Source organism: Marinobacter similis, from assembly GCF_000830985.1.
Lineage (GTDB): Bacteria > Pseudomonadota > Gammaproteobacteria > Pseudomonadales > Oleiphilaceae > Marinobacter > Marinobacter similis.
Genome location: NZ_CP007151.1, coordinates 3,792,238 through 3,907,580 on the forward strand (window position 1 = coordinate 3,792,238; position 115,343 = coordinate 3,907,580).

At 55.9% G+C, this 115,343-nt stretch carries 102 protein-coding genes, 1 other RNA gene and 17 pseudogenes (2 of these 120 only partly in view); 44 read left to right on the forward strand and 76 right to left on the reverse strand.

Annotated features, from left to right (window positions below):
• Positions 1-916, reverse strand: the 5' portion of a protein-coding gene (locus AU14_RS17520) for an alpha/beta fold hydrolase (protein ID WP_041343037.1). Its footprint begins 236 nt before the window's first position; 916 of the gene's 1,152 nt are visible here — the first part of the coding sequence; the start codon lies at positions 914-916; its stop codon lies beyond the left edge, outside the window.
• 196 nt (positions 917-1,112) lie between these two features.
• On the opposite strand from AU14_RS17520, the pseudogene AU14_RS17525 reads away from it, so the two are divergent.
• Positions 1,113-2,002 (forward strand): annotated as a pseudogene (locus AU14_RS17525) (acyltransferase).
• 18 nt (positions 2,003-2,020) lie between these two features.
• On the opposite strand, the gene AU14_RS17530 reads toward AU14_RS17525, so the two are convergent.
• The 3 genes and pseudogenes from AU14_RS17530 to AU14_RS17540 form a co-directional block, all read right to left on the reverse strand.
• Positions 2,021-2,227: a hypothetical protein gene (locus AU14_RS17530; protein ID WP_041343040.1), complete on the reverse strand. Its 207-nt coding sequence runs from the start codon at positions 2,225-2,227 to the stop codon at positions 2,021-2,023.
• A 70-nt stretch (positions 2,228-2,297) separates the two neighbouring features.
• A pseudogene (locus AU14_RS17535) lies at positions 2,298-4,281 on the reverse strand (ribonuclease R family protein).
• Positions 4,282-4,361: 80 nt separating this feature from the next.
• On the reverse strand, positions 4,362-5,036 hold the full coding sequence (locus tag AU14_RS17540; RefSeq protein WP_041344094.1) for a Fe2+-dependent dioxygenase: 675 nt from the start codon (positions 5,034-5,036) through the stop codon (positions 4,362-4,364).
• Between the two features lie 135 nt (positions 5,037-5,171).
• Between AU14_RS17540 and AU14_RS17545 the strand changes: the two genes are divergently transcribed.
• Positions 5,172-6,206, forward strand: a complete 1,035-nt coding sequence (locus AU14_RS17545; protein WP_052472116.1) for a hypothetical protein — start codon at positions 5,172-5,174, stop codon at positions 6,204-6,206.
• 55 nt (positions 6,207-6,261) lie between these two features.
• Here AU14_RS17545 and AU14_RS17550 read toward each other — a convergent pair whose 3' ends face one another.
• From AU14_RS17550 to folE, 10 genes and pseudogenes are all read right to left on the reverse strand, one after another.
• Positions 6,262-7,983 carry a diguanylate cyclase domain-containing protein gene (locus AU14_RS17550; protein ID WP_041343043.1) on the reverse strand — a complete coding sequence of 574 codons (1,722 nt, stop codon included), beginning with the start codon at positions 7,981-7,983 and terminating at the stop codon, positions 6,262-6,264.
• Between the two features lie 174 nt (positions 7,984-8,157).
• Complete coding sequence (locus tag AU14_RS17555; protein ID WP_041343046.1) at positions 8,158-8,610, reverse strand: DUF411 domain-containing protein; 453 nt, start codon at positions 8,608-8,610, stop codon at positions 8,158-8,160.
• 141 nt (positions 8,611-8,751) lie between these two features.
• Positions 8,752-11,357: pseudogene (locus AU14_RS17560) on the reverse strand (heavy metal translocating P-type ATPase).
• 6 nt (positions 11,358-11,363) lie between these two features.
• Positions 11,364-11,810 carry a MerR family transcriptional regulator gene (locus AU14_RS17565; RefSeq protein WP_041343049.1) on the reverse strand — a complete coding sequence of 149 codons (447 nt, stop codon included), beginning with the start codon at positions 11,808-11,810 and terminating at the stop codon, positions 11,364-11,366.
• A gap of 300 nt (positions 11,811-12,110) precedes the next feature.
• Positions 12,111-12,425 carry a hypothetical protein gene (locus AU14_RS17570; RefSeq protein ID WP_041343053.1) on the reverse strand — a complete coding sequence of 105 codons (315 nt, stop codon included), beginning with the start codon at positions 12,423-12,425 and terminating at the stop codon, positions 12,111-12,113.
• A gap of 51 nt (positions 12,426-12,476) precedes the next feature.
• Positions 12,477-13,133 (reverse strand): EAL domain-containing protein, encoded by a 657-nt coding sequence (locus AU14_RS23550; protein WP_330217923.1) that lies wholly within the window; start codon positions 13,131-13,133, stop codon positions 12,477-12,479.
• A gap of 29 nt (positions 13,134-13,162) precedes the next feature.
• Positions 13,163-14,754 (reverse strand): annotated as a pseudogene (locus AU14_RS23560) (diguanylate cyclase domain-containing protein).
• Positions 14,755-14,877: 123 nt separating this feature from the next.
• Entirely contained in the window at positions 14,878-15,309 is a 432-nt protein-coding gene (locus tag AU14_RS17585) for a CoA-binding protein (protein ID WP_041343059.1), read from the reverse strand.
• A gap of 22 nt (positions 15,310-15,331) precedes the next feature.
• Complete coding sequence (folX, locus tag AU14_RS17590) at positions 15,332-15,706, reverse strand: dihydroneopterin triphosphate 2'-epimerase (RefSeq protein WP_041343062.1); 375 nt, start codon at positions 15,704-15,706, stop codon at positions 15,332-15,334.
• A 24-nt stretch (positions 15,707-15,730) separates the two neighbouring features.
• Complete coding sequence (gene folE, locus AU14_RS17595) at positions 15,731-16,300, reverse strand: GTP cyclohydrolase I FolE (RefSeq protein ID WP_041343065.1); 570 nt, start codon at positions 16,298-16,300, stop codon at positions 15,731-15,733.
• 192 nt (positions 16,301-16,492) lie between these two features.
• On the opposite strand from folE, the gene AU14_RS17600 reads away from it, so the two are divergent.
• Complete coding sequence (locus AU14_RS17600; RefSeq protein ID WP_052472117.1) at positions 16,493-17,407, forward strand: alpha/beta fold hydrolase; 915 nt, start codon at positions 16,493-16,495, stop codon at positions 17,405-17,407.
• A gap of 13 nt (positions 17,408-17,420) precedes the next feature.
• Here AU14_RS17600 and AU14_RS17605 read toward each other — a convergent pair whose 3' ends face one another.
• On the reverse strand, positions 17,421-18,479 hold the full coding sequence (locus tag AU14_RS17605; protein WP_041343068.1) for a GGDEF domain-containing protein: 1,059 nt from the start codon (positions 18,477-18,479) through the stop codon (positions 17,421-17,423).
• 222 nt (positions 18,480-18,701) lie between these two features.
• Between AU14_RS17605 and AU14_RS17610 the strand changes: the two are divergent.
• Positions 18,702-19,783 (forward strand): annotated as a pseudogene (locus tag AU14_RS17610) (patatin-like phospholipase family protein).
• Between the two features lie 3 nt (positions 19,784-19,786).
• Here the strand turns inward: AU14_RS17610 and AU14_RS17615 are convergent.
• Positions 19,787-20,539: pseudogene (locus AU14_RS17615) on the reverse strand (MFS transporter); the annotation flags it as partial.
• A gap of 193 nt (positions 20,540-20,732) precedes the next feature.
• Here AU14_RS17615 and AU14_RS17620 point away from each other — a divergent pair.
• Positions 20,733-21,419 carry a response regulator transcription factor gene (locus AU14_RS17620; RefSeq protein WP_041343071.1) on the forward strand — a complete coding sequence of 229 codons (687 nt, stop codon included), beginning with the start codon at positions 20,733-20,735 and terminating at the stop codon, positions 21,417-21,419.
• A gap of 123 nt (positions 21,420-21,542) precedes the next feature.
• Here AU14_RS17620 and AU14_RS17625 read toward each other — a convergent pair whose 3' ends face one another.
• The gene (locus AU14_RS17625; protein WP_041343074.1) at positions 21,543-22,271 is read right to left on the reverse strand and encodes a TorF family putative porin; all 729 of its coding nucleotides are present in this window, start codon (positions 22,269-22,271) and stop codon (positions 21,543-21,545) included.
• 334 nt (positions 22,272-22,605) lie between these two features.
• Here AU14_RS17625 and AU14_RS17635 point away from each other — a divergent pair.
• A protein-coding gene (locus AU14_RS17635) for an IS3 family transposase (RefSeq protein ID WP_094191258.1) occupies positions 22,606-23,768 on the forward strand; the annotation gives its coding sequence in 2 pieces (ribosomal slippage) (positions 22,606-22,861 and positions 22,861-23,768; 1,164 coding nt in all).
• A 274-nt stretch (positions 23,769-24,042) separates the two neighbouring features.
• On the opposite strand, the gene AU14_RS17640 is transcribed toward AU14_RS17635, so the two are convergent.
• Positions 24,043-24,273 carry a hypothetical protein gene (locus AU14_RS17640; protein WP_041343084.1) on the reverse strand — a complete coding sequence of 77 codons (231 nt, stop codon included), beginning with the start codon at positions 24,271-24,273 and terminating at the stop codon, positions 24,043-24,045.
• A gap of 310 nt (positions 24,274-24,583) precedes the next feature.
• Between AU14_RS17640 and AU14_RS17645 the strand changes: the two genes are divergently transcribed.
• Positions 24,584-25,612, forward strand: a complete 1,029-nt coding sequence (locus AU14_RS17645; RefSeq protein WP_236744187.1) for a sensor histidine kinase — start codon at positions 24,584-24,586, stop codon at positions 25,610-25,612.
• A 13-nt stretch (positions 25,613-25,625) separates the two neighbouring features.
• A complete protein-coding gene (locus tag AU14_RS22340) occupies positions 25,626-25,949 on the forward strand; it encodes an ATP-binding protein (protein WP_236744188.1) in 324 nt (107 codons plus the stop codon).
• 81 nt (positions 25,950-26,030) lie between these two features.
• On the opposite strand, the pseudogene AU14_RS24000 reads toward AU14_RS22340, so the two are convergent.
• The 5 genes and pseudogenes from AU14_RS24000 to AU14_RS17660 form a co-directional block, all read right to left on the reverse strand.
• Positions 26,031-28,381, reverse strand: a pseudogene (locus tag AU14_RS24000) (efflux RND transporter permease subunit).
• Between the two features lie 2 nt (positions 28,382-28,383).
• Positions 28,384-29,226, reverse strand: coding sequence for an efflux RND transporter permease subunit (locus AU14_RS22355; RefSeq protein WP_236744191.1), 843 nt, complete (start codon positions 29,224-29,226; stop codon positions 28,384-28,386).
• Between the two features lie 14 nt (positions 29,227-29,240).
• Positions 29,241-30,095, reverse strand: a complete 855-nt coding sequence (locus AU14_RS17655) for an efflux RND transporter periplasmic adaptor subunit (RefSeq protein WP_236744192.1) — start codon at positions 30,093-30,095, stop codon at positions 29,241-29,243.
• Positions 30,086-30,490 (reverse strand): hypothetical protein, encoded by a 405-nt coding sequence (locus AU14_RS22360; RefSeq protein ID WP_236744193.1) that lies wholly within the window; start codon positions 30,488-30,490, stop codon positions 30,086-30,088. Before AU14_RS22360 ends, AU14_RS17655 begins: the two co-directional genes overlap by 10 nt.
• 24 nt (positions 30,491-30,514) lie before the next feature.
• Entirely contained in the window at positions 30,515-31,735 is a 1,221-nt protein-coding gene (locus AU14_RS17660) for a TolC family protein (protein WP_330217925.1), read from the reverse strand.
• A 73-nt stretch (positions 31,736-31,808) separates the two neighbouring features.
• Here AU14_RS17660 and AU14_RS19430 point away from each other — a divergent pair, with 73 nt between their 5' ends.
• Positions 31,809-32,048, forward strand: coding sequence for a hypothetical protein (locus AU14_RS19430; protein WP_148312781.1), 240 nt, complete (start codon positions 31,809-31,811; stop codon positions 32,046-32,048).
• Between the two features lie 100 nt (positions 32,049-32,148).
• Positions 32,149-34,290: a TonB-dependent receptor family protein gene (locus AU14_RS17670; RefSeq protein ID WP_041343094.1), complete on the forward strand. Its 2,142-nt coding sequence runs from the start codon at positions 32,149-32,151 to the stop codon at positions 34,288-34,290.
• A gap of 156 nt (positions 34,291-34,446) precedes the next feature.
• On the opposite strand, the gene AU14_RS17675 is transcribed toward AU14_RS17670, so the two are convergent.
• The 8 genes and pseudogenes from AU14_RS17675 to AU14_RS22390 form a co-directional block, all read right to left on the reverse strand.
• Positions 34,447-34,791, reverse strand: coding sequence for a P-II family nitrogen regulator (locus tag AU14_RS17675; RefSeq protein WP_041343096.1), 345 nt, complete (start codon positions 34,789-34,791; stop codon positions 34,447-34,449).
• A gap of 17 nt (positions 34,792-34,808) precedes the next feature.
• A pseudogene (locus AU14_RS24005) lies at positions 34,809-37,914 on the reverse strand (efflux RND transporter permease subunit).
• Positions 37,915-37,928: 14 nt separating this feature from the next.
• Positions 37,929-38,933 (reverse strand): efflux RND transporter periplasmic adaptor subunit, encoded by a 1,005-nt coding sequence (locus AU14_RS17685; protein ID WP_236744194.1) that lies wholly within the window; start codon positions 38,931-38,933, stop codon positions 37,929-37,931.
• A 266-nt stretch (positions 38,934-39,199) separates the two neighbouring features.
• Entirely contained in the window at positions 39,200-39,679 is a 480-nt protein-coding gene (locus tag AU14_RS22375) for a TolC family protein (RefSeq protein WP_407942862.1), read from the reverse strand.
• The gene (locus AU14_RS22380; RefSeq protein ID WP_236744196.1) at positions 39,676-40,122 is read right to left on the reverse strand and encodes a TolC family protein; all 447 of its coding nucleotides are present in this window, start codon (positions 40,120-40,122) and stop codon (positions 39,676-39,678) included. The genes AU14_RS22375 and AU14_RS22380 overlap by 4 nt, the downstream gene beginning before the upstream one ends.
• 32 nt (positions 40,123-40,154) lie before the next feature.
• The gene (locus tag AU14_RS22385) at positions 40,155-40,460 is read right to left on the reverse strand and encodes a hypothetical protein (RefSeq protein ID WP_236744197.1); all 306 of its coding nucleotides are present in this window, start codon (positions 40,458-40,460) and stop codon (positions 40,155-40,157) included.
• A gap of 292 nt (positions 40,461-40,752) precedes the next feature.
• On the reverse strand, positions 40,753-41,496 hold the full coding sequence (locus AU14_RS17695) for a hypothetical protein (RefSeq protein WP_236744198.1): 744 nt from the start codon (positions 41,494-41,496) through the stop codon (positions 40,753-40,755).
• Between the two features lie 35 nt (positions 41,497-41,531).
• Positions 41,532-41,864, reverse strand: coding sequence for a porin (locus tag AU14_RS22390; protein ID WP_330217999.1), 333 nt, complete (start codon positions 41,862-41,864; stop codon positions 41,532-41,534).
• A gap of 476 nt (positions 41,865-42,340) precedes the next feature.
• Here AU14_RS22390 and AU14_RS17700 point away from each other — a divergent pair, with 476 nt between their 5' ends.
• The gene (locus AU14_RS17700; RefSeq protein ID WP_041343099.1) at positions 42,341-42,637 is read left to right on the forward strand and encodes a hypothetical protein; all 297 of its coding nucleotides are present in this window, start codon (positions 42,341-42,343) and stop codon (positions 42,635-42,637) included.
• Between the two features lie 185 nt (positions 42,638-42,822).
• On the forward strand, positions 42,823-44,136 hold the full coding sequence (locus AU14_RS17705; RefSeq protein WP_041343102.1) for an ATP-binding protein: 1,314 nt from the start codon (positions 42,823-42,825) through the stop codon (positions 44,134-44,136).
• Positions 44,137-44,165: 29 nt separating this feature from the next.
• Here the strand turns inward: AU14_RS17705 and AU14_RS17710 are convergent, their stop codons facing one another.
• The 4 genes from AU14_RS17710 to AU14_RS17720 form a co-directional block, all read right to left on the reverse strand.
• Positions 44,166-45,704: a hypothetical protein gene (locus AU14_RS17710; protein WP_041343104.1), complete on the reverse strand. Its 1,539-nt coding sequence runs from the start codon at positions 45,702-45,704 to the stop codon at positions 44,166-44,168.
• A gap of 73 nt (positions 45,705-45,777) precedes the next feature.
• On the reverse strand, positions 45,778-46,401 hold the full coding sequence (locus tag AU14_RS22395; RefSeq protein ID WP_236744200.1) for a hypothetical protein: 624 nt from the start codon (positions 46,399-46,401) through the stop codon (positions 45,778-45,780).
• Complete coding sequence (locus AU14_RS22400; protein ID WP_236744201.1) at positions 46,392-47,183, reverse strand: hypothetical protein; 792 nt, start codon at positions 47,181-47,183, stop codon at positions 46,392-46,394. The genes AU14_RS22395 and AU14_RS22400 overlap by 10 nt, the downstream gene beginning before the upstream one ends.
• Before the next feature lie 249 nt (positions 47,184-47,432).
• Complete coding sequence (locus AU14_RS17720) at positions 47,433-48,422, reverse strand: porin (protein WP_236744202.1); 990 nt, start codon at positions 48,420-48,422, stop codon at positions 47,433-47,435.
• A 673-nt stretch (positions 48,423-49,095) separates the two neighbouring features.
• Between AU14_RS17720 and AU14_RS17725 the strand changes: the two genes are divergently transcribed.
• The 8 genes and pseudogenes from AU14_RS17725 (at position 49,096) to AU14_RS17755 (ending at position 54,714) form a co-directional block, all read left to right on the forward strand.
• Positions 49,096-49,992, forward strand: coding sequence for a cation transporter (locus tag AU14_RS17725; RefSeq protein WP_041343110.1), 897 nt, complete (start codon positions 49,096-49,098; stop codon positions 49,990-49,992).
• A 4-nt stretch (positions 49,993-49,996) separates the two neighbouring features.
• The gene (lspA, locus tag AU14_RS17730; protein ID WP_011786687.1) at positions 49,997-50,512 is read left to right on the forward strand and encodes a signal peptidase II; all 516 of its coding nucleotides are present in this window, start codon (positions 49,997-49,999) and stop codon (positions 50,510-50,512) included.
• A 97-nt stretch (positions 50,513-50,609) separates the two neighbouring features.
• Complete coding sequence (locus AU14_RS17735; protein ID WP_008169406.1) at positions 50,610-51,518, forward strand: cation diffusion facilitator family transporter; 909 nt, start codon at positions 50,610-50,612, stop codon at positions 51,516-51,518.
• Positions 51,519-51,550: 32 nt separating this feature from the next.
• Complete coding sequence (locus AU14_RS19950; protein WP_236744653.1) at positions 51,551-51,994, forward strand: hypothetical protein; 444 nt, start codon at positions 51,551-51,553, stop codon at positions 51,992-51,994.
• Between the two features lie 41 nt (positions 51,995-52,035).
• Positions 52,036-52,551 carry a hypothetical protein gene (locus tag AU14_RS19955; RefSeq protein ID WP_201773495.1) on the forward strand — a complete coding sequence of 172 codons (516 nt, stop codon included), beginning with the start codon at positions 52,036-52,038 and terminating at the stop codon, positions 52,549-52,551.
• Between the two features lie 44 nt (positions 52,552-52,595).
• Complete coding sequence (locus tag AU14_RS17745; protein ID WP_041343119.1) at positions 52,596-53,234, forward strand: DsbA family protein; 639 nt, start codon at positions 52,596-52,598, stop codon at positions 53,232-53,234.
• Between the two features lie 19 nt (positions 53,235-53,253).
• Positions 53,254-54,094, forward strand: a pseudogene (locus AU14_RS17750) (cytochrome c oxidase assembly protein).
• Positions 54,091-54,714 carry an SCO family protein gene (locus tag AU14_RS17755; RefSeq protein WP_052472118.1) on the forward strand — a complete coding sequence of 208 codons (624 nt, stop codon included), beginning with the start codon at positions 54,091-54,093 and terminating at the stop codon, positions 54,712-54,714. Before AU14_RS17750 ends, AU14_RS17755 begins: the two are co-directional and overlap by 4 nt.
• Before the next feature lie 385 nt (positions 54,715-55,099).
• Here AU14_RS17755 and AU14_RS17760 read toward each other — a convergent pair.
• Positions 55,100-55,643 (reverse strand): annotated as a pseudogene (locus AU14_RS17760) (DUF932 domain-containing protein); the annotation flags it as partial.
• Positions 55,644-56,598: 955 nt separating this feature from the next.
• Between AU14_RS17760 and AU14_RS17770 the strand changes: the two are divergent.
• From AU14_RS17770 to AU14_RS17780, 3 genes and pseudogenes are all read left to right on the forward strand, one after another.
• Positions 56,599-56,862, forward strand: a complete 264-nt coding sequence (locus AU14_RS17770) for a hypothetical protein (RefSeq protein ID WP_004578691.1) — start codon at positions 56,599-56,601, stop codon at positions 56,860-56,862.
• Positions 56,863-56,941: 79 nt separating this feature from the next.
• Complete coding sequence (locus AU14_RS17775; protein ID WP_041343122.1) at positions 56,942-57,445, forward strand: DUF411 domain-containing protein; 504 nt, start codon at positions 56,942-56,944, stop codon at positions 57,443-57,445.
• Between the two features lies 1 nt (position 57,446).
• A pseudogene (locus tag AU14_RS17780) lies at positions 57,447-58,168 on the forward strand (cytochrome c biogenesis CcdA family protein).
• Between the two features lie 54 nt (positions 58,169-58,222).
• Here the strand turns inward: AU14_RS17780 and merR are convergent.
• The 4 genes and pseudogenes from merR to merT all read right to left on the reverse strand — a co-directional run bounded on the left by merR (position 58,223) and on the right by merT (position 60,878).
• Positions 58,223-58,651, reverse strand: a complete 429-nt coding sequence (gene merR / locus AU14_RS17785) for an Hg(II)-responsive transcriptional regulator (protein ID WP_041343125.1) — start codon at positions 58,649-58,651, stop codon at positions 58,223-58,225.
• A 97-nt stretch (positions 58,652-58,748) separates the two neighbouring features.
• A pseudogene (gene merA / locus AU14_RS17790) lies at positions 58,749-60,151 on the reverse strand (mercury(II) reductase).
• Positions 60,152-60,205: 54 nt separating this feature from the next.
• A complete protein-coding gene (merP, locus tag AU14_RS17795) occupies positions 60,206-60,502 on the reverse strand; it encodes a mercury resistance system periplasmic binding protein MerP (protein ID WP_041343129.1) in 297 nt (98 codons plus the stop codon).
• Between the two features lie 13 nt (positions 60,503-60,515).
• Positions 60,516-60,878, reverse strand: a complete 363-nt coding sequence (gene merT, locus AU14_RS17800) for a mercuric ion transporter MerT (protein WP_041344101.1) — start codon at positions 60,876-60,878, stop codon at positions 60,516-60,518.
• Positions 60,879-61,088: 210 nt separating this feature from the next.
• On the opposite strand from merT, the gene AU14_RS17805 reads away from it, so the two are divergent.
• The 4 genes from AU14_RS17805 to AU14_RS17820 all read left to right on the forward strand — a co-directional run bounded on the left by AU14_RS17805 (position 61,089) and on the right by AU14_RS17820 (position 63,528).
• Positions 61,089-61,289, forward strand: coding sequence for a MerR family transcriptional regulator (locus AU14_RS17805; RefSeq protein ID WP_148312782.1), 201 nt, complete (start codon positions 61,089-61,091; stop codon positions 61,287-61,289).
• A gap of 71 nt (positions 61,290-61,360) precedes the next feature.
• Positions 61,361-61,678 carry a heavy-metal-associated domain-containing protein gene (locus AU14_RS17810; protein ID WP_041343136.1) on the forward strand — a complete coding sequence of 106 codons (318 nt, stop codon included), beginning with the start codon at positions 61,361-61,363 and terminating at the stop codon, positions 61,676-61,678.
• Complete coding sequence (locus AU14_RS17815) at positions 61,668-62,630, forward strand: transporter (RefSeq protein WP_236744205.1); 963 nt, start codon at positions 61,668-61,670, stop codon at positions 62,628-62,630. Before AU14_RS17810 ends, AU14_RS17815 begins: the two co-directional genes overlap by 11 nt.
• Position 62,631: 1 nt before the next feature.
• Complete coding sequence (locus AU14_RS17820) at positions 62,632-63,528, forward strand: NHL repeat-containing protein (RefSeq protein ID WP_236744206.1); 897 nt, start codon at positions 62,632-62,634, stop codon at positions 63,526-63,528.
• Between the two features lie 104 nt (positions 63,529-63,632).
• On the opposite strand, the gene AU14_RS17825 is transcribed toward AU14_RS17820, so the two are convergent.
• From AU14_RS17825 to AU14_RS19435, 6 genes are all read right to left on the reverse strand, one after another.
• Complete coding sequence (locus AU14_RS17825) at positions 63,633-63,842, reverse strand: hypothetical protein (protein WP_041343139.1); 210 nt, start codon at positions 63,840-63,842, stop codon at positions 63,633-63,635.
• Between the two features lie 13 nt (positions 63,843-63,855).
• Positions 63,856-65,079, reverse strand: coding sequence for a TolC family protein (locus AU14_RS17830; protein WP_041343142.1), 1,224 nt, complete (start codon positions 65,077-65,079; stop codon positions 63,856-63,858).
• Complete coding sequence (locus AU14_RS17835; RefSeq protein WP_041343144.1) at positions 65,076-68,222, reverse strand: efflux RND transporter permease subunit; 3,147 nt, start codon at positions 68,220-68,222, stop codon at positions 65,076-65,078. Before AU14_RS17835 ends, AU14_RS17830 begins: the two co-directional genes overlap by 4 nt.
• A gap of 60 nt (positions 68,223-68,282) precedes the next feature.
• Positions 68,283-68,624: a copper-binding protein gene (locus AU14_RS17840; protein ID WP_052472119.1), complete on the reverse strand. Its 342-nt coding sequence runs from the start codon at positions 68,622-68,624 to the stop codon at positions 68,283-68,285.
• A 15-nt stretch (positions 68,625-68,639) separates the two neighbouring features.
• The gene (locus AU14_RS17845; protein WP_041343147.1) at positions 68,640-70,136 is read right to left on the reverse strand and encodes an efflux RND transporter periplasmic adaptor subunit; all 1,497 of its coding nucleotides are present in this window, start codon (positions 70,134-70,136) and stop codon (positions 68,640-68,642) included.
• A gap of 66 nt (positions 70,137-70,202) precedes the next feature.
• Entirely contained in the window at positions 70,203-70,610 is a 408-nt protein-coding gene (locus tag AU14_RS19435; RefSeq protein ID WP_148312783.1) for a hypothetical protein, read from the reverse strand.
• A 326-nt stretch (positions 70,611-70,936) separates the two neighbouring features.
• Here AU14_RS19435 and AU14_RS17850 point away from each other — a divergent pair, with 326 nt between their 5' ends.
• Entirely contained in the window at positions 70,937-71,224 is a 288-nt protein-coding gene (locus tag AU14_RS17850) for a hypothetical protein (protein ID WP_041343150.1), read from the forward strand.
• Positions 71,225-71,328: 104 nt separating this feature from the next.
• Positions 71,329-71,505, forward strand: a complete 177-nt coding sequence (locus AU14_RS19585; protein ID WP_162484124.1) for a hypothetical protein — start codon at positions 71,329-71,331, stop codon at positions 71,503-71,505.
• Positions 71,506-71,652: 147 nt separating this feature from the next.
• On the opposite strand, the gene AU14_RS17855 is transcribed toward AU14_RS19585, so the two are convergent.
• From AU14_RS17855 to AU14_RS17870, 4 genes and pseudogenes are all read right to left on the reverse strand, one after another.
• Complete coding sequence (locus AU14_RS17855) at positions 71,653-74,031, reverse strand: heavy metal translocating P-type ATPase (protein ID WP_041343151.1); 2,379 nt, start codon at positions 74,029-74,031, stop codon at positions 71,653-71,655.
• The gene (locus AU14_RS17860; RefSeq protein ID WP_041343154.1) at positions 74,024-74,251 is read right to left on the reverse strand and encodes a membrane protein; all 228 of its coding nucleotides are present in this window, start codon (positions 74,249-74,251) and stop codon (positions 74,024-74,026) included. Before AU14_RS17860 ends, AU14_RS17855 begins: the two co-directional genes overlap by 8 nt.
• A gap of 30 nt (positions 74,252-74,281) precedes the next feature.
• A pseudogene (locus AU14_RS17865) lies at positions 74,282-75,633 on the reverse strand (APC family permease).
• A gap of 129 nt (positions 75,634-75,762) precedes the next feature.
• Entirely contained in the window at positions 75,763-76,512 is a 750-nt protein-coding gene (locus tag AU14_RS17870; RefSeq protein ID WP_041343157.1) for a copper resistance protein B, read from the reverse strand.
• Between the two features lie 33 nt (positions 76,513-76,545).
• Here AU14_RS17870 and AU14_RS17875 point away from each other — a divergent pair, with 33 nt between their 5' ends.
• Both AU14_RS17875 and AU14_RS17880 read left to right on the forward strand, forming a co-directional pair.
• Complete coding sequence (locus tag AU14_RS17875) at positions 76,546-77,274, forward strand: hypothetical protein (RefSeq protein WP_041343160.1); 729 nt, start codon at positions 76,546-76,548, stop codon at positions 77,272-77,274.
• 225 nt (positions 77,275-77,499) lie between these two features.
• On the forward strand, positions 77,500-79,092 hold the full coding sequence (locus tag AU14_RS17880) for an isocitrate lyase (RefSeq protein ID WP_041343163.1): 1,593 nt from the start codon (positions 77,500-77,502) through the stop codon (positions 79,090-79,092).
• Between the two features lie 86 nt (positions 79,093-79,178).
• Here the strand turns inward: AU14_RS17880 and AU14_RS17885 are convergent, their stop codons facing one another.
• On the reverse strand, positions 79,179-80,270 hold the full coding sequence (locus tag AU14_RS17885) for a M48 family metallopeptidase (RefSeq protein WP_041343166.1): 1,092 nt from the start codon (positions 80,268-80,270) through the stop codon (positions 79,179-79,181).
• Positions 80,248-81,378 carry a YjgN family protein gene (locus AU14_RS19235; protein ID WP_330218000.1) on the reverse strand — a complete coding sequence of 377 codons (1,131 nt, stop codon included), beginning with the start codon at positions 81,376-81,378 and terminating at the stop codon, positions 80,248-80,250. Before AU14_RS19235 ends, AU14_RS17885 begins: the two co-directional genes overlap by 23 nt.
• Positions 81,379-81,956: 578 nt before the next feature.
• On the opposite strand from AU14_RS19235, the gene AU14_RS17895 reads away from it, so the two are divergent.
• The 4 genes from AU14_RS17895 to AU14_RS17910 are packed head-to-tail and all read left to right on the forward strand — an operon-like array spanning position 81,957 to position 84,442.
• Entirely contained in the window at positions 81,957-82,817 is an 861-nt protein-coding gene (locus AU14_RS17895; protein WP_041344103.1) for a hypothetical protein, read from the forward strand.
• 57 nt (positions 82,818-82,874) lie between these two features.
• The gene (locus AU14_RS17900) at positions 82,875-83,225 is read left to right on the forward strand and encodes a hypothetical protein (protein ID WP_041343172.1); all 351 of its coding nucleotides are present in this window, start codon (positions 82,875-82,877) and stop codon (positions 83,223-83,225) included.
• A gap of 34 nt (positions 83,226-83,259) precedes the next feature.
• Positions 83,260-83,931 carry a C39 family peptidase gene (locus AU14_RS17905; protein WP_052472121.1) on the forward strand — a complete coding sequence of 224 codons (672 nt, stop codon included), beginning with the start codon at positions 83,260-83,262 and terminating at the stop codon, positions 83,929-83,931.
• A gap of 4 nt (positions 83,932-83,935) precedes the next feature.
• Complete coding sequence (locus AU14_RS17910) at positions 83,936-84,442, forward strand: hypothetical protein (protein ID WP_148312784.1); 507 nt, start codon at positions 83,936-83,938, stop codon at positions 84,440-84,442.
• Positions 84,443-84,480: 38 nt separating this feature from the next.
• Here AU14_RS17910 and AU14_RS17915 read toward each other — a convergent pair whose 3' ends face one another.
• The 3 genes from AU14_RS17915 to AU14_RS23050 are packed head-to-tail and all read right to left on the reverse strand — an operon-like array spanning position 84,481 to position 86,704.
• Positions 84,481-85,545, reverse strand: a complete 1,065-nt coding sequence (locus tag AU14_RS17915; protein ID WP_148312785.1) for a transporter — start codon at positions 85,543-85,545, stop codon at positions 84,481-84,483.
• The gene (locus AU14_RS23045; RefSeq protein ID WP_052472123.1) at positions 85,542-86,270 is read right to left on the reverse strand and encodes a sigma 54-interacting transcriptional regulator; all 729 of its coding nucleotides are present in this window, start codon (positions 86,268-86,270) and stop codon (positions 85,542-85,544) included. The genes AU14_RS17915 and AU14_RS23045 overlap by 4 nt, the downstream gene beginning before the upstream one ends.
• Positions 86,267-86,704, reverse strand: a complete 438-nt coding sequence (locus AU14_RS23050; RefSeq protein WP_052472124.1) for a sigma 54-interacting transcriptional regulator — start codon at positions 86,702-86,704, stop codon at positions 86,267-86,269. Before AU14_RS23050 ends, AU14_RS23045 begins: the two co-directional genes overlap by 4 nt.
• Positions 86,705-87,181: 477 nt before the next feature.
• Between AU14_RS23050 and AU14_RS22420 the strand changes: the two genes are divergently transcribed.
• Both AU14_RS22420 and AU14_RS22425 read left to right on the forward strand, forming a co-directional pair.
• The gene (locus AU14_RS22420) at positions 87,182-87,703 is read left to right on the forward strand and encodes a DinB family protein (RefSeq protein ID WP_236744207.1); all 522 of its coding nucleotides are present in this window, start codon (positions 87,182-87,184) and stop codon (positions 87,701-87,703) included.
• Positions 87,704-87,708: 5 nt separating this feature from the next.
• On the forward strand, positions 87,709-88,434 hold the full coding sequence (locus tag AU14_RS22425) for an SUMF1/EgtB/PvdO family nonheme iron enzyme (protein ID WP_236744208.1): 726 nt from the start codon (positions 87,709-87,711) through the stop codon (positions 88,432-88,434).
• Between the two features lie 105 nt (positions 88,435-88,539).
• On the opposite strand, the gene AU14_RS17930 is transcribed toward AU14_RS22425, so the two are convergent.
• The 11 genes and pseudogenes from AU14_RS17930 to AU14_RS17980 form a co-directional block, all read right to left on the reverse strand.
• Positions 88,540-90,093, reverse strand: coding sequence for a cation:proton antiporter family protein (locus AU14_RS17930; RefSeq protein WP_041343179.1), 1,554 nt, complete (start codon positions 90,091-90,093; stop codon positions 88,540-88,542).
• Between the two features lie 159 nt (positions 90,094-90,252).
• A pseudogene (gene purD / locus AU14_RS17935) lies at positions 90,253-91,538 on the reverse strand (phosphoribosylamine--glycine ligase).
• Between the two features lie 27 nt (positions 91,539-91,565).
• Positions 91,566-93,146 (reverse strand): bifunctional phosphoribosylaminoimidazolecarboxamide formyltransferase/IMP cyclohydrolase, encoded by a 1,581-nt coding sequence (gene purH / locus AU14_RS17940; protein ID WP_041343182.1) that lies wholly within the window; start codon positions 93,144-93,146, stop codon positions 91,566-91,568.
• 83 nt (positions 93,147-93,229) lie between these two features.
• Positions 93,230-93,546 (reverse strand): annotated as a pseudogene (gene fis, locus AU14_RS17945) (DNA-binding transcriptional regulator Fis).
• On the reverse strand, positions 93,543-94,541 hold the full coding sequence (gene dusB / locus AU14_RS17950; protein ID WP_041343185.1) for a tRNA dihydrouridine synthase DusB: 999 nt from the start codon (positions 94,539-94,541) through the stop codon (positions 93,543-93,545). The pseudogene fis and the gene dusB overlap by 4 nt, the downstream one beginning before the upstream one ends.
• Positions 94,542-94,766: 225 nt before the next feature.
• Positions 94,767-96,011: a DUF3426 domain-containing protein gene (locus tag AU14_RS17955; RefSeq protein ID WP_041343188.1), complete on the reverse strand. Its 1,245-nt coding sequence runs from the start codon at positions 96,009-96,011 to the stop codon at positions 94,767-94,769.
• 61 nt (positions 96,012-96,072) lie between these two features.
• A complete protein-coding gene (gene prmA, locus AU14_RS17960) occupies positions 96,073-96,969 on the reverse strand; it encodes a 50S ribosomal protein L11 methyltransferase (protein ID WP_041343190.1) in 897 nt (298 codons plus the stop codon).
• Between the two features lie 29 nt (positions 96,970-96,998).
• Positions 96,999-98,337 (reverse strand): annotated as a pseudogene (gene accC / locus AU14_RS17965) (acetyl-CoA carboxylase biotin carboxylase subunit).
• A 24-nt stretch (positions 98,338-98,361) separates the two neighbouring features.
• Positions 98,362-98,823, reverse strand: a complete 462-nt coding sequence (gene accB / locus AU14_RS17970; protein WP_041343192.1) for an acetyl-CoA carboxylase biotin carboxyl carrier protein — start codon at positions 98,821-98,823, stop codon at positions 98,362-98,364.
• A gap of 27 nt (positions 98,824-98,850) precedes the next feature.
• Positions 98,851-99,291, reverse strand: a complete 441-nt coding sequence (aroQ, locus tag AU14_RS17975; protein WP_041343195.1) for a type II 3-dehydroquinate dehydratase — start codon at positions 99,289-99,291, stop codon at positions 98,851-98,853.
• 276 nt (positions 99,292-99,567) lie between these two features.
• The gene (locus AU14_RS17980) at positions 99,568-101,181 is read right to left on the reverse strand and encodes a GGDEF domain-containing response regulator (RefSeq protein ID WP_041343198.1); all 1,614 of its coding nucleotides are present in this window, start codon (positions 101,179-101,181) and stop codon (positions 99,568-99,570) included.
• 195 nt (positions 101,182-101,376) lie between these two features.
• Between AU14_RS17980 and AU14_RS23565 the strand changes: the two genes are divergently transcribed.
• From AU14_RS23565 to AU14_RS17990, 3 genes are read left to right on the forward strand one after another with little or no spacing between them, the layout of a single operon-like run.
• The gene (locus tag AU14_RS23565) at positions 101,377-102,057 is read left to right on the forward strand and encodes a LapD/MoxY N-terminal periplasmic domain-containing protein (RefSeq protein WP_330217926.1); all 681 of its coding nucleotides are present in this window, start codon (positions 101,377-101,379) and stop codon (positions 102,055-102,057) included.
• Positions 102,054-103,376 carry an EAL domain-containing protein gene (locus AU14_RS17985; RefSeq protein ID WP_330217927.1) on the forward strand — a complete coding sequence of 441 codons (1,323 nt, stop codon included), beginning with the start codon at positions 102,054-102,056 and terminating at the stop codon, positions 103,374-103,376. The genes AU14_RS23565 and AU14_RS17985 overlap by 4 nt, the downstream gene beginning before the upstream one ends.
• A 6-nt stretch (positions 103,377-103,382) precedes the next feature.
• Positions 103,383-104,435: a DUF2333 family protein gene (locus AU14_RS17990; RefSeq protein WP_041343201.1), complete on the forward strand. Its 1,053-nt coding sequence runs from the start codon at positions 103,383-103,385 to the stop codon at positions 104,433-104,435.
• 75 nt (positions 104,436-104,510) lie between these two features.
• On the opposite strand, the pseudogene ppa reads toward AU14_RS17990, so the two are convergent.
• Both ppa and AU14_RS18000 read right to left on the reverse strand, forming a co-directional pair.
• Positions 104,511-105,032 (reverse strand): annotated as a pseudogene (gene ppa / locus AU14_RS17995) (inorganic diphosphatase); the annotation flags it as partial.
• Positions 105,033-105,185: 153 nt separating this feature from the next.
• Positions 105,186-106,325, reverse strand: a complete 1,140-nt coding sequence (locus AU14_RS18000; RefSeq protein WP_041343204.1) for an acyl-CoA dehydrogenase family protein — start codon at positions 106,323-106,325, stop codon at positions 105,186-105,188.
• Positions 106,326-106,711: 386 nt separating this feature from the next.
• Between AU14_RS18000 and AU14_RS18005 the strand changes: the two genes are divergently transcribed.
• On the forward strand, positions 106,712-108,454 hold the full coding sequence (locus AU14_RS18005; protein ID WP_041343207.1) for an Ig-like domain-containing protein: 1,743 nt from the start codon (positions 106,712-106,714) through the stop codon (positions 108,452-108,454).
• A 45-nt stretch (positions 108,455-108,499) separates the two neighbouring features.
• Here the strand turns inward: AU14_RS18005 and rpiA are convergent, their stop codons facing one another.
• Positions 108,500-109,174 carry a ribose-5-phosphate isomerase RpiA gene (gene rpiA / locus AU14_RS18010; protein WP_041343210.1) on the reverse strand — a complete coding sequence of 225 codons (675 nt, stop codon included), beginning with the start codon at positions 109,172-109,174 and terminating at the stop codon, positions 108,500-108,502.
• Between the two features lie 133 nt (positions 109,175-109,307).
• On the opposite strand from rpiA, the gene ilvA reads away from it, so the two are divergent.
• Both ilvA and AU14_RS19560 read left to right on the forward strand, forming a co-directional pair.
• Positions 109,308-110,843, forward strand: a complete 1,536-nt coding sequence (gene ilvA, locus AU14_RS18015) for a threonine ammonia-lyase, biosynthetic (protein WP_041343213.1) — start codon at positions 109,308-109,310, stop codon at positions 110,841-110,843.
• Between the two features lie 301 nt (positions 110,844-111,144).
• Positions 111,145-111,309 (forward strand): hypothetical protein, encoded by a 165-nt coding sequence (locus AU14_RS19560; RefSeq protein ID WP_158498339.1) that lies wholly within the window; start codon positions 111,145-111,147, stop codon positions 111,307-111,309.
• On the opposite strand, the gene AU14_RS18020 is transcribed toward AU14_RS19560, so the two are convergent.
• From AU14_RS18020 to AU14_RS18040, 7 genes are all read right to left on the reverse strand, one after another.
• On the reverse strand, positions 111,279-111,926 hold the full coding sequence (locus AU14_RS18020) for a 5-formyltetrahydrofolate cyclo-ligase (RefSeq protein WP_041343216.1): 648 nt from the start codon (positions 111,924-111,926) through the stop codon (positions 111,279-111,281). The two genes, AU14_RS19560 and AU14_RS18020, sit on opposite strands and share 31 nt — an antisense overlap.
• 4 nt (positions 111,927-111,930) lie before the next feature.
• A non-coding RNA gene (gene ssrS / locus AU14_RS19245) (6S RNA) lies at positions 111,931-112,112 on the reverse strand.
• A gap of 76 nt (positions 112,113-112,188) precedes the next feature.
• Positions 112,189-112,485 carry a cell division protein ZapA gene (locus tag AU14_RS18025; protein WP_041343219.1) on the reverse strand — a complete coding sequence of 99 codons (297 nt, stop codon included), beginning with the start codon at positions 112,483-112,485 and terminating at the stop codon, positions 112,189-112,191.
• A complete protein-coding gene (locus AU14_RS18030; protein WP_041343222.1) occupies positions 112,485-112,691 on the reverse strand; it encodes a TIGR02449 family protein in 207 nt (68 codons plus the stop codon). The genes AU14_RS18025 and AU14_RS18030 overlap by 1 nt, the downstream gene beginning before the upstream one ends.
• A gap of 102 nt (positions 112,692-112,793) precedes the next feature.
• Positions 112,794-112,988: a hypothetical protein gene (locus AU14_RS22430; protein ID WP_236744209.1), complete on the reverse strand. Its 195-nt coding sequence runs from the start codon at positions 112,986-112,988 to the stop codon at positions 112,794-112,796.
• A gap of 8 nt (positions 112,989-112,996) precedes the next feature.
• The gene (locus AU14_RS18035; RefSeq protein ID WP_236744210.1) at positions 112,997-114,067 is read right to left on the reverse strand and encodes an ABC transporter permease; all 1,071 of its coding nucleotides are present in this window, start codon (positions 114,065-114,067) and stop codon (positions 112,997-112,999) included.
• Positions 114,064-114,780 (reverse strand): ABC transporter ATP-binding protein, encoded by a 717-nt coding sequence (locus tag AU14_RS18040; protein ID WP_094191259.1) that lies wholly within the window; start codon positions 114,778-114,780, stop codon positions 114,064-114,066. Before AU14_RS18040 ends, AU14_RS18035 begins: the two co-directional genes overlap by 4 nt.
• Before the next feature lie 225 nt (positions 114,781-115,005).
• Between AU14_RS18040 and AU14_RS18045 the strand changes: the two genes are divergently transcribed.
• A protein-coding gene (locus AU14_RS18045; RefSeq protein WP_236744657.1) for a DUF3299 domain-containing protein crosses the window boundary here: on the forward strand, positions 115,006-115,343 show its 5' portion. Its footprint extends 64 nt past the window's final position; the window shows 338 of its 402 coding nt (coding positions 1-338); the start codon lies at positions 115,006-115,008; the stop codon falls past the right edge of the window.

Sequence of the window (115,343 nt, forward strand, 5' to 3'; positions counted from 1 at the left end):
TCTGTATTTTTCCCCGTGATGGCTGGTTGGTGATTAACAGGCGCACCACCGCGTCCTGCACGATTCCCCCCGGATAGGCCACCATGCGGTCCAGGAAGGCCGAGGTGGTGGCGTGGTCGGCGACGAATTCCCGGTCGCCGAGTTTTGCCAGTAATTCCCAGTAGCCCTTGAAACTGCCAATGGGGTTGGTCAGTTTGAAGCCAATGGTGTTCGCCCAGCCAGGGCTGTGAAACCAGTCTGGCTTGAGGTCGTGAAGTTTGAAGCCGGTACGGCGCTGGACAAAATCTGACGCGCCGGACACTCCCTGGTACAGCAGTCCCATCAGCCCGGAGGCGTGGCTGTCGATGGGCGAGCCCACGACGACGGCGTTGCGGACGTGCTGGTCTTTACTGAGTGCCGAATAAAACAGGGTGAACATGCCGCCCAGGCTCCAGCCGTGCAGGGTCAGTTCCTGTTCGCCGCTGTGTTGGCGTACCCGGTTCAACGATGCCGGCAGCAGTTCCGCCACGTAGGTGTGCAGGTTGTAGTGGCTGTGGGCCCGGGTTGGCATGCCCCAGTCGATCAGGTACACCTCAAAGCCCTTGGCCCGCAGGAATCGCACCAGGCTGCGCTGGGGGAACAGGTCGTAGATCAGCATGTTCACCGCCAGGGGCGGGATGATGACGATGGGCGTGCGGTGGCTTTGCCGCTGCACCGGGATCACGGTGTCGTCCAGCTCGATGAAGTCTTCTGCCAGCGGAGGGTAGTAACGCAGGCTGACCAGACCGTCGCTGTGCAGGGTCTCAAACGGAGTTTGTCCGGCTTGCACCAGGCTGGCGGCCCGGAATACCCGATCGAAGGCGTTGCCGGCATAGAGGGCGGTTTGCCGGGGCAGTCCCGCAGCTTTCGCAGTGGCGGCTTTGAGCAGGTTTGGCATGGGTGTTTCCATCACAAGTAGTAACGATATTAGGGTGAGCCGTAGTCTGCGCTCACCATAAGGCACCAGGCCAGCCGCGGCTATGGCAGATCCGTCCAACCGCGTGGGCAAGGTGGTCACTTTCGGCCACTGCCCAAGTGAGTCGCTGGTTGCTATCATTGCCAGCCATTCAGACAACAATTACCACAGGAATCGCATGCTCAGTTTCCTACCGGCTCCCGTTATAGGCGTTATCAATTCCATCCTGCTCGGCATCAACACCTTGTTTTGGTGCATCCTGCTCTACATTCCGGCGGTATTGAAGCTGGTGGTTCCCCACAAGGCTTCCGGGTTTTGTGCACCAAGTTGATCATTGCCATTGCTGAGGCCTGGGTCGCTTGTAATGGCGCCTGGATGAAGCTGACCCACGCCACTCGTTGGGACGTCAAAGGCGCCGAAGAGCTGGAGCGGGAAAGTTGGTACCTGGTGCTCAGCAATCATCAGAGCTGGGTGGATATTCTGGCGATGCAGCGGGTGTTCAATCGCCGGGCGCCGTTCCTGAAGTTTTTTCTGAAGCAGCAGTTGATCTGGGTACCGGTGATCGGCCTGGCATGGTGGGGGCTGGATTTCCCGTTTATGAAGCGTTACACCCCGCAATATTTGATCAAGCATCCGGAGAAGCGGGGTGAAGACCTGAAGGCGACCCGCATTGCCTGTGAGAAGTTCCAGCATACTCCGGTCAGCGTGATGAACTTCGTCGAGGGCACTCGCTTTACCCAGGCCAAGCACGACAAGCAGAAATCTCCTTACCAGCACCTGCTGGTGCCGAAAGCCGGTGGTGTCGCGTTCGTACTGGATGCCATGGGGGATTCGATCGAGACCCTGGTGGATGTAACCATCGCTTATCCGGATGGCGCGCCCACGTTCTGGGATTTCATCTGTGGACGGGTGAAGGACATTCGGATGGAGATCCACACGGTCGCCATTCCGGATCACCTCAAGGGCCGGGATTATTCAGCAGAAGCGGAGCACCGCAGGAACGTGAAAGACTGGCTGGCGGAACAATGGCGCGCCAAGGACGAACGACTTGAGCGCATGCTGGGTTGATGCGGCCGGGATGACGACTCAGGTCTGGTCGTCATCCTCTTCCACTTCGTCAGGGTGTTCGCGCTTGTAGCGCTCCCATTCTTCCCAGTCATGAGGCGTACCCGCATGGGGCCGGCGCAGGTGCTTGGCGTGCTCCATTGCGTTGTGCCGCAAGCTGTGGTCCCGCTCCTCTTCTTCCGTGTCGAAACCGTATTTTTTCAGAAACTCATCGGGCTTGATGGGCATAACGCACCTCGCTATAGCTCACTAAAACTGCCGCTCTATATAATTACGATGCGCCTGCCCCAGCGGTTTATCAACCGTTGTTGGTGTCGCTGCCGCTTTGGATTTCCTCGGCCTCCACCAGTGTGAAATTGATCTGACGACGCTCCTCGTCAACATTGGCGAAGGTGACCTTCACCGACTGTTCCAGTTGGAAGATGCGGCCGTTCTTGTTGTGGATCAGGCGCAAGGTGACCGGGTCAAAGCCGTATTTGCCGTCCAGATCCTTGCAGCTGACGAAGCCTTCCAGGCCGTTGGCGTCGAGCCGGACGAAGAACCCGGCCGGCACGGTACGGCTGATGGTTCCGGTCATGGGCGCATCGCCCAGGGTCCGGGCAAAGTCGCTCTTGAGCCAGGCTTCCAGGCTGTTGGCTGCCTGACGCGCGTTGATCTGGGCCTGCTGCAGGGCATCCAGCTGCTCGGAGGTCAGGGCTTTGAGCGGGTGGTCCCACAATGCAGACTTGATCAGCCGGTGCACGTAGAAGTCAGAGAACTTGCGCAGCGGTGAGGTGAAGGTGGTATAGGCGTTCAGCCCCATGCCCTGGTGTGGCGCGGGCTGGAAGCCCAGTTCGGCGCGGGCCAACTGACGGGAAATTATTGCCTTGACCGGAACCTCGGCGGCCAGCTGTTCGGTCTGGGTCATTAGTTGCCGGAATCCGGCGGGGCTGGTGGCGTCTACTTCGGCCAGCTCCGGGGCGTGGCTTTGCAGCAGCGCGCGGATGTTGTCGATGCGATCGTCCCGGAGTCCGGGATGCTGGATGAACAGGCCGGAGGGCTGTTGGCTCAGGAAATCCGCCGCGCACCGGTTCGCCGCCACCATGCACTCTTCAACCAAGCGATGGGCTTCATTCTGTGCCGATGGTTCAATCAGGCGAATGCGCCGGTTCTCGTCCAGGCGCAACCGGAATTCCGGCCGATCGCCGCTGAGCAGGGCGTGTTCGGTGCGCCATTTGCGCAGGGCAGTGGCGGCCTGGTGTAGTTGGTCCAGGCTGTTGGCAACGGCATCGGGCAACGCCTTGATGTCGTCGTCCTCGCGGCCTTCGATCAGGTTGGCCACCAATTCATAGCTGAGCTTGCGCTGGGAGCGGATCACCGCCTGGTGGAAGCTGTAGTCACCCAGCTACCGTCATTGTTGACCTGCAGGTCACACACCAGTGCCAGACGATTCACCTCCGGCATCAGTGAGCACAACCGGTGCTCAGGCCATCGGGCAGCATTGGCAGCGGCTCGCCCGGGAAGTAGATGGCGGTGGCGCGATTGAACGCTTCCTGCTCGGCGGCACTGCCGGGCTCGATCACCGACGTCGGATCGGCGATGGCAATCGACAGGGTCCAACCGGTGGGGTTGGGTTCGGCCAGGAGGGCATCGTCCATGTCCTGGGTGCCCGGGCTGTCGATGGTGACGTAAGGTTGTCCGGTCCGGTCTTCCCGGTCGCTTTCGCGAGCCTGGATATCCTGTTCTCCCAGGCCGTCGACCTGGGCCTGGACCGGTTCCGGCCAGGCGTCTGCCAGATCGAAGGTGGCCAGGGTCAGCGCCCGTTCAATGCCAGGATCACCGGTCTTGCCAATCACTCGCAGGATTTTGGCCTGGCCCTTGCCATCTTTGATCGGGTGTTTGTGGATCTCGCAATAGATATAGTCGTCCGGTTTCGCATTCATGCGCTCTTTCGGCGGAATGAAAATCCAGCGATTGATGCCAGGGGTTTCCGGCACCACAAAGTGACCTTTGCCTTTAATCAGGTAGCGGCCAACGAAGGTGCTCAGGCGGGTTTCCAGCAGTTCATCCACTGCGCCTTGAGTCTTGCCTTTCTCGACTTCCTGCTCGGTGACGTTGACGCGGTCGCCGGGCAGCACCTTCTGCATTTCTTCCGGGGGTAGAAAAACGTCCCGACCTTCATCCAGGGCGACGAACCCGAAGCGTCCATTGGTGGCTTTAACCGTGCCGGGGAAGACGATCTTGTTGTCGTGGATATCGGATTTCAGCTGGCGCAACTGGCTGATAGCGTCGGCATTGAGCATGAATGGACCTGGCTGTTAAAAAGAATGTTGGGCGGAGTATAACGGTTATGGTCCATGCGTCAGATAGCGGACTTCCCAAACTAGATCTCGGCCCAAAATCGCTGGAGATTGGCCAGGGACTTGGTGAGTAGATCGAACTCGGCGGTTTTGCCTTCGCGTTCAAACAATTGGCGCCGGGCGGTGTCGAGATCGAACAGCACTTCCCGCTGGGCCGGGTCGCGGATGGTGCTCTGAATCCACCCAATGGCGACACGGCGCTGGCCCTGGCTGACCGGTTCAACCCGGTGCAGGGTGGAGGAGGGATAGACTACCGCCGAGCCCGCCGGCAGTTTGTATCTTTGTTCGCCGGCGGTGGTTTCAGTCACCAGTTCGCCGCCCTCGTAGCTGTCCGGGTCATCCAGAAACAGGGTGAAGGAGATATCCGTGCGCAGCCGGCCTGGCCCCCGGCCCATCACCGGGTCATCCACGTGGTTACCGTAGGTCATGCCGTCGCGGTAACGGCTGAACATTGGGGGCGTCATCTTGGCGGGCCTGACTGCCATCTGGAACACCGGGTGTTCGGTCAGGGCCTTTTCCACTTCTGCTCGCAGGGCACGGGCGGCGTCGTCGGCCATCTGCATCTGTTCGTTGTTCTTGACCAGGCGAGCATGCCAGCCGGCGGTCTTGCGACCGTCATCGAAGCTGCCATTGTCGAGCGCGGCGCGAACGCGTTTCAGCTGCTCGTCGCTCAAAATCTGGCCGATACACAGAATCATGGTGGGCTCCAATTCGTAATACGAATAATTTGCAAATAAGACAGTTATTGATTCATCATGCACCACCATTGACCGACCTTCAATATTGCCGTCGTTGGCCAAGCGAAACGGCGGAGTTCAGACAGGAGCAAGTGAATGAAAAACCAGACTGTAAAACTGTGGACCGGCATCGGTATGGCCACACTTATCGCGGGCTGCGGCACCCTGGGCGGTGAAGGTGGCGAAGGCGGAGAGCACTACGACGATCAGCTGCACGCCTCTTCCCACGGCGGCGAAGGTGGTGAAGGCGGCGAACACCACGGCGGCGAAGGCGGTGAAGGTGGCGAACACCACGGCGGCGAAGGCGGTGAAGGTGGCGAACACCACGGCGGTGAAGGTGGTGAAGGCGGCGAACACCACGGCGGCGAAGGTGGTGAAGGCGGTGAACACCATGGCGCCGAAGCCGGTGCAGCTTTCAGTTATTTCGCGGCCGGCGGTGAAGGTGGCGAAGGCGGAGAAGGCGGAGAAGCCGGCAGCTCTGTTTCTTCGGTCACCTCTGACGGCGCCTATGTCGCCATGCTGCAGATGATGCAGGGGCACCTGCTGGCGGCCCGCGAACTGATCAAATCCGGTGAGGTGGCCGAAGGCCGTCCGCACCTGACGCACCCCTGGGTTGAGGTTTACCCGATGGCCGAGCCGGGCCTGGAGCATCGTGGCCAGAATGGCCTGGGTGGACACCTGAAGGCACTGGCGGAAAAATCCGGTGGGATCGAGGACTGGAGTGATATCAATCAGCAGTTCCAGGCGGCCTGGGTTGCCATCGAAAAAGCCGCGAATAACGTCGGTGAAAAAGGTGTGAGCAGCGCAACCGTTTCCAAGGTCGTCCTGTCGCTGACCAAGCAGGCGGTGTTGGAGTATGACGAGGCGCTGGAAGAGGGCCAGTTCGTGGCTGTGCACGAGTACCAGGACGGTCGCGGCTTTGTCCGTGCCGCCCGCGAGTACCTGGACGGTCAGCAGGCGCTGCTGAAGCGGGACAACAAAGAGGCCTGGCGCGTAGCCAGCAAGGCTCTGGATGATCTGCAGAAAGCCTGGCCGACGGCCGTGCCGCCTGAGCAGCCGGTGGTTCCGGTAGCTAATCTGTACGCGGCCCAGGCCCGGTTGGAATTGGCGCTGGCACCATATCTGTACTGATCAGGCGTGAAGCCGGGGTCTCGATGACCCCGGTTTGCCCGTCCTATCCCGCTTTTCAGTTCTCCGTCAGGACGCTTTCGTCATCCCGCCGTTCGATACACACCCGATTACGACCACCTGCCTTGGCACGGTAGAGCGCTCGATCGGCGTACCGAAGTATTCTATCGCCGGTGTCGCCCGGGTTGCATAGGTAGCCGCCAACGCTGAGCGTAAACGGAGAACCGGTCTTTTTGCCTTCCTGCTCCACCGATTGTCGGATTCGTTCGGCGATCTGTTTCAGAGTTGGGTGGTCACAGGGCGAGAGTACCACCACAAATTCGTCGCCACCCCAGCGTCCGGGGTGATCGTAGGGCCTTACACTGGCCTTGAGCCACAGTGCGACCCGACACAATATGTCATCGCCGGCCTGGTGCCCGAGTTCGTCATTGATGGCCTTGAAGTGATCAATATCGAGCCAGAGAATGCCAAAGCCACTGCCCTGACGTCGGGCGCGCTGTATTTCATCCTCCAGAATTTCGTCCAGGCCACGTCGGTTTTTGAGCCCGGTGAGCGGATCAATACGCGCCAGTCGAGATAGTTCATCGGTTCGGGCGGCGACTTTTTCTTCCAGTTCCCGGGTGGAGTGTTGGAGCGAATAGGCCATTTTCTCGAAATGGTCTGCCAGTCGGCCGATTTCGTTGTTGGGCTTGTCTAGTTTGGGCAGCTCAAAACTTCCCGCGCGCACCTTCTCGACAGCATGTTCAAGGGTCACGATCGGTTTCAGGATGCGCGTCCGAATAACCAGATGGAACAGGCCCAGAGTGACCAATAATGTGGTCAGAAACACGGCGATCAGTGGCCATAGGTGGCTTTTGGGCAGCAGGGTGTTTAGATCCAGCAAGGTGATTTCGAACCAACCGATCGCTGGTAAGAAGGCGATGCCGGCCAGGTGCCGGCGACCGTCCACAGTCACAAAGTCACTCTCTACGTGTCCGGTCTGGTTCGGGTTGTCTTTCAATCGTTGCAACATGCCCAGCACCCGTTCCTTGTCTTCCGGGTCTTCAAACAGCAGATCGACGGTGTTTTTCTGACCCTCAGGTTTGATGATGCTGGCAAAATCGATGTAGTTGCGGTCCCGGTAAAGTTGAATCGCACCGTTGTAATCCACGAACAGGGTAGTAATGCCGTCCTGGTCAATATCAACAATGTCCTGCAGGAAAGTATCCAGATTCAGTCCGGTGCCCACCATGCCGACAATGCGATCAGTTTCATCGCGCATCAGCACATCAATCCACAGTTTGGTGACGCCCAGCTCGGTATCAGGGTTCACATTCAGGTGGAAATCCCTGCCTTCTTCGATGAGGTGAAAAAACCAGGCGTCGTCGGGTTTTTTGGGGTCTAGAACGTACTGGAATTGGTTACCGGCAAAGTCATTGGCGGCATTGTTGTAGTAGTAGTGGCCATTCTCGCGCAGGGCGACAAAGTAGCTGTTGTCGCGGAAATTACTCCGGAAGCTCTCCATCTGACGAATGGCGTTAGCTTTAAAAATTGGGCGGTCGGGCGCTTTGGCCCAGCTTATCAGGGTGGAGGAACGGGCCATCTGCCGGGCCAGGCCAATCTCCCGTTCCAGCGACTGCAGCAGACGTGCGCTGTCATAGCGAACCTGAATCTCCGCAACCTGCTCGCCCCAGCGCTCGATGAGATGCTCCGACAGCTCGCGATAGGCGAGCCAGGAGGCAGCCGACGCGATGATGATCAGTCCGGCAAGCAGGCCTAGGATTCGGGTTTTCAAACTCAAGCGGACGTCCTGTCAGTAATCGGGTTAGGCGAGGCTAAATAATAGAACACCCAGTAACCAGAGTGTAGAAAAAACACCCTGGGAAGCCTCGCATGGGCTGGCGACCTTGGTGTCGTGACAGGGGCGCGACAGGGGCGCAACAGCGCCCGTGTCCAGCTCTATGCACACCCAGGCCTATTGGTTGTGCTCTGAAAAAATCCGAGTTTGGCCCTCGTTATTGAACAGAAGCACCTGGTAAGGGTCTTTGCGGTCCCCCATTTCCATGCCTGGTGAACCGATAGGCATGCCCGGTACGCTGAGGCCTCGAGCTTTTGGCGCGTCGGCAATCAGGCGTTGAATATCGCTGGCAGGCACGTGGCCTTCGATGACGTAGTCACCGACAAAGGCGGTGTGGCAGCTTGCCAGGGCTGGCGTCAGTCCAGCGTCGCGTTTGATCGGATTGAGGTTGTGGGTCTCGGTAACGTCCACTTCAAAGCCGTTAGCTTCAAGATGTTTGACCCAGTCTTCGCAGCAGCCGCAAGTAGGCGATTTGTAGACATGAATGTTCTGGGCCGCTCCGGCAGCCAGCAGCGGCGTACTGAATCCCAATGCCGCGGTCAGGGCCAGTCCAAGTGCTTGTGATTTCATGAGAATGTCCTTCTGCAATAGAGCGTTAGTGTTGGCTATGGTCTTGATCAGAGCTTTCGCCGGTTGAGGACGATAGCCAGAACCACCAGACAATTGCGGCCATGAGGGCGATGCCACCAGCGTTGACCATAAAGGTTTCCATCAGTTCCGCGCCTCCTGTGCAGTTTGATTTGATTTTGTCATTGCCTGCGCTGGCTTCTGGCTTGTTCTAAAAAATCGTAATCGGTTGGCGTTGGACACCACGGTGACCGACGACAGCGACATGGCCGCCCCCGCCAGAATCGGACTCATCAGGATGCCCCACACCGGGTACAGCAGGCCGGCGGCGACCGGAATGCCCAGACTGTTGTAGACAAAGGCACCGAACAGATTCTGGTGAATGTTTTTTACGGTCGCGCGGGATATTTCGATGGCATCCGGCACCCCATGCAGGGAGCCCCGCATCAGGGTAATCCCCGCACTTTCAATGGCCACGTCAGTGCCGGTTCCAATGGCAAAGCCGACATCGGCAGCGGCCAGGGCGGGGGCGTCGTTAATCCCGTCACCGACCATGGCCACGGTGTAGCCCTTACCCCGCATGGCACTGACCACCTCGGCTTTGTCCTCCGGGAGCACTTCCGCCCGGTAGTCGTCAATGCCGGCTTTGGCTGAAATAGCCTGGCGGTCGCGTCTATGTCACCGGTTACCATCATCACCTTGATCCCGGCCGCGTGCAGGCGTTCGATGGCGGCCCGGGAGTCGGCTTTGATGGCGTCGGCGACACCGATAACCCCTAAGACGTCGCCATCAAGAGCCAGGAACAGGGGGGTGCCAGCCTCCTCGGTAATGGCCCGGGCGGCTTCATCCAGATCCGGAAGTTCGAGCCCCTCATTCTCCAGCCAGCGCCGGTTGCCCAGGCGCAGCGCCTGACCCTGGAAGCTGCCCCGGACGCCCTTACCATTCAGGGCTTCGAAGTCAGTGACCTTCTCGATGGCCACGTTCTGCTCGCTGGCTTGGGTGACAATGGCTTCTGCCAGCGGATGTTCGGAATGTTGTTCGAGCCCGGCGGCCAGACCTAGCAGTCGGTCTTCATCGCCATCCACCGCATGCACCCGGGTAACGGTTGGGCGGCCTTCGGTAATAGTGCCGGTCTTGTCGAGAATTACCAGGTCGAGCTTGCCTGCCGTCTGCAGGGCATCACCCTGGCGAATCAGTGCCCCGTATTCGGCGGCCTTACCGACACCAACCATTACCGACATGGGCGTGGCAAGCCCCAGGGCACAGGGACAGGCGATGATCAACACGGTGGTGGCCGCCACCATCATATGCACCACGGCCGGTTCTGGTCCGAGGTTGAACCACACCAGCGCCGCTACCACAGAAATCAGCATGACCGTGGGCACAAACACCGAGGAAATCCGGTCCGCCAGCCGACCGATCGCCGGCTTGGAGCCCTGGGCCTTCTTCACCAGTTTGATGATTTGAGCCAGGGCGGTGTCACTGCCTACACGCGTGGCCTCGTAGATGATGCTGCCGTGGGTGTTCAGAGTGCCCGCGGAGACGCGATCGCCCTCGCCTTTGCTGACCGGCATGGGTTCACCGGTGAGCATGCTTTCATCGATTCGGGTGTTGCCCTCGGAGATGACCCCGTCCACTGGCAATTTCTCACCCGGACGAACCCGGATGCGGTCGCCCTTGACGACCTCCTCTACCGGGATATCCCGCTCCTCACCGTCACGCAGTACGCGGGCGGTTTTTGCCCGCAGATCCAGCAACCGCCGGACCGCTTCCGAGGTCTTGCCTTTGGCCCGCAATTCCAGGGCCTGGCCGAGGTTGATCAGGCCAATGATCATGGCCGAGGCCTCGAAATACACATGCCGCGCCATCTCCGGCAACGCATCCGGGATACTGGACACCACAATGGAATAGAGCCAGGCGGTGCCGGTACCCAGGGCAATCAGCGTATCCATGTTGGCGTTATGGTGCCGGAACGCCTTCCAGGCACCGGTGTAGAAATGCCCGCCGGTGGTGGCCATCACCAGCAGAGTAAGTCCGCCAAGCCCAAGCCAGAGGATTTGATTGGCCTCGGTCACCATCATGGTGCCGAACCCCATGCCCCATACCATCAGGCCAACGCCCAGGGTCAGACTCACCGCCATCTTGATCAAAAGGTTACGGTAGAGGGCGCGGTCCTCTTCCTGCCGGCGCTCGTCGGCCTCATCTTCATTCTCAATGACCCGAGCGCCATAGCCGGCGCTCTCGACAGCCCGGACCAGTGCCTGTGGGTCGGCATGGCCGGTCGCGGTGGCGGTATTATCGGCCAGATTCATGTGCGCCCCGGTTATCCCGGGTACCGAAGTCAGCGCCTTTTCGATGGTGCTCACACAGGAAGCGCAGGTGGCCCCGCTCACCGACAGGGCAACCTGATCGCCGTTATCCGCCGAAGGGCTGGCGCCGGCGCTGGCATCCTCGGCCTGGGCCTTGGCAGTGTCGGCCGGCGGCGCTGATGCCTCGTGGCTCTCGCAGCAACTGGCTGGTTCGGCCTGTGAGATCGGTTGGGCCGGGTACCCGGCTTCAGAAACCCGGCGCGCCGCGTCGTCACGGTCAACATGGTCTGGCAGCGCGACCGTATGCTGTTCCAGATCCACCTCAACCAGGCTCTGATCGCCAGTGACCGGCTCCAACGCGGTACGAATTCGGTTGGCGCAGCCCTGACAGGTAGCGCCGGAAATGGACAGGGCGGTGTGCAGTGTCTTCGGCTCAGGCACGGTTGTTCACTCCTCGTTTCCATTCACGGTTGATGGACTTGCCGCGGGCGTGTCGTCCCAATGCTCAATCAGCCGGCAAATGGTGTGGCCATCCGGCGTACCGTCGGGCATGTCCTGCCAGGCACTCAGCGCAGAGGTCATGCGTTGGCGCAGTGCCTGCAGTTCGCTGATTTCCCGTTCAACTTCAGCCAGGCGCTGCTCAAAAACCTCGCGCACCATGGGGCAGGGCGAATGATGATCCTCGGCCTGATCCAGAATGGCCCGGATTTCCGGCAACGAAAATCCAAGCTGCCGGGCCTTGCGTGCAAAACGCAGGCGCCTGAGGTCATCGGCGTCGAACTGCTGGTAGTTGTTGTCCGGATTCCGGCTCGGATTTAACAGCCCTTCACGGGTGTAGAACCGCACGGTATCCGGATTGACGTCAGCAGCGTTTGCTATGTCTTTGACTTTCATAGCTCAAACCCATTCAGAAGGTTGAACGAGTGCTTGGGTGCCTGTCCTTCCGAAACTGTGCGTAGCCATGGATGGCGGAGCTCAAGCGCCACAGGGGTTTCGCCAAGTGTTTACGAAGCAACGCTTCGTGCGACGGCGAAACGACCGCAATCTGTGATTGCGGGCTGGACCCGCTGGCGGGTGCTTGAGCGGGTTTCCTATCGCACCCCCAATCGGGCACGTCATGCACAAAAGTACAGCTTATAGGAAACAATAAAACCTGTGAGCAACTCACAGGTCAACGGTTTTTTCGGAGGAGGCTTACTGGCCTTTGGCGCGCAGGAAGGTGCCGCAGGTTTTACACTGGTCTGGCGCCATTAACTTGGCTTGCCAACCGATCTTGTTGCCACAAGCAGGGCAGGCCAGTCGAAGTTGCAGCACAATGATGGGGGCAACGATTGCGGCAAGTAGCAGGCCGAGCGGGCCCCAGCTAGTGCCGCTGGACAGACCTAGCTGACTGCTGAACACCAGGATGATGATCAGGGCCAGAAAGGCGAGAATGAAATAATTACGGTTCCAGCGCTCCCAGCGACGGATATCACGATCCTGTTCTGGAGTCAGGTATTTCGACGTCATAACAACTTACCCGGGGAATTTGTCTTTAATGATGGGGTTGGTGTGACGGGATTACAATTCCGAATTTACGGCAATACCCTTCAGCAGCGAACCCTCTGCCATGGCTTGTTCAAGTTTTACGGCGGGAATGGGCCGGCTGATCAAATAACCCTGGGCCACATTACAGTGATTGTCCTTCAGGAAGGCCAGCTGCTCCTCGGTTTCGACGCCCTCGGCCACCACATCCATCCCCAGGTTATGGGCCAGATTGATCACCGCGCGGGTGATCACGGCGTCGTCGTGACGCTTGGTGACTGCATTGATGAAAGAGCGGTCAATTTTGAGAACGTCGACCGGGAAGTCGCGCAAATATCCGAGTGAAGAATAGCCAACACCAAAATCATCAATGGCCAGATGCACGCCCAGTTGCTGCAATCGGGACAGCTGGTCCCGGTTACGCTCGATGTTCTGGATGAACACCTCTTCGGTCAGCTCCACTTCCAGACGGTCGGCAGGCACATTTTCGGACTCCAGCGCCTCGCGAATGTGGTCCACCAGTTCCTCGTCATCCAGTTCTCGTCCGGACAGGTTCACCGCAATCCGCAGGTGTTCGTAAGGCGTGTCCTGCCACTGGGCGAGCTGACGGCAGGCGGCCAAAACCACCCAGCGACCAATATCGGTGATGCGGCCGCTCTCCTCCGCCAGGGGAATAAAGTCGACCGGTGACAACAGGCCCCGCCGGGGGTGCTGCCAGCGAATCAGGCTTCTACACTATTGATTTCACTGTGATCCAGGTCTAGCTGAGGCTGGTAGAACAGGACAAATTCATCATTGCGAAGGGCCTGGCTCAGGTCCTTATCCAGCTCCAGGCGCATAACTTCCCGGTCCTGCATGCCTTCGGTATAGAACTGGTAGGTGTTGCGGCCCTGATCCTTGGCTCGGTAAAGGGCGATGTCCGCGTTACGCAACAGGGTGTCGGCATCGAGACCACTTTGCGGGTACACGGCAATGCCCATGGTCGCGGTCACGTTGAGGCTTGTCCCTGCACTTCGTAGGGCGCTTCAAAGCACTGTTTGACCTCACCCAGCAGGTGGATGACGTCGTCAACGCTGTCCACCTGTTGCTGGCACAGCATAAACTCGTCCCCGCCGGCATAGGCCACCAGAATACGTTCGTCGCCCAGTCCATTGAGCCGCTCAGAGATCTTGATCAGCAGTTCGTCACCAAACTGGTGGCCGAGTGAGTCGTTGAGCATCTGGAAGCGGTCGAGATCCAGCAATACAAGGGCCACCTGGCGCATCTGCCGATCGGCGATGCTCAGGGTGTGGGCCAGATCTTCCATGAAAAACCGGCGATTGGCGAGCCCGGTGAGAGTATCGGTGGATTCCAGTCGGGCCACGTCCTGCTGGATAATCTTGCGTTGATCAATCTCCCGGTCCAGCTCAATGCGGGTTTTCAGTAGGGCACGATTGCGCTTCAGGATCAGCTGCACCAGCAAGGTGGTCAGGCTGGTCAGCAGTCCGAGCAGGGACAGCGAGCCGAAGGTCATGGCGGGCCAGTCACTGCGTTGGTTCTGAACCCACGCTTCGGTGGGGTGCAGGGTGAACGACCAGTTCAGGGTTGGCAGATTGACCGGTTCGGTGTGGGCGAAAATCTCGCTGATGCCGTCCGAGGGTGTCAGTTGATAGGTTCTAGTGTCGCCGGTGATCAGGTCGATCTGGAAGGAATCGAGGATACGGCTGCTGAGCATCTGCTGCGCCAGCACCTCCATGCGGAAGACACCAGCAATAAAGCCATTGTTGTCGGTGCCGGTGCCGACCGGGGCATAGATCACAAAGCCCTGCCCACCCTGTTTCAAGCTGATGACGCCGGAAATGTCGGGGTTGCCGGTTGCGCGGGCCGATTCCAGGGCTTGTCGGCGCTGCTCGGAAAAGGCGACGTTGAACCCAATGACGTCCGGGTTGCCCGAAACGGGTTCAAGCCAACGAATGATGAAGTTTCGGTCAATCCATTCCACCGCCTGATAGACGCCGAAATCCTTGAGGTAACGCCTGGCATCGGCACTCCAGACGGACTCGGGGGTTTCTGGCATGACTTCCAGGCGCTCGGCCATGCGCTGGATGGTTTTTACGTGGATGGAGAATTCGCGTTCAAGGCCGGCGGCCATGGCTTCGGCCTGGTGTTCCAGGTTGGCAGCGATTTGGCGGTTGTCCTGCTGCTCCAGGCCGTGGCGGAGAAGCGTAGCCAGCGCAAGAAACACCAGGAATATCAGAACCGGGAAGACGGGACTCAACAGAACTCGCACGAGGGTTCTGGTGGCTGATGCCGGTTTGCTCACACGTTGCTCCATCACTGAACCGATCCGAACCCGGACGTTGACTGGCTGGGGGGCAACGATTATGGCAGAGCGGGGCAGTGAGTCACAGCCCCGGAATGAAAGTGTGAACGGGTTCTCAGTTCTTTGCTGGCGAATTCAGGCCATTACGGGTGGTAGGCCCAGGCGGGGGATTTCCTGCTTGGGGCAGCGATCCATCACCGTGATCAGGCCGGCGGCCTCGGCGCGAGCCACGCCGGCTTCGTTGATCACGCCAATTTGCAGCCAGAGTACGGGAATCTTGAGCGTAATGGCCTGATCAATGATGGCGTCGGTGCGCTCCGGTGCCAGGAACACATCCACCATATCAACCGGCTCAGGCAACGACGGCAAATCGGCCACCACGGTTTCGCCCAGCAACTGGCGCCCGGCAATCCGGGGGTTAACCGGAAGTACCCGGTAACCCTGTTGCTGCAGAAACACCATGACCTCGTGCGACGGGCGGTTGGTCTTCTCGCTGGCGCCCACCAGGGCAATGGTTCGAACGTTCTCCAGAATGGCCCGAAGCTGTGTCGGCGAGTTGTGTGGCATGGCTGGTTATTACCCGCGTTGCTTAGCGATGGGCCTCGAGACAGACCGAGACAGATTCGGCATAACGCAGGGCGTGAGGCTTGTCGATTTCCACCTGGGCCCACTGCACCGCCGTGTGTTCCATGACAATGCTTAACACCTCGTGTGTCAACCGTTCAAGCAGGGCAAACCGGTTGCCGTCGACATGATGGATGATCTGCTTGGTGATGGTCCGGTAATTCAGCGCCGCCGAGATTTCATTCTCATTGATGGCGTCGGTCGCATCGTAGGTCAGACAGACATTGATCAGCACGTCCTGCTGGTTGTTGATCTCCTCCTCCTTGATGCCGATGTAGGCTCGGAGTAGCAGGTCTTTAATGCGGACCCGGGCCTGATGGTTGCCGGTTACGTCTGTCATAGTGTCTCCGTTCTCCGGTTGGAATCAGCGGTTGTTACCAATGAGATTCAGGAACTCGGTGCGGGTAGCTTGGGATTTTCGGAACTGGCCCAGCATCATCGAGGTCTTCATCCGGGAATTCTGCTTTTCGACGCCCCGCATCATCATGCACATGTGCTGAGCTTCGATGACCACCGCGACGCCCTTGGCGTTGGTGACTTCCTCGATGGCCTCAGCGATCTGCCGGGTCAGATTTTCCTGGATCTGCAGGCGCCGCGCGTACATGTCGACAATCCGGGCAAACTTGGACAGCCCCAGTACCCGGCCCTGGGGCAGGTAGGCGATGTGGCACTTGCCGATAAAGGGCAGCATGTGGTGTTCGCACATGCTGTACAGCTCGATGTCCTGCACTACCACCATTTCGTCCATGGCGGATTCGAACACGGCGTTGTTGACCAGGTCAGACAGACTCTGCTGGTAGCCTTGGGTGAGAAACTGCATGGCCTTGGCGGCGCGCATGGGTGTGTCTTGCAGACCTTCGCGGTCGGTGTCTTCACCGAGCCCATTAATAATGGAGCTATAGTGACCTGCGAGGTCGTCAAGGAGTTTGGTCATAATCAATTCCGATCTGCTGTGTCTTACGAGGCCCAAAGCTTAAGGCAATTTGTTTGTCATCTCTACGCTTTACGAGGCGTGACGGGGAAAAGACCACTTACAAGTCTCAATGGCCTGAAACCAGACACTGGCTATGGCAGCCAGCACGCTATTGTTTTACAGTTTGGGGCTGGATATCCCCGGGGAAAAAGGATGGAGCAGGTAATCGCCGATGCCCGAAAGGCCGTGCCCAGGCACGAAGAGGGTACCCTTGATGGGTGGCAGCAGGGAGGCAAGTGGTTCAAGTACGAAGGCCATGCCATTTTCAGCCGTATGAACGGCCAGGGCGAGCCGCTGGTGTTGCTGCACGGTTTTCCCACCGCGAGTTGGGACTGGAGCCGGGTCTGGCCCATGTTGACCCAGCAATACAGTGTCCTGACCCTGGACCTGCTTGGCTTCGGATTCTCCGACAAGCCCGTTAACTACCCCTACAGCATCGAAGACCAGGCCGACCTTGTTCAGGGTTGGATTGAGGGTCTGGGGCTGAGTTCTGTGCATCTGTTTGCCCACGACTATGGTTGCAGTGTGACCCAGGAGTTGCTGGCCCGGGAACAGGAAGGCGCGCTGCCGTTTGCCATTACCAGTGTCTGTTTCCTGAATGGCGCCCTGTTCCCGGAAGTGCATCACCCGTTGCTTATCCAGAAACTCCTGCGCAGCCCACTGGGTGGTTTGGTTAGTCGCGGTCTGACGCGCCGGAGTTTCGAGCGGAGTTTCCGGCGCCTGTTTGGCAGCCAGAATCCGCCCGATCAGAGTGACATGGAGGATTTCTGGCATCTGCTGACCTACAACAATGGCCGTGGCATCCTGCATAACCTCATTCATTTCATGGAAGAGCGGCGCTGTCACCGCAATCGCTGGGTTCGCGCCCTGCAAAACGCCAGTCAGCCGATGCGGCTGATTTCGGGCACGGCGGACCCGGTGTCCGGCGCCGCCATGGCCAGGCGCTACCGCGAATTGATCGCCAATCCGGATGTTGTCAGCTTGAGGAATATTGGCCACTACCCCCACTTCGAATGTCCGTGGGATGTCTTCGGGGCTTACCGGGAATTCCGCAAGCGGATCGGCTAGGGCTTGTTCCTGCTCAGGTCGCCGCCGAATCCGGCTGGGTGCCGGCGGCAGAGGGTGGCGGTCGCTGGGCGTTCACCACCTGATCGCGGCCTTTGGACTTGGCTTGATACAGCGCCTGGTCTGCTCGGTTCAACCACACCGACCAGGTTTCCCCCCGGCTTACCTCGGCCACGCTGGCGCTGGCGGTCAATTTGATGTCGTTCAGGAATGGCCGCGCGCTGATGCTGGCCAGGAGCTGATGCGCCAGAATATCGGCGTCGCGCTGGCGGGTTTCGGGCAATACAATCATGAACTCCTCACCACCGATGCGGAATAGTTGGTCACTTTCCCGCAGCCGTTTGCGCAGTCGCGTCGCCATCTCTCTCAGCACCTTGTCTCCGGCCTGATGACCCCACTGATCATTGATAGTCTTGAAGAAATCCAGGTCCAATAGCACCAGGCTCGACACCCGCTCGTAGCGCTCCCGCATCTGTATTTGGGTGTTCAGGATGTCGGCTAGCTGGGACCGGTTCAGGCAACCGGTCAGAGGATCGGTGGTGGCCAGCCAGGTCAGCTCTTGTTGCAGCTTGCCCACCAGCCAGGCAAAGACCATGGCGAAGATGCAGGTCAGGCTCAGGGACACGACAATACGCCAGAACTCGGCCTCTGGTAGGTATAAAAAGGAAATGACCGCCATCACGGTAATGAACACGATGTTGCTGGCGGCGGCCTCGCGCAGAGGCAGCAGAAAGAACAGCGCGGTTGCGGCTGGATAGACCCAGTACAGGCCTGAGTGGCCGTTGATCACGGTGGAGTAACCGGCGGCAATCATGGCAAGCAGCGGAAAGAGACGCCCCTTCAGGAAGTAGGTGTTGCGAAACCGGAGAAAGGCGATGACCAGCACTGCGTTAAGGCAGAATAGCCCAAGCAGGGCGGACAGCAGGTAATGTTCCTGCTGCCATTGCACCAGGATCAGCGGGGCGATCGCTACAAACGCCCAGAAGTGCAGGTGGTACATCAGCTGCCGCCGGAAGCCCAGAACGGCCAGGGTGGGATTACGGGCGATTTGGTCAGGTGAGGAAAACGGGTTCAAAACATACTCTCGCTGCCAAGGAAACGCCGGTTACAGCCGGTGCCGGACCGAGCATAACGCCAGCTAGGAATTGTACGACCAGCTAGGAATCGTACGAATAGTAGCATGAACGTCCGGGCAAAGAAGTAGGTACTGTAGTTGCAGACGACATATCTGTTGATTCGGTTGGCTGCCCAGCGGCGGCTTCGTTAAACTTCGCGCATTGACCACAGGGAATTCAACATGACTGCTATCCATACCCGGCCGCCAGCCTTGACCATTCGCGCTGGCCGCCGCGCGCTGCAGCGCCTGAAAGACAAGCCACTTGGTCCGGAAGACGTGCACGTGGTCCCCGGTGCCGCCGGCGGCCCCAAGGCGCTGGGCCTCAGCGGCCTGGACAAAGCAATCTTCGGTGACTGGTTGCCCCGGGCGCCCCAGGAACGCTCGCTGATTGGCTCGTCCATTGGCAGCTGGCGCTTTGCCGCCGTCGCGTCCTCCGACGATCCCAAGTCGCAGTTGGCGAAACTTGCAGAACTTTATACCTCTCAGCGGTTTGCCAAGGGTGTCAGCGCGGCGGAGGTCAGTCGCAAGAGTGTGTTGTTCCTGGAAACGCTGTTAGCCGGTTGTGAGGATTATATTCTCAACCATCCGTGGTATCGGCTGAATGTTGTGGTGGTGCGCAGTCTGGGGATGCTCGAACACGACACCCGGGGCCGGCTTAGCTGGGTCTGATGAATGCCATCAGTGCCAACATGGTTAGCCGCCGTCACCTGGGCCGGTTCATGGAGCGGGGAATTCTGCACGACGCCCGGCTCAAGGCCCCAGTCTCCAAGTTGATTGATTTTCCCAGCCACGAAGTGGCCCTGACCCGTGACAACCTGATGCCGGCCCTGTTGGCGTCGGCGTCCATTCCGATGGTGATGTCCGGGGTTCGAAATATTCCGGGCGCGCCGGAGGGTGTCTATCGGGACGGCGGGCTGCTGGATTACCACCTGGACCTGCCTTATGAGCAGCCCGGGGTGATTCTGTACCCGCACTTCACCGACAAGGTGGTGCCAGGATGGTTTGACAAGACTCTACCCTGGCGCCGTGGCGATGCCACCCGGCTGCAGGACGTGGTGTTGGTGGCACCGTCGAAGGAATACCTGGAGACCCTCCCGGACCGCAAGCTGCCGGACCGGAAGGATTTCGAGACTTACGTGAATAATGATCAGGGCCGGGAGCGAGCCTGGCGCAAGGCGATTGCCGAAAGTGATCGCCTGGGTGATGAGTTCATGGAGCTGACCGAAACCGGCAAGCTGACCGAGGTGCTGCGCCCGCTCTGAGCCTCAGGCCGAGACCGGGCGCCTTTCCGGCAGTCCGGTCGCGATCAGCGCAGCCAGGGCGATCAGCCCGGCGGACAGCCACAGGCAGGCCTCAAGGCCATAAACCTGGTACATCCAGCCCGACAGCACCGTGCCCAGCAGGCGACCGGCGGCGTTGGACATGTAATAGAAACCAACGTCCAGTGAGACACCATCGCCGCGGGCATAGCTGACGATCAGGTAGCTGTGCAGGGACGAATTGATGGCGAACAACACACCGAACAGCAGCAGGCCGCCAACGACTGCCACCTGCGGGGATACCCCGGTGATCAGCCCCAGGGCAATGGCTGCCGGAACCACCGCCAGTAGCGCGGCCCAGAGCACCGCCGGCAGGCGCCCGGCCTGATCGCCGGTGATGCGTGGCGCCAGGGTCTGCACGATGCCGTAGCCAATGACCCAGCTGGCCATGAAGCCACCCACCTGCCAGAAATCCCAGCCGAATACCGTGTGCAGGTATACCGGCAGGGCCACCACGAACCAGACGTCCCGCGCACCGAACAGGAAAAGCCGGGCACCCGAGAGCAGGTTGATCGGGCGGCTTTTGGACAGGATGTCGGTGAACTTGGGTTTGGCCGTGCTCTTGCCAAGTTCTTGCTGTAACAGCACCAGACTCGACAGCCAGATCAGCGCCAGCACCGCAGCCATGGCAATGACCGCACCCTGGAACCCGATCGCCATCAGCAGCACCCCGCCCAGGAAGGCTAATGTTTTTAGTGTGCGGTTAAGCGATCACGTGTAGGTAGTGTTTGTCTAGAAAACTTTCCTCATAGTAATGCCTTTTTCAAGCTAGATTCAGCTTCGTCTGTTGTTATAGCGGGTCGCTTGAAGTCCGATCTCTTAGCTATTTTTGAGTTGCTCTCGAGAAGGGCGACAGCCACAACTTTCCAACATCCAGATACGGCGCTTATAGATGAAGGTTCTAATTGTCGAAGACAACGCGGTACTCGCAGAAAAAATCTCCGCTTGGCTTGCGAAGGAAAACTTTACTGTAGATGTTGCCCAAAACGGAAAAGAGGCAAATTTCTTTGTAGAGACAAGCAGTTATCAGGCGATCATTCTGGATATAGGACTGCCCGACGAGAACGGGCTTTCTTTGATGCAAAAATGGAGAAGCAGTGGCAGAGATGAAGCTATTCTTATTTTAACTGCCCGCTCCAACTGGACAGAGAGAGTTGAGGGCTTGAATGCCGGGGCAGACGATTATCTTCCAAAACCCTTCGAATTCGATGAACTGAAAGCTCGACTTAGCGCCATAATACGAAGAAAAGACGGGCGAGCAACTGATAAGATCATCGTGGATGGTTTTCTACTTAATGCAACCTATAGAACCCTAACAACTCCCGATCATAAAGAGTTCAGACTAACCGCAACGGAGTACCGCCTTTTACAATGCTTTCTTCGCTCTCCTGACAGAGTTTTCTCACAGGACGAACTTGTTGAAGCACTCTATAATATCGAAAGGTGCCCAACCAGAAATGTCGTTCAAGTCTACATAGCCAGGCTAAGAAAGATACTCGGAAAAAAACGAATAAAAACATTGAGAGGACAAGGATATTACTTTGCAAGAGATTCTCTTCAAAAAAGGGTTGAAGCTTAAATGATTTTACTGTGATTTAACCATTTTCCTCAAGGACCAGGGCTCGCCAGATAAATGCGCTGGCCCATAAACCGGGCCAGCTTTCTCAACGATTAACCATTTCGGTGAAAAATACCAAATAGATTAAAAAGACTTAGTCCAGCCCAGCCAAAACTTCGGGTCGTCCGAATTGACCGAACCAAGTGCGTTACTTGAATCGATATCAGCGTACTCCAGATTAACACTAAAAGCTCCAAAGCTTCCCGCATCTTTGGTGACGTTAACAGCTGCATGTCCGTAGCTCGCCTTGCCAATAGACGCCTTGCCATCATCAGTGAAATCATAATAGCCAATCAAAACACCTGTGCTGAAATCGTCTTCCAGTGGCACATCAACTGATGCGTAATAATAGATATCGCCTTGAACGAACAGCCCTTCGCCGCTTACGTCGCTGTTTGCTGTGTAAGCAACACCTATAGATGCAATGCTGTAACTCAACTCTCCGTATATTTCGCCAAAATCAATAGATTCAGGAGCATCAGGGTAAGAGTAATAAATGTAGCCAACATCGTAACCGATATCCTCAATTACACCGGAGAAGCCAGCATAAAGATCAAGCTCGTAGCTCGTCCCATCGCCGAAATCCACATTGGAGCCCCAGCCGCCAACATAAAGCCCCGACGCATGTTCGTAGTCAAGCCCGCCTTGCGTCGCCGTTGAGCCATCTGTTTGTGTCACACCGCGAAATAAGTAGTTGCTTGTTATGCCCAAATTAGCACTAACACCTGCGCTGGCAATTAACGGGACCGCTTGGAGGGTTACGAGCAAACCAACACTTAGCAAACAATCTTTAGTCGAGATACGTCTTCTCATCGTGTTTACCTTCTATTTGGACAGCTTAGTTATTTGCGCATTGAATAACGCACCTATAATGCATACACGTTTTGTGCCACCTTTTAAAAAACTTATTCTATGAGCAATTATTGTCAAATCAGGGCCGCAGTTCATAAAATTGATTAAATATTTAACAATTCAATGCAATAAGCACTCTGCTTCAAGTGTTGCATTGCTCGTCGATAGTGCGCTCATCAATAATGCGCACCAAATAGGAACAAGAATTGAAAAAACGATGACTAAAATTGTAGTGGTTCAATGATTCCGGACACCAACGTAGGTGGTAAAATCGCCACCATAAACGAGGTGTCTGATGACCAGAAAGCGACGTTCTTTTTCTCCTGAGTTCAAACAGGAAGCAGCCAGCCTGGTGCTGGACCAAGGTTACACCATTCCCCAGGCCAGTACGTCCCTGGGCGTGGGCGAGAGTGCCATTCGCCGTTGGGTCAAACAGCTGACCGAGGAGCGTGAGGGTGTCACCCCAAAGGGGAAAGCTTTAACCCCGGAGCAGCGCCGAATTCAGGAATTGGAAGCCCGCTGCAAGCGCCTTGAGCAGGAGAAAGACATACTAAAAAAGGCTACCGCTCTCTTGATGTCGGACGACATGAATCGTACGCGCTGATAGACCAGTTGAGTGAGCAAGTGCCTGTTGAAATGGTCTGCAATGCGTTCGATATCAGCCGTTCCAGCTATTACGAGTATCGCCAACGACGGAAACACGTGGATGTTGAGCGTCTGGCCCTGAAGGCTCAGGTGAACCGCTTGTTTACCAAGAGCCGCAGTTCTGCCGGCAGCCGGACAATCAAAGGCATGCTCAACGATGACGGCGTGGTGATTGGTCGCTTTAAGGTCCGACGACTGATGAGTGAGTTGGGGCTGATCTGTAAGCAACCAGGCCCTCACGCTTACAAGCAGGCTACCGTTGAGCGACCAGATATTCCGAACCATCTGGCTCGTGAGTTTACGGTAGACCGACCCAATCAGGCTTGGTGCGGTGACATTACCTACGTCTGGAGCGGCCAACGATGGAGCTACTTGGCTGTGGTGCTGGATCTGTATGCCCGGCGCGTTGTTGGTTGGGCGATGTCATCCAGTCCGGATGCCGATCTGGTTGTCAAAGCTCTGGACCACGCCTGGGAACAGCGTGGTCGACCGGAGAAAGTTATGTTCCACTCGGATCAGGGAAGCCAGTATGCCAGCCGTAAGTTCCGTCAGAGGCTCTGGCGCTATCGAATAACACAAAGCATGAGCCGACGTGGTAACTGCTGGGACAACGCACCGATGGAGAGGCTGTTCCGGAGCCTGAAATCTGAATGGATACCGGCCCTAGGATATCGGAACCTCCACGAGGCCAAAAAAGATGTGGGTGGCTATCTGATGGACTACTACAACCGGCAACGACCTCATGCGTTCAACGACGGCATTTCACCCGTTGCCGCTGAGGAAAACCTTAAAATACTGTCCGGGATTAGTTGACCACTACAAATAGAACTATTTTTAACTTGATAATTCTAGATTAGATATGGTTTTATGAAAAAATCGAGAGAGGTCTGAATTAGCCATGAATACTGCAAAATATCTTAGTTAAGAATGCAGCTTTCCAACATTTTGCGCTCTGTCTTTCTTACGAGATTCATCAATACTAAAGCGCGACTTTCGCAATTTTGGGAAAATTAATAAAAATCTACCATTAAATTAATCTTGGAGCCACGTAATTGCCCGTCTGGCTCCAAGTAAACAACGATAAATGTTATTGCTTTTCCAAGAGATCCCCAATCAACTCTTTAATCAATCTATGTTCTTCCTTCAGTTTTTTGATGGTCTCGCTCTCTTCCACACGATACTGGGAGGAACGTTCATCTATGCTCTTATTAGGATAGCTTCTTGCCTCGTTGTATCTGTCCGCTTGCCCTCCTGCGTGGGCTATAGAAGCACCACTTGCCACGAAAAAAGCTACTATAATCATGGATACTTTCTTCATAAAACGCCCCCGACATTTTTTTCAATTAGACCAGCAACATTCAATGGCCTTGGGTGTTTAGTAGAACATCGAAACTTTAAACACACTTGAAAATATATGCTGATGAAACGTTTTTTTCAGCGGCTACCACAAGCTCAAAAGCCATTTAGGTCGGCTTTGATTTGATGACACTAAATCAAGTTATTCAAATGCCTAAGAACGATAAGACCAAGCCAGACCGATCTGAAGACCAGAGCGGCCCTCCCTCCGGCTCGCACCCGTTGCGGCACGCTTCGATTCCAACTATGCTTTCCAATCAGAGCACGTCTATGTGCCTTCAACTGAAGCCTTCCGCTCAATCGACAAAAGCACCTTCATGACAGCGCAGAAAAGCATCCGAAAAACTGCACTCCAATATGGCATCGTTTTCAGTCTCTTGTATTTTCTACTTATTTTTCTCTCGCACACTTATGTAATAGAGCAGCTTTCGAACGAATCCAGAAAACATCGCCTTAACAAGGAGGTGGAGAGTTTTCAAACCATCATTGACAACGAAGTTCCGTCGCCCGACGAGATCGGCAGCATGATTGATCGGTTCCAATTGCTACTGGAGCACGCCCTCGTCGTCGAAATGAAAGACGGAAGCATCATTGCCAGTAGCAACATAGATCAAACAACGTTGCGCATGGTTTCAAAAAAGCCGGCGGGCTTTGTAGAAATATCCCAAGGTGCAGATGGCCTCCTTGGATTGAAACGAAGTGTCGGAATTGATAGCCCGTTTTCGTCAGTCACCATCCTGGAAATGGAAAGTGGACTAGCTGGGCGATCCAGTGGGGCTCACCTGACCTTGCTGGCTGCCTCCGCATTATTACTTGGTGTTCTCTTGGCCCTGGTAGGCACCACTACTTACCTGGCTTTGAAACCGATCGAACACATCAAGGACGACATGAGGCGACTGCTATCTGGCAAACAACCTCGTTCGAATCCTGACGCACCAGAGGAGTTCAGCCCACTGATCAAACAGTTCAATAACCTACTTGAACTAGCAAGTCGCCGCCTTGACCGCCATCGACGTCTAAATTCTGATCTTTCTCATATGGTAATGACCTCTATCTCTGCCAATCTGGCAATCTTGTCAGACACTGGTTCATTACCTCCGTCCCGCGACGACATAGAGTTCATGATCTCCAACCTAAAGGATCTAAGCCGATCCTTAAACTACCGCATGAGCAAGGCAGATATATCCGGCAGGCAGATGGGGCAAACATGTTTCCCGATTGAAATAGCGAACAACGTCATTTCTGTCATGGAAAAATTTTCCCGACAAGAGTTTTCGTATCAATACTTCCTTGCCGAATAGCTTCAGCTGGCCTATGGAGCGTCAGGACCTATCAGAGTTATTCGGTAACCTGCTCGAAAACGGCGGGAAGTGGAGTCAGGCTGAGATTGACGTTTCAATTAACCAGACCGATTCCGGGCTAACGATAGAAGTTGCAGACGACGGTCCTGGGATTAATCCAGAAGCGGCCTCAAAAGTGATGGATAGAGGTTCCCGGCTTGACGAAACCGTTTCTGGATTTGGACTGGGACTGTCCATCGTGTCCGAAATACTAGAAGATAATTTCGGACAGATGAACATTGGCCCCTCAGAAACAGGGGGCGCCAGAATCACAGTTATGCTTCCTTTCCCAGAGTAGAGCACAACCATAATTCCTCCTCCCCGCTATGAGGGAGGGATTACCCTTCCCTGCTCACGACCAAATATTTTCACTTCCCGTCTACTGTTGCATATCATCGAGTTTAGCCCTTGAGAAGCGCTTGAATAGAGCCGGTAAAACAAAAAGCGTTAGGAAAGTCGCAGTCACGAGACCACCCACAATCACGCTGGCCAGTGGCTTCTGAATTTCCGCCCCCACGCCCGTCGACAATAGCATCGGTATCAAACCGAGCGCCGAGGTTATTGCTGTCATCAAGACTGGACGCAAACGGGAGACGGCACCTTCAAACACCGCGGTATCCACATTCAACCCATCCTGTATTCGCTGATTGATGCTTTCGACCATAACGACCCCGTTAAGCACCGCCACACCGAACAGCGTGATAAATCCAACGGAACTGGGCACTGAAAGATACTGACCGGAGATCCAGAGTGAAAATACGCCACCAATAACGGCAAGCGGCACGTTGACTAGAATCAACAACGCTTGACCGACCGAACTGAAAGCGAAGTACAGCAACAGCGCGATCAGGCCCAGAGATACAGGTACCACAATGGTCAACCGCTCCTGTGCTCGCTGCTGGTTTTCGAACTGACCACCAATATCAACCGAATAGCCGGGAGGAAGGTTCACTTCTGACGCGATGGTATCCTGAATATCGGCAACCACACTGCCCATGTCACGACCCTGCACATTGGACTGAATGACCACACGGCGCTGCACGTCATCGCGGCGCACCTGAGGCGGGCCGGACTCAATAGACACATAGGCCACATCACCGAGTCTCACCCAGGCTCCGGACGGCGCCTGTAACCGGAGATCGGCAATGGCATCCCGGTCCTCCCGGAAACGTTTGGCCAGACGCACATAGATATCGTACCTCTCATTTCCGTTGATGATCTGGCCTGCAGCGGCACCACCCAGACCATCCCGGACAACACTCATCACATCAGACACGGCGAGTCCGTACCGGGAGAGTGCCTGACGGTCAGGCTGAACCACCAACTGCGCTTCACCAGCAATCTGCTCCATGGCCACGTCTCGTGTTCCCTGAACTGTTCGGACCGCCGCTTCAATCTTCTGGCCTTTCTCCGCCAGTACGCCGAGATCCGGGCCAAAGAGTTTGATGGCCAACTGCGCACGAACACCTGACAACAGTTCATCAACCCGAGTCGCGATAGGCTGAGAAAAGTTAAACAGTAGCCCCGGGTGCTGTTCGAGCTTCTCCTCAAACAGGGCCTGCAATTCATAGCGATTACTGGCGCTGGTCCACTCCGAAGTGGGTTTTAAGCCAATATAGATCTCTATGTTGTTGACGGGCTCCGGGTCGCCGCCAATTTCTGCTCGGCCAGCCCGGGAGAGAGCGTAAGTAACTTCAGGAAATTCCATCAACATCGCTTCCAGTTTTGGCGCAACTTCAATCGCCGTATCAAGCTAGATGAAGGGGCCAGCGTCACCCGGAGGTTGATCGTCCCCTCTTCCAACTCGGGGACAAACTCAGTACCGAGTCGCGGCACGACCAGGGCCGCCAGCACGACAAGGACAGCTGCTGCACCGACAACAGAGCGGGTGTGGTTCAACGACCAGTCAAGGCCCTTGCGATAAAGCTTTTCGAGGGGCTTTAAAATGAAACTTTCCCGCTCCCGAATACCCTTGCGAAACATAAACGATGCCAAGGCCGGCACAACCACCAGAGCAACGATCACAGCGGACACGATGGCCAACATTATGCTGATCGCCATTGGCTGAAAAAGCTTGGCTTCCACACCTTCAAAGCTGAATAAAGGCATGAAAACGACCAGGATAATCGCCGTCGCGAAAAAAATTGGCCGCGCCACTTCCCGGCCTGCTTCCTGCAGTCGAAGCGCAATGCCATGGTCATCGTGTGAGGCGTCCAATGGGTCCGGGTCGTTTTTCACCAATTCATCCCGATGGGCGTCGTGCTCAGCATCAGGATGCGTCAGATGTTTGAACATGTTCTCGACCATAACAACAGAGCCGTCCACCAGCATGCCAATTGCCACAGCAATGCCGCCCAGAGACATCAAGTTGGCCGAGAGACCGAACCAGGCCATGATCATCAGGGCAATACCGATGGAAATCGGTATTGAAAGCAGCACAAGCGTTGTTGCCCGCAGATTCATCAGAAACAGGGCGAGCACAATCGCAATAAACACAAAAGCCAACAAAAGCGCATTGGTCACCGTCTCTACGGCCTTGGTCACCAGATCCGCTTGGTTGTAATAGGGCTCAAAACGAACCCCACTCGGAAGCGCCTGGTTTATGCGATCAATGCGGGCCTCAATGCCGTCGATGGTTGCTTTTGTGTTGGCCCCCATTCGCTTGAGTACAATGCCAGAAACCACTTCACCCAGTTGTTCAACCTGACCGTCTTCATCCTTCCGGGTCATGGTTACCGCACCCTGCGAATTTCAGTGCCCAGCGCTACCTCGGCGACATCGTTCACTGTCACTGTAATGCCATCACTGGTTTTAACGGGCACCTGACGGATCTGCTCGAGCCCCTGCTCGCCATTACCCAGCCAGCCCATACCGCGAATAACCAACTGCTCCTGCCCGCGGCCCATATACCAGCCCCCAACATTGGAGTTGTTGCTCTCCAGGGCTTCCATGACATCGTTCTGTGATAAGTCATAGGACAGCATTCGCGCCGGGTTCAGGTTAACCTGGTACTGGCGGACCTCTCCGCCAAACGACAGGATTTCTGTCACCCCTTCAGCAGGTATCAGCAACAGTTTGACCAGCCAGTCGTGCAAGCTGCGCAATTCCATTGCGTCGTACCCCGAATCCGGGTCCGCTATCAGCAAGTACTGGTAGACCTGGCCAAGACCGGACGTATTCGGCCCCATTTCAGGCACCCCGACCCCGTCCGGAATCAGCTCCCGCGCGGCCTGCAACCGCTCGAAAACCAGTTGGCGCGCGAAATAGATATCCGTGCCCTCTTTAAAGACCACGGTGACACCAGACAACCCGGTTTTGGAGATGGACCGAACCTCCTCAACATCCGGCAACGCATACATCACCGCTTCAATGGGATAGGTGATCAGCTGCTCGACTTCCTCAGCCGCAAGTCCGGGCGCCTCTGTATTAACAGCGACCTGGACGTTTGTAACGTCGGGGAAAGCATCAAGGTTCAGTTTTGGTATCTGAAACGCGGCCGTGGCGATAAGCACTGCAAGCGCAATAAGAACCAACAGGCGGTTCTGAACCGCCCAGTCGACAACTCGGTTGAACATAATGGCTCCCGGAATCAGTGGTTGTGTGGGTCAAAGCCGCCTTTGGCAATTTCAGAGGCCACAAAAAATGCGCCCCGCGAAACGATCCGTTGGCCCGCAGTCAGGCCCGAAATCTCACGGAGTCCGCCAATTGAGCGACCCAGTTCCACTTCCACAGGCTCATACTCCCCTTCAGCCTCTTCCACATAGACCGTCCAGTCGCCATCGGCGCCTCGCATCAACGCACTTTCCGGCACCGCAAGCACCGGTTCCGTGGTTTTAAAAAGGAAATACACATCTGCAAACATTCCGGGATGAAAACGATCTTCAGGATTGTCCAGCTCCAACCGAACAATCCGCGTGCGAGTCACAGCGTCAATGGTATGAGCTTCCTGGGATACCGTTGCCACAGCTACACGACCTGCAACTCTTACTTCCGCTTCTGCTCCTTGCTTAAGGACAATGTCGGAGTTTGCTGGCAGGTGAGCCTCTACCCAAAGTTCGCTTTCATTAGCCAGAGTCACCAGCGGTTGGCCTGCCTCAACTCTTTGTCCTTGCTCAAACTCATCGGTCAGTACTGCACCGTCCACGCGAGCCCTGAGCGTGTATTCACCGAGACTACCTACGCCGCTGGCCCTCAGCGCACCAATGTCATCATCGTTTAGCCCATAAGCAAGCAGAGTCGCCCTCGCCGCTTCAATATTGGCTTTCGCGGTATTGAACCGTTGATCACCCACCACGGAACGACCCAGCCCGCTGATTCGCTCCCATTCAGGAAAAGCCTTCCTGTAATCAGCCTGAGCCTGTGCCACCGTCTCACTGAACAGGGTGACCAGCTGCTGGCCTTTGGTTACGTGCTCACCCAATTCCACATGACGTTTCAACACCACCGAGGCAACCCGGGGGATACGTGATAGCTGGTATAGCCGTTGGTCAGCAGCTCACCGGGAGCGTAGATTTCATAGTCAACGCGCTTGCTCTCGAGGGTTGCTACTTCAATGCCGGCGAGCTCTTTCTGTTTGGCATTGATGCTTGCGGTAGTTGCTTCTTCATGACCACCATCGCTCTCCTCTTCGTGGCCATGACCTTCTTCCTCTTCATGCTCACGTTCTTCAGCATGTCCGCCCTCATGCTCATCCTCTTCACCGGTGCCTTCTCGATGATCGTCGCCACCGGCGGCATGATCATGGCCGGCCTCCTTATGAGCATCTTCCTCGGCCTGCACCAGTGAAGGGGGAGCTATAAACAGTGTCAGTACAAATACTGAAATCAGAGTTTTTTTCATAATGAATATCCAGTTTCCAGAATATTATTGGAAGGAGGTGATCAGTTCGCCAGAATGGCTCAAGAGCTCAATCAGACCCAGCTGCGCCAGCTTTTCCAGTTCAATACCGGTTTTCAGGCTCTCCGCGCGCTGGCCCAGCGCCTGGAGATACTCAGAGGTGGAGAGGTCGCCGACCTGCCACTGCTTCTCAAGCAAATCGGCACTTCGCTGTACACGCCCCTGGGACAGTTCTTTCCATCGACGGAGTTGCTTGTCGTATCGCTTCCAGGAAGCGCGAGCGCCCGCCAGGTCATATTGTTGTTTCCGGTAGAGCGCCTGAAACCGCGCTTCGGCCTCCACAGCCCGTCGATTCGCAGCCCGGATTTCAGCGCTGTAGTTATTACGGACGTTCAGAGGGATCGAGAATGTCAGGCCAACCACGCTCTCTCCGCCGTCACGTCCTCCGCTCAGCCCTACTGTCGGCGATGCTGTCGCTTTGCGCCTGGCAACCTCTGCCTCACTTTTCAACACCTGCCACTTGGCTCGAGCGGCTGCAATTGACGGGTGTGCCAACAGATCGGCATCACCAATCTGGGACTCCAGCGCTGGCCATATATACTCGGGGATTCCCCCATCCTGAGGCCTCCAGTCCGGCAGACGTTCTTGAACCTGAGTTTCTGCCCGATTAACTGCGGCCTTTGCCTGGGCGACTTCGCTCAACTGACGGGATAGATTTAAAAACAGAAGCTCTGCGTCGGCACGCCCCAGATCACCTGCCTGCTGGCGCTGTTCAACCTGGTCCAGCAAGGTATCCAGGCGCTGCTGTTGGGATTCAGCAATTTCCTCAAACAGCGTAGTGGCGCGCCACTCGACAAGCGCAAACAATGATTCAGACGTTTGTGTCAGAACTGCTTCGCTCAAGCCAGCTTGCGCAGAAAGCCTGATCAGCTTTGCCTTCTCCTGTAATGCGCCCTGTTGATCAGACCAATCGATCGTTTGTGACAGCCCTGCCTCAAAGTTATTCTCACTGCCCGTTCTGTCTGCTCCCACGGACAACTCCGGGTTATACAGCGGTTGTTCACTTGCCTCAGCGTCCTCTTTCCGCGCTGCCGCCTGCTCTGTCGCCGCCAGTACCTCTGGGTGCTTGCTTATCTGGCCAGTGAGCCAATTCGCCCAATTAACAGTCTCCGCCTGACCTAACAGAGGAATGGACAATAGTACTGAACACAGCAACGCCCGAAGCGAGTGCTTGCTTGCCTTCATCATCGTTCTCCCGAAGCGATTAGTAGCCAAAAATTATGGGCGTGAGAAGCCCGTGGCGAGGTAGGAAGTGATCGAAATGTTAAGTGCAAACTTTGAATTGAGTTTGAATTTGCAGCTTATTTTAGAAAAATCGCCTAGGGCCTGCGCGACAGAAGCTTTTGACCTGCCGTGTTTTGAACCGGATCATCGCCCGACTGGCCAGTTGGTCAACCGGGGCGCCAGCATGGCTCACGGCATCACCCTCAGACCGAGTAATCAGGGAGAGGTTGTTAACCGTTTTCAGCCTGGTGACACCTTCCCGCACCATGAGCATTGACTATTGACTCGATAGTTACAGAGCCGTAAAGTCACGCAACCTAAATGCGAATTATTTTTACCTGCATTAATAACAGCAAATGATAACGGAGAATAACCACATGTTTAAACCTTCCCGACTATCACTGGCCGTGGCAATCAGCCTTGCCCCGGGTCTGAACTGGGCCGCCGGGGACGACCTGCCCCAGATGCTTGAACCCATGGAAATCATTGGCGATGCTTCTGCCGCCCAGACCTTGCCAGGGTCAGGCTACGTTGTTGGTGAGCAGCAGATGAAAACCGAAGTTGAGACCGACATCAACCAGGTACTGAAAACCGTTCCGGGTGTCTATGTGCGGGAAGAGGAAGGTCTGGGTCTGCGCCCTAACATCGGCATCCGCGGCGCCACGGCCGAGCGCAGCAGCAATGTCACCCTGATGGAAGATGGCATTCTTATCGCACCGGCGCCCTACTCCAATCCGGCCGCCTATTATTTCCCGACGCTGAAGCGGATGTCCTCGCTGGAAGTGCTCAAGGGTGCCCCGCTGCTGCGCTATGGCCCGCAAACCACCGGCGGTGCCATCAACCTGATTTCCACACCCATTCCCGAAGAGCGGCAGGGTTATATTGAGACCGTCACCAACGACCGCGGCTCCACCGACGTTCATGTAACCTATGGTGACACGGCCGGCGACTGGGGCTACCTGCTTGAGACCGTCCAGCGCTCCGCGAAAGGCTTCAAGGAAATTGACCGCAGCAACCGCGATACCGGCTTTGATATCGAAGACTATGTCGGCAAACTGCGCTGGCAGGGTGATCGCCAAAGCGTGACCACCAAGCTGCAATACTCCGAGGAAACCTCCAACTCCAGTTACCTCGGCCTGACCGATGCGGACTTCAGCCAGGATCCGAACCGGCGTTACGGGCTGTCCAGCGTCGACCAGATGAACAACACCCACTCCGGCATCAGCCTGACCCACCAGTTCGAGTGGAGCGACACCGTGAGCAGCACCACGACCCTCTACCGCAACGACTTCAAGCGGAACTGGTTCAAGCTCAGTGGCGGTGGAAACATCATCGACGCGGCAAACGCAGGAGACGCCAATGCCCAGGGTATTCTGGACGGCACAGTTGATGCCAGCGGCCTGGATTACAAAAACAACGCCAGGGACTACCTGTCCGAGGGCGTGCAGGTAAACTTTGATGTCGACATGGGCAGCCACCAGTTTGATTTCGGCGCCCGCTACCACGAAGATGAAATGGATCGTTTCCAGCCGGTCGATGTTTATGACCAGGTCAACGGCTCTCTGGTGTTCCAGAACACTGTCGCCCCCACGGGCAGCAATAATCGCTTTGAGACCGGCGAGGCCCTGAGCTTCTGGGCGCTCGACACCTGGCAGGCGACGGACAAGCTCAGCGTTAACCTCGCCTTACGCTACGAGGATGTGAAAACCGGTCGCACCCAATACGCGGATCCCGGCCGCACAACCGTCGAGAGCACCCGCGCCAATGACAGTGCTGAACTCCTGCCCGGCGCTTCCTTTACCTATGACCTGTCCCAAAGCTGGCAGGTTCTGGGTGGAGTGCACCGGGGTTTCTCCCCTCTCGGAGGTGGCGCCAAGGCAAACGAAGAGCCGGAAACAAGCAAGAACTGGGAGGCCGGCCTTCGGTACTTTGGCAATGCGTTCTTCGCGGAAATGATCGGCTTCTACAGCGACTTCTCCAACAAAGCCGAAAACTGTTCCGTGGGATCGCCGTGCAGCAATGGCGCCACCTCCGGCAGTTTCGTAACCGGCGAGGCCGAAATTGCCGGTGTTGAGTTCCAGCTCCAGACCGGCACTCGGGCGGGAGAGTTCTACCTTCCGGTCAGCCTTACCTACACCTTTACCCAGGCGGAAATCAGCAAGGACAATGCCGCCTCGGGCCTGAAAAAAGGTGAGCAGCTCAAGGACGTACCTGAAAACCAGATGAGCTTCCGAACAGGCATGGAACACCCGAGTGGCTGGGACAACTACCTTGTGGCCACCTACACCGACGAATTGTGTGTCAGCGCGGGATGCAACAACACCGCCACGAAACTGGACGAGACCGAGTCCCTGTTCCTGGTCGATTTCATTAGCCGCTACGCACTGACCGCCAGTGCGGATGTCTTCCTGAAAGTGGACAATGTGTTCGATGAGCAGCAAATTGTCTCACGTTTGCCTGACGGCGCCATGGCAAACCTGCCACGCACCGCCTCATTGGGGGTAAGCGTCAATTTCTGACGAACAACCGGAGGGCGCTTGATTTCCGGGTGACTTCGCGTTTGCGTTGCGACATTAAAGAGCCCTGGCCCGAGGCCCAGGCTCAGAGTGCTGACAAACCCTCGCCATTTCGGCGAGGGTTTGCAGCCGCGATGCCGCCATCCAGTTCAAAGAGAACTAGCTTGAAGTGGGCTGAAGTGCGTCCTCATCATTTGCACCATCCTCGATGCGAACAGCCCGAACCAGGCGGGATACCAGTACCTTGCCATCCCCCGGGTGTCCATCCCGGGTCCTGCTCGTTCGCACAATGATGTCTACAACTTCATCGGCAACAGTTTCAGTCGCTACATCTACTTCCAGCTTGACCATCTGCACTTTCTCCAGAGGCGACTCATCGCCGACCAGATGACCAAATTCGTTGAGAGACACGACGGCAATGCTTGCCACTCCCTTGACTTTGGCCAGAGCATCAACCACATGCTCCGCCATCACCTCTCTGACATACGCCTTTATTTCATACATAAACCTTCTCCTGACTATCAGACTTCAACGTCACGACGTTCGGATGCAAACCACTGGTACACACTGGGCAACACCAACAGCGTCAGCAGCGTTGAAGTGATCAGACCGCCAACCACAACCGTTGCCAGCGGCCGCTGGACATTGGAACCAATGCCGTCTGCCAGTAGCAGGGGAATCAGCCCCAGGATAGCCACCGAGGCTGTCATCAGAACCGGCCGTAAACGGCGTTGAGCGCCCAGCTTGACTGCTTCAATGACTTCATAGCCTTCGTCCCGCAACTGATTGATGTAGCTGACCATCACCACACCGTTCAGTACGGCTACGCCAAACACCGCGATGAATCCCACAGCAGCAGGCACGGAGAGGTAAAGCCCCGTCACAAATAACGCGACAATGCCACCAGTAACCGCAAAGGGCACATTCATGAAGATCAGCGCCGCATAGCGCAGACTACTGAATGCCGAAAAGAGAAGCAGAAAAATAAGCGCCAGGGTAATAGGCACAACAATCGCCAGCCGCGCCATGGCCCTTTCCTGGTTCTCAAACTGGCCGCCGAACTCCACGAAATACCCCGGCGGCATGTCCACTTGCTCCTCAATCCGCTTGCGCAAATCCTGAACAACACCGCCCATATCGCGACCACGTACGTTCATCTGCACGTACTGTCGCCGACTGGCATTGGAGCGTGAAATCTTCTTGGGTCCCGCGTACATATCAACATCAGCTACCCGTGAAAGCGGGATCAGTTCGCCACTGTTGCCCCTGAGGGGAAGCTTCCTGATTTCATCGATGGACCCGCGATAGGACTCCTGCAGCCGGGCGAAAATCTCAAATCGCCGGACACCGTCGAAGACCAGCCCGGCGCCTTTACCACCTATACCGGTTTCAACCGTACTCATCAGGTTATCGACGCTGATGCCGAACTGCGCCAGCACTTCACGGTCGGGGCGAATAACGATCTGTTTTTTACCCGCACTCTGCTGAGCGCGGACGTCCGTTGCACCAGGCACCTCTTGCGCCAGTGCCGCCACTTCCCTGCCGATCCGGCCCAACTCGTCCAGGTCGTCGCCGAAAATGCTGGCAACCAGTTGCGCCTGAACGCCTGACAGGAGTTCGTCGGTTCTGAGCTGAATCGGTTGGGACAGATTGTTGGCAAGCCCGGGAACCCGCTCATCCAAAGCCTCTGCAATCCTGCTTTGGAGATCCTCGTAGCTCACGTCCTCTCGCCACTGATCCAGGGGCTTCAGATTGACGAGCGTCGCGACAACGTTCACAGGTTCAGGATCACCACCCACTTCGGCACGACCGATCCGGGCATAGGTGCCGGTGACCTCTGGAAATTCGTCTACAACGGACTGTATCCGTTTGCCATACTTGATGGCAGATTCCAGGCTGGCTCCAGGAGGCAGTGTCGAGCGAATCTGGAACGTGCCTTCCTGAGCGTGGGCACGAATTCGCTCCCGAGATAGGGAAACAGCAGAAGACTGCCGGCAAAAGCAATGACGGCAACGCCCATCACAATCTTAGGGGCTTTGACGACAGTATTCACCACCGGCTTGTATAGCCGGTTCAGGAACAGAACCAGCTTCGGCTCTTTGTGACGCCCACCCATCTTGAATGACAGGGAGGCCAGAACAGGCACCAACGTCAACGCGAGTAACAGCGCACCGATCAACGCAAAGCTGATGGTGTAGGCCATGGGCGAAAACAGCTTGCCTTCAACGCCCTGTAGCGTAAACAGCGGCAGAAAAACGATGATGATGATGCCAATCGCAAACACGATCGGACGAGCCACTTCCCGGGCGGACTCACCTACAAGCCTCAAAACGCTGATCTTTTCATCGGATCGCTCCTCAAGGTGTCGGAAGATGTTCTCTATCATCACGACAGCGCCGTCCACCATCATGCCGATGCCGATAGCCAGCCCCCCCAGACTCATCAGGTTGGCCGACAGGCCCGACATGCGCATAGCAATGAACGCAAAGAGTACAGACAACGGCAACGTCGCCACCACGATCAGTGTGGAACGAATATTTCCCAGGAACAGATAGAGAAAAACCAGCACCAGAACCGAGCCTTCAAGCAGCGCTTTCTCGACAGTGCCTATAGCCTTGCCCACCAAGTCTGCCTGAGAGTAATACGCTTCAATCTTCAGCCCCTCTGGGAGTGACTTGTTCAGGTCGTCGATTTTTGCATTGACGTCCTCAAGTACCTGACTGGTGTTGGTCCCGATCAACTTCATCACGTAACCGCCCACGGATTCCTCACCTGAGGACACCTCTGCGCCACGGCGAATTGCCGGTCCAAGGCCAACCTTCGCCACATCCTTGACGTAAATAGGAGATTCTCCCTCACTCTTGGACACAATGATGTTCCGGATATCTTTGATGCCTGCGGTACCGGAGTTGACCCAGCCGTAACCGCGGACAATGTACTCTTCACCTCCGCGAGTAATGAATGAGGCGCCGACGTTACGATTATTCTGGGTGAGGGCGCCGCGAACATCAGACACCGTCAGGTTCCTTGCCTGAAGCTTCTGCGCATCGATATTGACCTGGTACTGCTTTACCTCGCCGCCGATAGAAAGCACACCGGTTACGCCCGGCACGGTCCTGAGCTGGGGTTTGACAATCCAGTCCTGAATTGTGCGAATTTCCTGCAGGCTGTATTGATCTTTATCCTCAGCTTCCAGGGAATACATCAGGATGCGCCCAAGACCGCTTGCGATGGGCCCGAGTTCGGGTTCCCCCATCCCTTCGGGAATCTGGCGTTTGGCCTCGGATAGCCGTTCGTTAACTAGTCGCCTGGCGAAGTAGATATCGGTGCCATCTTCGAAATAGATGTCACCCGCGAAAGTCCGAAAATCGACGTGCTCTGCACTTTTTCTAACTTGGGAATACCATACATGCTGATCTCAACGGGATAGGAAATCAGCGTTTCGATATCAACCGGCGACAATCCAGGACTGGTAGTGAATACCTGAACCATGGTCGGTGTCGCGTCCGGAAACGCATCCACCGGCAGTTTTTGAAATGAAAATACGCCGGCAACGATCACGGCGATAGCAAAAACAAGCGTCATCAGACGATTGTTCAGCGCATAATTCACAATTGCGTTGATCATACTCCCCCCGAGTATTAGTGTCCGTGAGCGGCGCTGCGGCCACTGGCGGTAATGGCCGACATCAGATCAAAAGCGCCCACTGAAACCACTTCCGTGTTTGCGCTGATGCCGGATTTAATCTCTATCCAGTCGTTAGCCTCCTTGCCAAGAGTGACTGGAACCGCTTTGTAGGCTCCCCCTTCATTACCCGGAACAAATACAACGGACTCGTCATCGATGGTTTGCACGGCATCGTGCGGAACCAGGGGCAGTGATGCCGCCGATTGAGTCATGACTCTCGCTTTGGCATAGGTATTTGGACGAAGGTCGCCGTTGGGGGATTCGAGTACAACGCGAACCGGAATGGTGCGGGTTTCCTCATCAAGCTCATTTGAGATCCAGGACACTTCCCCGGTGTGAAAGCGGTCTTCAACCGACTTTGAGAAGACCTGAACTTCATCTCCGACGGATACCCTGCCAATGTCAGTTTCGGCAACTTGCAACATCACCCACACCACAGAGGTATCAGCTACAGTAAAAGGCGTATCTGAAGAGCTTAAGGTTTGGCCCAACCGGGCATCCATGCGCTCAATGCGCCCCTGGATAGGAGAACGGAGCGCGTACTGTGCGAGACTGCTATCTGCGGCTGACGAATCACTGCCAAAAACCGCCAGTTGCTCACGAATAGAATCGTACTCCGCTGTAATCTCAAGATAAGCGGCTTTGGCGTCCAGGAACTCTTCTTCGCTGGTGAAGCTTTCACTCCGCAATTGCTTTTCTCGCTGATACTCCGCAGTCGCGGCTTCTTTCCGAGCTTTCAACGAGTTCAGGCGGGAACGAATGCGGGCCAACTCAACGCTGTTCAACGCGGCCAACAACTGGCCTTTTTCAACCTGGTCCCCCAGATCAACAGCCAGTCTCGAAAGCTTTCCCTGCAATAGCGGCCCTACCTCAGCGACGCGATCCGGAACATAGTGAACTTCAGCTGGCGCAGTGACGATATTGTCAGCACGGCCTCGGGGCACCGTTACAGTCTGCACGGAGAGCAACTCGCTCTGCTCTGGAGTCAGATGAACTTCGCGGGCCTCACTGCCTTCAGCCGAGTGCCCAGCCTCACCCTTTTGGTGCTGCCCTCCTTCGGCTTCTTCGGCGCCGTACGCCAGTGCTGATAGACCAGAAAACTGATCGCGACAAACAATATCTGCAGATTTCGAATCATCTAAACACCTTCGATATAAGAGAACGTTCAACCATTAATTTTCTTGTCATCAGGAACCGGATGACATTGAAAGGGCACCGCCGGTGCTCACTTCCACGCCCGGACGGCGTCGATATAGTCGTGTTGCACTTGGACGTATTCCTTCCTCACCGACAAAAGATTGTCCTGAGCGGACAGGACATCGGAAGCATCGACTTTTCCCGCTTGAAGAGCTTTCTGCATAAGTTGCAGCGTTTCCTCCGAACGCTCGAGAATCGACTCGTTCATCTGGCGCAATCTGCGTACGGCGGATTCGTACTGAGCTACAGCAGATACGACCTGGCGTTCAGTAGCCAAACGCAGTGCCTCGGCCTCAAGCTCGGACATTTTCAACTGAGCCGAGGCCTTCCTTTTTTCACCGGAATAATCATGAAACACAGTCAGAGGCATCGACACACCCGCACCAAAAAGGTTGGATCTTTCCTCCCGCTCGTAGAACCCGAACACTTTCAGGTTCGGAATACTTAGACTCTTGGCCAGTTCCAGGCCGGACTCATTCGCAGCAATTCTGGCGGCTGCCGCTTTCAGATCCCCTCTCTGGCGCTGAGCATCGCGACCAGGCGATTAGTTGGTGGCAAGTTGGCACGAGCTACATTGAGTTCTCCCACGACCCCTACCGCATCGGAGGGGGACACCCCAAGAACTTCCGTCAGGTCAATTTTTGATTGCCTAAGCTTTTGCTCCGCTTCGGCCTTCTGGCTCTTAGCTCTTGCCAAGCCAATGACAGCGGTATTGAGGTCAATCCGGGTCTGTTTGCCCCGCTCAACGGACACCTCGACCAGCTCTTTGGTTCGCTGCATCAGCTCAACGGTGCGGCTTGCCGTTTCCAGCTCTTTCTGTGCAAGCAGTATTTTGAAGTAGGCTGACCGCACTCGGGCCTTGGTCGCCACCTTCAGGTATTCAAGTTCCTGCTGTTGAGAAGTGAGAGTGCTCTGAGCACGCGACTGACCGAGATCGCCCCGATTGCCCATCCAGACTTCCTGAGTAACCCGAACCTCGTAATTCAGTGACTGATCCGCCTGATCTGGATTATCACGCCACTCAGCTCAAGCTCCGGGTTGCTGGGCGCCCAGCGGCTGGCATGATCGAGCTCAGCTTCTTGCATGGACACTGCAGCCCGCCTCAAAGCCAACACCGGGCTATTCTCAAATGCCATTACCATTGCCTCTCTCAAGGAGACAGCCTGGCTGGCCTTGGCTCGTTGGTACTCCTTGAGTGAAACGCTCTCCCCGGCCGTGGCCGCCGCCGAAGGCATGACGTTCAAGATTCCGGGTACTATCAGCACCCACAACAACAGTCGTTTGTTCATTCAATATCATCCTGGCTATTTGACTGAGATACATGAATCAGCGTTTTCGCCGTAAATGCCAGGACGACCCTACAGACAGACCTTTAAATCAGTCTGAATTCGGCGTCATCAAACCTAAACTCGTACGGAGTTCAACGAAACTATGGCGGGGTATACGTCAAAAAGTGGTGAAAGAAAGGGACAAAAGAGGAGGGCATCATCCAGCGCATGGGAGGGAGCACAGATGAAAAAAACGACGGGCCTATTTCAGCCCGTCGTTGGGTCCAATTATGTGAAGCAACACTATGAACGATTAAAAATCGAACTGCGCAGCCAGTTGCAGGCGAGTGTTATCAGCAGATTCGCCGTTGGCCAGCTCTTTGTCTGCGAAGGAAAGCTCCAATCCCAGCGTTACCGGGTCAGCAACTTTGTAGAAGTTGCTGAAGTGAACGCTTTGCAGAGTTTCAAAGGAGTTCGGGAACAGATCTGCTGGCTGATCGCCCTCTACGCGCCCATAGGACAGACCAGAGGAGAACTTCGGCGTCCACTGCTGACTGATAGCAACGTTGGCACCGTATGCCTCAATGGTTTCAAGATCGCCGTTGGCGTCGATGTATGCCTCGCCAATACCAGTGCGGCTAGTGCTGCTGTCATTATTACTGAAGGAACTGTAGATGTAACGACCCACGCCGTCACCAAAGATCGCCCCTGCCATGAGCGTGGTGGCGTCGGTCAGGTTTAGCCGACCAGCAATCAAAACGCCATAACCAAAGGCGTTATCGTCGCCCGTAGCAGCTGCAGAGTCAGTCTGAAGCGAACGTGCCAGACCGGCAACTTCAATGCCACCAGAACTGCCGGCCCACTTGTACTTGGCAGTCAGATCCGGCGCATTATCGCGAGAGCCGTCAAAACCCGTTGTTTCCGGATTCTCAGCGGACACCGAAATATTAGCACCGCCGCCAAGAGGCATGGTGTAGCGCAATTGTGCCTGACGAATAAAAGAAACACCTACTGGGCCGTCGAAATCAACGGTGGACGGATAGGCGGTAAATTGCATGAAGTTATTTCAGGTTTGACCGGCGAGCAGGCCGTTCAGCTCGCCATAAGCGTGACGAAGACGCAGCCTCTGGAGTTGGAGAAAATTTCATTACCGCCACCACCGTAGAAGTCACCTTCAACGGTCGTTTTGACATCGCCCACTTCGGTTGGCGTGGTTGTCTTAATGCGAACCCGTGATTGTCGAGCATGGGCTCGGAATGAAGGGTCGCTCTCGCTATTAGCAGTGTCAAGGCCTGCTACGAACAGGCTGTCACCCATGTCCTGATCAAAATCATAGATCATATCCAGCTTGACATAACCACCGATTGTTACAGTGGTGTTGGTGCCAGGCACCATCCAACCTTCCGACCCCTTACTTTCCGCCATGTCATCCAATTGGCGCTGCAAATCATTAATCTGTGTCTGAAGTTCAGTTGCAGATTACGCATGAACAGACGGGGCCATCAGACCCGTAACCGCAAGCGCTAGTGTTGCTCTCATCGCTAACCTGAGTTTATTAGTTTGCATTGTGAATCAGTCTCCGTGAGCCTTTGTTGTATGTCATCTGACCGGTACGTGGCCCTGAACAAACCGACAGCTAACGCGCTTCAGTTGTCGGCCACTACCGGTAAGTGGTTCATTGTTCTCGCTCTTTTCGCCAGAACAACGACTTGCCATTGATAGCAGATGAACTTGAAACGAAATTGAAAAAACGCCTCCTTAACACCTTTGTATCAACGACCCCGTCGCACCCGCTTTTCTAGCCGTGCTCTCTTTTCATCGTCTAATTTTATTTTTTCAAGCTTAGTTAAAGTTCATCTGTTTCCATCAGGGTGCAGATCATTCAACTCAAAGGTGACTCTATGAGAAAACATCTCTTGCTCACATCTCTAGCATTAACCTTGGCAGCAGGAAGTCTCCATGCCTCTGAGGCCAATGATGATAAGCTGAAACAAAACATGCTCTCCGAAAGCAGCGTTCAGGACATGAAGAGACAGCATAGGGTAATGACACAGGCAGCCTCATCTGAAGTGGGCATGGAGGCACGCCGAAAATTGATATTATCGAATAAGGACGATATCTATCACGAGATGATCAAATCGGGAGACATCAATCTATCTGAATCAGACCAATCTTCAAAAGATAAGCTCATTCATTAGAAAAATGTCGCACTAATAGCTTTTTCGATTGAATAATAGAAACTTGTCGATACATGACATTTTTAAACCAGTTGCATCGTGAATGGTCTCCACCATTCCGTCTTGCCGCACTACTTTTGTAGTGCGGCTTTTTTAAACCTAGATTTAATCGATAACAACTTCTAACCACCTGCTTGGCAGACAACATGCCCAGAAAGAAACAACGTCCTTCAATAAAACGGAAACTGCTTACTTTCCTGACACTAACGGGTTTCGCGTGTACCGGACTAATATTCTTCTCACACACCCTTTTAATCGACTATATCCATGACGAGCTTCACAGACAGCAGCTACAGGCTGCAGCTAACCAGCTCTCAAAGATACTAACAAGTGATAAAAAAGAAATTACAAAACATTCTCTCAGAAATTTTTCTTTGTCTCAATATTCTGTTCACATCGAAGACAGTCAGGGTCGGAGTTTTACAAGCGAGAACATTAAACCGAAATTACAGGTGGTAGAATCGTTCAGAAATCCTGGAATTTTTCACATATCGGATGATGATCGCTCAATCCTTGGCTATTACAAAATATTTAATAACAGACAAGATAAACTAAGCGTTACTATAATTGAAAAAAGCTCCTACTCCCCAAACACGCTTGACAAAATTCACGTTCTTATATGGATAATATCTTTTGCAATTCTCGTTACGATATCAATGATCATATTTATTGGGGTAACTATCGCACTAAAACCCTTAAAAATGATGAGTTCCCAATTAACGTCGCTTAAAAAGGGTGAGCGTAATAGACTGGATGAGAACGTACCTGAAGAATTCAATGAACTTGTCAAACATCTTAATCGTCTATTAGAGTCGTACGACAAAAAACTTACCCGTTCACGCCACCTAGCCGCAGATATTTCTCATAGCTTAAAAACCCCCCTTGCCGTCATAAACTCCATGATCAATGACGAAGCCATTCCCACCACAATCGCGAGTCAAATTAAGTCTCAACTGTCTGAAATGCACGAGCTGATCGACACTCAAATGAGAAAAACCGAAATGTCCGGTCAGTACATTGGAAAGGCGACACCAATCATTGAGAGAACTCTGGCACTGGTGGACGTAGTCAGTCGAATCTATCCTTACAAACAGATCCATCTTCAAGAAACATTACCCAGAGAGCTTGTCTGGCCAATTGATGAGCGTGATTTTAATGAGATCTTGGGCAATGTGCTTGATAATGCTAGCAAATGGTGCTCTCAGGAAGCTCATCTACACTTGAAACTTCACGATGACACTTTGACTATTCTTGTTGAAGATGACGGCCCAGGAGTGGCTTCACACCAACTTGCCGATCTTACCAGGCGCCAGAAAAGACTGGACGAAAAAACCCCTGGCTATGGCCTTGGCCTATCAATCGTTGAGGAAATCATCAATGACTACGGTGGCGCCATGCATTTTTCTATATCACCCAAAGGTGGTCTTCGGGTTCTAATCGAGCTTTCCAGAAGCATTTGAGACTACAAGGGCAACTTATCCAGCTTTAGTCAGCGACCAGCAGGCATAGCAGCGCGATACACCAACGTCTCAACGTCAAAACTGTCGCTTTGGACTGAGTTTTCATCAGGCGACATAAAGAATAATCCTGTATTGCCTGATACGGGGGACACCGGAGCCGACGTTAGAAAACTTGTTGACTGCGTTTCGGGAGATTTTCCGGATCTCAGCGTCAACCAATCAACTCGCGTATCATAAACACCTATCCTATCTTCGGCTGCCCTGGATTCCTGTGGAATCCCGATATTAACTGCGTCCTCACCGGAGCGTACTAGCAGGTTCGGCAAAAATAGTGTTTGCCTCGGACTAAACACCAGCTCAGGCGACACGTCGTAAGTCATACTCGTACCCGCAACCCGGTTTCCAATCTCATAGTCCAGATGTGGGCCCTCAGTGCCAGCAGGGAAAAATGAAACCTTCCCTTGGGAGACGGTCACCATAGTCAAAGGTCCCGGTTTGTTCTGAACAACGGCACCAATTACCCGAAACACTGGCGTGTATCGGCTCAACTTTTCATGATCGACCTTATCGAGATCAGGCCCGCTCGGCGATATTAATATCTCATAAATCTCTGAACCAAACCCCTGCTCTGAGTAGAAAGACTGCCCGATAATAGTTTCCCGGCGACCGTCAGCATCCAAATCCTGCAATCCCAATATTAAGGGAATGAAACCGATGGCTTCGGCCTCCCCCTCGGCCAACTGGATCAAAGAACTTGAAACGCGACGGCCATTCCACTGATTTAAAATGAGGTAGTATGAGTTCTCTGAAACGTACCAGTCCATTCGGATGACTTTCTCCCGACGGGGCACCTCAATGGACGCCAGGCTCTGAACAGCCCCACTGGAATCAACACGGAAAAAGCTGAGTTTGTTTCCATGCTCCGCCGCAAAATAGTAATCGCTGCCAGAACGAAACGCGGACAACGACTTTGCGTTGATGGGCAGTCTGGCAAATGGAGACGCTAAAACCTCCTCCTCAACTGAACCTACCCGACGTTCTTCATCATCGGTCTGTACGATGCCGACCAACCAGGTGTTATTGTAGGTCGCAACGGCTTGACCTCTCCCGGTAACTTGAAAGCGCACCAATGGCACATCGTTTGACGCCTCTGGCTCGTCCCGCCACAAAAGATCAGGAAATCGGGCTTTCAACGCCGGCTTTACCGCCCTGGGGTCGCCGGCTCTGTCAGTAAACACCGCCGGGATACCGTAAAAGCGTTTCGCTACAGCGCCAACGGAGGGCATCGTTCCAAACAGCACTTTCCCTACTGCTTGATCCTTTCCGATACTCTCGATACCGATGACTGAAGGATTTTGTTCCGGGATGCCTGCATTATCAGGCTCCCGCAACACAACAAATAAATCACCCACCTCAACAGTGGCATCGTCAACTGTGAGGGAAAGCACTTTTTGATCACGATCTACCTGAGTGACCTTTGCCTTTGCTGGATGCTCACGCTCAACCGCCTGTACCGCACCAGCTAGTAGTAGCATCAGGAACACAAATACTGCAGAACGAGTCATCATAGGAAAAAGTCACTTAATGCGGATTCATTTCGTATAACAAAAGCGGGGTGGCGCTCCCACCACCCCGTTCTTGTTAGAACTTGTACCTTACCCGACCGGCAACATGAACAATGTCCTGATCGCTTTTGCCGTCCTGTAAGGCAGTTTCCTCCAGCGCATCCATGGCATCGCCTGATGCCAGGTATGCAGCTTCTGCCGACAGCTCAAGCGAAGGGTATGGGAAATACGAGACCTTGGAGCCAAATTCCAGTCCGAGATCTTTTGAGGACGATCCATCGGCAAGTGCAATGTCCTCAGCCAAGCGGTTGTAGACAATCATTCCGCTGACCGTAATATTGGCCGCTACTTTATGATCGAGCTGTAGCTTGTTCATGAAATACCCTTTGTCGAGGATATAGGGCGTTTCGGCGAAGTAGTCATCGCTCGTCATGTTTTCCTGAAAAATCATACTGTCGCTGAAGTCGACATCCGTGGCGATGAAGGCGTCGAAGTCCCCGTCTTGCTCATTGCCATCGCCCGATGCGTAGAGCACGGTGTACGTCAGTTGGTTTGGTCCAAATTGCAGCCCGAGCTCGCCGCGTCCCAGAAAGGTCGAAAGGTCATAGTTCGTATTGGGATTCGTAGCACCATTCAATGGGACGAAATTTACACCTTCTATTGTTCCGCTTTGGCCAATCACCGTACCCTTCACGAACATGCGCCTAGCGACGTCTCCTGACCATAATCCATCTCCACCCCGAAGCTGGAAACGGAATATTTGGAGTTATCAGCGATACTCTTCAGTTCATACTCCCTGCTATTTACCGTACCTACTCCCTCAGCAATTTGATCATTCATCTGATAGAGATAGAATAGGCCCGCGCTCAGGTTCGGTGAGTAACGCTTGTTCAGGTTGATCGCGAAGTTGTCCGCGCCATCCCAGCCTTCGTCCTGTTCTGAGTCGACGCCGCTCTCATTGGAAGAGTCACCTCGCCCCCATAACAACTGATAGTCAAATCCAGAGCCCAGTGAGCCTTTCCAAACAGCGGCTGTGGCGGTTTCAGTCCAGACATGTCGGTTCACTGACACTGGCTGCAAGCCCAGCGAGACGCGCTGGTCTAGCGTGTTGGGCACCAAGAAATCCACATAAGCCCACCGTGTTTCGATGTTCACACCATCACCGGAATAGTCGCCACCCGACCCCTCACCGTAGCGGATGCCACCAATCTCCGTCGCGAATACACCGGTAACTTTCTTGTCGTCGGAAGTTGCCTTCGCCCAGAAGCGATATTTGACCTCGCCGAAGCTCTCGGTCGGCTCGTCATCTTTCAGCGTACCGCCACCTGAGTTACCACCAGAAAACCAGTCTCTTTGATTGGTGTAAGCCTGAAAGCGGTTATCCATATCACCGTGAAATTCAATCTCCGCTGCCGTCGCGGCCCAACTTCCCGACAGTGTTGTCATCCCTGCAATCGCAGTGGCCAGAATGTTGCGTTTCAATGTAATCCCCTCCAGTTTCTTTCTTGATTGTTTGTGATATCCGATTCGTACGGATCGTGGCGTAAATCTAAAAACCAGCTAGAACAACGGACTAAAGGTCAAAAAAAAAGGCGGGAATGAAGCATTCCCGCCATTAAATAACCTTAGTTAACTCGCAAGTAGGCTCTCACACGAACCTTAAATGAACTTGAAATCCGGAAAAGATTTCAGATACGTCGGTCTCCCTGTATTCAGCGATCACGCTCGACCCTACATGGAAAACTTATGCTCGAAGCCCACACCAAATGTGGAGTCCTCAGAGTCAGCCAAGTCCGCCTCCACCTGAGACACGTAAGCATAAACCTTACTCTTGCTAGCCAGTTTATAATCGAGCCCCAAGGCCAGCAGGGTTAGCTCCTCGTTTGTTGTCTCGGCTTCTGTCAGTCCGTACTGCGCCTTGATCTTCCAACGCTCAAGGTTAACGGCACCGCCAACCAGATAAGACGTATCTTCTCCAGGGCCATCGCTTTCTTCTGCCAACTGGTAAACTGCGCCGATCTCGAAGTTGTTTAATCGGACCTTCCCTACGGTTCGCAGGATATTGAGACGACTATCGCCACTTGAATCGGCTTCCAGTGAATCTTCGATATCAGAATCGTAGGCAATACTGCCGTAGAAATGGTCGTTCTCAAACGTAAAAGAGCTGGAAACTGCATCCGCAGGTCCGTCGTTCTCTGCCCCAGCTGACTGCTCTTCACCCGGGATGACGGCAACACTAACGCCCACAGCATCAAACAGACGTGGAGAACTGTATTGAACAATGTTGCTGGTCCGATTTTCACCAGCCATGATATTTTTTATATCCGCCTGTAGGTCGTTGAACTGGTCAACCTTGCCCTGCGCTGACTTTAAAGGTGTGTCAAATTTTCCCGCAATCAGTGCACCAAGGTTCGCCTGCTTGAAGCCACCGTAAATATTACGCTGCGAGAAAGTCTGGCCATCCTTATCTCCATCATCAATCGATATTTCAAATTCTGCCTTGTAGATCGCCTCCAAGCCTTCGAGGTCGGTATTGAGCGCCCCTTTTACCCCTAGACGGGACGCATTACTCTGGAGCTTCCAGGTATCGCTATTACCGTCGTCCTGGTTTTCATATGAAACATTGGCTTTGCCGTACAGGATAGGACCTTCCGCCGCTAGTGCATTCATTGAAGTTACTGCAACCCCACCAAACACCAACATTGATAGACACTTTTTCATGAGCACCTCTTCAGATTAGATAGATTCAAAATGACACTTGAAGTCTTTCAAATGCTGAGTAGATGGTGCTTTGCATTTATTGCAGAGTTGTTACATTTTTAAATTTTTTCTTTGTATTTCAACAACCTAAAACAAAAACCTTTTATTATATCCTTTGACACTGAATTGAACTTGAATATAAGCGGCTGTCTTCGTACATCGCGTCGTGGGCACGGAGGCGATTTCCGTCTGACTTCAGGTCATCCATTGAGCTCTTCTGTTCGCTCCCTGTAGCTGCCCCGCTAAACCGGACACCACCTTGTTAATTTGATGCCAGCTCTGCCCGGTATTCCCCGGGCGATCTAATTGTTCCGCCCGTTCACGCCCTTTTTCCAGCGACCGGCCTGCCAAGACAATGTCGCTGTCGATCCGTTGCCCAAGAGTGTTGCAATAGCCGCCCCTGCAGCTCCGTAGCTACCAAGGATTAGTACGGTCTTGTTGCCCTGCCTCATCGTTGCTCAAACTCCTTTTAATGTGCTCCAGTTCAACTCTTTAGTTACTACAGGGTCATACCGCAAGTCGTCGAATCGCGGTGGGTTCACCAGTGTCGTCAAAAACTAACAACTTAACGTTGACCCTGTAGTGACTACAGGGTTTTAAATAACGGATTTGTGTGAGAACCGGAGCCGCGAAAATGAGCAAACCCTGCGATGGACAGTGTGGCAGCGAAGATTCAGTCGTAAACAATGAGCTTCAGAGACCCGTCACCGCCGAAACAGACAGCCAGCTCAGCACCTACAGCGTGCCAAAAATGGATTGCCCCTCAGAAGAGCGAATGATTCGAGTGGCGCTCACGGGTTTTGACAACATTCAGTCACTCTCATTCGACCTATCGAATCGAAAGCTGGAAATTATCCATCAAGGCGAAGTCAGACCTATTACCAGCAAACTGGAAACCCTGGGTCTGGGCGCTTCCTTGCAGAAGACAGAAGACGCCAGCCCTGAGTCCGTCAGGGCGGCTGAATCGTCTCATGCCAACGAGACTGAGGAATCCGGCACTTTATGGATACTGCTGGCAATCAACGGCCTGATGTTTCTGGTCGAGATGACGATGGGCCTGATCGCGCAGTCTGCTGGCCTAATTGCAGACTCGCTAGACATGCTTGCCGACGCTGCCGTCTACGGTCTTGCTCTTTACGCCGTTGGGCACGGCATCAAAATGCAGGTCAGAGCTGCGCATGTGGCTGGCATTCTCCAGCTTATCCTTGCCGTCGGTGTACTGGTTGAGGTTGGCAGGCGTTTTCTGTTCGGCAGTGATCCCCAGTCGTCAATGATGATGACCGTCGCCTCTGTTGCTCTCGTTGCCAACATCAGCTGCCTTCTTCTGATCGCAAAACACCGTGAAGGCGGTGCTCACATGAAAGCCAGCTGGATCTTTTCGGCCAATGATGTGGTTATCAATCTGGGAGTTATCCTTGCGGGGCTTCTTGTTGCCTGGACCGGTTCAAACTATCCGGATCTGGTTATTGGCGGCGTTGTGGGAGGCATTGTATTCATTGGTGCCAAGCGCATCCTTGCACTAAAAGGATAATTCGATGTCTGAACACCGTGCTAGTTTTTCTACGTTTATCTTTCTCGGCTTTTCCACACTGGTAGCGCTGGCCGACCAGCTTATTAAATGGCTCGTCCAGCAATCCATGGCTTACGGGCAATCGGTTGAGATCACTCCTTTCTTTAATTGGGTGCACGTATGGAATAAAGGCGCTGCCTTTAGTCTCTTCGCCGATGGCGGGGGCTGGCAGCGATATTTTTTTATTGCGATAGCCGTTGTCGTCTCGGCTGTTCTGGTCAAATTGATGCGGGACAGCCATAAGCGAACAGAAGCCCTGGCCTATGCGATGGTACTTGGCGGTGCATTCGGAAATGTCATCGACCGAGTTTTCCGAGGCTACGTTGTCGATTACCTGGATTTCCATTGGCAATCTTGGCATTGGCCGGCGTTCAACCTTGCCGACGTGTTCATCCTCCTGAGCGTGGCCATGATTTTGGTCACGGGCTTCACAGCCGAGAAAGGTGCCGGGAATAACATGGAAAATCGCCAGAATGGCTAGTTTTCGCGCGGTCGCAACACTCGCTAAGCCCTCTGAGCCAGGCTTAGCGAGTGTTGCGACTACGTTTAATTGAACAGCAACGACCAAGGAGAAAACAATGGGCCACGAGCATGCTCACATGTCACCGGATACTAAGGATAAGAGAGTTGCAGTAGCTATCTGGGCGAACGGTATCCTAACCTTGGCTCAGATCGCTGGAGGGATCTTCGCTGGCAGCTTGGCGCTGATAGCCGACGCTATACACAACTTTTCGGATATGGCGTCACTATTTATCGCATTTGCGGCGCGGAAGATTGCACGCCGCCCGGCCGACTCGAAGATGACCTTTGGCTACGGGAGAATTGAGGTTGTTGCGGCACTCATAAATTACACCACTTTGATAATGATCGGGGCATATTTGATCTACGAAGGTGGCATGCGATTCATAGATCCCCCGGAAATCAAGGGGTGGTGGGTAGTTTGGCTTGGCATTATCGCATTGGTAGTGGATGGTTTGACCGCGCTGCTTACTTACTCCATGCAAAAGGACAGCGTCAACATCCGTGCGCTGTTTCTACACAACTTGTCTGATGCGTTTGCGTCAATTGCAGTCGTTGTAGGCGGCGCCCTGATTCTCCTGTACGACATGCGTTGGGTTGATCCCGCGATCACAATTGGTATCGCAAGCTATATTCTCTACCTGGGTCTAACGGAAATCGGCGGAACCATCCGGACACTCATGCTGGGTAGTCCATTGGATATCGACACAGATTCTGTCATCGAGGCTTTATCAAACGTAGAAGGCGTTTTAGACCTTCACCACGTACATTTCTGGCAGATGGGTGAGCATGATGCCTCCCTCGACGCCCATGTGGTGGTCGAAATAAGTGCCTGGAATGAACTTGAAAAAGTCAAGGGTGGGATAAAACGAACTTTGGAAAACGAGTTCGGCATCACTCATTCAACATTGGAGTTTGAACATCCTGATCACAGTCACAAAGATGCCCATACTTATGGCCATGGCTAGCAGGCTGCTGAAAAGGGTACCGTGTGGCAGATATGCTGCGAATGGCCGACATTCCACTCGGTTACGAGCACGCCATGCGAGACGTAATTGAACGCCACCAGGTCTGGGCCTACCTCATCGCTGTTGTTTTCGGACTGTCTGTGGATTGGACATCGTCCCTCGGTGACAGTGTGCCGGATTACTTAATCTGGGGGTTGCTCGGAGTTCTGCTCTACGCCACATTTACTCAAACACCGTTGACCCACCTGTCTGATATGTTCCGGGACCGTCGGTTCATGGGTGCCTTGCTCACCGGAAATTTTCTGGTCATGCCGGCGATCACTGCCTTGCTGATATTGGCGCTGCCGGACAATGACGCGCTGAAGTTGGGAGTGCTTCTGGTATTGCTGATGCCCTGTACCGACTGGTTTGTCACCTTCACTCACCTAGCAAGGGGGACAGCACCCGAGCCATTGCGGCAACACCGGTTCTGCTGATTGCTCAACTGGGTCTTCTTCCACTTTACCTCTGGCTTTTCATGGGTAATCAGTTCGACGTGAATCTTGAGCTTGGGCGGCACCTCCTGCCGGCCTTTGGCGGGCTGATTATTGTCCCGCTTATCCTGGCATTTCTGACTGAAAAACGGGCCGAAAACTCCAGAAAAGTCACCGGGTTTATTCGCTTCATGGGCCTGATTCCGGTCCCTCTGCTTACAGTCGTACTTTTTATCATCACAATGACACAGGTCAGCCAGATCACCAGTACCGGCCCACTCATCTGGCCCTTGATGATTGTGTTCTCAACCTATCTTCTAGCCGCGGCTCTGGTTGGAAAGGCTCTGCGCTGGGTCTTTCGATTACCGGTGGAAACCGGTCGCACCGTCACCTTCAGCCTTGGAACACGCAACTCCTTCGTGGTTTTACCTTTGGCACTTTCAATGCCAGAGGCGTGGGCTGCGGCCGTTGTAGTGATTGTCGTGCAGTCCCTGGTGGAACTGTTTGGAATGATGCTTTATCTGCGGTGGGTGCCTAGTCGGCTGCTACCGAACACCTGAAAATCTGAACCCCGTAAACTCATCTAAAAATAGGAAGATCTCCCGTGCGAACCCGAACCCTGGTCGTAAGTCTTGTTCTTTTTTGTCTGGTTGTCTTTGCTGGTGCTTTTGTTATTTACGATCGCTCTCAGGGCACTAATGAACCCACCGTTGTTGAAAAAACGCCGCTGGTGCGAGATTACTCTCCCGTTATCGGCCCTGAGGACGCACAGGTAACCATTGTCGAGTTCTTCGACCCATCCTGCGAAGGCTGTCGCGCCATGTACCCTTATGTGAAACAGATTATGGCGGCCTACCCAGACAAAGTGCGCTTGGTATTGCGCTACGTGCTATTTCACAAAGGCTCGGAAGAGGCCGTCAGAATTCTGGAAACCGCCCGCGAACAGGGAATCTACGAGCCGGTGCTTGACGCTGTCATGCAAGCCCAGCCCCAGTGGAATGACGATCCGGATGTCACCGCAGCATGGGATGCGGCGGAATCAGCCGGGCTGGATGTAGAAGCCGCTCGGGCCGGTATGACCTCGCCTGAAATAAACGGCATTATTCAACAGGATGCTGCAGACGTTAAAGCGGTTAAAATTTCCGGAACTCCAACATTCTACGTCAACGGAGACTCCTTGAGCCGGCTGGGGCCTCAGGAACTGTACGACCTGGTGACATCCAAGGTAGAGTCACTGGAATAACAACAAAACCGGCAACGCTATGTCACTGCTTGACTACCTTCTACCCTACGATTTCTCACCGCTGACCGTGCTGAGCTACATGCTCGTGATGGGGTTCTATGGCATCGGTCTGCTTCGGATGCCGGATCAGGATCGGCCTGGCGCGCTGCGGATTTTTGCTTTCACCCTGGGGGTGCTGATCTGTTATGCGGTGATGCAGACCCGCTTCGATTACTACGCGCAATACATGTTCTTCGTCCATCGGGGCCAGCATCTGATCCTTCATCACATCGGGCCTATCCTGATCGCGCTTTCCAATCCCTTGCCGGTCATGCGGTTCTGGTTTGAAAAAATCAGCGGGCTGGAAGCGCACGCTCCGGCCTCTGGGTTGGTTCTATCAGGTTCTGCAACAGCCCTTCATCGCCCTTTTCCTGTTTGTGGGGCTCATTTATTTCTGGCTGTGGCCATCGATCCATTTCGACGCCATGCTCAGCCGGGATCTGTACTGGGTCATGAACTGGAGCATGTTGCTGGATGGTCTGCTGTTCTGGTGGTTGATCTTTGACCCAAGACCGCCGGCAATCACCTCATCACTGGGGTATGGCAGACGCATGTTGGTTCTAGCTGCCGCAGGTGTGCTTCAGATGTTTCTTGGGGCGTGGATCGTGTTTTCACGTGACATGGTCTATGACGTTTACGAAGTCTGTGGCAGAGCCTGGCCGCTGGACCCGGAAGTCGACCAGCTTCTGGGCGGCATGCTGACCTATATCCCTCCGGCCATGATGAGCATCCTTGGCATTCTTCTGATGCTCCGACGAGCCATGCATCAGGACGGAAAATATACCAACCAATCCAAACAACTTGAGGAAACAGCGTCATGAGAACTCGCTTCTGGCGACAGCGCACCAAAATCATACCTGCGACCTTAACGCTGATAGCATCCCTATTACTGACTGGTTGTCTTGGCAATGACGCGGAAGACTGGAACGGTAAAAACATCAGTGGCCTGATGCCTGAGCTGGAATTCGACCTGATCAATAGCCAGGGCGAGTCGGTGTCTGGCGATGATTACAGTGGCCGCGTGAGAATGCTGTTTTTCGGGTTCACCTCGTGCCCCGATGTTTGCCCGACCGCCCTGCAAAAACTCAGTCAAGCAACCAGTGGCCTGGACCCCGAGCTTCAGGATGAAGTGCTCACTTTGTTCGTGAGTGTCGATCCGAAACGTGACACGCCGGAGCGCCTCGCAAAATACGTGGATTTCTTCGGCGACAATATTATAGGACTCACTGGAAAAGAGCCCCAGCTTCGTGAACTGGCAAAACGATATAGAACAACCTTCGGTTATGACGAACCTGACCCCGATGGAAATTATGCGGTGTCACACAGCAGCGCAATCTATGTATTTGATCGCGAAGGTAACCCCCGCCTTTTAATGCGGCCCGATTTGAGTAGGGAAGAAATTCGGCATGACCTCGTTGCTCTAATTCAGGAGGATTCCTGAGTCAACGAAGCTTGCCATTGGAAAGAATGCCTAGCTTCTGCGGAATACGGCAGCAGCACTTGACTCAAGATGTGATCGCCAGACGCTTACCAAATACATTGCTTTGCTGAATGTTGAAAAAATGTGACGCACGCTTAGTGGCAGCCGATATTTCGGCTGCCTGGTTTATTACCCTTAACTAACCTATTTTCAACTTACCGTTCTTTAAGCCCCGCTGAATTGTTGGCATGCTGATAGGACTGCTATTCATTTCTTTGGACGATTCGTTCGGATAAAACTCTTCAACCACCTGGCCCATCTCATCCTCATCATACTTAAACAGCGCATTCCCAAATCCCCTGGCAGCCGCTGCACCTAGGGCAGCCTGATCAACGCCCTCCTCCTTCACCTTGACGGCATTGGCCGTGGAGCCTTTCAGCGCCACTGCGAGAGTGTTGCTGCACACCACGCGAATACTGATGAACTGAGCTGTCGTAGCCAAGGTGCCATCGCAGGCAGTCGCCAGAAGGACGTGGGCATTGGTTTGATCGTTGCCCTTGAGCATGCCCGATTGGTCGGTACGCATATTGCCCACATCCTACGGCCACCTTTCAGTACACCGGCTGTTTCCTGCTCAAAGCCAGACACCTCGGTCAAATCCCGAAAGAAATCTAGAATCCCCTCGGGCTGAACCACCTTGAAGCGACTACCGACGACCGACAGCTGAGCCTTGGTATCCGAACGGCAAAGCACTTTGGAATCCGGGTGAGACAGGATTTCACCCAGGCTGCCCCCGGAACTAGTGCCGCGGACCGGGCTTTCCTGAATTTGCCAGTCTAAGCCCGCTTGTTTTGCCCATACCTCCATGTGGTGATTGGAAGTCAGTTCATTCCCCAGACCATGCCAGGGGCATGGCCAACGGAGAGGATTTGCTCGATGAGATGAGCCATGGTTGTTCTCCTTTGGATTTGCGAGGGGAATTAATGAGGATCGTTGCGAGAATCGGGATCGGTACTGAAGTAATAGCCGCAATCGAGGCAGCGGAGGCGCCAGTAGCTCCACCCAACAGCGCATCAATGACAGCGCCGCCAATACCGCCGACGGTCGCACTCACGGGACCAGAAACGATCCCAAGCGCGGCACCCGCTTGGGTACCGGCAGACGCGCCGACCACACCAGCGGTTTTCTTGCCGTAGTTGTTCTTGCCGAACCGCCAGGACAGGCAGTTGGGACATTGTTCAGACATTGGAAATTACCTCTGTGAATTGGGAGGGAAGGCACTTTCAGTGCCCTGGTTCACAGAGGTGATATAGGTTTAAGATTTTTTTGATTGCCCTGATCCAGTGCTTGACGTATGAGCAGCTCAAGGGTTTTATGATCACCTTTGGTATTTAATCCGGGTCGACCAATGCTCTTCCGAAACGTCACCACCGCATTGCTAAGTATTCTGCTTTTGCTCGGCACCGTACCATCGGGTCTAGCTGGGGTAGCAATGGGTGCCACTGATGCGATTGGCAGTGAGACTCATTGCCGTGGAATGGGTCAAGGTTATTCGGCTGATATGGAATCTGGCACCGCCAAGGTACCGACGAACTGCAGTGATCCTGAGAAGATGAACTGTTTGCGGATCGCAGCGCAATGCCCCTTATTACCGCTATATGCGCTAACAGGCGCAAGCTCCATTCCAAGTATTCGGCCCACCACAGGTTTTGATGCCGCACCGATCAGTGCGGAATATCAGAGTCCTATCGAAGACGTTCTCACGCCCCCACCTGATTCTCGCTCCTGAACCACTGTTCCGCCGAGTCCGGGCTCCAAAGCTCGGCACAAGAATATCCGCTCGAACACAAAAGCAGTTCTGGCAATGGCTACACGGGTCCGGATCTGCGCGTAAGGAGAATGACGATGAAAACCACTACGTTCAAAATGATCGGTGCAGGTGCTGTTCTTACCGCCGCCATCGCTAGCGTTTCCGCTTTTGCCCACAAACCTGAACAGCAAGGTATGGGCATGATGGGCGAACACATGGAGACCATGGGCGGCATGATGGGAATGATGTCCGGCATGTCCGCCGAGGATCGTTCCAAAATGCAGGCGGCGTGCATGAAGATGATGCAGAGCCACAACAAAGCGTCGCCATCAAGCAATCAGGACGAATCCAGCCAATAACTAATCAAGAGCACATGGCTGGTGACGCGCCAAAATCTGCGACACCAGCCTCACTCAAATCATTTGACAGGAACACTCTATGAGAACCTCTATCGCTGCCGGCTCAATCGCTCTTGCTTTGAGCACTTTTTCTATGGGATTCCAACTTCACGCCGCCGAACCCACTCTAGAAAACGGCGTATCGGGTAAAACCGATCATGCAATTACCGTTTACAAGAGCCCCAATTGTTCATGTTGTGCCGACTGGGCAGAGCACCTTGAGAACAATGGATTCGAAGTGAACATTGAGAACACGAGCAACATCAACGAAATCAAAACCCAACATCAGATTCCACGAGACATGGCTTCTTGTCATACCGGCATTATCGACGGCGTGGTGATCGAGGGTCATGTTCCAGCGGACGACATCAAGGCCTACCTGAAATCACGTTCTCAACCATTCGGCGACAAGACACTCGGCCTCGCTGTCCCTGGCATGCCACATGGCACACCAGGCATGGAAACCGGCAGGCAGGATAACTATGACGTGATGGCATTTACCGCCGACGGCAAGGCTCAAAGCGTCAAACGATACGAGTTCTGATATGCCGGACCTCGCAACCTGGGGCACTCTGGCCGCCTTTCTCGGCGGCCTTGTGTCCTTCTTCTCCCCTTGTACCCTTCCGCTCGTACCGGGTTATCTATCCGTTGTGACCGGCGGCGCGGTAAGCGAAGCCTCAAATAGGTTGAAGGCTTTTTGGTTGAGCCTTTGTTTTGTGATGGGGTTCAGTTTGGTTTTTGTCGCGCTCGGTGCGAGCGCCAGCCTCCTGGGCCAATGGCTGATGGCCTACCGTCAGGAAGCCAATCTGGTGGCAGGCGCACTGATTATGCTGATGGGGCTATTCATGCTGGGTTGGTGGAGCATGCCCGCACTGCAACGCGACTGGCGCCTGGGGCAGACACTGGAAGGTGGGAGCCAACGGCGGCCTTTTTGCTGGGTGTGGCCTTTGCCGTCGGATGGACGCCCTGTATTGGTCCCATACTTGGGGCCATTCTGGCTCTGAGCTCTACGCATGCCAACGCCGAAACGGGAATGCTGTATCTGGCAATATATTCGTTGGGACTGGCGTTGCCTTTTCTTGGGAGCGCCCTGTTCATTGAGCATTTTCGCAAGCGCATGCGCGGCCTGAGCCGCTGGAGCAGGTTTCTGAGAGCGCTGGCTGGCTTGGTGTTGATTGTCATGGGCGTGATGGTGTTGACCGGTCAAATGACTCGGCTTGCCACATGGATGCTATCCACATTTCCAGTTTTGGGAGAGCTCGGCTAATGTTTTTCAGGAAGTGAGAATGCCTTGGTCTTCGAGTCGCAATAACGGTCTGCCTCAAGCCTCTGTGGTTTCGATGATCCCGGTGTGCAATGACGCAATTAGAGGACAATGAACGTCCCCTTTTTGCCTATGGCATCGGGCGACCATGTCGCTCAGAACATTCTCAATCCTCTCAAGCTTTTTGATCTTTCCACGCACGGACTCCAGTTTGTGCTCGGCCAGGATACTGGCTTCCTGGCAGTGGGCGCCATCTTCCAGCCGAAGCAGGTCGATAATCTCGTCGAGACTGAAGCCTAAGTTCTGCGCCGATTTCACGAACGTCAATCGATCAATATCGGCAGAACCATAGCGTCTAATTCCGCCGGGAGGGCGCTGGGGCTCCGATAACAGACCCCGCCGTTGGTAATAGCGAATGGTCTCGACATGGACACCGGTTGCCTTGGCCAGCCCCCCGATAGTCAGTGGATTTACTTTATTCACCATGCGGGCTTACTCCGTAGTTGACTACGGCATTAGTTTACTTCATCAACTAAGGTCACTAATAGAGAATTTGCCCATGCAAATCATGGACTACCTTACCTTATCCTGCACAGCAGGATAGTTGTTTGACATCCTTGGTAAAGGTTTGAGCGCACAGCTTCAAACCTTCTACCATCGTCAGGTACGGGAACAGCTCATCGGCAATCTCGTTGACGGTCATGCGCGCACGTAGCGCCATCACCGCAGTCTGGATCAGTTCGCCGGCCTCACCCGCCACGGATTGCACACCCAGTAACCGCCCGCTTTCACGTTCCGCGACCAGTTTGATGAAGCCGCCGGTATCAAAATTGACCAGGGCCCGTGGCACGTTGTCGAGGGTCAGGGTGCGGCTGTCAGTGACGAAGCCTCTTACCTCGGCGTCGGCTTCAGACAAACCGACGGTCGCAATCTGCGGATCGGTAAAGACCACTTCGGGCATGGCGCTGAGATCGAGCCGCGCATCACCACCGGTCATATTGACTGCTGCCCGACTGCCACCGGCAGCGGCGACAAAAACGAACTGCGGCTGGTCGGTGCAGTCCCCAGCAGCATAGATGTCGGGCACCGTGTACGCATACCGTTATCGACTAAAATCGCCCCGCGGGCAGCCTCGACGCCGATAGCCTCCAGGTTCAGTCTGTCTGTGTTCGGTGTGCGTCCCACGGCCACCAGCAGCCGATCGGCCCGCAGCTCCCCCGCGTTCGTGGCGAGAACGAACTCCTCATTGGTATAGCTGATCTGGCTCGCCTGCGTGTTATTCAGAACCTTGATACCCTCGGCCTGGAACGCGGTTTCAATGGCCTCGCCAACCGCCGGGTCTTCACGGGAAAACAGCCGGCTACGCGCCAGGATGGTCACCTCACTGCCCAGCCGGGCAAACGCCTGTGCCAGCTCCACTGCCACGACGGACGCCCCGATGACAGTCAGCCGATCTGGAATGGTGTCGCTGGCCAGTGCCGTGGTGGACGTCCAGTACGGCGTATCGGACAACCCCGGAACCGGAGGAATGGCTGGCCGCGCACCGGTACCGATGAACGCTTTGTCAAAGCATACTTCGCTTTCCGTGCCGTCAGCTCCCGTCACTGTCAGCGTATTGGAATCGGTAAAACGGGCCTCACCCTGCAGGACAGTGATCGCCGGATTGTCTTCGAGAATCCCCTCATATTTCGCAAGACGAAGTTCATCGACCCGGGCCTGTTGCTGGGACAGCAACCGGGGCCGATCAATCGAAGGCTCGACCGCCCCAATGCCCTCGTCGAACGGACTGGTGCGGCGCAGATGGGCTACGTGAGCGGCGCGGATCATGATCTTAGATGGCACGCAGCCGATATTGACGCAGGTGCCACCAAGAGTGCCACGCTCGATCAACGTTACCCGGGCTCCGCGTTCCGCCGACTTCAAAGCGGCGGCCATGGCACTGCCGCCACTGCCAATCACAGCAATGTGCAGATCGTTATCACTCATAAACACCACTCCTGAACGAATGTGCTATTGCAACAAAGTCTTGGTTTTTGATGGCTACTCCTGTTTTTCCAGGGTCTGTTTGAGCGTGGATGGATAGCCCGCGTTGGTGGTGGCCTGAGTTAATGCTTCAACGGAGGTTTTCTCATCGTCGAAAATAACCGTCGCATCACGCTCCTCATAGCGGACCTGGACAGAACTCACCCCATCAACCCTCTTGAGAGCGGCTTTGACGGTGATCGGGCAAGCCGAACAAGTCATTCCGGGAACCGACAAGGTCACCGTCTTTTGCGCCGCCAAGGCAGGCAGGCTGAACAGCGTGAACAGTACGGCAGTGATCAGGGACTTTTTCATGGTGCATTGCCTCTCAGTAAAATAGCGGTAAGACAAAAGGGAATGCCAACGCGGTCAGTATGAGCAGCGCGACGATCCAGAAGGTGATCTTGTAAGCGGTGCGCACTTGCGGTACTGCGCAGACCTCGCCCGGATCGCAATCCTGTGCCGGCCGGTATATCCGACGCCAGGCAAAGACCATCGCCACCAGAGCAGCACCAATGAACCACGGCCGGTAGGGCTCCAGAGCAGCAAGATTGCCGATCCAGGCACCGGAAACACCCAGGGTAATCAGAACAAGGGGGCCAAGACAGCAGGCCGATGCGAGCACTGCTGCGACCCCGCCTGCGATTAACGACCCCCGACCGGATTTGAACTCTGATTTCAACTCTGACATTACGACGGTTCCCTTCATAACTTTGCCGGCTATCTTCAAAATACTTCCGTAGTCGGCTACGGAGTCAAGCCCTACACTCCTATAGAAAGTTCAGCGCTCTTGACCCCGTACCGTGGTACGGGCACTAAACTTATATCTCGAATCTATTGGGTGGGAGTTCTGCCATGACAGAAATGACCATTGGCAAAGTGGCTGACGTGGTGGGCGTTGGTGTCGAGACGATTCGTTTTTGCGAACGCCCCCCGCGTCGATGCCGGTGATATGCGGCAACGGGCGCTGGCAAAGCTGAACGATGTTGACCAGAAGATTGGCCAGTTACGACAAATCCGACAGGGGCTTGAGGCACTTGTGGACCGTTGCCCCGGACAGGGTGCGGGCTATTCCACAAACCTCATGAACAAGACCGAGTAATTCCTTAACGCCGTTTCTTGGTACGGAGTCTACCGTCGAAACGCAGCTTCATCTCACCAGAGGGACGCGTCATGTCAAAGCAATATTTCTTGGTTTTAGCAGCCCTAATCTTCAGCGTTTCGGCGATAGCAGCCGACAAACACTACGTATTGGGCGTGGACGGCCTGGCCTGCCCCTTCTGTGCCTATGGCATCGAAAAACGTCTGAATAAAGTGGATGGCGTCACCGATGTGCAGGTCGATGTGGGTGAGAGTCTGGTGCGTGTCACCCTTGAAGAGGGCAAGACGCTCTCAGAGGAGCGGGCGCGTCAGGCCGTTGATGAGGCCGGTTTCACGCTGCGCTCATACTCAGAGGCCGAAGGTGAGACAGGAGGCAGCAATGCGAAATAACAACCCGCCAGTCGGCTTGCCCCTGCTGGTCGGTGCCCTGGTACTGACCGGTGTGCCTTCGGCACAAGCAGCACCCAACACCTTCAACACGGCTCTGCCCGTGCCGCAGGGTGAAACCATCTGGCGGGAGCAACTGGTCTTGCGGGAACGTTCCGACGGTGGCCCCATGGATCGTAAGGTCTCGGTCCAGGCTCTGGGCAGCGTACTCGGTTATGGCATTACCCCGAAGCTCGCGGTGTTCGGCGTTGTCCCTTACTTTTTCAACAAGGCACTGGACGTCACCACGCCCATGGGCCGGATTGAGCGGGATACCGGCGGCATCGGCGACGCCTCCCTGTTCGGGCGTTACACAGTTTACCAGGACGACTTCACCGGCGGCACCTTCCGGGTCGCGCCGATTTTCGGGCTCACTGCACCAACCGGGGACAGTGACGACCGCGATCGTTTTGGCGAACTGCCACGCCCATTGCAGGTTGGTGACGGAGCCTGGGATGGGTTTGGCGGTGTGGTAGCCACCTATCAGACGCTGCAGTACCAAATGGACGCGCAGTTCCTTTACCGCGAAAATGGGCGCCACGACGGCTTCGCTCACGGCGACGAGACCCGCCTTGACGCCTCACTGCAATACCGGGTGTGGCCGCTCAGCCTTGAAGCGTCTCCGGCACACCGGGCTTTACCTACGCCCTGCTCGAATCCAGTTTTGTTCACCACGAGCGCAACGAGATTGGCAGGGTTACGGATGCCAATTCCGGTGGTACTCAGTGGCTGCTGGCGCCAGGCGTGCAATACATCACACGACGCTGGGTCGTCGAGGGCACAGTACAACTGCCCGTCGCCGAAGATCCCAATGGCGACGCCATTCAGGACGATTACATTGTACGCGTTGGCTTTCGCCGCAACTTCTAGGGACAGAGGGCAGCATGAAAAAAATCGCCAAGTGGTCAGGCTTTAGTATGTTGGGCCTTCTGATTGCGATCACGTTAATCGGTTGCGCAGGCGGCGCCATCAACTGGAACCAGGAACCGCCCTACTCACTGGAACAGACCTGGGGTGAAAAAGGCAGTGCCCCGGGGCAATTTAATGACCCCACCGGGATTGCGGTCACAGACAACGAAGTGTTCGTCTCCGATGCCCGCAACGGACGTATCCAGGTTTTCGATCACCAGGGGCAGTTCAAGCGTGAATTCGGTAAACCCGGCGATGGGATCGGTGAACTCGGGCGCCCCATGAACCTAACCATTCACAACGACAAACTCTACGTGCCAGAGTATATGAACGACCGGATTCAGCTGTTCAGCCTGGCTGGCGAGCCGCTGAAAGTCATTGGCGGTCCGGGCAAGGGCCCCGGCCAGTTTAGTGCGCCGGGCGGTGTTGCCGTAGCGGACAACGGTGATCTGTTCGTGGCGGACTTTTATAACCATCGTGTACAGCATTTGCGGGCGGATGGCTCTTTCGTACAACAGTGGGGAACAACCGGTGTGACAGGCAGGGGTGCCAGGGAGTTTACTTATCCTACCGATGTGGCGCTCGGAGAGGATTCGGCCCTCTACGTAGCAGACGGTTACGGTAATCGAGTTCAGGTCTTCAATACCAGGGGCGACTTTCTGCGCAAGTGGGGAGGCCCCTTCGCCATCGGCCTTTACGGGCCGTTCAAAGGCTGGTTCACAACCACAACGTCCATCGCCCTAGGGCCCAACGGTGAGGTCTTCGTGGTCGACTTCTACAATGACCGGATCCAAAAATTCACGGCTCGGGGCGACTATCTCACCGCATTCGGAACGCCACCTGAGAACCCCGGCCACACGGCGATGGCGGTTGCCGTTGGCATGATGGAGCAGTGTGGAGCGTGAATTTTGCCGACAACCGGGTTGAGAAATGGGAAGCTATTAACCCATAAAGCTTTCCATATCCCGAATTCAACCCGGTTTTTTTATGCCCTGACTAAACTCCGGGCTTACCGATTTCGCAGGTATTTGGTCAGCGCCAGGATACCTAGCACCAGCAGTGTGATCAGTAGTAGCGGCATAATCATCATGGGCAGCATCATCCAGCCCATGCCGGACATCATGGAGTTGCAGGCTTCCCAGAACCCACTCTCGGGGGCTGCTAGCGCAACTCCGGGTAACAAAATCAGCGTCGATAGAACTGCCAATAATAGTTTCATGGTTAATCTCCTTTTAGTTTGATACGCCGGTGATTTGCAGGGCTTCGTAGCGAGCCCTGGCACTGAACAGGTCGCGAATAACGGCTGCCCGACGGAGCTTTACGCCAGTGAGCTGTCTTGCGCTGTTGATGGCGTTTTCCAGTCTGCCAGTACCACTGGCCAGCTCGTTCAGGCTGGCTTCCCAATGGGCGCGCTGGTTGGGAAGATGTCGCTCATCGAGGATTTCAAGGCGACTGTAGCCAGCTTCTAGTGCCGTTTTTACATCTCCAATTGACGCCAGCAAATCGCGGTGGGTTTGAGTGCTTTGCGACTGTCGCTGGGATAACTCGGCGCTCGCCCTGCGAACGGCACTGCTCTGTCGCTGTCCACTAAACGGGATCTGAATCCCCACGCCTACCGTCCAGCGCTTTTTTTCGTCAGCCAACAAGCTGTTGTAGCCCGCATTGGCCGTAAACACGGGCCTTCGGTTGGCTTCTGCGACGTCAAGTCGGGCCCGGGCCTCCGCGGTTCGCGCCTCGGCGGCCTGAACCAGCGGGTGCTCGGCTTCGGTCAGGATATCTGCTGCCATTGGCAAACGAGGAGGCAGGGATACGATCAGTTCAGAAGGTTGCGGACGGCGCCCCAATAATGGGATCAAACTGGCAGAGAGCTTGACTTGATCCGCCCGCAGCGCAACCAATTGCGCGTCCAGCGTGTCCAGTTCCGTCTCTACCCTCAGCAACCCACTCTGTGTGGCCTCGCCGTATTCCAGTCTTTGTCGGGTTATGTCGGCTAGCTGTTCCACCAGTGCACGAGTCTCGTCGTGCAACTCAATGGCCCGATGCGAATACCACAAACGTGCATAGGCCTCCTTGACCGAGGCCGTCAGTTTTCTGGTCTGCCAGAGGGTGTCCTGGGTTGCGGCACGCACACCAGCCTCCTCGGCTCCGCGGGACGCGGATAACTCGTCCGGCCAGGGCAGCTTCTGACTGACCTCAAACCGGTGACCGACAATATTCGGGCCTTCAAACGTCTCTGGAGCGATACGGTATTGGAAGACAGGGTCCGCCCACGCATCTGAGCCTTCTACTTCGGCCTTTGCCGCCTCAATGGCCGATCGCTGGGCACTCAGCGTGGCGTTGCTCTCCAGTGCCTCCGCAACCCATTGGTCCACCGTTTCCAGCGATTCAGCCAGTGCCGGGGCAGGCAGGGAGACGAATGCCGCCAGAACGGCGTAAATTCCACTGCGTCGAATCATCGGAACGTTCCTTTTTTGGCGATTTTTTTCAGCCGGGCGCGCTGCCAGAGATAGAAAATCACCGGAATCAGCAGCAAGGTCAGGATCAGCGTGGTGACCATGCCACCGATCATCGGGCCGGCGATGCGTTGCATCACTTCCGAGCCGGTGCCACTGCCCAGCATGATGGGCACCAGGCCAGCTACAATGGCCGCGAAGGTCATCATGATCGGACGCACCCGTTGCGCAGCCCCTTGGCTGATGGCCTGGCGCAGGGCATCCGCCGACAGTTTCCCGGGCTGATGATCAACGCTCTCCAAAGCGTTGTGCAGGGACTGATTCAGGTACACCAGCATCAGTACCCCGATCTCCACCGCCACCCCGGCCAGGGCAATAAAACCGACGGCCACAGCCACGGACAGGTTGTAACCCAGCAGATACATCAGCCAGATTCCGCCGATCATGCCGAATGGCAGGGTGCCGAGGATAATGCCCACCTCTGTCAGGTTGCGAAAATTCAGGTACAACAGGATGATGATGATCGCCAGGGTCAGCGGGACCACCAGCGTCAGGCGTTCCTTGGCACGCTGCATGTACTCATATTGGCCGGACCAGGCCAGAGAATAGCCGGCGGGCAGATCGATCTGTTTCTGCACCACGGACTGCGCCTCCCTTACCCAACTGCCCAGATCCCGGCCCTCGATATCCACCAGAGTCCAGCCATTGATACGGGCGTTTTCCGACTTGATCATGGGCGGCCCCTTGTCGATCCGGATATCCGCGACATCCGCCAGCGCGATACGCTGGCCATTGGGTGTCACCATCGGCAGCAGGCGCATCTGCTCCACCGAATCCCGGTAACCCTGGGGATAGCGCAGATTGATGGGATAGCGCTCCAGACCCTCCACCGTGCTGGCCACGTTCATGCCGCCAATCGCGGTACGTACGACCGATTGAATGTCTGCGATATTCAGCCCGAAACGAGCGGCAGCCTCGCGCTTTATATCCACCTTGATATAACGTCCTCCGGCCACCCGCTCTGAAAACGCTGAGGCTGTGCCGGGTATGTCAGTCAGCACCCGTTCCAGTTCCTCCCCTATACCCTGGATCACTGCCAAGTCAGGGCCGGCCACCTTGATGCCCACCGGGGTCTTGATGCCGGTGGAGAGCATGTCGATGCGGGTTTTGATCGGCATGACCCAGGCGTTAGTAAGGCCCGGAAGTCTGACCGTCCTGTCCAGTTCCCGGCGCAGAGATTCCGGCGTCACGCCGGGTCGCCACTGGTCCCGTGGTTTGAACTGGATAAAGGTCTCAATCATGGTCAGCGGGGCAGGATCGGTGGCCGTATCGGCGCGGCCGATTTTGCCGAACACGGTCTCCACTTCCGGAATACTGGCAATCAGCTTGTCGGTCTGTTGCAGAATCTGCCGGGCCTTGCCAATGGAGATACCAGGATAGGTGGTGGGCATGTACATCAGATCCCCCTCGTCCAGAGGCGGCATGAATTCACTGCCCAGCTTGTTGGCCGGCCAGAAGCCGATGATCAGCACCACCAGGCCTCCGGCAAGCATCAATGCCGGCCGTCGCAAAGCCCAGCCGATAATCGGTCGGTACAGGGCGATCAGCAGTCGGTTGATGGGGTTGCGATGTTCTGGCAATACCTTGCCACGGATGAAATAGCCCATCAGTACCGGCACCAGGGTAATGGCCAGACCTGCAGCGGCCGCCATGGCGTAGGTTTTGGTGAACGCCAGGGGCGCGAAGAGCTTGCCCTCCTGAGCCTCCAGGGTGAAGACTGGCAGAAAGCTCACGGTGATGATCATCAGTGAGAAAAACAGCGCCGGCCCCACCTCACCCGCGGCCCGCGACATCACGGCCCATCGGTTTTGCGGTGTCAGTGGGGTTCGCTCCATGTGTTTGTGGACGTTCTCCACCATCACAATGGCACCGTCCACCATGGCGCCGATGGCAATGGCGATACCCCCGAGGGACATGATGTTGGCGTTGATGCCCTGGGCGTGCATCACCACGAACGCAGCGAGGATACCCACCGGCAGGCTGACAATGACCACCAGAGAGGAGCGAAGGTGAAACAGGAATACCGCGCAGATCAGGATGACCACCAGGAATTCCTGCAGCAGCTTCCCATACAGGTTGTCCACAGCGTTGTTGATCAGCGTGGAGCGATCATAGGTAGGCACGACTTCTACCCCATCGGGGAGGCTGGCCTTGATATCCTCAAGCCGTTGTTTAACCCCCTCAATGGTTGCCAGTGCGTTTTCGCCGAAGCGCATTACCACAATGCCACCGGCCACCTCGCCTTCGCCATTCAGTTCGGCGATACCCCGACGTATCTGGGGCCCTAACTGGATATCTGCCACATCCTTCAGCAACAAGGGCTTGCCATTATCGCTAACACCTAGCGGTACCTGGCGCAGGTCATCTTCGTTCTGCAGATAGCCGGTAACCCTAACCATGTATTCCGCCTCGGCCATCTCCACCACGGAGGCGCCGGTTTCCTGGTTGGCGCTGTTGATGGCGGCATGAATGCGCTGCAGCGTGATGTTGTGGGCTCTTAGTCGGTCCGGATTCACCACCACCTGGTATTGCTTGACCATGCCGCCAACGCTGGCCACCTCGGACACACCGGGCACGGTCTGCAATTCAAACTTCAGGAACCAGTCCTGAATAGCCCGCAGTTCCGAAAGATCATGCTGACCGGTGCGATCCACCAGGGCGTAGGAGTATACCCAGCCAACGCCGGTCGCATCCGGCCCCAGCTCTGGTTTGGCGGCATCGGGCAATTCCCCGGCCACCTGGCTCAGGTATTCGAGTACCCGGGAGCGGGCCCAGTACAGATCGGTATCGTCATCGAAGATGACGTAAACAAAGGAATCGCCAAAGAAGGAATAGCCCCGAACTGTCTTGGCGCCCGGCACTGACAGCATGGCGGTGGTCAGGGGATAGGTCACCTGGTCTTCCACCACCTGGGGTGCCTGGCCCGGGTAGGGAGTTTTGACGATCACCTGTACATCCGATAGATCCGGGATGGCGTCAATGGGTGTTTCTTTGACGGAATAGAACCCCCACCCCGTCAGGATGAGGGTGGCAAGCAACACAAAAAAACGGTTATGGAGTGACCACTGGATAATGGCGTTAATCATGAGCTGAATCCGGTTTGGTGATGGCCGGGGGCGACTACAATGGCCGCCCCCGGGCTATCGCTACTGTTTACTGATCGAAGTCACTTGCTGGCCCTTGCCAGCGGGCGTCAGGGTGAAGGCCACGGCGTCGTCCTTGCTCAGGCCGTTCAGGTCCACCTCGGGAGCCACGGAAAAGCCCATGGTCATGCTCGGCCAGTTCAGCTCAGGAATGGGCTCATGCTTCAGTGTTACTTTGCGTTTTTCGGTGCTGATCGCGGTGATCACACCCCGGCTCTGGACCGGGCCAGCGGACTCTTTGGTGTCCATGCCGGACATCGAGCCCATGTTGTTATCGGCCGCGGCCAGAGCAGGCCCCAGAGATAATCCGAACACAACAGCCGTCATCAGGGTTTTCAGTTTCATGGTTTTCTCCAGTGGTTATTGCGCGTCTTGCGCAGGTTCGATGCGTTCCACCAGATAGCCTTCCGGCGTCTCGCGGAATCCAAAGTTGACAGTCTGATCGGTGGCCAATGCACCCGTTTCGACGGATTCGGCAAGATCAAACGCCATCGTCATGGCCGGCCAGCCAAGGTCGGCTATCGGGCCGTGATCCAGCGTGACTGAAGCATTCTCGGTATCCAGCTCTGTAATCCGGCCAGTGGCTTCAAACAGCTCGGGCGCAGAGTTGTCCGTATCGGTCATGCCGGTAGTGTTCTGCTCCTCGGGTTCCAGTCGCAGCATGGCGGCCTCAAGGCTGGTTTCCGAATCAATTAGGAACTGGGCGGACACCACCACCTGCTGCCCTTCCGTTAGCCCCTCGAGAATGACGACCCTGTCGCCTGCTTCCTGGCCGGTCTTGACGGGCACCGGACGAAAATACCCATCATCTTCTGCCAGCAGCACGTGCTGACTGTCGCTTCGCTGGATCAGCGCCGGGCGTGGGATAGTGAGCAGGTCGTCGCCAATAGGAGCATCCATGGTGAGATTCACGAACATATTGGGGCGCAGCCGGCCATCGGGATTGGGGACGCGCAACCGAGCCCGCAGAGTCCGCGTTTTCGCATCCAGCTCCGGATAGACGTAGTCGATGGTGGCTTCCCAACGGGTGCCCGGCATGGAGGGTGTGGCGAATTCAACGGCCTGGCCGGTCCTGACCAGCCCGGACTGACGTTCGAAAAACTCGGCGATCACCCACACCGTATCGCGGCTGCCAATGGCCATGATTTCGGTATCCGGGCGCACGTACATACCCGCACGGGCGGGCAAGGCGGCCACATAGCCAGAACCGGGGGCAAACACGGTGATGCGTTCACGCACTTTTCCGGTTTTTTTCAAGTTGGCAATCTGGCTATCCGTCATGCCCAGGGCGCGCAGTTTTCCGCCGGCGGCCGTCGCCTCTGACCCTCGCCTAAGGCGCTCAGACATCAGGAATTCCTGCTGGGCGTTCACCAGCTCCGGTGAATAGATCTCGTACAGCGGCTCACCACGGTTGACCGCTTCCCCCAGTGAGCGCACGTGCAGCACCTCAACCCAGCCGGCAATGCGGCTGTGAACATGGATCAGTTGGTCTTCATCGTCGGTGACGTAGCCCACGGTTCGGACTGGAACAGAAATCGCACCCCGGGACACCGCTTGGGTTTTAACGCCCAGATTGGCCCTGACGGCGGCGCTTATTGTCACCCCACCGTCGTCCCGTCCGCTGTTTTCCTCGGCGTATACCGGCACCAGGTCCATTCCCATGGGAGACTTGCCGGGCTTGTCACGGCGGTAGTTGGCATCCATAGGTGCAACCCAGTACAAGGGCTTACTATCAGATGATTCCTCAGCAGGGTTGCCAGAACCGGCTGACTCGGACATCGGCATGGTTTGTTGACTGGACAGCCAGCCAAGACCAAAGGCGACAGCGATCACTGTCACGATCAGGGCAATGCGCATTGGTATTTCCTCGTTTAAAGCTTTTGAACGCTCGCTCGTGCCCTGGGGGCAGGGTTAACGTGCAAATTAAAGACTCAGTTCAGGCTTTTGAGGAATTGGGGGTGGTGTGAGGGTATCGAGGATGATGCTGAGATAGCGATCGCGGGAATAAAGGGAGTTGGTGTCAGAAAATGACGATGTTGGCATTACGACATTGCGAAGAAACACCGCAGATAGGCCCGCAATACAGCTGCCAACATTTGCGGCAAGAGTACAGTCCGCTGATGTCATGTCATTGCAGATTACAGATCGTCGCCCAGACGCATCGTTGTCTCCTGCGTCTATACCGCAGTCACCCATATTCATCACATGCGTGCCCTGAGGAAGCGTTTGGTCCGATTCGACATGGGTCAATCCAAGAGCAAATAAAGGCTGAATCACCAATGCCAACAACAACAGGCGAACAACAGCTTTATGGATCACGACATGTGGCAATTCAAGCGACTCATTTGCTAAAGGTTACGAGTTTCGTTGGAAACAGTAAGGCGTGTCTATCACACGGGTCAAGCACTTTATCTTCTTTCTCTGCTACGGGAGTGCTTGGCACTCCATCAAACCGGATCTATTGATCCTAGTACGCTGTCGGGACCTCCAAACCCAACCCTCACCCTACCAAGATAGCCTATAAACCGTTCATTAACCTGTCACCTTAAAACTGAAAAATAAATTTTTTATTTAGAACAATATTTATTCTAATTTTCAGGGTCATTTCAGGAAATGATGATTAAATAAAATGGACAACCAAAAAGGAGATTACGGTTATGAAGAATACACTTTTATTTATTGTAACAATTACTCTTTCAACATATACATTTGCTGGAAACATGTCATCAGATGAGGAGATGAAAACCCCACACGATCAGTCTAAAGATAAGCGCTCCTTCGAAAACATTCTCAACAATGACGAAATGAAACGTTTACACAAGCAGATGACCCGCTATGGCATGTCCGAACCCGGATTCGAGGCACGCCTGGAGATGACCACCACCGACAAAGGCCGGGCGTACCATAGGGCACTGGAAGAAGCAGAGAAAAATACCGCAAGGTGATCCCTGCGGCCAAGTTAACTCATGGAGACATGAGTAATTAAACCAGACGAACCTGAAATCAGGCTGAAATTTTCAACTGATTTCATGGTTAAAAGGGGAATATTATGAAAAAAGTAATGGTGATCGCAGCAATCTCAGCTTTGTTTTCAACTATGGCCTCAGCCAATTCAGGTTTAGCGGACCGTATTAACGAGGCTCGCACTTACCCCAACAAAACTGTTGAATATAAAAAGATTGAAACTTGCATGGAGCACATGAAGAAAAACGAAAAGGTAAGCTAGGTTAGATCGCAGAGCAACGAAAATCATGCAAGCGACATGAGCCATAAATACTCATAAACTGCATTGCATGATTTAGTTGCAACAAAAAACCGACCCCCGCTCAAATGGCGGTGGTCGGTTATCGCTCGTTATCCGAACATTAAAGTGTCACCGTTTTGGCGCCAACCGAATTACCCTTAACCGCAATGCGTTCACGATTACACTAACCGACGACAGCGACATGGCAGCCGCTGCGAAAATCGGGGAAAGCAGTACGCCAAAAAACGGATAAAGAACACCTGCTGCTATCGGAACACCAGCGGAGTTGTACACGAAAGCAAAAAAGAGATTCTGCCGTATATTGCGCATGGTCGCCAGCGACAACCGGCGCGCTTCGACGATACCCATCAGGTCGCCACGCAGCAGGGTAATCCCCGCGCTTTCGATGGCCACATCGGTGCCCGTACCCATGGCCACACCGACATCCGCGGTTGCCAATGCAGGCGCATCATTTACGCCATCTCCCGCCATCACCACAACACGGCCTTCGTCTTTCAGGCGCTGAACAATCTTGCCCTTGTCTTCCGGCAAGACTTCCGCCTCCACTTCATCAATATGGAGCTTGCGGGCAACTGCCTCGGCCGAGGTGCGGTTATCGCCAGTCAGCATCACCACCCGAATTCCGTCTTTCTGCAGGGCCGAAATGGCGGCCTCGGTGGTTTCCTTCACCGGATCGGAAATCGCCAGCAAGCCCGCGACATTCCCATCGACGGCGACAAAAATCACGGTGGCGCCATCTTTACGGAGCTGGTCGGCTTCCCTATCAAATCGCGTCGTGTCGACATTCTCTGACTCCATGAGAAGGCGGTTGCCAAGTAGCACCCGATTGCCGTCGATTCGACCGGTAACCCCTTTGCCATTCGGAGAGTCAAAGCCTTCCGCATCCGGAAGCTTCAGGTCCATCCCCTTGGCTTTATCGAGAATGGCGTGAGCCAGTGGATGCTCACTACCTTTCTCCAGACCGCCGGCAAGGCGCATCAAATTACTGTCAGAGAAACCGTTTGCCGCGACGATTCGGGTGACTTGCGGCTTGCCCTCTGTCAACGTGCCGGTTTTATCCACCACCACGGTGTCCACCTTCTCCATACGTTCCAGGGCTTCCGCATCGCGAATGAGTACGCCACTTTGGGCACCGCGTCCGACACCCACCATGATGGACATGGGTGTTGCCAAGCCGAGTGCGCAAGGGCAGGCAATGATCAGAACACTGACCGCCGCAATCAGCCCGAATGCCATGGGCGGTGCGGGGCCAAAGAATGACCAGACGATGAAGGCGACAATGGCAATCAAAATCACCGCCGGTACAAACCAGCCTGCGACCTTGTCGGCCAGCCCCTGGATCGGTGCGCGGCTGCGCTGGGCGCTGGCCACCATCTGAACAATTTGGGACAGCATCGTGTCGCGGCCAACCTTGTCGGCGCGCATGATGAAGCTGCCCTGCTGGTTAATGCTGCCGCCGATCACCTGGTCGCCGGACTTCTTGCTGACCGCCAGGGGCTCACCGGTCACCATGGACTCATCCACGTTGGAGCTGCCTTCCAGTACCTCGCCGTCCAGCGGCACCTTGTCGCCGGGACGCACCCGCAACCGGTCTCCCACCTTGACCTGATCCAACGACACATCAGACTCACCGCCATCATCGTCCAGTTTTCTGGCCGTCGCCGGTGCCAGATCCAGCAACGCCTTGATCGCGCCGGAGGTTTTCTCCCGGGCCCGCAATTCCAGCACCTGCCCAAGTAACACCAGCACCACGATGACCGCAGCCGCCTCGAAGTAAACGGCGACCGAACCGTCTTCCTGCCGAAAGGCGTCGGGGAAAATCTGGGGCGCCAATGTCGCCACCAGGCTGTAGATCAGCGCCACGCCAGTACCAATGGCAATCAGCGTAAACATGTTCAGATTCCGGCTGACCACGGATTTCCAACCCCGTACGAAGAAGGGCCAACCGCACCAGAGCACCACGGGCGTTGCCAGCACCAGCTGAATCCAGTTGGACATTTGTGGAGCAACGATCTGGTCAAGGCCGGTGAGATGTCCGCCCATTTCCAGCACCAATACCGGCAGGGCCAGCACCAGGCCAATCCAGAAGCGGCGGGTCATGTCTTTGAGCTCCGCCGAAGGCTCGTCATCCAGACTTACCTGCTCGGGCTCCAGGGCCATACCGCAGATCGGGCAATCCCCGGGGCCCTGCTGCCGGATTTCCGGATGCATCGGACAGGTGTACATGGTGCCCGGAGCCACGGGTTCTTCCGGCTTCTGTTCTCCACTGAGGTAGTGTTCCGGATCCTCATCAAACTTTGACTGGCAGCGTGAGGAGCAGAAGTACCAGGTTTTGCCACCGTGTTCGCTGCGATGCTCTGCCGAGTGGGGATCCACCGACATGCCGCAAACCGGATCCTTGACGGCGTGCGCGCCGGCATCTTTGTGATCATGGCTGTGGTTGTGGTTGTGACTGTCGTGATGGTGGACATGTTGATGCTCAGCCATTCTGGTCTCCCTTTTGGTCTGCCGGCCAATCCGCGAACGCGATGAAATAGAGTAGAACAAGGTTGACGATAGGGATGAGTATCAACACGCCCAACCACCCCGGGTAGCCTGTTCGCTGGCAGATACGCCAAGCCGGAATCACCACCACAATGGCGATCACCAGCATCCACAACCAGTGCCCGGCCCACATGGTGTTTCCAAACATGTCATTGTTCATCATGGTAGTGCTCTCCCTGTCGAATTCTGGTTATTAGTGATGATGAGCATGAGATTCCTCCTGCCCTGGCTGCCCAGCTTTGGCGGTCCTCTTGAGGAAGACCTGTTCAGCCACCGCAATCACAGCCATGGTGACAACCGCTACGCCGATCACAAACGGGTCAGTATTCAGTTTGACCCAAACGAAGCCACCAAGAGCGAGCAAATCCAGAACAATAGCCATCGCAGGCACCCACACATTGGCCTTCACATCCTCCCGCAAATAGCGCAGAACGCCCCAATGGATAGCAATGTCCATGATCAGGTAAAAAATGATGCCCAGCGCTGCAATTCGGGACAGGTCGAAGAAGGCCGTGAGGATAAGCCCAAGCACCACGGTATAAACCAGGGTGTGCTTCTGGATGCTACCCGGCATGCCGAAATGCCTGTGGGGAACCAGCTTCATTTCAGTCAGCATGGCCAACATGCGCGAGACGGCGAAAATACTGGCCAGAATGCCTCCGGCGGTGGCCATCATCGCAATGGCAACGGTAAACCAGACGCCATACTCGCCCAATGCGGGGCGCGCAGCGGCCGCCAGGGAGTAGTCCTGCGTCTTGATGATTTCCGCCAGGGACAGATTGCTGGCAACGGAGAAACCGACCAGGGTGTAGATCACCACACAGGCGGCGATAGAAATAATGATAGCTCGCCCCACATTCCGCTTGGGGTCTATGACTTCTGAGCCGCTATTGGTGATGGTCGTAAAACCTTTGAAGGCCAGAATGCCAAGGGCCGTGGCGCCCAGGAAGTTGCCCACGGTTCCAGCCTTACCAGTGTTCGAGAAATCCACTGACAGGCTGTCGGCAATCCAGACACCCACCAGCCCGAAAATCAGTATGCCGCCAATCTTCAGAATGCCTATGAAAGACGCCACCCCTTGAATCATCCGATTACCTAAGAGATTAATCAGAAACGCGACCAGAATCAGTGAGACGCCAAGAATGGGTACCATACGGCCACTGTCATCGCCCCCGAACAACTGCATGGTGTAGGAACCGAAGGTGCGCGCAAGAAAGCTTTGGGCGATCACCATCGAAAAATACATCAGCAAGGCGTTAAACGCCGTTGGCAGACGATTTCCATAAGCCTTGTGAAGGTACATGCCAATACCCCCGGCTGAGGGATAGGCATTGGAGATTTTGATGTACGAATAAGCGCTGAAACCGACGATCAGGCGGCAGCGAGAAACGCCAATGGGAAAAGAGCGCCGGTCATCTGCGCCATCTGCCCGGTCAATGCGAAGATACCGGCCCCAATCATGACTCCGGTACCCAGCATAACGGTTCCCGGGAGTGTGAGACTGCCTTCCTGATAGCGAGTGGTCCTGTCTTGCTCCCTGCTCATTCGCCCTCCTGATACTCTTACTCAAGAACCCGAAATGCCGCCGACATCTGACTGAGCATTTCAGGTATTTATCCCATATCAAATCCTATAAAAAAGGGCCAGGGGAAGAACCTGGCCCAAGACACCTCGTCAGAACGCGATGCGAGCACCGATGACAGCAAACCAATCTTCTGTGCCGCCGCCGCTCGCTTCAGCCAGGTCGGCGCTATCGCCATACTTACGCTCGTGCACCACACCCACGTAGGGTGAGAACGCACGGTCGATCAGGTCGTAGCTGAGTCGGAGGCCGGTTTCGGTGGAAACTAATCCCTTGCCGACGCCGATCTCTTCATCCTCACTGAAAGCTACTGAGGCATCCAGCGTTGCCGCCAAAATCCAGTAGTTGGTGAACAGCAATTCGTACTCAGCGTCCAGTTCGGCTGACGTATCGCCATCCTTGCTGACATACAGATTTGCATCGATCTCAAACCATTGGGGCGCCAGCCCGGCCACACCGAGAACCGCATACGTACGGTCCGGCCCCTCGGGCGTATCGAAACGCACGCCCGCTTTGGCGTCGAAGAATTTGGAGATAGGGATCTGGCCGACCAGCTGGTTTTCCAGCGTTTCGTAGGCCTGCTCCTCTATCTCGTACTCCCCGGTTGTGAGCAGCCGGACTTTAAAGTCGTCGGTGCCATAGAAGGCATCCGCATTCCAGACGCCCAGCTCCTCGTCATCGTCGCTGTAGCGGTACTCAAATTCCTCGAATTGAACACCCCAGGTTGTGAGCGGCTGTTTTCGAGCGGTCGTGTCTGAGATCATTTCCTGAGCTGTCACCGCCGTTGAAACACCAATAGAGGCAAGGAAGCTGACTGCGACAATTGATCGAATACAGCTCATACCTCACCTCCATCTTTGGCAATCACGTCTGTTTTGGCTCAGGAATGGTCGGACTACCGCGACCTGCAGCAGCGCTTGGCTGCCGGGTCTGCCGGCGCGAGCGAGCTCGAGCAGGCGCTCACCGGCTGGTTCAAGCGGCGGATCGTGGTACTGCCCAACAGTCACGCCACCGGCGACCAGTCGATTCGGGACATGGTCAATGCCACGCCCCCGGGACTCGACACCCACATGATGGGTATGCAGAACATCAAGGGCACCGGGCTCGACTTTATCTATCGGTGGCAGGCCTGGGACCGGCATTACCAGGATGGTCAGCAACTGCTGGCGGACGATCCCGCACGCGCCCTTGCGGCCGCTCGCAGCCTGGCCGCGGTCGAGGATTTTGGCTGGCTGGATTTCGACTACATGACGCCGCTGCTGACCCGGGCGGCGGAGTTGCCGGGCAATCAGACCCAGGCCATTCAGTCCGAACTGGCGCTGATTCGCAGTCAGCTAGACCAGTGCTGCGAGCGTCTGCAGCGCGCCGATGCCACCAAGCGCGAGAGCAGCCGGGGCGAGCGTCTGATCGATGCCCTGGAAGCGGTGCTTGATGCCGGCGCCGCGGTCCGGCGGCGCAAACGGGTCGGGCAAATCTACCGGGACCTGGCGGGTCAGCGCATCAGTCATGAACGGGCGGCGCTGGAGTTAAAGCAGATCAACCGGTCGCAAAAAGGCGGGTGGCTAAAGGAGCGTTTGTTGCGAGGCGGATCTGGCTCTGGATGAACGCAACAGGAAGGTTATCACTCACCCTCCCGAATCAGCTCTTGGCATTCACCAAAAAAATGCTGAATATAGATTATATAAATTTCAATTATAAAATCAGAGGCACTAAAGTGGTCGTCAACGTCAGCACACCACTCCGGAAAGAGCTGTGAAGGCTGACCTCGGAATCCGCTTTAAGTGGGTTCCGTACCGACTAAGAAAACCAACGTAGAAAGGATTGAGATCATGCCCTACGCACAAGACGTTGACCAGATTACCTCCCTGTTGAAGCAGCATCCGACCTGGAATGCCATCAACCCGAAGCACGCCGCCCGCATGCGTGCCCAGAACAAATTCAAGACTGGCCTGGATATCGCCAAGTACACCGCCAAGATCATGCGCGAGGACATGGCCAACTACGACAACGACACCGCTCAGTACACCCAGTCCCTGGGCTGCTGGCACGGCTTCATTGGTCAGCAGAAGATGCTGTCCATCAAGAAGCACTTCGGTTCCACCAAGCGTCGTTACCTGTACCTGTCTGGCTGGATGGTAGCCGCTCTGCGTTCAGAGTTTGGTCCTCTGCCTGACCAGTCCATGCACGAGAAGACTGCCGTTTCTGGCTTGATCGAAGAGCTTTACACCTTCCTGCGTCAGGCTGATGCCTGGGAACTGAACCACCTGTTCCGTGCCCTGGAAGAAGCCGAAAACGCCGGTGACAACGCCAAGGCCGAAGAACTGATCAAGCAGATCGACAACCACGAAACTCACGTTGTACCGATCATTGCCGACATCGACGCCGGTTTCGGTAACGCCGAAGCAACTTACCTGCTGGCCAAGCAGATGATCGAGGCGGGTGCCTGCTGCATCCAGATCGAAAACCAGGTTTCTGACGAGAAGCAGTGTGGCCACCAGGATGGCAAGGTAACTGTGCCGCACGCTGACTTCCTGTCCAAGATCAACGCTGTACGTCTGGCGTTCCTGGAGCTGGGTGTGGACGACGGTGTTATCGTTGCCCGTACTGACTCACTGGGCGCTGGCCTGACCCAGAAGATCGCCGTAACTGAAGAGCCGGGCGACCTGGGCGACCAGTACAACAGCTTCATCGATGGCGAAGTGATCGAGAAGGCTGAAGACATCAACAACGGCGACGTTGTTATCAAGCAGAACGGCCAGCTGGTTCGGCCGAAGCGTCTGGCATCTGGCCTGTTCCAGTTCAAGCCGGGCACTGGCGAAGATCGTGTTGTCCTCGACTGCATCACCAGCCTGCAGAACGGTGCTGACCTGTTGTGGATCGAAACCGAGAAGCCGCACGTTGGCCAGATCGCAGCCATGGTTAACCGCATCAAGGAAGTTGTGCCCGACGCCAAGCTGGTTTACAACAACAGCCCGTCCTTCAACTGGACTCTGAACTTCCGTCAGCAGGTATTCGACGCGTGGCAGGAAGAAGGCAAGGACGTTTCTGCATACGACCGTCCGAAGCTGATGAGCGAAGAGTACGACAACACCGAGCTGGGTCAGCTGGCCGACGAGTGGTGCCGTAACTTCCAGCGTGATGGTTCACGTGAAGCGGGTATCTTCCACCACCTGATCACTTTGCCGACATACCACACTGCGGCCCTGTCTACGGACAACCTGGCCAAGGGCTACTTCGGTGATGAAGGCATGCTGGCTTACGTTGCCGGCGTACAGCGCAAGGAAATCCGTCAGGGCATCGCTACCGTTAAGCACCAGGACATGGCTGGTTCTAACATCGGTGACGACCACAAGGAATTCTTCGCTGGTGATGCGGCTCTGAAGGCCGGTGGTAAAGACAACACCATGAACCAGTTCGGTTAATCGATCGGTTCGGTTGTCACTCCCGGAGTTATCCGGGAGTTATCCAGAAAAGCCCCGCCAAGTGCGGGGCTTTTTTGTGTCTGCAGTTAAGGCTGGCTGGAGCTTGCATTGCGGAAACGCTCAATACGCTCCTCCGTGGCGGGGTGGCTGGAGAGTATATCCCCAAGGCTATCCCAGCGGCTGGGTACCTCTTTTTCTGTTCGGCTGGAACCGGTGCTGTCTACATTATCGCTGGTGCTCAGCCGGGTCATGATCGTGGCGAAATGGGCGGGGTCGAGACCGTTTTTTTGCATCATCGCCAAAGCATATTCATCGGCCTGTCGTTCCATCTCTCGCGAATAAGACAGGCTCATCAACACCGCCGGAACCACCACCGTCGAGTCCGAAAACGCCGATAAATCACCGGTCATCATCACAATCAACCAGAAGGTCAGCGACGACTGCACCATGCCCTGCATGCCATGGCGGTGGGCGACATGGCCAATCTCATGCGCCAGGATCGCCGTCAGTTCGTCATCGTGTTCAGCCAGCGCGACCAGGTCATCGGTAAAAATCAGGGTGCCATCAGGCAATGCCAATGCGTTAGCGCCAATGGCGGGGGAGGCGCGAAACACCACGTTCAGGCTCTGTCCGCCTACTGGTGCCAGCAGCGTAGCAAAATGCTCCTGCAGCGTTTGCTGTCGTTGTTGCGGTAATTGCGAGGGTTCAAGCCACGTATCGTCCAGAGACGCCAGGGTGGTTTCACCCACTTGCTCGGCAACACTATCTGGCACTGCGTGGGCGATTACCTTGGCGGTCCAGGGCACGCCGTACACGAACGCGAATGCGGTTGCGGCCACCGTTGCCACCGCAGCCAGCAGAATCAGGCCAAGATTGTTCTCCAGCCGGTGAACCAGGCGGGTCAGGCGCCCGCTGGAAGAGCGCCGCGCAAGTTGGTCGACCAGATCGTTGTGGCGAGTTTCAAACACGGCATCGTTGGGCAGGTGGAGATAGCGGGGCGTGTTGCCCACCCGGGGGGAAATGTTCAGTTCTTGCCAGCTCAGTGTTTGTTGGCCAGATGGGGTGGCCAGAACCAGCACGCCTCCGGCAGAACGCAATAGTGCGTCCTCCCGGAGGGAGCTGTCGCCAGAATAGAACTGTCCTTCAATGACCAGTTCAGACTGCGGCGAATTCGACATCGAAGGCGTCTCCCAGTTCCTGTCCCAGTGCGCTGGTTCGAGTCTGCTCGGCCGCAACGAAATGGTTCAGGTCACCGGAAATTACCATGGAGGTGCAACTTGCCCGATAGCGGGCCATGCGTACCTTGGCCCAGGGGGTGAAGAGGCCCAGGGTCAGCACCACAAGCAGACTGTTGCTCAGGTAAATCCATACCATCTGTGCCGGTTTAAGCTCGGATTCAAAGCTGTGATCGGCCAACTGGGTGGAATTGAGGAACAGGTTGGTGATACCCGCCATGAAGAACCCGAAGAGGGTCAGGTAACCGACGCCCGCAATCACCGCCGCCAGCACCGGCATTCCAGACCGGGAGGCGAGGAAGGCGGCGACGGCGAACCCGGCAATCATCAGCAACGCCTTGCCGAAGAGCAGGTAATACACCTTGGTGGAGGCTGTCAACTCGAACGGCGTGGTTCCGTAGCGGCTGCCGTTGGCAAGGAAGGCGTGGGTTTTTTTCAGCACCAGAGGTGTCAGCAGTGTCAGACACAGCAGATTCAGGATCGGCCACACGAAGGCCACCATGAAGGCCTCTCCGTACTTGCCCTGGAAATCGAAACGAATGTTGCGGTAGGCACTATTGATCGCGGTGAAGCGCAGTGAGCGGGTCATGATCCAGGGCGTAACGAATATAAACGCTACACCAAAGACCACGGCAGCCTCGATATACAGGTTTGCCAGCGCAACATAGGCAACCAGAACGGCAAGCGCGATCAAACGGCCTTTCAGGATAGTGATGGGATTGGCCAGGTACTGGAAGCTGGAATCGTCCAGGCGGGTGTTGCCATAGAAATACTGGTTGTTACGAACCGTTGCCCAGGCTGAATAGATGCCCAGGGTGACGATGGTCAGAAGAATGTTAACGATCCAGATACCGAAATATTCGCCACCTCGACCGGTAAACTCGATGGAGGCAAGCCGCAGGTCCTGTGCTTGCTCAGCAGGTGCCTCTTGAACTCGGATGCGGACATCCGCACCGGCCTCTGTCAGCTTTTTCTGATAAATCTGCGCGTCGTCATAGCTGAGATTGGATTTAATGGCGGATGACGATGACGGGGATAAAAGGCGTTCGATTCGCTCTTCTGTCGCCTTGAAGAGATCTTGAAGGTTGGCCTTTACCTGGCGTCGTCGAAGCCAGGGAGAATCTGGCCGTTGTACACAACTTGATAAAGCTCATTCGACATATCAATTCCTTATGGTTCCGTCCTACGTGACAGGACCGCGGTCCTGGCGGTGCTTTTGTACTTTTAAGAACAGTAACCTAAGCGACATTACCAGAAATTCATTCTAGGTATGTGAGCATTCTTGCATTTTATGTGTTGGTTTGTGAGCGAGGTGGTTTAGCCATTCAGTTTAATTTTTAACACTTATGATTCCGCCTATGTCTCTGAATTAGCACTTTTATCCCGTGATATACCGAATTAGCGCCGAACGACCTGTTTCAGTGATGCAACACATGGGGCTCTCTTGATGTGTCTAAAAAAACGCCCCTTTCAATAAAAACCTTTTAATATTAAGGTCTTGCGTTAATTTCACAAAAGCTGGCACGGCAATCGCTAAGGCCTATCTGTGGATCGGACCCTGCGAAATCCGACGGCTAGCGGATGGGCCTGGATCCCTCACAAGCCAATAACATCAAAGGAATTGACGCTATGAACACTAACAAAAGCTTGCTAGCAATTGCCGTTGCACTGGGTTTGGGCCTGTCAGGTTCAGTTTTGGCTGATCCGATCCTGGGCGGAGACGGAGATCCCAACACCAATGCCAACGACAGTTCCGCTGCGCTGAACGATGTAGCCAACACCGACGACAATTCCGATAACTCCGATAACTCGGATAATTCGGATAATTCCGACAACAGCAACACTGCGACCGATTCATTCAAGATCGCCGACAGTGGCAACGATATGTCGGACAACTCGGACAACTCCGATAACACCGATAATTCGGACAACTCCGACAACTCGGATAACAGCACTGATGTCGCCGACTCCTTCAAGATTGCCGACACTGCTAACGATAATTCGGACAATTCGGATAACTCCGATAATACCGATAATTCCGATAACTCCGACAACTCGGATAACAGCACTAACGTCACTGACTCGTTCAAAATTGCCGACAGCGGTAACACGGACGACAACTCCGACAATTCCGATAACTCAGACAATTCGGACAACTCGGATAACAGCACCAACGTCACGGACGCGTTCAAGATCGCCAACAGTGGCAATACCGACGACAACTCGGACAACAGCACTAGCAACGATCTCGATCTGTCCCTCAACGTGTTCCTGAACAACGCCGATCTCGATGGCAACGTTTCAGGCACCACCGTGAACTACGGTAACGCCAGACGCCAATCCGAGACCTACGCCAAGCACTACAACAAGATCTCGGATAATTCCGCGAACTTCACCGGTGTGGGCGCATTCGCGCAAAACAATGGCCATGGTTCAGTTAACCAGGCCAACGTCAGTGTGCAGTCCAATCTGTCAGCAGGCGGTAACTGAAGCACGATGGTTGCGCCCCTGTAGGGGCGCAACCCGGTTACCACCGGGAGGCATGTCATGACTGACATCGTCAAAGGGATGCTGAAAGCGGTTGGCGCGGTGTTGATCCTTGGATCGGCACCTGCGGTCTTTGCCGAGGACTTGATGGAGCTGACTCCCATGAGTGCAGATCAGCTGGAGGGATCCAGCGGGCGCCAGGGCGTACCCCTGCAGTGGCAGCTTAACGAAACGGAGCAGAGTGCCGTGGTGACTGGCAATGTGTTATCAGGACACTCGGTGACCGGTGACAACATGATCACGGATCAGGCATTCAGCAATATGAGTGGTATTGCCACGGTCATCCAGAACACCGGTAACCAGGTGGTGATTCAGGACAGCACCCAGGTCAATATTCTCATCAACCATTAGCGGGAGGTGGACCATGGTAACGCGGAGGCTTGTGATGCTTGCTGCAGGCGCTGCCACACTGTGGTCCACGGCCTTTGCCGGCAATGTGATGGTGCCGGGCCTGGGCGGTGGTCTCCAGTTAGAGGTTGAGAGCTATCAGGAAAAGCGTTTTAGCTCGATCATGCGCCAGCAGTATGACTTCAGCTGTGGCTCGGCCGCTGTCGCGTCCCTGTTGTCGTACCACTATGGGCACGAGGTCACTGAAGCAGAAGTGTTTCGGGGCATGTTTTCTCTGGCCGACCCCGACAAGGTGCGCCGGGACGGTTTTTCCATGCTTGATATGAAACGCTACCTTGAATCTGAAGGCTATCGCGCCGACGGTTTCCGACTGCCCTTAACGGGCATGCGAGAGAAGGTGGCCCTGCCGGCGATTGCGCTGGTAACACTGGACGGCTTTCGGCACTTCGTGGTCATCAAGGGCATCAGTGAGCGTGAGGTCTATGTCGGCGACCCTACTCGCGGCCTGAGAGTGTACCCGAGAGCACAATTTGAAGAATTCTGGGATGGTTCTGCCTTTGTGATACGCAGTCATGTAGCGCTGGGGCGCAAGACGTTTGATCGGGATGGAGGCTGGCCGCAATACGTGCGTGCACCTCTGTCCTCAAGGCCGGACGGCCCATCCTTGGGGCACACCCTGCCTTATTGGCCGACGCCAAGGGAGTGGTGACAGCATGAATAAACAAAGAGCGAACAACCGAAAATCATGGTCTGTGATACTGGTGGTGGTAACGGTGGGGGCTCTATCGACCGCCAGGGCGGATGCGGTGTTTCCGGGGCAGCCACTCAGCGATGTTGAACTGGAGTCTCTGCGAGGTGGCTTCTTTCTCGATAATCTTGAAATTTCGATTGGCCTTGAACAGATCGTTTCGTTTGACGGTGAGACTCTTGCCATTAATCGTCTGACGATCCCGAATCTGAACCAGATTTCCAACGGCCAAGTGGTGGCCCATACGGTGGAGACACACGTGGCTAATCTCAGCGCTGCCAGTAACGGCCAGTCCCTGGTCTCTACAGTAACGGAAGGTGGTGGCTGGATAACGCTGATTCAGAACACTCTAAACAGGACCACTATCCAGAATAGCCGGCAGCTCAATATCCAGATGAACAATCTAGGGCCAGCGCTCAACCGCATCCCAGAGGATATGCGCGAACCGGTGATACAGTTGCTTGGCTATTGAGGGCTAGCCGCAATTAGGACTAGCCCAATACTGTAGATTCAGAGAGTGAATGGCAGCCTCAGGGTTAGTTCGCTGCTTGGTGCGTTTTCAGTGACCCCTACACTTACTGTCAGGCTCAAGTTTGTATTGGGCGTCAAACGTTGCGAGAGTCCAAACGACAAAGAACCGATCTGGATGTGATCGAATGTGGATGCAAATAGATCACTGTTATTCTCAAAACTGGTCCGTTGAATGATCGAGTGATCGTAACCCAGGCTGAATGATGTTCGTTCGTTGAACGCAAACCCCATACCGAAGCCGAGGCGAATTACATCGCCAGGATCAATCCGGCCACCATTATCAGAGCCCTGATCTTTCTCCTTTGTCCATACATAACTGATGCTGCCGAACAACACGGCTGGATCGGAGGGATAGATAAACGAGAGCCCGGGTTCGAATGACCAGAAGCCGGAGCCTGTTGGCCGTTGTTCCAGTTCGGTGCCGATCGGATTACCTTCACTGTCCTCCACCACGCGCCGATCCACATCATAGGGGCTGTCCCCGGTTGGGGCCTTCACCCGGAACACGCCTATGACATAGGGCCAGCCGTCCAGGCCATCATTCAACTGGTAGCGTGCGGACAGCTCGACATCGCCCAGGCCTTCACCAGAGGACTCGCGAAGGGTATCGACCGGAGTGCCCTCAAACGCCTGCCGTTCACGAAGGTCTTCGCTGATCCTCAGCCACGGAATCCGTATGTCGGTTTCTAATCGGCTGGTGATGCCGTACTTGAGGGTCAGCGAGGTCACAAAAATATCCCGCTGGATCTCCGAAATGTTGATTAGCCCCACAAGCAATGCCGGAATCACGGTGTAGCCTTCGATGGCAACGCGGGTGGAGTTGCTGTGGGCGTGTGAGAAGGCCGGTTCGATGGTCAGCCGGCCGGGGCGGGTGACTATGCCTCGGTCGGTGGTAATCGAGGCAATTTCTGTGACCTGTTCCGCTCTGCTGTCGGCGGCTTCGGACGTGACCTGAGCGGAGCTGTTCGACTCTGACTGCGCAAATCCCAGGGTGGGAATCAGGCAGGCGCAGGTGAGCAATTGAATACGAGGTGTATTGATCATGGTAAATCTCCCTTCGGGGGCGAACCCTGACGGTAATGGCCGCCAGAGTGGCCTCTGTTGTACTTCTCCATGAGCCGGTAAAACGAAACCCGGGAAATCTTCAGAATCCGCGCAGCGGCGGAAATATTGTGATGGGCAAGGGCCAGGCTACAGGAAAGCGCCTGGCGTTCCGCCCGGGCACGAAATTCCTCCAGACTGAGGTTCGAGGTGGCGGTGTAGCCAGTGTCGTTGCCGGCGTTCGCCAAACCCAGATCTTCGGGTGTGATTTCATCGCGGTCGCACAGCAGCAAGCCCTGGCGGAGTCGATTCTGCAATTCCCGAAAGTTGCCGGGCCATGAGTGGTTGACCAGACTTCGGGTCGCGGCATCGCCGAGAGTTTTGTGCTCTGCGCCAAGTGCTGACGAATCCAGTAGCGCTTCGGCCAGGTCCGGAATGTCCTCGCGCCGTTCTCTCAGTGGCGGCATTCTTACTTCCAGGCCACCGAGGCGGTAATAGACATCACTGCGGAAGCGCTCCGCTTCAATCAGCTCGGTTAATGGTTGGCTGGCGGTAGTGATGATGCGGCTGTCTATTCGAATGGGATTGCTTCCGCCAATCCGTTCAATCTGGCCTTCCTGCAGAAATCTTAGAATTGCCGATTGTTGTTCCAGATTCAGCTCGTCGATCGAGGACAGGATAAGCGATCCGCCGATGGCCTGTTCCAGACGGCCAGCATGGGCACTCAAGCATGGGTGAAGGCACCTTTTTCGTAGCCGAACAATTCGCTCTGGGTGAGCGATTCAGGCAGGGCGGCACAGTTGACCGTGACCAGCGGCCCGGAGGCTCGGGTGGAGTGCTGGTGGATAAACTGTGCGGCCGCGTCTTTTCCGGTTCCGCTTTCACCGACGATCAACACCGGTTCAGCGGTCACCGAGAATCGGCGAAGCAAATCCCGGGCCTGGCGAATTGCTAGCGAATTACCCTCAAGCACCAGGCTTTGGTAACCGTCCCGCGGCAGGCTGCCGCAGGGCTCACGAATAACTGCCATGCCCCAAAGATGTCCCAGCACCGTATCGAGGCGATCGCTGTCTACCGGCAGGGTGTGAAAATCCGAGCAGTATCGGGTGATCAACTGGGCCGTTCGGGTTCCGCTTATTGGGCGATGGGCAACAACGCCCACCCAGTAGGACAGGTTGAGGCTTCCAGCCAGTGTTCAAACCAGGGTAGTTCGTCTATCGGGCCCTGGCTTAGATCAAGAACGCCGACCCTGGCGCTGACCGGAGGCGATAAAAGTAGTGGCACTGGGTTTTCCGCGTTGAAATCGGTTAATTCCCAACGGGATACCAGGGCATTGCGTACCTTACTATTGCTATGTGCCGCTGACAGCCAGACGAGCGGTCTCTTTTCCGTCATGGCAAACCTCCACAGAAGTGGTGCCTTGGAACGTGACTGCCAGTTCAAGCCCTATTCAGGATGTATGCCACAAAAATTATCAACAAGGCTTTCAGTCGCTTGCAAGATCCGCCACTGAGTCGCTTCGTAATACTGTAAAGGTTGTCGACAGTTGGTGTGGCACCCGCCAGTGAATGCATCTGTTATGCTGAATAAAAATTGGAAGACAACGTAGCTTATGGGCGATAGAAAACCTTTGAACACAATGAAAGACGAGCTGCTGCAAGAACTGGAACGGACTCGACAACGCACCCGGGCACTTATCACGTCGTTGCCGGAGGCGATGCTCGACGTGCCCTACCATCCAGGTGTAAACCCGCCGCTTTGGGAGATGGGGCATTCCGCGTTCTTCTACGAGGTCTTTGTGTTCAATCTTCTTGACGGTATCGCCAGTTTCAATCCAGCCATGGATGATCTCTGGGACTCCTTCCATATTGAGCATCGGGATCGCTGGAGCCGTAATTTGTTTCCGGGGCGCGAGGAGACGCTGGCCTATTTCGATACCGTTTATGACCGGGTTGCGGAGCGTATTCTCAGCCAGTCACTGGATGACCGGACCCTGTATCTGAATCGTTACGCCATTTTCCATCAGAACATGCACATAGAATCCATGATCTGGTGTCGTCAAACGGTCGGTTATACGGCACCGCCAGATGCAAAATCGATTCGACGGGCGCCTGGTGAACCTGTCACGGGCGATGCTTCATCCCGGCCGGACGCTGGGTGATCGGCATGCCCGGGGAGTCTGAGGCTTACGCGACGACAGATTTTGCCTTCGACAATGAGAAACCAAGATTTGAAGTTGAGCTGGATGCATTCGCCATCTCACGATTACCGGTGTCCAACGCCGACTTTCTGGTCTTTGTGGAAGACGATGGTTATCGGAAGCCCGAGTACTGGTCGTTTGGAGGCCGGAAGTGGCTTCAAACTGAAGTGGATGTGGCCCTGGTGCATGGCAGTACCGAACCTTTGGTCAGAGCGCCGCGTCACCCGCTTTACTGGCGCTGGCATGAATGCCAGTGGCAGGAGCGGGTGTTCGATCGCTGGCAACCGCTGAACGAAGACGCCGCCGTGACGCACATCAGCTATTGGGAGGCGGAAGCATACTGTCGCTGGGCTGGACGGCGGTTGCCGTCTGAGTACGAATGGGAAGTCGCCGCGCTGGGCAATCGTCCGGAGGGGCCGTTCCAGCGTTATCCCTGGGGGAATGCACCTGCGGACGCCACCTTGGCCGACCTGGACGGCCAGGCTTTGGGCCAGAGCCCAGTCTACGATTACCCGGGGGGCGACAGCCCGTTTGGCTGTCGGCAGATGATTGGCGGCGTCTGGGAATGGACCAGCAGTCAGTTTTTCCCCTACGACGGTTTCAAGATCGATATGTATCCGTTCATGTCCACCCTGCAGTTTGGTGATCACAAGGTCACTCGGGTGGCAGCTGTGCGACGTCATCCTGCCTGATTCGGGGCACCTACCGGCAGGCATACTTGCCCCTGCGTAACGACGCCTTCACCGGGTTCCGCACCTGCGCACTCTGAGGTGTCGGGCCGGTCGCTTCCTGGTTTGTCAGTCGGGGCTGGGCTCGGCCCGGTGGATGATGTGGCTGGCGAGCGCGACACCGGTCTCGTCCATGGTCAGGTAGGCCTCGTTGGCGCCGGCTTCGCGGATCTGGTGCGCCTCGTCCGGGTACATGGTGTGGGCGACAATGTACCCCCGGAATCCGAGCTTGCGTAACATGCGCGCCGCAATCAGTTTACCTTCAATATCGCCCAGGGACAGGATGACAGAGTGTACGGCCGGCATATGCAGGCCATGCCAGAATGAAGCATCCTCGGCGTCGGCAAAGACCACGTTACGGCCCTGTTCCTGGTGCTTTAAGGCTTTGGCCGGATCAGAATCCAGGCCCATCAGGTCGGTCTCATGTTTGGCAACCCAGTCGTAGGCGGCAGTCCCTGTGCGGCCCATGCCCATGATCAGCACCCGGGTATTTCCCACGGACAGTGGCTGCTCATCCGGGTGGTGTTTCTGGCCTTCAAACCGGCTCAGGCCAGCGGCATAGCGCTCGAAAATGGCGTGGGCGAACCGGTTAAGGGGCGCGGAAATCACAAACGAGATTGCCACCGAGATTGCCAGCGGTACCAGCCAGTCTGGCAACGCTACGCTGGCGACAATGAGGCCAAACTCGCTGTAGTTGGTCAGTGCCAGAGAGCTGAGAAAGCCACTCCGGGCCCGCAATCGGAACGCCAGCAGCAGAAAGAAGAACAACAGGCCTTTCAGCGGCAGGACCAGGGCGGCGACGATGGCAAAGATCAGTGATTGCTGATCAGGCAAGCCGCCGATGCCGATCTGTAAGAAGAAGCCAACCAGGAACATCTCCTTAACGCTCCACAGGGACTTGGACAGCTCCTGGGAGCGGGGATGGTTGGCGAGAATAGCGCCAAAAATCAATGCCCCCAGTTCCGAACTGAGCCCCACCGATTCAAAACCGTAACCGCCCAGTACCAACGCCAGTAACAGGCCTAACAGAACCAGCAGCTCATCGTGGCCGCTGGCGTCCAAAAGGCGGAACAGCAGAGGACGTAGCAGTGGCAGGCCAAATACAATCAGCGCCCATTGCGAGGGCGTCTGGCCGGCGGCCAGGCTCATCACCACGAGGGCGATCAGGTCCTGCATGATCAGGATGCCGATGGCGACCCGGCCATGGAAGGCTCGCAGCTCCCGTTTCGATTCCAGCACCTTGGCTGCCAGTACGGTTGAGGAAAACGACAGGGCTATGGCCAGCATCAACGCCGTCTGCCAGGACAGGTCCATTAGCAGATACAACCCGGGGGCGAAAATCACACAGGTGATGGCAAAGTGCAGCAGGCTGCCACCAATGACTTCCGGGCTGACGATGGACTTGAGCTTGAGTTTAAGGCCGACGGTGAACAGCAGGAGAAGCACGCCCAAGTGAGCGATGTGGCCAAGGGCATCGGTCGCCTCGATGGCAAGCCCGGTTACTGCGGACAGGCCGCTGAGCAGAAAACCTGCGGCGAGGTAGCCCACCAGGGGCGGTAGGCCAACGCCTTTGACCAGCAAACCAAGGGCAAAGGCAAATGAAATCCAGAGAGCTTCAGGCATAGGTCCGTCTTTTTTAACTCAGGGCTCTTGTTGCAAGGCTATCCTGTTTTGCTGGTCTGGTGTAGCCGCTGGTTGCAGAATCTCTCTGAATTTACTCGGAATATAGGACTTTCAAAAAAAAGCCCGGTCAAAAACCGGGCTTCATATCCGTCAGTAGGATCAGGATTGCTCGCGGGTGATGGCCCGGAAGGCAATGTCTTTGCGGTAAAAGACACCGTTCCACTGGATCTTTGCGGCCAGCTCGTAAGCACGCTGCTGGGCCTCGGTGACGGTCTTGCCCAGGGCAGTGGCGCAAAGCACGCGTCCGCCGTTGGTGACCACCTGGTCACCCTGGAGTTTGGTGCCGGCGTGGAATACTTTTTCGCCCTCGGTCTCGGTTTCCGGCAGGCCGGAAATGGCGTCGCCCTTGTTGTAACTGGCGGGATAACCACCGGCTGCCAGTACGATGCCGACGGAGCACGATCGTCCCAGTCGGAGCGACACTGATCCAGTTTGCCGTCGATGGCGGCACCGCATAGCTCGACCAGATCGGATTGCATGCGCAGCATGATCGGCTGGGTTTCCGGGTCACCGAAACGGCAGTTGAACTCGATTACCTTGGGAGTGCCGTTGCCGTCGATCATCAAGCCAGCGTAAAGGAACCCCTTGTAGGGATGACCTTCGGCGGCCATGCCTTGCACGGTCGGGTAGATGACTTCGTCCATGATGCGCTGGTGCACATCGGCAGTTACCACCGGGGCCGGCGAGTAGGCGCCCATACCACCGGTGTTGGGGCCGGTATCTCCGTCACCCACCCGCTTGTGATCCTGGGAGGTAGCCATGGCCAGCACGTGCTCGCCGTCGACCATGACAATAAAGCTGGCTTCCTCGCCGTCCAGGAATTCCTCGATGACGACGCGGCTGCCGGCATCGCCAAAGGCATTGCCAGCCAGCATGTCGCGGATGGCATCCTCGGCTTCGGCCAGGGTCATGGCGACGATGACGCCTTTGCCCGCGGCTAGGCCATCGGCCTTCACCACAATGGGCGCGCCCTGCTCACGAACGTAGGCCAGGGCCTCGTCGGCGTCGGTAAAGTTGGCGTAGGCCGCGGTCGGGATGTTCTGGCGGGCCAGGAAGTCCTTGGTGAAGGCTTTTGAACCCTCGAGCTGGGCGGCGCCGGCACTGGGGCCAAAGACCCGCAGGCCGCGCTCTTCGAACAGGTCAACAATACCAGCCACCAGCGGCGCCTCGGGCCCTACGATGGTCAGGCCAACGTGGTTAGTGGCGGCGAAGTTGGCGAGTCCGTCCAGGTCCATCACATCGATGTTGACGTTCTCAAGGCCTGGCTCACGCGCTGTACCGGCGTTACCCGGAGCAACAAAGACACGGTCGGCCTCGGGGGACTGGGCGGCTTTCCAGGCCAGTGCGTGTTCGCGGCCACCGTTGCCGATCACAAGAATGTTCATGTTTGGAATCCTTTAGCTGGTCCGGAATCAGTGACGGAAATGGCGCATGCCAGTGAATACCATGGCAATGCCATGTTCGTTGGCAGCGTCGATCACTTCCTGGTCGCGCATGGAGCCACCGGGCTGAATCACCGCGGTGATGCCGGCTTTGGCAGCCGCGTCAATGCCATCTCGGAACGGGAAGAAGGCATCAGAAGCCATAACCGATCCTTTCACTTCCAGGTTCTCATCCGCGGCCTTGATGCCGGCGATCTTGGCACTGTAGACCCGGCTCATCTGGCCTGCACCCACACCAATGGTGCGTCCTGCTTTGGCGTAGACAATGGCGTTGGATTTGACGTATTTGGCCACTTCCCAGGCAAACAGCAGGTCGTTGAGTTCGGCTTCAGAGGGCTGGCGTTCGGTCACGACTTTGACGTCGGCCATAGCAACCATACCCAGATCACGATCCTGTACCAGCAGACCACCAGTCACTCTTTTGTAGTCCAGAGTCTGGGCTCGCTCGCCATTGAACTCGCCACATGCAAGTAGACGGACGTTCTTTTTGGCTGCCACCAGCTCAACAGCTTCAGGTGCGATGGTCGGAGCAATGATGACTTCAACGAACTGGCGGTCGATGATCGCCTTGGCCGTATCTGCGTCCAGCTCACGGTTGAAAGCAATGATGCCGCCAAATGCGGAAGTCGGGTCGGTGGCGAAGGCCAGATCGTAGGCCTGACGGATGTCGGTGCCAATGGCTACGCCGCAGGGATTGGCGTGCTTCACGATCACACAGGCCGGGTCGGCGAAGGGCTTAACGCATTCCAGCGCGGCATCGGTGTCGGCCACGTTGTTGTACGACAGCTCCTTGCCTTGCAGCTGTTTCGCGGTAGCGATGCAGGCTTCCTTCGGGTTGCGCTCGGTGTAGAACGCGGCGCGCTGGTGCGGGTTCTCGCCGTAGCGCATGTCCTGGACTTTCACGAACTGAGTGTTGAAGGTGCGCGGGAAGTCGGCGTTGTCGTTGTCTGGTGTGCGCCCGCCCAGATAGTTGGCAATCGCGCCGTCATAGCCGGCGGTGTGTTCAAAGGCTTTGACCGCAAGGTCAAAACGGGTGCTGTAGGTCAGCTCACCGTCGTTATCTTCCAGCTCTTTCAGGACCCGGCTGTAATCCGAGGCGTTGACCACGATGGCAACATCGTTGTGGTTTTTGGCCGCGGCGCGGACCATGGTGGGACCGCCAATATCGATATTCTCGATGGCCGTCGGCAAGTCGCAGTCCGGATTGGCGACGGTGTCCTCGAACGGGTACAGGTTCACCACCACCATGTCGATCGGGTTGATACCGTGCTCGCCCATCACCGTGTCGTCGGTACCCCGGCGACCAAGAATCCCGCCATGGATTTTCGGATGCAGGGTTTTAACCCGGCCGTCCATCATTTCCGGGAAGCCGGTATAGTCCGATACTTCGGTCACCGGAATGTTGTTTTCCTTCAGGAGGCGGAAAGTGCCTCCGGTGGAAAGCAGTTCGATACCGCGTTCGGTCAGGGCGCGGCCGAAATCTACGATGCCACTTTTATCACTGACGCTGATCAACGCGCGACGGACGGGGGAGTTAGCCTGGTTTACCATGAGTCACTTTCTTTGCTGGAGATGAACGAATAAGGGCCTCGCGAATCATTCCGGGAGGCCCTTAGCAAGTCAGGGTGTCTGGATTATAGCAGACCGTACTGCTTCAGCTTCTTGCGGAGGGTGCCCCGATTCAGCCAAGCATGGTCGACGCCTTGGTCTGGTTGTTGCGGGTGTATTTCATCACCTGCTCCAGAAGCGGCGCCTCAACCTCGGACAGTACCAGTTGATACACCTCGGTTACTGGCGCTCCGTCCAGCTGGGCGAAATAGTTCTTCAGGGCAACTTCCACGCTGTCACGCAGGGTGACGCTGTTGCCGCTTCCATTGACGGTCTGAAGCTGGTGAATATCTTCATTGGCTGGGGTGCTTAGATTGTCGTGTGCCAAAGTCTCAGCGCTCATGCTGCGAATACCTCTCCATTTCGTAAGCCTGCAAAATACTGTTGAATGCTGTCTTTCTGCTCCAGCGCATCGTCGATGGCGTTGAAGCGTTTGCGAAACTCTTTGCTCTGGTCGTGGGACTGCAAGTACCATCCCACGTGCTTTCTGGCGATGCGAACACCCATGGTTTCACCGTAGAAGCTGTGCAGCTCGGCCAGGTGTTCGATCAGAATCTGTTCCACTTCGCCCAGAGGTGGCTCTGCCAGATGCGTCCCGGTCTCCAGAAAGTGAAGAATCTCCCGGAAGATCCAGGGCCGCCCCTGGGCGCCACGGCCAATCAGCAGGCCGTCCGCACCTGTGTGCTTGAGCACGTATTGGGCCTGCTCCGGTGTGGTGATGTCGCCATTGGCAAACACCGGAATACCAACCCGTGATTTGACCTCGGCGATGGTGTCGTACTCTGCTTCACCGTTGTACTTGTCCGCCCGGGTGCGACCGTGGATCGCCAGCGCCTGAATGCCAGCATCCTCGGCCATTCTGGCAATGATCGGGGCGTTCCGGTTGTCCCGGTCCCAGCCGGTGCGCATTTTAAGTGTGACCGGGATGTCCACCGCGTTCACGACCGCCTTCAGGATCTCGTTGACCAGCGCTTCATCTTTCATCAGGGCAGAGCCCGCGGCCTTGTTGCAGACCTTCTTGGCGGGACAGCCCATGTTGATGTCGATGATCTGGGCGCCGAACTCAGCGTTCTGTCGGGCGGCGTCGGCCAGCATGTCCGGGTCTCCGCCGGCAATCTGCACCGACCGGGGCTCTGGCTCACCGTCGTGGTTGAGTCGGGTCTGCGACTTTCGGGTATGCCAGAGCCTGCTGTCCGCTATCACCATTTCCGATACCGCAAGACCTGCCCCCATCCTTCTGCACAGCAGTCGAAACGGTCGGTCTGTCACGCCGGCCATGGGCGCAACTATTAGCGGGTTGGGCAAGGTGTACGGCCCGATTTTTGCCGTCGGCAGCATGATCTGAGTCCGTGTCACAGCGGGTTGAGCAAACGTCGGATTCGAACGACTGTTCAATAAATAATCGATCGAGGTTCCGAAGGGCGCTAATGATACCGCCGGGTGGGACATGATTGAAGGGGCAGGAACACGAAAAAACTGATTATTTTTCGTGCTTTTTGGTTGACTTTTGTTCTCCGTGGTGAGGATCGATGTTCACTGTCGAGTGAACACTTGCTTACCACTTCAGGGTGTATAGGGGCGGAAGTTCAGGTTGTAATTTACTGCATCCTTGCCAGGATCGCGGATGTCGATGGCGATCCGGACCGGGGTGTCCTTGGGCATGGCACTGAGATTCTGACCCTCGCCGGCAAGGTACTCGTCTGGGGTAAAAATGCTTTGCGCTACCACATCACCATTCAGGTTGGAGAAGGTCAGGGCAATGGCCGGGAATGGTTGCTCGAAGTCGGCACGGTTGATGATTACCGCGTTCACTACCAGCTGGCTACGATTGTCCGGATCGGTTCGAACGACCAGTTTGCGGCTCTGGATGGCATCGACATTAATCAGCGGTTTGAGCTCACAGCCGGCGATGGCACACCCTTTTTCATAAAACGGGCGCAGCTCAGGGATGGCGGAGAGGCGGTCAAATTGGAACCAGGTTACCTGCGCCACTAGAATGCCAATCAGCGACAAAACCGCCACCGACCATATGACTGTCCGCAGCTTGCCTGAATTCTCGCCCCGGACCGATACCGGTTCCCGGCGGAGATTGTCGTAGGGCAGGGTGGCCGCCATGGGCTCGCCCAGCTGGTCGTCCTCGGCATCGAAGTCAAACTCTTTGTCGTTGCCGAACGGCTCGTAGAAGTCGTCAGCTTGCTCGACTTGCGGTGCCGTCTGGGCCGGCTCAGCCTCGGCCTCCAGCTCGAAATCCGGAGTTATGTCCGGATCAAAGCTCGGGTCGAAGGTTGGCTCGACGGTTTTGTAAGAATCGTCGGGTTCCGGCTCCGAGGCCTGCGCTTTTTCTGAAGGCGAGGGTTCAGGGGCCGGATTGCTGGCGGGTTTGGCGGTTTCCTGCAGGATGGCTTCGGCCCAGCTTTCATCCACGTCTTTGGTGGTGCCGTCGTCTACAGCATCCTGGAAATTGGTGCCGCTTTGACCATCCATGGTGCGGAAGCTATCGCTAAGTTCGTCGTCTGAGAACGTCAGCTTGGTACCGGCGTAGGGCTCTTCACTGGCGTCTTCCTCGGGGTTGTCGGCGAACACGAAGTCTTCTTCAGGGGCACGATAGTCTCCGGAGGCCTCCGGCTCGGTCTGAACCGGTGCCGGTTTCGAGCTGCTCCGGGGCATCACCTGATGTTCAATGGCGTTGAATACCGACAAGCAGTTCCCGCAGCGGACCTTGCCCTTGGCAATACCAAGTTGTTCATCCGTTACCCGGAACCGGGTCTCGCATTTTGGGCATTGGGTCTGCAGGCTGCTTGAGGTCATGCTTCGTTCCTGAAAGCGACGGGGCTACGAGTGCGCAGTTTAGTCGCTAAGGCACTGTTCGTCATCCGTTGTGGCGCCGTCCTGTGAGGCGTATCCATTCCTCGCGTTGCTCGGGCTCGTCCATAATGAACCAGGGTTCATAGGCTGCCATTACTTCGCGGGCCTGATGGGACAGAATTCCGGACAGGACCAGATCGCCACCGGGCTTGGTCAGCTTGGCCAGGTGCGGTGCCAGGCCGATCAAAGGCTGGGCCAGAATGTTAGCGAGCATGACGTCCACTTGAGCGTTGGGCTCGTTTTCCGGCAGGTACAGATTGAGCCGGTCATCGGCAACGCCGTTGCGTCGGGCATTTTCGCGGCTGGCATCCAGTGCCTGGGGGTCGGTGTCGACGCCCACCACATGATCTGCGCCGAGCAACAGAGCAGCCAGGCCGAGGATACCGGAGCCGCAGCCATAATCGGTTACTTGCCGATTCTGCATGTCCTGGCCGTCGAGCCACTCCAGGCACAGGGCCGTGGTCGGATGGGTGCCGGTGCCGAAGGCCAGGCCGGGATCCAGCATCAGGTTGGCGGCGTCGGGGTCCGGGGCATCGTGCCAGCTAGGCACGATCCAAAGGCGTTCGCCAAATTTCAGGGGCTCGAAATCGTCCATCCACGCCCGTTCCCAGTCTTTGTCTTCGACCAGGGTGACGTCAATGTCTGGGAGGGTTTGCTGGGTGGCCTGGTGCCAGGCGTCTCGAACATCGGCGCACAGTTGGTCAATGTCCCGGTCGGACTGGAACAGCCCGGTAACGGTCGTCTGACTCCACAGCGGTGTGGTGCCCGGATCAGGCTCGTACAGTGGTTGGTCAGCGGCGTCTTCCATGGAGACGGCATCAGCGCCCATCTCCATGAGCAGATCTTCCAGCTGATCGGCGTTATCCGGGTCAGCTGGGATCTGTAGTTGTATCCAGGGCATAGAGGTTCCTGCGGTGACGATGCAGGACGTTAGTCCCGCATCAGCTTTTCAAGGTAATGGATGGTGAAGTCTACCTGTTTAAAGCCGCCGTCGCGCACCAGTTTTCCATGCAGAGACTGATTGGTCTTGATGCCTTCGACTACCAGCTCATCCAACGCGTTCTTCATACGTCGGCGAGCGATTTCCCGGTCATCTCCCAGGTGATCAGCTTGGCAATCAGGGAGTCGTAGAAAGGCGGAACGGTGTAGCCGCTGTACAGGTGCGAGTCCACACGAACCCCGTTACCGCCTGGCGCGTGAAAGTGCTTCACTTTGCCTGGGCTGGGCACGAAGGTTTTCGGATCTTCGGCATTGATCCGGCACTCGATCGCATGCCCGGAGATCCGGATGTCATCCTGCGTGTACTGCAGCGGCAGGCCGCTGGCAATACGCAGCTGCTCGCGCACGATATCAACACCGGTGACCATCTCGGATACCGGGTGTTCCACCTGAACCCGGGTGTCATCTCGATGAAGTAGAACTCGCCGTCCTGGTACAGGAACTCGAACGTACCGGCGCCAACATAGCCGATTTCCTTACAGGCATCGACACAGGCTTTGAGTGTGCGCGCACGGGACTCGGGGTTAACATTCGGTGCCGGAGCTTCCTCAATCACCTTCTGGTTGCGGCGCTGCATCGAGCAGTCGCGGTCGCCCAGGTGGATGCAGTTGCCGTGCATGTCTGCCAACACCTGAACTTCGACGTGACGCGGCCGTTCCAGGAACTTCTCAAGGTAAACAGTCGGGTCGCCAAAGGCGTTGCGGGCTTCGCTCTGGGTGATCTGAACACCCTTCAGCAGGGCGGCTTCTGAATGCACCACCTGCATGCCCCGGCCACCGCCGCCTGATGCTGCCTTGATCATGACCGGGTAACCGATTTCCCGGGCGATACGCAGGGTACGTTGATCGTCGTCGGTGATCGGACCATCAGACCCGGGTACCGTTGGCACGCCTGCGCTGATCATCGCGTTGATCGCAGAGACCTTGTTACCCATCAATCGGATCGTGTCGGCCTTGGGGCCAATGAAGTGGAATCCGCTTTTTTCCACCTGTTCAGCAAAATCGGCGTTTTCCGCAAGGAAACCGTAACCGGGGTGAATGCCCACGGAGTCGGTCACTTCGGCAGCGCTGATAATGGTGGGAATGTTCAGGTAGCTTTCCAGCGGGCTGTTAGGTCCGATGCAAACGGATTCGTCTGCCAGCCTAACGTGCATCAGGTCGCGATCGACCTTGGAATGAACCGCTACAGTCTTGATGCCCAGCTCTTTGCAGGCACGCAGGATCCGGAGGGCAATTTCACCCCGGTTTGCGATCAGAACTTTTTCTAACATGGCCATGAGTAGCTATCACCGAGTTCAGGAAATGACGATCAGGGGCTGATCAAACTCCACCGGCTGGCCGTTCTCGACCAGAATTTCAGTGACGGTGCCGCTCTTGTCGGCCTCGATCTGGTTCATCATCTTCATCGCCTCAACGATGCAGATAACCTCACCGGCTTTCACAGACTGGCCCACTTCAACAAATGCCTTCGCAGAGGGTGAAGGTGCGCGGTAGAAAGTGCCGACCATCGGCGACTTCAGGGAGTGTCCGCTGGGTGCGGCGGGTGCTGCGCTTTCCTGAGCCGGCGCGGGCGCAGGATCCTGGGCTGGTGCTGATTGCGGCGCCGGAGCCGGGTAATGGCTCACGTACTGGGTGCCGGCAACCTGCTCGCGGCGTCTGGAGATGCGAACCGAATCGTCTCCTTCGTGAATCTCCAACTCTTCGACGTCGGATTCTTCAAGCAGTTCGATCAGTTTTTTGACTTTGCGAATATCCATAGTAAATCCAGTCCCGTTATGTCTGGTCTATCGGTGAATGCGCTGCAGGGCTGCCTGGAGGGCAAGGTCGTACCCCTGGCTACCCAGCCCACAGATAACGCCATCGGCGATATCGGAAAAATACGAATGATGTCGGAACGATTCCCGCGCATGGACATTGGAAAGATGCACTTCAATGAAGGGGATGCCCGACGCTAGCATCGCATCCCGAAGGGCAATGCTGGTGTGGGTGAATGCGGCCGGATTGATAATGATGTAATCCACGCCTTCGGCCCTTGCTTCATGAATCCGTTCGATCAGCTCATACTCGGCGTTGGACTGCAGATGGAGCAGATGATGTCCCTGGTCTGCCGCTTGCTGTCGCAGTCGATCGTCGATGTCGTTCAGAGTCTCGTGGCCATAGACCTCTGGCTCGCGGGTTCCGAGTATGTTCAGGTTCGGGCCATGGAGCACGAGAATTGTCGACATGGTTCAGTCTGCCTTGATGTCTTTTTTACAGGATCGCCGAAAATAACAGCACGTTCCCATAATGGTGCGTGCTTGTTTCATTCAGATCAATACTTTTTGACAATCATCCATGTTGTCCATTGGTCGTAAAAAAAAGGCTGAAAACCGAAACGGGATCTTTCCGTTGATGACAATCATTGTCGTGAAGGGTGGCGCTTAGCGCTATACGACGTTGGTTTCATAGGGGGAATACGGAGCCGGGCAGGTTTCATGGGGCCAGCCCGGCTCTTTTGGGTCTTAACTCTCGGCCAGCGTGACGCAATTGCGTCCCTGTTCCTTGGAGGCGTAAAGCGCGCGGTCGGCCCGTTCGCACAGAGCCTGTGAGCTTTCATTGTTCCAGCCGGCAACGCCACAGCTAAACGTCACATTGAACTCGCGATCGCCCGCGGGCTGGAGTAACTCGGAAAAGCGTTCGCGAATTTCGTTGAGCACGTTGCGGGCATCGCTGGGCCGGGTGTCGGGCAGGATGATGGCGAATTCCTCGCCGCCGTAGCGTCCGATATGGTCGGTCTTGCGAAGGCGCTGCTTGAGGAACATCGAAAGACTGCGCAACACCCGGTCACCGATAGGGTGGCCAAAGGTGTCGTTTACTTTCTTGAAGTAATCGATGTCGAGCATGACAAAGCACAACGACTGCTCCTTCTGCCGGGCTCGCACGATTTCCTGCTCCAGCAGGTGCAGAGTGTGGGTGTGGTTGTACAGACCAGTCAGGCTGTCACGAATCATCAGGGCGAGCAGCGAACGGGCCCGCCGACCCCGGTTGTGAATGGTAGAAACCAGATGCTTGGGATCAATGGGTTTGGTCAGGAAGTCGTCGCCACCCAGGCTCATGGCATGCAGCTGTTTGGTCACGTCTTCTTCGGCCGATAGATAAATGATGGGCACGCTGTGGAAGCGATCCTGCTGCCGAATTACCCGGGCGATCTCCATACCGGTGCAGCCGGGCATGTACATGTCGAGAATGATGATCTCCGGGGAGAACTCTTCCAGAGCATAAATGATCTGCAGCGGGTCGGTGATGATGTGGGCGGTCATGCCGGCCTTGCGCAAGACGGTTTCCATGTATTTGGCCTGGGCCCGGGAGTCGTCCAGCACCAGCACCTTGTAGGGCTCGACGGAATTGCCGTGGGTGTAGGTTTCGATTTTTTCGATCAGCTGGCCGGGATCGACCGCCGGGTAGAAAAACTCTTCGCCGCCACAGCGAGAGGCTCGCAAGCGAGTCTCAATGCTGCCGTCCTCGTCGCTCATGAAAATGATGGGGATGGGTGTGTCGTGGCGTTCCTGCAGCTGCTCGATGGTGGCAATGCCCGCGTTCACAACGCCGCTGAAATTCACATCCATCAGGATGGTTTCGGGTTTGTGCAGGGCACAGGCGTCGATAAGCTTCTCTGCTGAGGTAAATGCTTCCGCCCTGAAGCCGAAGAATTCAAGCTGGCGGATCAGGCGGACGGCCATTTCCTCGTTGGCCAGGGCGATGTATACCGGTGTGCGGCGAAACTGGTGAGGCGCCTCGGTGCTCTCCTGGTCGGTGCGACGTAGGGTGCTGCGAGACAGTGCCTCGATAGCGTCCTGGATTGGGCGCTCGAGATCATCGTCCAGAGGCGTATTGGCCTGCCAGTCCTTCAATAATTCCAGAATCCGGGTGCCGGCCTCGGCGTGGCTGGCCATTTCAAAGCGCTGGGCGTAGCGCACCAGCTTATCGGTGGCCGCCGCAAACTCATCGCGCAAAGCACCGGCCAGATTGCGGTCTTTGTTAATCTCTTGCCAGGTGTCCAGTACAACCCGCGCCTGGGTTGTCACACGTCGTGCGAAATGTTGCCTGAGTTTTTCTTTCTGGCTTTCGTCATTCATGGTGCTCTGGCCTGTCTCTTTTCGTTATTGGTTGTCCATTGCAGTCAGGACGAATTTTCCAGCTTAGTCCCTATGCAGAGTCTATAGTGTTTAGAGTTGTCGGCGTAGGTTGCTCGTTGTAAATGTTTGTCAACTCTGCGGTGCAAGTCACAATCCCTTGGCCGGCGGGCGCGCAGCCTATCGGAGAGACCTGTCATGGCGGACACGCACAGCGTGATTGATTCCAGGCAGTCTGGCGCAGTCACTCTGCGGGCCATTCTGTTGCTGTTTACCGGTTCTTTACTGGTGCTGGTGCTTGTTGCTGGCTTCATCACCAGCTACGGCTATTTTCGAACCTACGTCTCCGAGCAGCTTGCCGGCCACGCCCACGACGGTGCCACTGCCGTCGGCCTGTCGCTATCCAATGCCATCGACGCCCGCGATCCGGTGGCGGCTTCGTCCCTGATCGATGCCGTATTCGACAGTGGCCGTTACCTGTCAGTCCGATACCTTAATCATGACGGCGCCGAAGTCGCCGGTCGTACTATGGGCCGGTCCAATAGCTCAGTGCCCGACTGGTTCCGGTCTATCGCTAATCTCAAGTTGCCGGTGGCGGAAGCCGAGGTTGTGCGCGGATGGAGTCGTCTTGGCAAAGTCCAGGTTGTGAGCAACCCCGGCCGTGCCTATCAGGACTTGTGGCGGATCACTATCGGGTTGATTGCCAGTACAGCGCTCATTGGTGGGGTCGGGTTGTTCCTGCTTTTCCTCCTGCTGAAACGAACCTTGCGACCGCTAAGAGCTCTGGAACTGCAGGCTCAGGCGTTGGGTCAGCGCAATTTTCGGCAGCGGGTGGCGGTTCAGTCGACCAGGGAGCTGAATCAGGTTACCGCGGCATGAATCAAATGGCGGACGATCTGGGCCAGCTGTTCGAAGGGCAGGCGAAACTGATTCAGCATCTGCGGCGGATAAACAGTGAAGACCCGGTGACCGGTCTGCCCAGCCGCAACGCGTTCGACCAGAGGCTTAAGGCGGAGGTGGAGTCAGAGGAAAGGGCCGCGCCCGGGGTTCTCATTCTGGTGAGGTTGTCGGATTTTGCCAGCTACAACCAGGCCTACGGGCGCAGTGAGGCCGACCGGGTATTGTTGCGGGCCGCCGAGGTGGTCAACGGATTCGTTGAGTCGCATATAGGTTCATTTGCCGGTCGCCGTGCCGGTGCTGAGTTTTCTATTTTTGTACCCGGCGCTCTGCCGGCGGATGCCAGTGTCTGGTGTAAGGAGCTGGTGTCGGAGCTGGATGGGCTCTATGCGGATCTGGCGGCGCCACTGGACACCGCCGTCCATGCCGGTTTGGCGCGCACGGCGGAAGGCCGTGGCATCAGGGAGGTGCTGGCCGCCGCCGATGAGGCCTTGCGGCTGGCTCAGGACAGTGAAGAATCCGATTGTTACATGGCGGAACCCGACAAGGAGGGGCATCACAATCTGGAAAGCTGGCGGGTCATCATCAGTCAGGCTATCCAGGATCAAAAGTTGTCGCTGTGGTTGCAGCCCATGGTCAGCGAGCAGCAAAGCCAGCCGGTCTATCACCAGGTTTTCTCCCGCATCGAGGGGCCGGAGGGCATGCTGAAAGCTGGTGCTTTTATTCATATCGCTGAACGGTTCGGTTTGATATCGGATATTGATCGCATGTTGATCCAGCGAGTTCTCACCTGCCTGATTGAGCATCCAGAACGCTCTCTGGCGATATCGCTGGGAAGTGCTTCCGTGGCCAGTGAGGAATTCCGCAAGGAGTTTATTGCCCAGTTGGAGGCGGCAGGACCCGGGGCAGGAAATCTCTGGGTCGGTATTTCCGAGCACATTGTTCATCACCACAGAACCGCAGTTGGTCTGCTGGTTCGTGCCTTGGTTCGCCTGGGCGTACCGGTGCTGGTCGACCGGTTTGGGGTTGGGGGGCTGCCCTTCAGTTACTTGAGGAATCTGAGTGTTCAGGCATTGCGTATCGATAACTCGTTCATTCACGATATAGATACCCATGAGGAGAATCGTTTCTACCTCGAATCCGTGGTGTCCATCGCGCACAGTCGGGGCGTAAAGGTATTTGCCACCGGCGTGGAGACAGCAGCGGAGTACTCGGTACTCTGTAAGCTGGGTATCGACGGGGCCATGGGTTACCATCTCGGACGACCATTTGCGGCAGACCAACAACCGACAGGGGAATAACAGTCTATGCCAGGCAAACTCAGACAGTATTTCAGGGACAAGAAAGATGATGTTCAGGATTATGCCGGCGGCAGCGGTGTGGTCGGTAAATTCATCCTGGTCCTGCTAGTGGTGTACCTGCTGGTGACCGTGGTTCTGGGTATGTATTGGAGCAGTGAGCCGGAAGCCTTCTCCGTTCGCGAACACACGCGCTCCATGGCTAACAGCATGCAGCGTGAGCCGATCACGGGCTTTGCCACCACCGCCACCACCATCCGCATTGCTGAGACGTTGCTGGACAAGCCGGGCGGTTATATCTCCAATGACATCTTTCCACCGGGGCTGTGGCTCGACAACATGCCTAACTGGGAATATGGAGTGCTGGTGCAGTTGCGGGATTTGTCCCGCGCCTTACGAAAGGACATCAGCCGTTCACAGAGTCAGTCTGCTGAAGACCGTGATCTGACCGTCGCCGAACCTCAGCTGCACTTTGACAGTGGAAGCTGGGCCATTCCCTCCACCGAGGCTGAGTATCGTCGCGGCATTGGCGCACTCAAACGCTACCTCAATCGTCTCTCAGACCCGGAACAGGCTGACGCCCAATTCTTTGCCCGCGCTGACAACCTGAGCAACTGGCTGGCCGATTTGGAAACCCGTCTGGGCAGTCTCTCCCGTACTTTGGGTGAGAGCGTGGGTAAGGCCTCGGTTTCGGACGCGGTTGCCAATGTTAATCAGGACAACCCGCTCGACGAAGAAATCGGGGCGATCGACGTGAAAACGCCCTGGACCGAAATTGATGATGTGTTCTATGAGGCCCGAGGCAGCTCATGGGCTCTGCTGCACATCTTCCGGGCCATTGAAGTGGATTTCCGTAAGGTGCTTCAGGACAAGAATGCCATGGCTAGTGTGAAACAGGTCATTATCGAGCTGGAAGGTGCCCAGGGATCCATGTGGAGCCCTGTTGTGCTGAACGGCAGTGGCTTTGGCGTACTGGCGAACCATTCCCTGACCATGGCGGCTTATCTGTCGCGAGCCAATGCGGCCATCAGCGATATGCGGGACTTGCTGTCCCGGGGTTGATCAGCGGCATAGTCGGAACCAAAAAAAACCGGGCAGCTGCCCGGTTTTTTGTGCCTTGCAATCCGTCAGATCAGCCTTGTAGGCGTTGACGGAATCGACAATGGCTTGCTTGGCTGCGGCCGCATCGGCCCAACCCTGAACCTTGACCCACTTACCGGGCTCCAGGGTCTTGTAGTTTTCGAAGAAGTGCTTGATCTGGTCACGCAGCAGCTCGGGAAGGTCTTCAATGTCCTTCACGTTCTGGTAAGCAGAGGTCAGCTTGTCGTGGGGGACTGCAACCAGCTTGGCGTCGCCACCGGCTTCGTCTTCCATGTTCAGAACGCCAACCGGACGGCAGCGAATCACAGAGCCAGCCTGGACCGGGTACGGAGTAACAACCAGCACATCGAGGGGGTCGCCGTCGTCGGCCAGGGTGTGGGGGATGAAGCCGTAGTTGGCCGGGTAGAACATCGGAGTGGCCATGAAGCGGTCAACCAGCAGGGCGCCCATGTCCTTGTCCAGTTCGTACTTGACCGGCGAGCTGTTGGCCGGGATTTCGATGGCAACGTAGATGTCTTCCGGCGGGTTCTTGCCGGCAGGGATGTTATCGAATTGCATATGCGATCCTTCCTGGTACGTGAGGTACGTTTGACTGCGGTTAAAAAGTGGGCGCAATTATACGGAAGTCTCCTGCAGTTCGAAACTAAACGTTGGTAGGTCTGCCCCGGCACGAAATTACGATGGGGACAGACGGGCCTCTCTCGCCACCAATTACAGCTTGAGTTGCTTGGCTATCAGTTCCTTCATGATCTCTGTGGTGCCGCCACCGATGGAGAGTATCTTGGCATCCCGGTACAGACGCTCAACCACCGATTCACGCATGTAGCCCATGCCACCGAACAGCTGCACCGCCTCGCGGGTCACCTTTTCGCACACCTCTACCGAGAAGTTCTTGGCCATGGCCACTTCCTTGACCGGGTTCTTGCCCGCTTGCATTAACGCAGCGCAGCGGTAGGTGTATTCCCGCGCCACGTCGATCCGAGTGGCCATGTCCACCAGCTTGTGACGGGTAACCTGATAGCCGGTCAGGTGGCGACCGAAGGCTTCGCGCTGGCGGGTGTAATCCAGGGCGGCCTCGTAAGCGAGCTGTGCTGTCATGTAGGCCATGATCGCCAGCATCAGGCGCTCGGCCAGGAAGTTGCTCATGATGACTGCAAAGCCGGCGTTTTCTGCGCCGATCAAACGGTCTGCCGGCACCCGACAATCTTCGAAGAACAGTTCCGCGGTGTCGCTGGCCCACCAGCCCATTTTTCGCAGCTTTTTGCCGGTGGAGAAGCCGGGCATGTCCCGGTCGATCAGCAACAAGCTGACACCGCCATGGCCTTCGCCCCCGGTTCGCACGGCGACGGAGTAATGATCGGCGCGCAGTCCGCTGGTAATGAACGTCTTGCTGCCGTTAACGATGTAATGGTCGCCATCTTTCACCGCTCGGGTTTTCAGGTTGGCAACGTCCGAACCGCCGCCCGGCTCCGTAATCGCCAGGGCAGCAATCTTCTCGCCCCGCAGCACCGGCGGCACGATTTGCTCGCGCAACTCGGGCCTGGCCCATTGCGCAACCGGTGGCAAGCCGATGTCGAGTGAGCCGAGCCCGGCAACCAGGCCACCGGAGGTGGAACGCATAAGTTCCTCTGACACAGCCACCCTCAGGAAGATGTCGCCTTCGCCTGTTCCGCCCAGCTCGTCTGGAAAACCGATGCCCAGCAGGCCTGCTTCACCCGCTTTCTGGTAGAGCTCACGGGGAAATTCACCGGCTTCTTCCCAGTCGTCGATGTGCGGCAACACGTGGGTGTTGATGAATTTCCGGGCGCTTAGCCGCGCCTGCTCGTGAATGTCGTTGAAGTAATCGGCCACGCGAAGGCTCCCTTGCAGTCAGTTTGCAGCGGGCAGTGTTACCCATTTTTTTTGGCCAAGCAAGCGCTTGGTTTGTCGTTAGGTGTGAAGCGAGAGAGGGGGTGAGTACAAGTTAGAGAGCACGTGGACTGGGCTGGACTGGGCTGTAAAGAAAACGGAACAACACTGGCATCTCCACCCAGCTCACCTAAACTTTAATTGAAGGATGCAAAGCAAACTCGCTCTGCCAGGGAGTATCCACAGGCATTATTCGGGCGCTGCGAGTGAACAAGAAAAGGGATAGGCCTGTCAGAAAATTGCAGTTTGGCTTAACACATTGTTTGGTTCCCGGCCCAAAACCTGACTGAACCGAGGAGCTTATCGATTCTCTACTTGGAGGTTGTCCTATGTGGAGATTGTTGTTTGGTTCTGCCAATTGCCGTATCGGTGCACTTCTTTTGATCGCTGGCACGCTCAATGGATGCGACTGGGATGCCAGCTCTGGTAAGTCAGGGAGCAGGACGCCTGAACCGGATACTACGCCGCCCGTTGTTGAATCGGATACCACGCCTCCTGTTGTTCGGGCGATTAATCCATCGGATGGTAGTGAGGGTGTCTCGCGAACGGGTGTAATCACCGCAGAATTTGATGAGGATATTTTTGCGGATACCGTAGACGAGGACAGTTTCTCGCTAGCAAGGTCTTCAGATGGCAACATCCACTCAGGCACAGTCGATTTCGACGCCAACAGCAACACCGCAAGCTTTTCTCCGAACACGCCGCTTTCAATGCTGGAAGCCTACAGCGCAACGCTAGGCACCGAAATCACAGACCTCAGTGGTAACCCGTTGGCTGCTGAGTATATTTGGTCCTTCACTGCTGGTGACGGAGCGTGGACGACAGTTGAGAAGATCGGGGCCAGCGGTACCGGTATCGGGAGTGCCCGCGCTTCGCAAATCGCCATTAATGCCGGCGGCCGGGCCATTGCTGTGTGGGAACAGTTTGAAAGCTCTAGGCACAAAATTTGGGCAAACCACTTTGACGGCACCTCTTGGGGAGAAGAGGCTGAGCTGATCGAGAGTGACAGTGGAGGTGTCGCCTCTACGCCCCAAATCGCTCTCAACACCGTTGGTCAGGCCCTTGCCGTTTGGGTGCAATTCGATGGTACTCAGCACAATACATGGGCCAACCAATTTGACGGCAGCGACTGGGTAGAGGCTCAGTCGCTGCCGTCAAACTCCGACGACATCGAGGACACTGACGGCGGAACCAGCGACGCCGAAGCCCCCCGTGTAGCCATAAACTCCGATGGCCACGGAATTGCCGTCTGGCAGCAATTTGACGGCTTACGCAATAAGATATGGGCTAACCGCTTTAACGGTATTGATTGGGAGGATGAGTCAAAAGAAGTCAGCAACGCCGGCAACGCCTCCGCTCCTCAAGTCGCCCTCGATTCCAATGGGCGAGCTCTTGCTGTGTGGCAGCAATTCGATAACTCTCGCAACGCCATATGGGCTAATCGTTTTAATGGCAGCGAGTGGGAAATGGCGGGCTCGATCCATGGCGACATCTTAGGCGACGCCTCAGCCCCTAAAATTGCTTTTAAACCCGACGGCCAAGTCCTTACTGCGTGGATACAGTCCGATGGATCTCAGGACGATATATGGGCCAATCGATTTGATGGCAGCACCTGGGGAACGGCTGTGTCATTCGAGACCGACAATGTTGGTGGCGCCTCCGCCTCCGCACTGCAAGTCGTCCTTCATGACGCGGGATGGGCGTTTGCCGTGTGGCAACAATCCGATGGCGTTCGCAGCAGCATCTGGGTCAACCGATTAGATGGCAGCGCCTGGGGAAAGCCTGAGCAGCTTGGGGCTGATATTGCCGGTAGTGCTTTTGCCCCGCAAATTGCCCTAGATGCCGAAGGTCGGGCTCTTGTCGTGTGGCAACAATCTGACGGTTTGAGGAGCAGCATTTGGGCCAACCGATTTGATGGTAGCGCGTGGGGAGAGGCTGAGCCGATAGAAGCCGGCGATGCACGCCCTGCCAGCTCCCCCCAAATAGCGTTCGATGCTGACGGTCGGGCCATTGCCGTGTGGCAACAACCCGATGGTGCTCGTGACAATATCTGGGCCCGCCGCTTCGAGTGATATCGGCTTCGAAAGCGCTGGCTCGGCGGGCCGAAAAGAACCGGTCTACCCGCGCGGAATGCTGGTCACGCCAGTCGCTGTACCCAGCAGCAGAAGATCTGCCGGCCGGCGGGCGAACAGGCCGTTGGTGACCACGCCAACAATGTTGTTCAGTTTCTCTTCGATGTCGATCGGACGGGAGATGTCGAGGTTGTGCACGTCGATGATGATGTTGCCATTGTCGGTAACCACCCCTTCCCGATAAACCGGGTCGCCACCCAACTTGACGATTTCACGCCCTACGTGGCTGCGTGCCATCGGAATGACTTCCACCGGCAGTGGGAAGCTGCCAAGTACACCCACCATCTTGGATTCGTCGGCAATGCAGATGAAGGTGTCGGCAACGGCAGCAACGATCTTTTCCCGGGTCAGGGCCGCGCCGCCGCCTTTGATCAGTTCCAGGCGCTCATTGGTTTCATCGGCGCCGTCGACGTAGAACTCCAGGGTGCCCGCACTGTTGAGGTCGTAAACCGGAATGCCATGGCTCTTCAGGCGCTCAGCGGTGGCTTCAGAGCTCGCTACGGCACCATCAAAGTCGGTTTTTAGTTCTGCCAGCATGTCGATGAAAAAGTTGGCGGTGCTTCCGGTGCCGACGCCCACGACACTGTCACTGTTCAGTCGCGGCGCAATATAGTCGATGGCGGCCTTGGCTACGGCTTTTTTGAGTTCGTCCTGTGTCATCTGGAGCTCCGGGTGCAAATCTGATTGAGTTTGGCGCCATTATAGCCTCTGAGGGCGGCAAGCTTATAGACGGCTACCGTGCAATCTTTCTACACTGTGGGTTTTCCCTGAACACAACCGGAACGGAAGCACCATGCCGCAACGCTATATCAAGAAGATCCTCGATGCGCGCGTCTATGACGTGGCTATCGAAACACCGCTGACTGAAGCCCGCAGTTTGTCCAAGCGCTTTGGCAACAACATTCTGCTCAAGCGTGAAGACCTGCAGCCGGTGTTTTCCTTCAAGATTCGCGGCGCGTACAACCGGATTGCCCAGTTGTCTGAGGAACAGAAAGCCAAGGGCGTGATCTGTGCCTCAGCGGGCAACCATGCCCAGGGCGTGGCGCTGGCGGCCAAGAAACTGGGTATCAAGGCGGTGATTGTGATGCCCCAGACCACGCCGGAGATCAAAGTGCGCTCGGTGCGCGACCACGGGGCCCGGGTGGTACTCAAGGGCGATGCCTTTGACGAGGCCGCCACCCACGCTCAGGAACTGATCCAGAAGCACGGTTACACCTACATCCCGCCCTACGACGATCCCGATGTGATCGCCGGTCAAGGTACGGTGGCGATGGAAATCATGTGGCAGTTGAGCAAGCCGATCCACGCCATTTTCATCTGTGTCGGTGGTGGTGGTCTGATCGCCGGTATGGCCGCCTATATCAAGTACCTGCGCCCTGAGATCAAGGTGATTGGCGTGGAGCCCGAGGATTCCAATTGTTTGCAGGCTGCACTCAAGGCCGGCGAGCGGGTGATTCTGGACGAGGTAGGCATCTTCGCCGATGGTGTTGCGGTCAAACAGATCGGCGAATACCCCTGGGAAATCTGCAAGGATCATGTGGATGAGGTCATCACCGTTTCCACCGATGAAATCTGCGCAGCCATCAAGGATGTGTTCGAGGACACCCGGTCGATTGCCGAGCCTGCCGGAGCCTTGGGTGTCGCTGGCGTGAAGAAGTACATTCAGCGGGAGAAGATTGAGGACGAGAACCTGGTGGCGACTCTGAGTGGCGCCAACATGAACTTCGATCGTTTGCGTTACATCTCCGAGCGTACGGAGATCGGTGAGCAGCGCGAGGCTATCCTGGCGGTCACGATTCCTGAGCAACCAGGCGCTTTCAAGACGTTCATCAACGCCCTCCACAAGCGCAGCATAACCGAGTTCAATTACCGCTACGCCGATAGCGCTCAAGCTACCATCTTTGTGGGAATACAGGTGCAGGCCGGTGGGCATGGTCGAGAGGATCTGGTGCAAGACCTGCGGGAAGCCGGCTATGGCGTGATCGACCTCACCGACAGCGATCTGGCCAAGCAGCACATTCGTCACATGGTGGGTGGCCACGCACCGGCGATCACCAACGAGCGGGTGTACCAGTTCGAGTTCCCGGAGCGCCCCGGTGCTTTGATGAAGTTCCTGATGTCACTGGGCACTCGCTGGAACATTTCGATGTTCCATTACCGCAACCACGGCGCCGCCTATAGCCGGGTGTTGCTGGGTGCGCAGGTGAATGACGACGAGGTGAAAGACTTCGAGAAAATGCTCGATAAGGTCGGATTCCGGTTCGAAGACATGACCGATAACGAGGCTTATCAGTTATTCCTTGGGGCAGGGAATCACCAGGCGAAATAACGAATCTGATAGCCGGGCCGGAAAGACGTTCCAAAACTGTGCGGAGCCATGGATGGCGGAGCCCAAGCGCTACATGGATGTACTTGAGCGGGTTTTGGAACGTCTTTCCGGCTTGGCGTCCACTCCCGGCTGTAATGTCACAGGCCGTTCCCGCGCAAAGCGGGCAAAATATTACCTAATGGTAATCTGTCAAAAATTGTAAAACTGAAGATGCGTGATAATCTTTCGACTAATTCTTAATAACAAGAATAGTCGGCTGATTTTCCAGTCTTTTAGCAATAATTTTTGAAGGAAGAAGAGCATGGGTGGCAAACCTGACATCATCAAAGCCGTCGTACTGATTTTTGCTGCCGGCCTTGTGATTACTGGGTTTACGACCATTCAGGCATCGGAAAGCCCAAGTCGCGCCTATTCCAGCATCAACATGGATGCCTATCAGGCCGTCGACAGTCGCCGGAATCGGTAGCAGCGTTGGTCCGTCACCACGCCATGCAGCGGTATATCCCAGGGCTCTGTCGGTAACTCCTGCACTCTCTGAAAATCGTGGGCTAGCCCGATAAGTTTGGGCGCGAGCCTCGGGCGTACTCGCGTGAAAGCAAACGTACGATCGTAAAACCCGCCGCCCATACCGAGCCTGCCACCGTTCTCGTCAAAACCCACCAATGGAAACAACACCGCATCCAGGGCCCAGGCCGGTCGTTTCTGGCCTTTGCTGAAGGCAGGCTCCGGTATGCCGAATCGATTGGCTTTCAGTTCAGACGCGTCGGTGAAGGGGCTGAAAACCAGTTTGCCAGTGTGGATAGGATGCAGAACCGGCAAGTAAAAGCGAACACCTTTGCGTTCAGCAAGGTCCATGTACAGTCTGGGGTCGATCTCACCGTCGTTGGGCAGGTAGATGGCAACATGGCGTGCCCGGTGAAAGTCAGGGTGAGTCAGTAGATTCAGCGCGAGTTGTTCTGCGGCTTGCTGTTGCTGCTCGTACGGAAGCGCTCGTCGTTGCTGGCGTAGATGCTTGCGCAGCTCGGTGCGGGATCGGGTGTCTGGCTGGGTATCGAACGGTTGGAGGGCGATAAACTGGCTCAAAATAAAGCTTCCCGGGCTGCCGTTATCGGATGTGGCCCTTGAACCCAAAGTTCAAGGTCGGTGGCCGCTGTGACATATTAGGCTTTCCCCTGACGGGGACGTGCTCACAATGCCCTGAAGTAGCCACCTGGGTAATGCGCATCGGCTCGAGGACGTATCCGAATATCCCGCACAGCCCAGGAAGTTGATCTCATTATACGGGTACTGCCGGGGCCGATTGCAACACCTGTTTCGGAAACCCTTACCAAAATTTACGGAGTGGTTACTGTCCGGACGAATCGCCCAGCGCATTGTTCAGTTTGCTGTCCATCGCCTTCAGAACCGAGCTGGTGGCGTCAGACATGGTGTCTCGCTCAAGCAGTTCGTGGGTGATGTTCAGGGCAGCCATGACCGCAATGCGCTCGGTGCCGAACACCTTCCCGCTGGCGCGGATCTCCCGCATCTTGTTATCGAGATGACGGGCAGCACGGGTCAGGGCGTCACGCTCTTCGTCAGGGCAGGCAACCAGATACTCCTTATCGAGAATCTTTACCTCAGCGGTGGTGGACTGCTTCGACATCAGTGGTGCTCCAGTGCCCGCAGGCGACCAATCATGGCTTCGATCTTGTTTTTCGCAAGATCATTCTTGTGCATTAACTGGGCCCGTTCCCGGTTCCAGTCATCCTGCAGCTCCCGCAGCGTGGTGTTGTCCCGCTCCAGTTTCTGACAGCGCTCGATCAGCTTATCGAGCTTGTCCGCTAATGCCTGTACTTCGGACTGTTCCATCGCGTGCCCAGCATTGGTTGTTTTCATTGCAGGTAACTATAAGTGCGGACGCTAAGTCGGTCAATTTACAGGGATGTCATTACACTTCGGTGTTGACGCCGGTCACGGTTCTGCCACCTCACCCAGCCCCAGCGAGCGGCTCTGCTTCCAGGTCCGGACGCCTGGAATCAGGGCTACCAGCAATGCGGCCATGGGTACAGAAGCCAGCAGCCCCCATTCCACTGCACTCAACGGGCGAAGCTGAATCTGCAGGCCATAGCCGGCCTGAAGCCAGGGCGCCAGCACCGAGATCGCCACCGCTCCGATCAGCAGCGCCAGGACACAGGCGACAAGGGCCAGGACGACGGCTCGATCACGTAGAGCAGACCGACCAGGCGGGGTGATGCGCCAATCGCCCGCAGCACCGCAATTTCATGGGAACGTTGAGCCTGCAGTGTCAGTAGCACGGCAGCGAGTCCCAGCAGGCTGATAACCACCACAAAGCCGGTAATGCCGATCAAAGCCCGCTCGAATTGACGCATGAGTCTCCACAACTCGCTCAGCGCAACTCCGGGCAGAATGGCCGATAAAGGTTCACTGGTGTTCTCGTTGAGTTCGCGTTGAACCTGAAAGGTCAGGATCTTGCGTTCGAGTCCGGCAAAGGCGGCCGTTATTGCGCTTGGGGTGAAGTCGCGCTGCTCGGCTTCTTTCGGAGTCAGGGTGCGGCCGGGAATGGCCACCCCGGATTCCCAGCCTACGTGCATGGCTTCCATGCCGGAAAGACTGATGTAAACCGCCTGGTCCACCGGAGTTCCGGTGCTTTCCAGAATGCCCGTGATGTGGAAGGGGGTGTTGTCGTGATTGGAAAAGCTGGTTCGGCCACCACCGTGGGACAGTACGATACTGTCGCCCACGGCATGGTCGAATTTGTCGGCCACATTGGCCCCCAGGACGACATCGAACACATTGTCAAACCAGCGACCCTGCGCAAGCTGCAACGACCGGCCGCGGCCGTACTGGAACCGTTCAAGGAAGTTGTCGTTGGTACCGATGACCCGGGAGCCCCGGTAGCTGTCCCCAAGTGAAATGGGGATCAACCAATCGATTCGCTCGTCCGCTTCCAGTTCCTGAAAAGTGGACCAGCGAATGTTGTTGGTGGGATCCCCCAAGTGGAACACCGTGTACAGCAGCAGATTCAGCTGGCCGCTGCGGGCGCCGATGATGAGGTCGGTGTCGCTGACAGTGCTGGTGAACGATTCCTTCACTTCAGTACGAAGGTACTGGATGCCCAGCAACAGCGTTACGCTGAGGGTGAGGGTGAGGCAGACCAGTGCCAGTACCCGGCGGCGGTGCCACAGGCTGGCGCCTGCCAGAGAAAGTGCCAGGCGAGTGCTCATGATGCCGCTCCCTCCAGTTCCACCTGGTGGTCAAAGTGTTGGGCCAGGGCGCGGTCGTGACTGACAAACACCACCGAGGTATTGCGGGCTTCGGCCAGCGTCAGCAGAAGATCCAGAAACCGGTCGCGGTTGTCGCTGTCCAGGGCTGAGGTTGGCTCGTCCGCAAGAATCAGGCTCGGTCCTCCGATCAGTGCCCGGGCGGCGGCGATACGTTGTTGTTGGCCGATGCTCAGTTGAGTCACTTTCCGGTGCCAGCAGCTCTGGGGAATGGCCAGTGCAGTTAAAAGTCTGTGGGCTTCATGGATTGGCTCAGGGTCCGTAGCATCCCGGCGTTGTGCCGACAGCCGGCATGGCAGGGTGACATTGGCTTCGGCGGTGAGGTAGGGAACAAGATTGAACTGCTGGAAAATCACGCCAATGTGATTGGCTCTGAATCGATCCCTCTGGCCGGCACCAAGTCGGTCCAGCTGGCTGCCCAGGATGCGCACGGTGCCGGCGTCGGGCGTGAGCATGCCAGACAACAGGCTCAGCAGTGTGCTCTTGCCACTGCCACTGGCGCCCCGAAGAAACAGATGTTGGCCCAGAGGCAGACTCAGGTCTGGAAAGGTCAGAGTCGGTTGTCCCGGCCCCCATTGATAGCTGAGATCGGCGGTTGCCAACGCCCGGATCGGGTGCTGCTCGTTCGAATCGCTTAATTCTGCAGTACTGGCCATGTAGCTCGTCTGGTGTCCGGTGTATGATTGCCGAAATCCCGTGCCCCGTTTTCTGGAGATCACGTTCTGATGTTTTGTCTTCCCCGACTTACTCTCTGCCCATCCGTTTGCAGGACACTCTCTCAAACGCTCAGCCGCTGCTTCGTGTGCGCAGCTTTGTTTATTGTCCTGGGGCAGTCGCTCTCCGTCCATGCCGAACCCCGGGAGCTGGACTGGCTGGAGTTGATGCCGGCTGAGGACCTGGCCTTGCTGGAAAATATGCCAGAAGTAGAGCATGAGGGCGATGGCCCCGCACTGCTACCGGACGAGATCATGACCGGTCGTGTTGTGCCGGAGATGTCCAATGTCGACGCTCGCATTCCCGGTTTCGTCGTGCCTCTGAAAACCACCCAGGATATGGAAATCCTTGAGTTTTTTCTGGTGCCTTACTACGGCGCCTGTATCCATGTGCCGCCACCACCGCCCAATCAGATCATCCACGTAAAGTATCATGAGGGCTTCAAACTGGAAGCCCTGTACGACCCGGTCTGGATTGAAGGAACGCTGGTTATCGAGCGCACCGA

Bases quoted from the DNA above. Each gene is read 5' to 3' on its own strand.
- AU14_RS17870 (WP_041343157.1), bottom strand. From the start codon at position 76,512: ATGAGCTGTATTCGATCAATTGTCGCAGTCAGCTTCCTTGCCTCTATT.
- AU14_RS18025 (WP_041343219.1), bottom strand. From the start codon at position 112,485: ATGTCGAAGCAGTCCACCACCGCTGAGGTAAAGATTCTCGATAAGGAG.
- AU14_RS22420 (WP_236744207.1), top strand. From the start codon at position 87,182: ATGAAAGACGAGCTGCTGCAAGAACTGGAACGGACTCGACAACGCACC.
- AU14_RS18030 (WP_041343222.1), bottom strand. From the start codon at position 112,691: ATGGAACAGTCCGAAGTACAGGCATTAGCGGACAAGCTCGATAAGCTG.
- accB (WP_041343192.1), bottom strand. From the start codon at position 98,823: ATGGATATTCGCAAAGTCAAAAAACTGATCGAACTGCTTGAAGAATCC.
- AU14_RS17640 (WP_041343084.1), bottom strand. From the start codon at position 24,273: ATGAAGAAAGTATCCATGATTATAGTAGCTTTTTTCGTGGCAAGTGGT.
- AU14_RS17600 (WP_052472117.1), top strand. From the start codon at position 16,493: ATGGAGCAGGTAATCGCCGATGCCCGAAAGGCCGTGCCCAGGCACGAA.
- merP (WP_041343129.1), bottom strand. From the start codon at position 60,502: ATGAAAAAGTCCCTGATCACTGCCGTACTGTTCACGCTGTTCAGCCTG.
- AU14_RS22355 (WP_236744191.1), bottom strand. From the start codon at position 29,226: ATGTTCAACCGAGTTGTCGACTGGGCGGTTCAGAACCGCCTGTTGGTT.
- AU14_RS19950 (WP_236744653.1), top strand. From the start codon at position 51,551: ATGCTGCGAATGGCCGACATTCCACTCGGTTACGAGCACGCCATGCGA.
- AU14_RS17675 (WP_041343096.1), bottom strand. From the start codon at position 34,791: ATGTATGAAATAAAGGCGTATGTCAGAGAGGTGATGGCGGAGCATGTG.
- ilvA (WP_041343213.1), top strand. From the start codon at position 109,308: ATGCCGCAACGCTATATCAAGAAGATCCTCGATGCGCGCGTCTATGAC.
- AU14_RS22385 (WP_236744197.1), bottom strand. From the start codon at position 40,460: ATGAACAAACGACTGTTGTTGTGGGTGCTGATAGTACCCGGAATCTTG.
- AU14_RS17725 (WP_041343110.1), top strand. From the start codon at position 49,096: ATGAGCAAACCCTGCGATGGACAGTGTGGCAGCGAAGATTCAGTCGTA.
- AU14_RS17620 (WP_041343071.1), top strand. From the start codon at position 20,733: ATGAAGGTTCTAATTGTCGAAGACAACGCGGTACTCGCAGAAAAAATC.
- AU14_RS17985 (WP_330217927.1), top strand. From the start codon at position 102,054: ATGAATCAAATGGCGGACGATCTGGGCCAGCTGTTCGAAGGGCAGGCG.
- merT (WP_041344101.1), bottom strand. From the start codon at position 60,878: ATGTCAGAGTTGAAATCAGAGTTCAAATCCGGTCGGGGGTCGTTAATC.
- AU14_RS17735 (WP_008169406.1), top strand. From the start codon at position 50,610: ATGGGCCACGAGCATGCTCACATGTCACCGGATACTAAGGATAAGAGA.
- AU14_RS22390 (WP_330217999.1), bottom strand. From the start codon at position 41,864: ATGGCGGAAAGTAAGGGGTCGGAAGGTTGGATGGTGCCTGGCACCAAC.
- aroQ (WP_041343195.1), bottom strand. From the start codon at position 99,291: ATGTCGACAATTCTCGTGCTCCATGGCCCGAACCTGAACATACTCGGA.
- AU14_RS17710 (WP_041343104.1), bottom strand. From the start codon at position 45,704: ATGATGACTCGTTCTGCAGTATTTGTGTTCCTGATGCTACTACTAGCT.
- dusB (WP_041343185.1), bottom strand. From the start codon at position 94,541: ATGCTGCCGACGGCAAAAATCGGGCCGTACACCTTGCCCAACCCGCTA.
- AU14_RS22360 (WP_236744193.1), bottom strand. From the start codon at position 30,490: ATGAAAAAAACTCTGATTTCAGTATTTGTACTGACACTGTTTATAGCT.
- AU14_RS17955 (WP_041343188.1), bottom strand. From the start codon at position 96,011: ATGACCTCAAGCAGCCTGCAGACCCAATGCCCAAAATGCGAGACCCGG.
- AU14_RS18035 (WP_236744210.1), bottom strand. From the start codon at position 114,067: ATGAGCACTCGCCTGGCACTTTCTCTGGCAGGCGCCAGCCTGTGGCAC.
- AU14_RS17930 (WP_041343179.1), bottom strand. From the start codon at position 90,093: ATGCCTGAAGCTCTCTGGATTTCATTTGCCTTTGCCCTTGGTTTGCTG.
- AU14_RS17530 (WP_041343040.1), bottom strand. From the start codon at position 2,227: ATGCCCATCAAGCCCGATGAGTTTCTGAAAAAATACGGTTTCGACACG.
- AU14_RS17990 (WP_041343201.1), top strand. From the start codon at position 103,383: ATGCCAGGCAAACTCAGACAGTATTTCAGGGACAAGAAAGATGATGTT.
- AU14_RS17845 (WP_041343147.1), bottom strand. From the start codon at position 70,136: ATGCGCATTGCCCTGATCGTGACAGTGATCGCTGTCGCCTTTGGTCTT.
- AU14_RS17815 (WP_236744205.1), top strand. From the start codon at position 61,668: ATGCGAAATAACAACCCGCCAGTCGGCTTGCCCCTGCTGGTCGGTGCC.
- AU14_RS17755 (WP_052472118.1), top strand. From the start codon at position 54,091: ATGAGAACTCGCTTCTGGCGACAGCGCACCAAAATCATACCTGCGACC.
- AU14_RS17700 (WP_041343099.1), top strand. From the start codon at position 42,341: ATGAGAAAACATCTCTTGCTCACATCTCTAGCATTAACCTTGGCAGCA.
- AU14_RS17565 (WP_041343049.1), bottom strand. From the start codon at position 11,810: ATGAAAGTCAAAGACATAGCAAACGCTGCTGACGTCAATCCGGATACC.
- AU14_RS17835 (WP_041343144.1), bottom strand. From the start codon at position 68,222: ATGATTAACGCCATTATCCAGTGGTCACTCCATAACCGTTTTTTTGTG.
- AU14_RS17770 (WP_004578691.1), top strand. From the start codon at position 56,599: ATGAAAACCACTACGTTCAAAATGATCGGTGCAGGTGCTGTTCTTACC.
- AU14_RS17885 (WP_041343166.1), bottom strand. From the start codon at position 80,270: ATGTCGAATTCGCCGCAGTCTGAACTGGTCATTGAAGGACAGTTCTAT.
- AU14_RS17545 (WP_052472116.1), top strand. From the start codon at position 5,172: ATGAAAAACCAGACTGTAAAACTGTGGACCGGCATCGGTATGGCCACA.
- AU14_RS17585 (WP_041343059.1), bottom strand. From the start codon at position 15,309: ATGCCACACAACTCGCCGACACAGCTTCGGGCCATTCTGGAGAACGTT.
- lspA (WP_011786687.1), top strand. From the start codon at position 49,997: ATGTCTGAACACCGTGCTAGTTTTTCTACGTTTATCTTTCTCGGCTTT.
- AU14_RS17915 (WP_148312785.1), bottom strand. From the start codon at position 85,545: ATGATCAATACACCTCGTATTCAATTGCTCACCTGCGCCTGCCTGATT.
- AU14_RS22395 (WP_236744200.1), bottom strand. From the start codon at position 46,401: ATGTTCGTGAAGGGTACGGTGATTGGCCAAAGCGGAACAATAGAAGGT.
- prmA (WP_041343190.1), bottom strand. From the start codon at position 96,969: ATGCCCTGGATACAACTACAGATCCCAGCTGACCCGGATAACGCCGAT.
- folE (WP_041343065.1), bottom strand. From the start codon at position 16,300: ATGACCAAACTCCTTGACGACCTCGCAGGTCACTATAGCTCCATTATT.
- AU14_RS17695 (WP_236744198.1), bottom strand. From the start codon at position 41,496: ATGCAATTTACCGCCTATCCGTCCACCGTTGATTTCGACGGCCCAGTA.
- AU14_RS17910 (WP_148312784.1), top strand. From the start codon at position 83,936: ATGAATAAACAAAGAGCGAACAACCGAAAATCATGGTCTGTGATACTG.
- AU14_RS17820 (WP_236744206.1), top strand. From the start codon at position 62,632: ATGTTGGGCCTTCTGATTGCGATCACGTTAATCGGTTGCGCAGGCGGC.
- AU14_RS17775 (WP_041343122.1), top strand. From the start codon at position 56,942: ATGAGAACCTCTATCGCTGCCGGCTCAATCGCTCTTGCTTTGAGCACT.
- AU14_RS17810 (WP_041343136.1), top strand. From the start codon at position 61,361: ATGTCAAAGCAATATTTCTTGGTTTTAGCAGCCCTAATCTTCAGCGTT.
- AU14_RS23565 (WP_330217926.1), top strand. From the start codon at position 101,377: ATGGCGGACACGCACAGCGTGATTGATTCCAGGCAGTCTGGCGCAGTC.
- AU14_RS19560 (WP_158498339.1), top strand. From the start codon at position 111,145: ATGGGTGGCAAACCTGACATCATCAAAGCCGTCGTACTGATTTTTGCT.
- AU14_RS17860 (WP_041343154.1), bottom strand. From the start codon at position 74,251: ATGATGAACAATGACATGTTTGGAAACACCATGTGGGCCGGGCACTGG.
- AU14_RS17670 (WP_041343094.1), top strand. From the start codon at position 32,149: ATGTTTAAACCTTCCCGACTATCACTGGCCGTGGCAATCAGCCTTGCC.
- AU14_RS22340 (WP_236744188.1), top strand. From the start codon at position 25,626: ATGGAGCGTCAGGACCTATCAGAGTTATTCGGTAACCTGCTCGAAAAC.
- AU14_RS17720 (WP_236744202.1), bottom strand. From the start codon at position 48,422: ATGAAAAAGTGTCTATCAATGTTGGTGTTTGGTGGGGTTGCAGTAACT.
- AU14_RS17540 (WP_041344094.1), bottom strand. From the start codon at position 5,036: ATGATTCTGTGTATCGGCCAGATTTTGAGCGACGAGCAGCTGAAACGC.
- AU14_RS17980 (WP_041343198.1), bottom strand. From the start codon at position 101,181: ATGAATGACGAAAGCCAGAAAGAAAAACTCAGGCAACATTTCGCACGA.
- AU14_RS17660 (WP_330217925.1), bottom strand. From the start codon at position 31,735: ATGATGAAGGCAAGCAAGCACTCGCTTCGGGCGTTGCTGTGTTCAGTA.
- folX (WP_041343062.1), bottom strand. From the start codon at position 15,706: ATGACAGACGTAACCGGCAACCATCAGGCCCGGGTCCGCATTAAAGAC.
- AU14_RS17625 (WP_041343074.1), bottom strand. From the start codon at position 22,271: ATGAGAAGACGTATCTCGACTAAAGATTGTTTGCTAAGTGTTGGTTTG.
- rpiA (WP_041343210.1), bottom strand. From the start codon at position 109,174: ATGACACAGGACGAACTCAAAAAAGCCGTAGCCAAGGCCGCCATCGAC.
- AU14_RS17855 (WP_041343151.1), bottom strand. From the start codon at position 74,031: ATGGCTGAGCATCAACATGTCCACCATCACGACAGTCACAACCACAAC.
- AU14_RS18040 (WP_094191259.1), bottom strand. From the start codon at position 114,780: ATGGCCAGTACTGCAGAATTAAGCGATTCGAACGAGCAGCACCCGATC.
- AU14_RS17555 (WP_041343046.1), bottom strand. From the start codon at position 8,610: ATGAAATCACAAGCACTTGGACTGGCCCTGACCGCGGCATTGGGATTC.
- AU14_RS18005 (WP_041343207.1), top strand. From the start codon at position 106,712: ATGTGGAGATTGTTGTTTGGTTCTGCCAATTGCCGTATCGGTGCACTT.
- AU14_RS19955 (WP_201773495.1), top strand. From the start codon at position 52,036: ATGGGTAATCAGTTCGACGTGAATCTTGAGCTTGGGCGGCACCTCCTG.
- AU14_RS17850 (WP_041343150.1), top strand. From the start codon at position 70,937: ATGAAGAATACACTTTTATTTATTGTAACAATTACTCTTTCAACATAT.
- AU14_RS19585 (WP_162484124.1), top strand. From the start codon at position 71,329: ATGAAAAAAGTAATGGTGATCGCAGCAATCTCAGCTTTGTTTTCAACT.
- AU14_RS17840 (WP_052472119.1), bottom strand. From the start codon at position 68,624: ATGAAACTGAAAACCCTGATGACGGCTGTTGTGTTCGGATTATCTCTG.
- AU14_RS17705 (WP_041343102.1), top strand. From the start codon at position 42,823: ATGCCCAGAAAGAAACAACGTCCTTCAATAAAACGGAAACTGCTTACT.
- AU14_RS17895 (WP_041344103.1), top strand. From the start codon at position 81,957: ATGAACACTAACAAAAGCTTGCTAGCAATTGCCGTTGCACTGGGTTTG.
- AU14_RS17880 (WP_041343163.1), top strand. From the start codon at position 77,500: ATGCCCTACGCACAAGACGTTGACCAGATTACCTCCCTGTTGAAGCAG.
- AU14_RS22380 (WP_236744196.1), bottom strand. From the start codon at position 40,122: ATGGGCAATCGGGGCGATCTCGGTCAGTCGCGTGCTCAGAGCACTCTC.
- AU14_RS17570 (WP_041343053.1), bottom strand. From the start codon at position 12,425: ATGACGTCGAAATACCTGACTCCAGAACAGGATCGTGATATCCGTCGC.
- merR (WP_041343125.1), bottom strand. From the start codon at position 58,651: ATGGTGAATAAAGTAAATCCACTGACTATCGGGGGGCTGGCCAAGGCA.
- AU14_RS17830 (WP_041343142.1), bottom strand. From the start codon at position 65,079: ATGATTCGACGCAGTGGAATTTACGCCGTTCTGGCGGCATTCGTCTCC.
- purH (WP_041343182.1), bottom strand. From the start codon at position 93,146: ATGGTAAACCAGGCTAACTCCCCCGTCCGTCGCGCGTTGATCAGCGTC.
- AU14_RS17905 (WP_052472121.1), top strand. From the start codon at position 83,260: ATGCTTGCTGCAGGCGCTGCCACACTGTGGTCCACGGCCTTTGCCGGC.
- AU14_RS19430 (WP_148312781.1), top strand. From the start codon at position 31,809: ATGTTAAGTGCAAACTTTGAATTGAGTTTGAATTTGCAGCTTATTTTA.
- AU14_RS17825 (WP_041343139.1), bottom strand. From the start codon at position 63,842: ATGAAACTATTATTGGCAGTTCTATCGACGCTGATTTTGTTACCCGGA.
- AU14_RS17900 (WP_041343172.1), top strand. From the start codon at position 82,875: ATGACTGACATCGTCAAAGGGATGCTGAAAGCGGTTGGCGCGGTGTTG.
- AU14_RS22425 (WP_236744208.1), top strand. From the start codon at position 87,709: ATGCCCGGGGAGTCTGAGGCTTACGCGACGACAGATTTTGCCTTCGAC.